We start from the raw sequence: 115,343 nt of genomic DNA on the forward strand, positions 1-115,343 counted from the left end.
TAGTTTCTTGGTCTTTATACTTCAGTTCAAACTCACGCTTCTCTGGATCGATCTGATAGCCCTCAGGAGCCTTTGTTTCTTTCCAGTAATACTTATTTAATGCAAGGTGTTTAACACCGGCAGTTTGATCCTTATCGTCGATACGGATCACAATAGAATCGTCTTCCGTCTCAACTTTTGTACCATTCGTTAGTTCTGGTTTAAATTTATCTGTCCATTTGACTGGTGTATCATCACTATTGAATAGTGTGTATTCAGTTCCTTCAAAACTTGCACGACCTTGTGTTTCATTTTGAGTTTCCTCATCTTCCTTTGTTAAGATAGAATATCCGGTAACCTCCTGATTTGTACCATCAGTGTTAACTACAACGACAGGTGTTTTTTGATCCTGGTATTCGATTTTCACTGTCACTGGTTTAAAGGTATCCGCAAATCCATTAGCCGCGGTCTTTTCTGATACGTAATAGGTGCCTAAAGGCAACTTATTACTAGACGTTGCGGTCCCTTTATCGTTAGAGGTAATCGTCTCAACGACTTTTCCATCTTTGTCTTTCTCACGAATTTCAAACACATTACCAGCACGAGAATAGTTATCGTTCCAAGGGTCTTTTCCGCTTTCAACACCTGACTTTTCAATAATGATTTGTCCTGTTGCTTTAACATTGCGAGCAGTGTATGTGATTGTTTCACCTGCTTTAACTGTTCCTTCTGTACTATCACTCTCACCAACAGCTGAAGCAAGAACGTACGGTTTTGGTACATTTGTTTCAGTAATTTTGTAGTTAACACCGTTTGGAATTGTAGTGATAGTTTCTTCACCGTTAGCACCTGTTTTAACAGTTTTCTTTGCAGGTGCATTCGCTCCACTAAATGTTACGTCAAATGTTGTATTAGGGATAAGTTCATTAGTATCCTTATCCATTTTTCTAATGCGGATTTCTCCTGTAGTATTAATTTTTGTATCAAACCTAAAAAAGTTCGGGTCGCTAATCGCAGGTGTCACAACAGATTGTGAGCCTTCTTTGGCCCACATAATTGGAGTGCCTTCCATATAGCTTCTTTTAGCAACATAAGATCCAGATGTTTTTGTAACATCTTTAGGAGTAATATCTACTGACATACCGTCTGAAGCAATTTTAAAATCAATGCATGCTTCATTTTGAACGACTGTATCAAAAAGACGCAAATCAACAGCTGATTGCACTTTTTTAGTTTCACCAAATGTTAAATCAATAGTCTTTCCATGGAAATTAGGTTTCTTTTCATAATTATCAATTGCTTTATCCAGTTTAGCTCTCAACTGAGGATACTCAGGAATTTGATCAATTGAAGTAATATTCAGATTGTATTCTGTTAAATTATTCCAAACAACAGCCCTTGCAGTAATCTCTTCATGTTGGGTCTTGTTCGGGAAAACAGACTGCCAAATACAAGAAGCAACCTGTGCACGTCTGGCTAGATTTGAATAACTAACTCCTTCGTAACCACCAGTTACAGCCCCACCACTTAACGGTACTCCTGGCTGAATACAAAATACCATCTGTGCCTCACCATTTTGTGGTTTAATAGCCAAACTGGCTGTTACATCTGACCAGGCTACCCCATTTTTGGTGCCCCTCATCGTGTATAAATTTGCAGTATCATAATAAACTTCCCCAAAGCGATATTCTGTAATTCTTGGTTCAAGTTTTCTTCCAGATTCCTCCGCTAATCCAAATTCTGAGGACTTGAAAAATGCAGTTACTAGCCCTATAAAAAATATTAATCCTATCTTTTTAAGTATTAGATTATTCTTTTTCACAATCAATTACCCTTCCTTCTACACAAAAAAACGAGTAGTTTAAAGATCATTTTCTGATCATAACTACTCGCCGATTTATTTAAAAATATTTATTTCATTTACTTGTTGTCTCTTTGAAGCCTCTTTTGTACATAATTATCAGATCCCATAAATCAAAAACTCAAGAGAAGTATTCCCTAGAAAAGCGTATTGAACCAATCTCTCCGTATTTGGAATATCCTTTCCATTTTCATATCTGTCCATTGACCATTTTCTGATTGTAGGATCGAACATTTCTCCAAAATCTTCTCTTTCAAGTCTATAGTCTCTTCGAATTTTCCTCAAACGTCTTCCTAAATAAACAGTGTCTAGTTTTTTAAATTTAAAGTTTTTTCTTCTTTTTTGTTTAAGCATCCTTTTATAAGTTGATCCATACAATATATAAGAGACAGTTGTTTCACCAAGATAGGCTACATTCATTAATTTCTCGATATCAGGAATATTGATCCCTTTTTCCCAACGACTAATGACATTTTTACCTGTGACTTGAGTCATATGTTTTCCAAACACTGCTAGACTCTCTTCCCTCTTTTTTCTTATCTTATTGATTCGAATCCCCATTTCTTCTCTATTAACTTTGGGGAAATCTGGTATTCCATGCTCATTGATGATTTTTTTTGTTATGTTCTCATTAGAATCCGAAAACAGCAATTCTATTTTCTTGATAACACTTGCTGACGGTTTCCTTTTCCCATTCAGAATTTTTGTTAATACTGAAGAATCAATGCCAGTTAGTTCGGCTACTTCTTTTTTTGTGATTCCATTGATCTGCTGGTATCGAATCAGACTACTGATGATTTCATCTAACTTTTCTTCTTTTAGAATCAAACGATCGTCATTGTCCAAAGCTTGCCTTATTAAGGCTAGATTTTCACTAGATATTTTTCTACTTCCTTTTTCATAGCTTGCAATTGTTGCTCTTTTTATCCCTGTCTTGTTTGCTAAGTCTACTTGAGTAAGGTTGTTATTTTTTCGCACTTCTTTTAAAGTAATTCCAAAATCTACAATACTTTCATTTATTTTAACCATGAAAAAAGCACCTCCTATGAGATGCTTTAATCATACTTTGCTCAAATAAAATAATCAAGAAAATGTTGCAGTTTTGTCCATTTTCAAACCTCGTGACAACGGATGTGACAGTTTAAATCCATTTTAAACAGTTCTGAACGTATTTTAGCAACTTTCAAAACATTGATTTAATAGGGTTTTCGATCTAAAAAGAGCTATTTCGCATTATCTTGGTCTTCCATTTTCAGAACTGCCATGAATGCCTCCTGAGGGACTTCAACGGAGCCAATCTGTTTCATCCGTTTCTTCCCTTCTTTTTGTTTCTCTAACAATTTCCGTTTTCGAGAAACATCCCCGCCGTAACATTTAGCCAATACATTTTTACGTAAAGCTTTGATATCTGTACGGGCAACGATTTTGGTACCAATAGTTGCTTGGATCGGTACTTCAAACTGCTGACGTGGGATTAAGGTCTTCAATTTATCCACGATTGCACGGCCACGTTCTTGGGCGAATTCGCGGTGAACGATAAAGCTTAAGGCATCGACTTTTTCAGCATTCAATAGAATGTCCATTTTAACTAAGCGGCTTTCGCGATAATCAGCCATTTCGTAATCCAATGAGGCATACCCTTTTGTACTTGATTTTAATTTATCAAAGAAGTCAAAGACAATTTCCGACAATGGAATATTGTAAACAACATTCACGCGATAATCATCTAGATAATCCATAGTAATAAACTCGCCACGTTTGCGCTGAGAAAGCTCCATAACAGCACCGACATAATCATTTGGTACCATAATATTAGCTTTCACGAAAGGTTCTTCTACGTTTTGAATTTTTGATGGATCAGGAAAATCTGAAGGATTATCCACAATCAACTGCGTGCCGTCAGTCAAGTTTACATGGTAAATAACGGATGGTGCCGTGGTGATCAATTCAAGATTAAATTCACGCTCCAGGCGTTCTTGAACTACATCCATGTGTAGCAGACCTAAGAAGCCGCAACGGAAACCAAAGCCTAAAGCTTGTGAGGTTTCTGGTTCGAATTGTAACGCCGCATCATTTAATTGCAATTTTTCTAACGCTTCTCGCAAATCATTATAACGAGAGGTATCAATCGGATAGAGACCACAGAACACCATCGGATTCATTTTACGATAGCCAGCCAAGGCTTCTGCTGCTGGATTATTCGCAAGTGTCACGGTATCCCCAACGCGCGTATCTTGGACAGACTTAATGCTGGCAGTAATGTAGCCGACGTCTCCTACCATCAAATAATCTCGTTGAACAGCTTTCGGTGAAAAAACTCCAACTTCTGTTACATCGAAGGTTTTGCCGTTACTCATCAATTGAATCTTATCTCCGGGACGGACAATTCCATCCGTAATACGAACGTTTAAGACAACGCCACGATAGCTGTCATAAACGGAATCAAAAATCAACGCTTTTAATGGCGCATCTAAATCACCACTTGGTGCAGGAACATTCGTTACGATTTGCTCTAAAATCTCGCTAATCCCGATGCCTGTTTTGGCACTAGCAAGAACCGCATCTTCCGCATCAATTCCAATCACATCTTCGATTTCCTTACGAACTCGCTCTGGATCAGCGGCTGGTAAATCGATTTTGTTAATGACTGGCAAGATTTCCAAATCGTTGTCTAACGCTAAATAAACATTCGCTAGTGTCTGGGCTTCAATTCCCTGAGCCGCATCAACAACTAAAACTGCACCTTCACAGGCGGCTAAGCTCCTGGATACTTCATAGGTAAAATCGACGTGTCCTGGCGTGTCAATCAAATGGAAAATATAATTTTGACCATCATTAGCAGTATAATGCAACTCGACCGCATTCAATTTGATTGTAATTCCACGTTCACGTTCAAGATCCATTGAGTCTAGCAATTGCTCCTGCATTTCACGGGAACTTACAGTATTCGTTTGTTCTAAGATTCGGTCAGCCAATGTCGACTTCCCATGATCAATATGCGCAATGATCGAAAAATTTCGAATCATCTGCTGGCGTTTCTTCATTTCTTCTATATTCATCAATGTTCCTCATTTCTTTTAATCAGCACTGTCAATTATACCAACGATCGGAATAGAAAAAAAGTCTTTTCCCCTATTTCTAAAAGTCAGTAAGAGAAATATCATGCTTGTTTTGCTATACTTAGAATATAGATTAATTTGAGGCTGAATTCTACTAGCTATTTAATCAGTTTAGTGGAATAACTCATATAATACTATTTTTAGGAGATGAACGTATGGATAGTGACTTTAAGGAACAGCTCGTCTTAAAGCCTGTAGGTGAGGAACACTTAGCGCAATATGATGAGCTGCTTAGTTATGTCTTTCAAGTGACAGAAAGTGATATTGAAAATAGCGGATACGAGAATAAAAGAGAAATGGTGCGGGCGAAAAAGCCGGTCTTAGAACAATCGAAAGTTTTTGGCTGGTTCCATGGTGATAATTTGATTTCCCAGATAGCCATTTATCCTTGTGAAGTAAATATTCACGGGAAGCTTTTCCAAATGGGCGGCGTTACTGGTGTTGGAACCTATCCCGAATATGCCAATCATGGCTTGATGAAGGATTTAATCAAAAAGGCTTTAGTCCAAATGCGTGAGGATCAACAATGGATTTCCTACTTGTATCCTTACAACATCCCATATTATCGCCGTAAGGGTTGGGAAATTATGTCTGACAAGCTTAGCTTTAAAATCAAAGACACCCAGCTGCCAAAACAAGTTGACCTGCCAGGAATCGTCGAGCGTAAGGAAGTCGATGATCCTGATGTTTATCAAGTCTATCATGAATTTGCCTTAAATAATCACGGGGCGATGATTCGAAAGGAATTGAATTGGGAAGAGTATTGGCGATTTGAAAATGAAGAGGAACGTATCGCCGCAATTTACTATAACGCTGATAAAAAACCGACTGGTGTGTTGTTTTATTGGATTTCTGACGAGGTTTTCCATATTAAGGAAATGTTCTACTTAAATCAAGAAGCACGCAATGGCTTATGGAATTTTATTAGCGCGCATTTTTCGATGGTTTATTGGGTCAAGGGCGATATTTTTAAAAATGAACCCCTCTCCTTCTTATTGGATGACAGCGAAATCACCGAGACAATTGCTCCTTTCTTTATGGCGCGGATCGTTGATGTAAAAGAGTTTTTATTGGAATACCCATTTGAAAAATCAGTCGAACCCTTCTATTTTGAGGTGGAGGACCCCGTTGCTGAATGGAACAATGGCATTTTTGCCCTTAGCTGGAATGACGCAGATGAGTTAACTATTTCCGATCAGCCTCAGGGAAGACGAATCGCGCTGAATATTCAAACCTTGACCTGCATGCTGATGAATTATCGGCGTGCTGCGTATCTCGCGCGAATTGAGCGGCTTGAGGCCGACAAAAAAGCAATTGAATTATTAGAAACAACAATCCCAGATATGGAGGCTTATTTTAGTGACTACTTCTAAACACATTTATTTTGCTGCATCGCTATTTGCACAAAGCGACTTACTTTATAACAAGTATTTAGTTGAAAAAATTCGAGAAATTGATTCAACGCTCACCGTTTATTTACCTCAGGAAAATGAAGGAATTAATGATAAATCAGCGTATGCTGACAGTAAGATGATCGCGCTTGCCGATACTGAAGAGGTTTTAAAAAGTGATTTGATGGTGGCGTTGTTAGATGGATTGACCATTGATGCAGGTGTTGCTTCTGAAATCGGCGTTGCTTACGCGAAAGGCATTCCTGTTATTGGATTGTATACAGATTCTCGTCAACAAGGTGCGGATAATCGAAAGAAGTTAGAGGCGTTGCAAACACCTGCAGAAAATCAATTTCATTACTTAAATCTTTATACCGTTGGATTAATCAAATTAAACGGCACAATCGTTAGCACTGAAAAAGTGTTGTTAGAGCAAATCCAATCTTTTATAGAAGGTAGTGAGTTCCATGAATTATAAAAAATACCGTTTGGCTCTTTTGATTTTTGGAGCAATCTGTTTGCTCTACAATATTTACGAATTTGTGATTGGTAAATACTCTACTAAACAAGGAGTGATTTTCGTAATCGAGTGTTTAGCTGGGATTGCTTTGATTTTCTTGCCAGAAATCATTACGAAATTATTCAAAATCGTTTTACCTGAAAAAATTATTTATTTTTATTGGTTCTTCTTAGTGATTTCTGTCTTTTTAGGAACTTCTCTGCACATGATCTCGATCATTTCCTTCTGGGATAAGATCCTGCATACCGTGAGTCCAATGGTCTTGACGGCGCTTGGCTATGGCTTGATCGGATATTTCATGAAGGATGCTGATATCAGCAAAACATCACCTTGGCTATTCTTGTTATTTGGTTTCGCCTTTGCAGGTCTTTGCGGCGTTTTCTGGGAGTTCTGGGAATTTCTTTGCGATACCGTTGCGGATATGAATCTTCAACGATATGCAACTTCTGCCGGGAAACTATTAGTCGGACGTGAGGCACTGATGGACACGATGGGAGATCTCTTGACCAATACGATTGGTGCGGTCTTAATGGGAATTTACGCACATGTTCAAAGTCGCGGAGATGCCGCTCACTTTGAAGAATATCGTTTGAAAAAGATCCGTAAGTAAAAAAAGATTGCAAACCGTTTTTAATGCGGTTTGCAATCTTTTTATTTATCGTCAGGATGGATATTTTCTTTCATCGTATAAGAGTCCAAGGTAATTTTAATGATTCCTGTACGCTTCAGCATACCTTCTGGAATTTCATCAAACTCAGCCCCTTTTGCCGCATGATCCATCAATAAATGCAAGGCTTTCCTTCTTTCCTCTAAATCATCTAAAAGCTCAGCCTTTCCAAAGCCAATCAAGCTTTGATACGCATAGGAATAGGATGCGGCGTTTCTTGTTCCTTCAACTAATTTGTGGTTGCCATCCATTTCTACTGCTACTTTAGGATCGTTTTTGATCATGGAGACTTTCTTACCTTCATTCGCACCGTGAACATAAAGCGTTAATTTCTCCTCGTTCCATTCATACCCAAAGTTCACTGGAACAACATAAGGATAATCCTCACCGTTCAAGGCAATTCTTACAACCTGTGATTTTTCGACTAAGTTTTTGATTGATTCTAAATCTGTAACTTGTCTTTTTTTTCTTCGCATCATTTTTTCTCCACCTATCCAAATTCTTTACTCTAATCATAATAGATTAGAATTCAAAAAGAAATCTTTTTTTAGTTCCAAATACTGAAAATTGATAGACAGCGGTTTGTCTTTTTTAGTAGTAAAAACCTTTTCTAATCAACGATTTTACTCTTTTTTTGTGTGATTTTTTGTACTAAAATAGCAACTGTAATAATTTGAAAATTTGCTGAAAATGAAAGGCGTGTCGATTTTGATTGAAACTGTCGTATTTGATATCGATGATACTATTTACGATCAACAAGAACCATTCCGTAAAGCAGTCCAGAAATTATTTCCACTAGTAAGCGAGGAAGATATGCTCCCTCTTTACACCCGCTTCCGTGTTCATAGTGACGCAAACTTTAATAAGGTCATTACTCAAGAATGGACCTTAGAATATATGCGTTCTCACCGAATCAGTCAATCACTGAAAGATTTGGATTATCCCCATATTACGGATGAGGAAGCGTTGACTTTCCAAGAGGTCTACGAAGCTGAGCTTGATGCTATCACCATGCATCAGGAAGTTGAAAAGACCCTTGATTTTCTGAAATCTAAAAAAGTCCCAGTTAGCATCATCACGAATGGACCAACAGACCATCAATATAAGAAAATTCTGCAGCTAGGGCTATTAAATTGGGTCAGTGAGGACAATATCATCATTTCGCAAGCTACAGGTTATGAAAAACCGGATGTAGAAATTTTTGAGTTAGGAAAAAAACAATTTTCCTTAAACCCTGAAAACTCATTATATGTCGGCGATAATTTTAACAATGATGTAATTGGCTCAAAGCGTGCCGGCTGGCAATCTCTCTGGCTGAATCATCGTAATCGCCAATTACCAAAAGGAACGTCTCAAATTCAAGACATCGAGCTTACCTCATTCGATCAATTATTACCAACGTTCCAGCATATTTTCGCGTAAATGAACTTTTGAAACAGATTTGAAAAAGACATGGGGAAAAATTCCATGTCTTTTTATTTGTCCTCCAAATACAAGGATTCACTGCCCATCAGCTGATAAATCTCTTCAAAATCAGTACGATCTACTACTCGATTTTTATAGCCATAGGGATCATTAACATAAACATTCTCCTCGTCAACACCTGTGATGATGACGGCATGACATAAAGGTGATACCTCTATTTCACCACTGGTCGTTTGCCATGTTCGAAAATCATCCTCCGTTGGTACTTGAAAATCAACCGTCGTAATTACCCAGACAGGTGTGCCAGTCTGAATAACTCTGACAAGGTCATCAAATGATGTGTCATTATTAGCCACAATCTTTTGATTATCTTGCACAACTTCATTAGCCACTTCAGCGATCGGTTCTACAGCGACGCCCATTGCCTCGTAGCCTTCATAGATGTTACCCACAAAACCGTCATGGGGATTCCCGTGAATCCTTTTTTCTGCATCTTCATAAAGTGGAACAAAATCAAGCAGGTCGACTAGTTCATTTTTATCTGTCCCATATCCGTAATAGTTTAGTAGCATGGATAATGCTGTAATCTCGCAGCCATTTTCCATCGCAACCTCCCCACCATATTGATCCTCTAAAGGCACATCAAGCAATTGATTAGTCGATAGATCGGTATCTGCCATCAAAATTTCTGCTGTTGATGAATCGGTGGTTTGACTATTTGCAGGTGAATTCTCCGTATTACTCAAATAAATGAATGCACCGCCCAAAATAAGTGCAAGGATTCCAAGATTATTAATTACTCGTTTGATAATACTTCCCCCTTATTCTTAGGTTCATAAAAGTATCTCAAATAGAGCTTAACTGAACCTAAAACGTAAGAAGAAGCGCACGAAAAAACCACCGAAAATCAATTCCGATTCTCGGTGGTTTTTCTATTGATGACCCTCGTCATATTCCATTTTTCGATATTTTTCCATTTTCTTACTAAACAGAACGCCATTAGATGGCGGTGTATAAGTAATCGCGTTCGCTCCTGCATCAATCGTGGCTTCAATAGTCTCTTCATCCGGACCGCCAGTTGCGATGATTGGAAGCTCAGGATACATTTTACGAAAATGCTTCACCGCATCCACTGTATCTTTTCCAGCACTGATATTGATAATATCAACTCCAGCTGCTAGTTTTTCTTCAATCTTAGAGTATTTTGAAGTGACCGTTGCAATTAATGGAACATCCACCACGTCTTCGATTGCTTGAATGGTCTCTACTGGTGTAGGCCCGTTTACCACAACGCCTATACTACCTTGCGATTCCGCAAACATTCCCATATATGCTGAGCGAGAACCATGAGTCAAGCCTCCTGCTACTCCAGAAAAAACCGGAATATCAGCTGCTTCTATAATACTCTTGGTAATTGCAGGGTGCGGTGTAAAGGGATAAACAGCAATCACTGCATCCGCATCCGTGTTTCTGATAATCGCGATATCTGTTGTAAAAATTATAGATCGAATTTTTTTTCCAAAAATGACGATTCCAGAAGCTTTTTGGATCACTTCCGGTACTCGTACGATATCTTTTCGTAGCTCAGTCATAATTTCAGGTGCATTGTTTTCTGCCATAGCATCCATCTCCCTAACAGGTTTCTAAACCAATTCTACTATGAATGGTCGTATTGATCCAAGTTATATGATTCGATCACGCTAATGATCTTATTTGCATAATCCGGATCAGTCGCGTAACCTGCGGTTTGAAGAGCTTGGGCTGCTTGCTTATAGTCGGTGGCAGTCAAAACGCCTGCATAGAGCTGTGGGTCCCAATTTGTTCCGTTCACAAAGAGCATCGTATGATCATCTAGAGATTCTTCCCAAGAATTATATACTTTGAAATCTCCTTGAATCGTGATCCATTGCTCGTTTACATATTCCTTAGTTTCCAAACTTACTTTGGGCTGATCACCAGAAGCTTTAATGCCGAAAAGATTTTTATACTGACTCGCTAATTGAGATTGCCCCCAATTAGACTCTAAAATCGCTTGTCCTAAAATAATACTAGGCAAAACGCCATATCCTTGTTGCAATTGTTTGGCGTGAGGTGCTAATTGATCAATAAACTGCTGGCGAGTAAGCGTTTCTTCCTGCGGTTCATTTTCAACACCAGAATTGGATAATGTATGTAAAGAAAAAACGAAAGCCAACCCAATAACTAAAATCCCGGCAAAAATTAACGGGATCGACACGTTGGACTTTCGTTTTCTATAAGTTTTTTTAGGCATGGTGCCTCCTTACTTGGCTGACAACTGTTTCAAAAATTCTTCTAGTGTCAGATCGTGTTTAGAAATGTACTCGGCATTTTCCTTACCTACATAGCGAATATGCCACGGTTCATAAGTAATGCCAGTAATATCTTGACGATCCTTCAAATAACGGATGATAAAGCCATATTTTGGTGCATTCTCAGCGATCCACTTAGCGCCAGGCTGATCCCCGTAAGAAGCGTCTAACACTTGTGACGAATAAGAATTGTACCAATCTTGGTCAACGACGTCGATAGCCAGACCAGTATGATGTTCGCTATAGCCTGGTTCGGTAATCGTTTCTTTCGTCTTGGCAATCGCGTCTTCTTCGGACATTCCATTGCCGCTGATTAAGCCATTAACATTTGTATCAAAGACTTCCTTTTGGGAATCAACCGAACGAAAGGCTGAGATGACAACTAAAGGAAAGCCCGCCTCTGTTGCAGCCTCAGAAAATTCCTCATAATCTTTAGCAATTCTGCTATCAACTTGATGACTATTGTCTGATAATGTAGTCAACTGACTTTCAGCTACTTCTTTTTCAATTTTATTTTTAGGACCAACTAATACAAGGTTCCAATCATTTGCATTAGAATCCGGCAATGCTTTTTGCACAGCATTTTTCTTCTTCGTTGTTTTCTTTTTCTCGAATGAGTAGGTCGTAGCTGTTTCTTTTTTAGCATCCGATTCTGCAGGCGTGCTGTAAAAAAGCGAATAAGCGGTCATCCCGAACATGATGATGACTGAAAGTAGTCCTACTGTTTTTTTCAAATTAAAAATCCTCTCGTTAATCGTCTAACGACGTGTATGTCTCCGTTAAATTCTCATTTACCCAATCAAGTAATGCAGTCTTTTTATGTGCACTTGCGATTTGGTTTTGAATATGAGCTGGTAAACGAAAACTCAGTATATCACTATATCCCCAACTATCATAATCAATCGTTACGCGTAAATCGATAAAATCATGGTTTTCTTCTTCATTTTTATTTTTAAAAGGAATCATCTCCACCTGAGCTAATCCACTGGCGATCCATTTTTGAGCAACGATCGTCTTCATTTCACGATATTCAGCTACTGCAGTTGGACGTTTTTCGGGGAACAAAAAAGTTTGGCGAATCACTTTTTGACTTAACATCCATTCATAATCACTGAACAAGTTTTTGATTTTTTGGTTTGCTTCTGGTGTTAAGTTATTTTGGCCAGCTTTCCACTGTTGCCATTGAACCTCATTCACCCCTAAATAGTCTTGGTAAAAGTCTTGCTCGGTATGAAATTGTTCAAAAATTGCACTCATTACTAAATCTAAATAAATTTGATTCACGAAAAATCCCTCCTTCTCTATTTTACTGATTTTTTAGAAAAAAAACAGCTCTTTGGCAAATCGATTGAAATATTTTAACATTTACTGCTATACTTTGGAAAATGACGCAACAAGTTTTATCTATTTATTATTGAAAATTTAAATCTAGCTTTAGGAGGATTACTATGACCAATCTACAATGGGGCATTGTCGGACTCGGCGGCATCGCCCACAGTTTTGCAGAAAGTTTTGACCAAACAACAAGTACACTTACCGCTTGTGCCTCACGTACTTTAGAAAAAGCAGAAAAATTTGCTGAACAATACGATTTGCCAAAAGCGTATGGCAGCTACGAAGAATTATTAGCTGATAAGGATATTTCTATTATATATATTGCCGTGCCAAATCGCCAGCATCATCAACATATCATGCAAGCTTTGGAAGCAGGTAAGCACGTATTGTGTGAAAAAGCCATCACGATGAATCTGTCTGAGCTGCAATCAGCAATTGAATTAGCGGAAAGAAAAGAACTGGTTTTAGCTGAAGCTATGACGATCTTTAATATGCCTCTATATAAGGAACTTCATGCACTTATGGATACTGGTCGGATGGGTAAATTAAAAATGATCCAAGCGCCTTTTGGTAGTTACAAAGAACCTGATCCAACTAATCGTTTCTTTAATCCTGATCTAGCCGGGGGTGCCTTACTAGACATCGGAACCTATGCAGTTTCCTTTGCCCGTTGGTTTATGACTGAACAGCCTGCTGTGATCGCCTCAACCATGGTGCCTTTTTCCACTGGTGTCGATGAGCAATCAGTAACAATTCTACAAAATGACAAGAACGAGCTGGCTACAGTTAGCTTGACTTTCCAGGCGAAAATGCCGAAAAAAGGGATCGTTGCATTTGAGAATGGCTATTTAACGATTGATGAATATCCTAGGGCTGATCAAGCGGAAATTTTCTTTAACGATGGAACTAGAGAACTAATCGAATCCGGATTTTCTAGTAATGCAATGAATTACGAGATTGAACATATGGTGCAAATGATCCAAGGTGAAATACCGAATAAATCACTCTTTTTCACAAAAGACGTCATCGACATTCTAGATCAAATGCAGCAAAAATGGCGACAAAACCAATAGTCTCCTCCACAAAAGGCATTGTTTAGGCAATGCCTTTTGTTTTTTTGTCAAAGTTCCGCTAAACTATTAAGTATAAAGAAAAGAAAGTAGGAGGAAATATTGCAAATTGGTCGTTTTCGTTTAGGTATGCGAACGATAAAAACCGCCTTAGCTGTCATGCTATGTATTTTGTTATTTCATGTGACCGATCGCGGTTCTCCGTTGATCGCTGCATTGGCGGCCGTTTTTTCTCTGCGTCAGGATCTAACCACGAGCATCTCCTTTGGCCGTTCCCGCGTATTAGGAAACTCCCTTGGCGGATTATTAGCTTTGATTTTTTACTATATTCAAGCTTTTTTTAAAAATGATTTTTTGATCGAACTGTTCATTTTACCTCTATTCGTGATCTTGGTGATCGTTCTCTCTGATGGACTGAATAATAATTCGGGAATCATTTCAGCAATTGCTACGATGCTGTTGATTGCCTTGAGTATCCCCCAAGGTGAGTCCTTTGTTTACGCGTTGAATCGTGTTTTAGACACGTTCATCGGAACAATCATTGGGATTTCTTTAAATGGCGTTATTTCGCCTCAGACAGATGAAAAAGAGAAACAGATCAAAGAGGATCTAGTTGAACTGCGCAAAAAAGAGGCGGATCTGAATAAAATGCTGTATGACGTACGCAAACAAATAAAGGATCAGACCCATAAATAGGCCTGATCCTTTATTTGTTCACGGTAAAAACACCACCTAGGAAATCAGTATTTTTGCTACCGATGTTTCCTATGAGATTAAACATAGTAAGAATTTAGTCATTTGCCTTTAACGCTTCAATCATATCGATTTTCTTCAAGCGAAAATACATGATTATTCCGACAACCAGCGTAAAGAACAAGGTAATCAAGCTAGCATAAAGATAACTTAACGGTTGAATATCCGGCGAAAACATAGTCAGATCCAGTTCAACCGTTTGTAAAATATAGCCATGCTCGATTTTCCCTAAAACCAATCCTAACAAAATCCCCATCAGCGTCAACAGAATATTCTCCCGATAGACATAGCGAACTACTTCGCCGTCATAAAAGCCTAAAACCTTAATCGTAGACAATTCCCGAATTCGTTCAGAGATATTGATATTGGTCAGATTGTACAAAACGATAAATGCTAGAAGTCCGGCTGAAACGATTAATACCCACATAATAATATTGAGGCTTCGCACCGTGTCCTTCAGCACATCACGTGACTTCGACATAAAGCTGACATTAGCAATTTCGGAGTTTTCCATTAATTGTTTCGCTATTCGATTTTCTGTTTCTTGATTTGGTTCCTTACTGAAAAGTAAAAGATCCGTATTGTATGTCGGCTCTTTATCAAATATTTGTTGATAATAGTTCGGTGTCATATAAATAAAGTGTCCAACATAATTTTCAGCCACTGAAGCTACTTTTACCTCGTACTCTTTGCCTGAAATAGACTTGATTTTAAAGTGACTCCCATGTTTCAAATCAAATAGCTTTGCCAGTTTTTCATTGATAATGACACCATTATCAGTTAAAGAATAACGGATATCATTTTTTCGATTTTTAAAAGACAAAAAATCAGATAGCTTCGTTGTTTCTTTAGGAACCGAAAGACTAATTTCCTGCTTTGAAACTCCTTCTGTTTGTGCCGTAAAGGTTTCTAAAGAAACAAACAGATGCGCCTGAAAATTCGCTAAAGTATCCAACTCTTTCACATAGCTTTGTTCTTGTTCCGATGATGGCGGCTGATTGAAAACAGTCGTTCCTTGATAATGCCAAAGCTTATCAAATTGCAGGGTAACGATATCGCCAATTGAGTCTCGCAACCCAAATCCTGTGATAATCATTGACATGCAACCGGCAATTCCGATTACTGTCATCAGCATTCGCTGTTTATAGCGGAATAAATTCCGCAAAGTCACCTTTTGACTGAATGACAGTCGTCGCCAGACAAAGCCCAATCGCTCCAAAAAGATCCTTTTGCCATTTTTAGGTGCCTTAGGTTGCATTAAAGTTGCTGGTGTTGCTCTTAGATCGTAGCGCAGAACAAGCCAAGCAGAGCCGACAGAACAGATTAAGGCTACAGCTAAAGCAATTAGTGCATAGGATAGATACCAAGGTGTTAACACATCCTCTAGATTATACAATTGTCCATAGGCATCAAAAATAATCACTGGTAGCAAGTAGAAACCGACTGCTAGACCTAGTAGTGTTCCGCCGCCACCTGCCAATGTAGCATAGAGCAAATATTTCTCCGCGATTTCACCATTGTGATAACCCAAGGCCTTAAACGTTCCTAATTCATTGCGCTTCTCCTCAACCATTCGAGTCATAGTCGTTAGCGTAACTAAAGCCGCGATCAAAAAGAAGATCCATGGAAAGACCGAAGCAAGTGACGAGATTCGGTCAGCGTTGTCTTTAAACTCGCTATAGCCAGGATTCTCTGAGCGATCAAACAGATGGAACTCTGGCGCTGGCAACTGATCAATCGTTTGCTGCTGTTTTTCCAGAGTCGCTAATTGCTCAGGAAGCTCAGGATTCAATGCCGTTATCCCACTCAATTGCTCAGGAGTAAGTCGATCAATATCTAAGGATGTTTCCTGCTGGAATTTCTCTTTCGCCCGATCTAGTTTTTCTTGCTGCTCCTTCTTTAAATCAGCTAAACGAAGAGGTGCAATTTCCTTTAATTGATTTTTCAGTTTCTTCTGATCATTCTTCAAACGTTTTTCATACTGATCAGAATAGGCAGAACTTTTTTCTAAATCCTTGTAGCTGATCAACGCCTCAGAGTAGACCTTTTGCGTGAAACTCTCTGGCAAAATGAAGGCGAAGCAATCAATTGATCCTTTTCCAACTGTCGTATTTCCACGAGAAATCGTTTCAATAAACTCGGGACTTTTTACGAAACCAACGATCTTAAAATTTGCTCTTTTGAAATGCTTTTGTGTCTCATCAGCTGAAATGTCGAAGCGTTGATTCAGCTTATAACCCTTTTCTAAAGCTCGATCATCCAAAACGATTTCTTCTGAGTTTTTCGGCAAACGTCCTTTAGTAACCACCACGCGATTCAATGTCTGCTTTGAATCATAACTAAAAATACGAAAGACTTGGTCTTCTTTACTCAAATTAACGTCTTGAAAGTAACGCCCTTCTGCTTTAATGCCTTCAACTTCTTCAATCTGTTTGATTTCAGTGGCGGTTATTCCGAGGGAAGAGACCACTCGTGTGTCCGCCAGGTTCTGCTTCTGATAATAACTAGAGGCCGTCTTAAGCATATCTGGTCCAGTCGCCCGCAAGCCAACATAAAAAGCGACACCTAGGAAAATGATTCCCAAGATAGAGAAAAATCGAGTTTTTGATTGGCGAATCTCACGCCAATTCGTTCGTCGCATCGCTTTTTTCATCTTATTCACCTCTTACCACTGAATATCTTCAATTGATTGAGGATGGTCATTTAACTCTTCGCTGCGCACTTGGGCATCATTGATCCGAATCACCCGATCAGCCATTGGTGCAATCGCCGAATTGTGGGTGATGATGACAACTGTCGTGCCATTTTCCCGAGCAGTATCCTGTAATATTTTAAGAATTTGTTTTCCAGTTTCAAAATCCAAAGCCCCCGTCGGTTCATCGCAAAGTAACAATTTTGGTCGTTTTGCCAAAGCCCGTGCGATCGTTACCCGCTGTTGTTCTCCACCGGAAAGTTGGGCTGGAAAATTATCCATCCGTTCACCTAATCCAACTGATTGTAAAACTGCTTCAGGCTCCATGGCATCCGAAACAATTTGTGAGGCCAATTCAACATTTTCCTTAGCTGTCAAATTAGGAACCAAATTGTAAAACTGAAAAACGAATCCGACATCATTACGGCGATAAGTGGTTAATTCTTTATCACTGAAAGCAGCAATATTGGTTCCATCCACCACCACTTTCCCTTCATCACAGCTATCCATTCCGCCTAAAATATTCAACACTGTAGATTTTCCTGCTCCACTTGGACCAAGGATTACGGCGACCTCTCCCTTTTCGATCGAGAAATTTATCTTTTCATTGGCTTTGATAATGGTCTCACCCATTTTGTAATATTTACTCTCATCTATAACATCAATATACGACATTGAATAATCCCCCTCATCTATCATAATTATTAACTCCTTTAGTTTAACATAGCGAAAAAAAAAGCCAACGACAGATGTCGCTAGCCTACAAAAATATACTTTAAAAAAATGATTGAAAACTGCAGTTTTTGATTACATAATAAAGAAAAAAGGAGGATTATAATCATGGAAGAATGTGTAGAATGTTATGCAGTAAATTGTCGCGCGACACCTTTACTAGGAAAAAGGGACTGTCTAGAAAATCACGAACAGTATCTCTGCGGAACCTGCGGTAGATGTATTTGTTCTCAAAAAGATGAGAAGCGCCAACTGCGACGAATTGATTTTCCTTTTAAAAGCTTGGAGATCGCAAAACTCTACTTGAGAGTGGCTGATCAGCTTCAAAGGGTGCCCTGTGGTATCTACGAAATCATCAGCGAAACTGGTCGAAAATCCTATAAAATTTTTGTAAATGACGAAGCTTATGCAGACTATTTAGCTAAAAATAAGAAAAAAAGCACGGATCATCATCACGCGCTCTATCGTCGCAAAGACTATCGAACATTTCCAAAAACAGAAATACGAAGACTACAACAGCATGAAGTCGAATCCTATCTATCTTCTAGCTGAGTAATCTCAGGCTGTTTTACTGAGAATTGTCGACTGGATAGCTATCGTTCAGCTTATCCAAATCAATTAAATCGATCTTTCTTAAATCATAATCGCTGTGAAACAATCTTTGTCCCTCAACAGAAACACAAGGAATTCTGCGCTCTTCAAAGATAGCTTCTGAAAACCAATTGGCTTCTAGCTCAAACCAACCACCTTCAGGATTTGCTTGCTTCATTTTCCCTGCCTCACTAAGGTCAAAGGGATGAAGATCGAGGAAGCCATGTTTAGGATGATACAATTCCACCCGCGTAGGGCGCTCATCAGTTATGATTTGATACCCAAGTTCTAATAGCTTTTCCATTAATTCTGTCTCAGCGGAAGCGTCAAAATCAATGTCGATATCTCGGTGCTCTCGAGTTTGTTTTCCTAAAAGGGTGTCTATCCCCCAGCCGCCTTCCACCCAATAATCAATTCGCCATTCATTTAATAAATCAATCATCCAAAGAAAACTATCCTTGTCTGCAGGGATAGTTTTGCTTCCTTCATAAGCCATTATTTTCCTCCCATTAAGTCGTTTTACATTTGATTTAGCGCTCGTTTATTTACATGCTGTAAGAAACGCTGCCATCAATGCTTGATTTTCCACCGTAACAGCATTGAAAAATTCAGGATGCCACTGAACACCTAAAACGAATTTCGCACCTGGCAAAGAAATACCTTCAATCAGTCCATCTGTCGAGATCGCTATCACTTCTAATCCAGCGCCCAAATCCTTAATTCCCTGATGATGATAACTATTTACTCCCAATTTATCTCGCTGCAATAGCTGTTGTAACAAACCATCCTCAGGCAGATCAACCTTATGTTGAACTTGATCATAGGGAGCCTTCATATGGTGATCAATCTTACTCTTATATTCGCTTGGCAGATCTTGATAAAGTGTGCCCCCGCACAAAACGTTTAGTAATTGGACACCTCGACAAATGGCTAGTAAAGGTTTGTCCTCGGCTATCACTTCTTTCATGAAAAAAAGCTCCATTTCATCACGAGTTAGGCTTTGTGGACCGCAGACTGGTTGCTTTTCTTCTCCATACAAAGCAGGGTCAACATCTTGTCCTCCAGTGAAAAGAAAACCGCTGCAAATGGACAAAAATGGACGCAACGTCTCTTTATTAGTCGTCAACGGTAGTATGAGGGGAATCCCGCCATTTTGTTCGATCAAATCTTGATACCCCGGTAACAGCCAAATACTATCACGGTCTTCATCGTACAGCGGCATAACACCAATTAATGGTCCCATAGATTTCTCCTTTTAATTAAATTTTTCCTCACAAAAACTTTTGCCAAAAATTTTACCATAAAAAGTTGAGTAAAATCAAAAAAACTCGATCAAAAGATTGACCGAGTCAGACTGTAGACAAAAGCTGTTCCAAACTCGTAACTCGAGCTTGGAACAGCTTTTTATCTACTTCGTTTCGAATTTTAGGACAAAAAAATAAAGGCTCCTTGCCTTTCCATAGCCAAGTGGCTAATTTCTTTAAATTCATTGCAGCAAACACTAGCATCGTATGCGTCGCGACTTTTTCCAAGCCTCGATACTTGGTCCAACGCATCCCATGCTTTTCTTTTGCATCCGCAAATATTCGTTCAATCGTTTGTTTCCGTTTTTTGTAAATTGATTTATTCAGATCCGTTAGGCGAAGATGTTCCACTTCATCCATCAGATCTCCCCAAACATGTCTCGTGATGACTCGTTGATGATTTTTACTTTTGGTACATTGGTTTAGCAGAGGACAGTTCACACATTCTTTTGGATTGGATTTGTATTCTCGGTACCCTTCTCGAGTAACCGTTGAAAAAGCGAGCATTTGATCTTGCGGACAAATATAACAATCAAAATACTCGTCGTAGAGAAACTCATTTTTTGATAATAGCCCCTTTTTCCCTTTGGGCCTTGAATAAGGCAAACAAGGTCGAAGGTTCAAATGAGTCAAAAAGTGAACAAACTTAGGTGTCTTATACCCAGCATCAGCGACAACACAATTGATTTCAGGAAAAAGTCTCTTCGATTGTTTGACGAGCTGAAAGGCGACTTGACTGTCATGAATATTTCCAGGAGTGATGATTGTGCTAAGAATAAATCCGTTGTCGTCGCATGAAGTATGGGCAGAATAAGCAAATTGTTTTTCTCGTTCGCCTTTGACGTAGTAGCCGCTTTCCGGATCAGCTTTACTTATTTTTCTTTCTTTCAGCTTCACTTCCTTTTCTAAGTCCAAAGTAAAAGGGCGTTTTCCAGCCTCTATTCGTTGACGATTGATCTCATCTTCTAATTCATCCTGATAGGCTTTCGCTTCATCATGGGTCATTTCTTTCGTAAACTTATGTTTATTGGCGTTAGCTTTGATGTGGGTAGAATCAAGATACAAATTATCCTCTGTTACAAAACCTGCTTTAACTGCTTGTTCTAAAATATAGGCAAAAATATCCTCAAACACCGTCGTTTCTCTAAATCGGCGGACATAATTCTTTCCAAAAGTTGAGAAATGGGGGATTTTCTCCTCGAAGGAATAGCCTAAAAACCAGCGGTAAGCGACATTGGTATCGACTTCCTTAATGGTTTGTCGCATGGAACGGATACCGAATAAATACTGAATAAACACCAATTTGATCAGAATCACTGGATCGATACTTGGGCGACCTAAATCGGAGTAAGTGGCTTCGACGATTGGATAAATAAATTCAAAATCAAGCGCGGCATCAATCTTTCGAACGAGATGATCTTGAGGAACTAGATCATCAATCGTAAGCATCGCAAATTGATTTCTACCATTCGTATTGTTTTTAGACATCATAACTATCACTCCTTGCATTCGTTTTCATAAATCTATTATAAAAGAAAAGACTGTAGACATCATCCATAAAATGGACTTTGTCTACAGTCTGACTCGATCAAAAAATTGACCGAGTTAAAAATTTATTTTCATTTACGCGTGGTAGCGTTCAACACCATCAAGGTAAGTTGCTACAAGATCCATGTTAGTTTCTAATACGATGAAGTCCGCAGCGCGCCCTTCAGCGATCATCCCGCATTTGTCATCAATTTTACAGCTGACTGCTGGTACATATGAAGCCATCATCACGGCTTGTTCCGGAGTCGCAATTCCCCAATCAACCACATTTTTGATTGCTTCTTTCAATTTCAAGATACTTCCGGCTAAATTACCAGATTCTAAACGGGCAGTTCCTTCTGCGACCACGACTGGGAATTCGCCCAAATTGTAGTTACCATCAGGCATACCGCCTGCCATCATACAGTCAGTAATCAATGCCACATGATCATGTCCAGCCTTTTCCATCAAGACTTCAGCTGCTTGTGGATGCACATGGTGCCCATCGCAAATCAATTCAGAGAAGACATGTTGTAAGGTCAATAGTGCACCAACCATACCTGGTTCACGGTGATTCAAGCCGCGCATCCCGTTATAAGCATGAACAAAAACGCTTGCTCCAGCTTCAACGGCTTCTTGAGCTTCTTCCAATGTCGCATTTGAGTGTCCCAATGAAACGACTACACCTTCATCAGTGACTGTTTTGACAAACTCTTTAACACCTTTACGTTCAGGCGCTAAAGCGATCTTTTTGATCAAACCGCCGGAAGCTTCTTGCCATTCATGGAATGTATCCAAGTCTGGATCACCAAAGTAGCTAGGATTTTGTGCCCCTTTGTGTTCTTCTGTAAAGAATGGTCCTTCAAAGTAAATTCCTTGAATTTTCGCGCCGTCAACCTCTTTGTACATTTTTCCAATTGTTTCGGCAACATCCTTCAAACGTTCTTTCGAAGAAGTCAGCGTTGTTGGTAAGAAACTTGTTACACCACAAGATAATAAAGCTTCAGACATAACCTTGATGCCATCAGCATCGTTGTCCATCACGTCATGATTTTTATAGCCATGAATATGTGTATCCACTAAACCAGGGGCGATCCATTTTCCACTTTGGTCAATGATTTCTGCTCCTTCTGGTTTTTCCTTCGTATATGCTCCAAAAATGCCATCAGTGACATCTAAATAACCTGCACCTTTTACACCAGAGTTTAAAAAGAATTTGTCAGCATAAATAAATGTTTTCATTGTGAGCTCTCCCTTTTTTTCTTAGTACCTTAAAGTTACTCCTGAATCCATTATAAGTCAAGAATGGTGTAGACCATTTACAAATCTTTTATTTTCTCTAATGCACGCAGCATTTTCCGATAATTAATCACCAAGTGAATCTCATCGCGCGCTTCCAACATAAGAACTTTTAGCTCCAAAAGTTCCTTCAACTTGTAATAGCTACATTGCTGTCGGTTCCATTTTATCCCCATATCTACAACCTTTTCTGCCAAATCCAGACGATCATGTTTTACTAAAAACGTTCCATAATTTACAAAAAGATTGCTCAATTCACTACGCTCTGAATAATCTGCCATCATCGTTTTAAACAATTCAAAACTTTGATTGTAATAAGTATGTGCTTCATTTATCCTTTCTAAAACCGAGCTCATTTTCCCAGCAAAACTTAATAGCAGTATTCGACTGTCAAAATAGCCGTCATATTTTTTTGAAACACAAATCGATAGTCCCTGTGTAACTAGTTCCAGAGCAGCCTCCGCATCCTTATCAATAAAATAAGCACAAACTGCCTTGAAAAAACAAGCTAATTGACGATCTTTATCTAAATGAGTGATCTGACGTTCATCCAAATAATCCAACGTTGCACGTATTTCTAAGTATTTTCCAATTCGCAAATACATGAACATCTTATTGAAATATTTTCGCAGGAATAATTCTTCCGGTAGAAAATCAAGCATCAGTTGGTCGATCGTAATTCCTAGTCGATGACAAAGCTGTTGGATCACAAAAATATTTGGAATCTCTTCATTGTTTTCGATTCGACTTAAGACACTTTGGGAACAAATCCCTTGAGAAAGGTCTTTTTGTGTCATGCCATGCTCTTTTCTAAACTCTTTTAAGACTTGACCAATCGCTTCCATTACCGCTTCCTCCAAAATATGCAAATTCACATTTTTAATAATTTAATTTTATCCGATGACGATTTGACAAGCAACTCCTGTGTTCTAAATTAGCAAAAGAATTGAATGAAGTTGAACAGGATACAAAGAAATAATTATAACATAGCGTTTTAGATGCAAAAAAAAGAATGCACCACTGTCTGGTACATCCTTCATGCGGCGAATGGGACTCGAACCCACACGAGATCGCTCTCACATGATCCTTAGTCATGCTTGTCTGCCAATTCCAACACCGCCGCGCAGAACCTTTTTCATGATACCGAGCTGACATCAAAAAGTCAATAGCTTAAACAATCGTTGTATCATAAACGTAGGTAATATTTCCCTTAAGCCCAGCAATTCCGCGAAAGAATTTTTTATCTTCTTGCTTGATCCAAGCTTCGCGGAATAAAAAGAAATCATCCCGAGACACTTCGATTTGATCGATTTCTCCTGCTCTTAACTGACGAATTTTTTCTTCAAATGGATTCATATGCACTCTCCTCATTGTTGTTACTTCGTACAAATTATTTCTACTATTCAACCAAAAAAGTTCAATGACTAAAAACAACAGAAGAATGCCCTAAGGCACCTCCTGTCTAATCGTGAAAATATTTGCTATTTTCGATCTGTGAATTATCTTCTTGCATAATTCCTCTTAATGAACGATCCAAACGTTGACGCGAATTTTTTCTTTCCATCACCGGCTGCTTTTCTTCGTTTTCAGAAGCAAATAAAATGTAGGATTGAGGTGTTTTTTCCATTCGACTCATCAATTCTCTCGGTGATACCGCATCCGCTGGTGTATCTGGAATCAAAGAAGAAGGAACATATTTCGGTGCAAATGGAGTGGCACTGCGGCCGTTTCGTGCTCTACGAGTATTAAAGTTAGTCTTTGCAGTTTCCTTCGGTTTCCGTTCTTCAAACAAATTCACTTTTTTTGATTCTTTATGATCATGGTATTTAGGTAGATTTGCTTTATGATGATCTAATTCTCTTCGTGGCTCATCGTCTAAACTGACCCGTCTATTCCGTTTTGCTTTCGGCAATTGACGTTCAAAAATATCTTTAGCCTCAAGACGATAGCTCGTAATCAAGTCGTCTTGTCCATCAAATAAAACACGCTGGTTCGTTTGTACTATTTTAACTCCTGCATCATCATCAAAGGCAGGAAAGCGGCACTTTTTTCTGGTGTACGTTTGCATAAAATCATCCTCATTGTTCTGATATAGCAATAGTTTAGCATAAAAGAAGCAAAAATGCTTTTTAATTTCCTAAGAAACAGAAAATACAACGCAAGCAGCCGGTTATTCTGAATCATACATAAACAGACTGCCTTTTGGTGCCAAAATTTCGCCTTCTAAAATTCGGTCTAAAACAGCGTATTCCCCGCGATACGCACGCGGACTAGATAGCTCTCCGACGTTCAAGCTTTGCTCCTGATCGGATAAATTGATGGCATAGATTACATAATCGTTCCCCGAATAGCGAATAATCCCAAAAATTTTCTGCGTCTTTGAATAAAACGGGAAAAACTGTCCATTTTTCAAAACGTCGTATTTCTTACGCCGCTCTATCCATTTCTGACAATTTTTAAATAGTCTCGGATTAATCGATTTCCACGGAAAGAACTTACGATTATCTGGATCTTTTCCACCTGTTAATCCAGCCTCATCCCCATAATATACACAAGGAATTCCCGGCATCATAAACATTAGTCCCCAAGCCTGATCCAGCGCTTCAACAGAACCATCTAGCATCGTTAAAATGCGTTCCGTATCATGCGTTCCAATATTGTTCAATTGGTTATAATAAAAGTCAGCTGGATAATTTTCCTGATAGCGAATCATTTCCTCGCAGATATCCTGCAACGAGCGTGATTGCTTCAGGATATCTAAAATCTGCTGGCGTAACGGGTAATTCATTACTCCCTGCAAATGATCTCCAAAAACATATTTACGGCGAGTATCATAAGCAATCTTGTTCGAAGCGTCTTCCCAGACTTCTCCTATCAGGATTTTTTCTTGATAGGACAGTAGATTTTTACGAATGCCGGCGATAAAATCATCAGTCAGCTCATCCGCAACATCTAACCGCCAACCATCAACCCCCATCGAAGTCCATTTCGATAGCACACTGTCTAGATCGCCATAAATGAATTCTTGAAAGCTTGGATTTTCTTTTCTAACTTCCGGCAGATCTGCCACACCCCACCAAGACTTATAATCATTAGGATAATGATTAAACGTGAACCAATCACGATATGGACTTTGTGGATCACGAGCTGCTCCCGTATTTTCGCCATAAAATCCAGAAATATTGAAATAGCGGCTATTTTTTCCTACATGTGAGAAGACACCATCTAACACAACGGCAATTCCTGCTGTATGCAAAGCCGCGATCAAGCTGCGAAACTCCTCTTCTGTCCCTAAAATGCTATCAACTTTAAAATAATCATTGGTATCATAGCGATGATTGGAACTGGCTTCGAAAATCGGATTCAAATAAAGCGCAGTAATCCCTAGCTCCTGCAAATAAGGAATTTTATCTTGGATTCCCTTAAAGTTTCCGCCAAAAAAGTCCCAGCGAACAATTTCGTTTTCCTTGTTCTTAATATAAAAAGGTTCGTCCTCTTCCGTCGCGTAAATGAAAGAATTCTTTTTCGGCTGATTGATAACGCGATTCGGATTCCCGTTAGCAAAACGATCCGGAAAAATTTGGTAAAACACTGCATTTCTATACCATTTCGGTGCGTTTTCTGACTTTTGATAACAAGTCAGCTGATAAGGGATAACCTCTCGTTCCGAACCATAAATTCGCCCTTCACCACCTTGTCCTTTGAAACCATAATACTGAATGGTTTCATGCCCTTCCGCTTCATTAACGATTTTAAAATAGTAAAAGTACAGTCCCCAGCCCTGATCCATAATCGTCTGAAAATGAAATCGATCTTCTGTAGCGGGCTCCATCGTAAAGATTTTCTGTCCAACAGAACTTCCCTCTTTACGAACGACTAGAAAAACCTTGGTATTCTGCTGTTCTGGGACAGATAGCCAAACATTGACCATCGCCCCTTCTTGAACAGCACCAAATGGTTGTTTATAACGTTCTAACCAGGGATTAAAGTAGATATGAGTCATGTTGTGTTACACCTCGATCGTCTTCATGAGCGAAGACAGGTTCTATTTGCCAAATATCATCTGCGTACCGTTGAACCGTGTTGTCTGAAGAAAAGCGTCCAGCATTCGCGATATTGCGCAGGCTGATTTGGCGCCAACGTCTTTTGTCCTTATAGGCTTGATCAACTGATTGCTGTGCCAGACAATAGTCTGCAAAATCACGCAAGACAAAAAATTCATCGTTATATTTGATTAATGAGTCAAAAATTTCCTGACCTTCTGAAATAATATTAGGAATCGTACCATCAATCAATGCTTTTACTACTTTGTGGACAACCGCATCATCCTTGTAAATATCGGCTGAAGAATAGTTTCTATTTTCATAATATTGATACACTTCAGATTCCGTCAATCCGAAGATTGCAATATTATCATCGCCCACAGCATCACGAATTTCCACGTTTGCGCCATCCAGAGTTGCAATTGTCACTGCACCGTTTAACATCAATTTCATATTGGAAGTACCTGATGCTTCCTTAGAAGCTAGTGAAATTTGCTCACTGACATCAGCAGCAGGAATAATTCGTTCGGCTAAACTCACATTATAATTTTCCAAAAAGACAATCTTCAATTTGTTGTTGATGGATGTGTCATGGTTGATCAAGCTTGCCGTTTCATTGATCACTTTAATGACCGATTTGGCATAGTGATAGCTTGGTGCTGCTTTCGCTCCAAAAATAAACACTCGCGGTTCGATAGGAAGCTCCGGATTCTCTTTTAAATCCAAATAGAGCTTAATAATATGCAGGAGATTTAACAATTGTCGCTTATAGGCATGCAATCGTTTAATCTGTACATCAAAAATCGCCTGCGGGTTCACTTCAACTCCACAATGTTTTTGAATATAGGCAGCCAGACGTTTCTTATTTTCCAACTTTGCTTCTGCTAAAACATTAAGAACCTGGTCATCGTCCTCGTAATTCAATAATAGACGTAGCTCTCTCGGTTGTTTGCGCCAAGAAACTCCTATGTATTGGTCCAACACCTTGCTCATCGTAGGATTGGCTAGTTGCGTCCAACGACGCATCGCAATCCCATTTGTCTTGTTATTAAATCGGGCAGGGTAAAGCAAGAAAAAGTCATGCAAGACGACTGCCTTTAACAAATCGGAATGAAGTTTGGCCACACCATTGATCGAATGCGAACCAATAATCGCCAAATGTGCCATATGCACTTGATCGCCTTGAATAATTCTTGTTCGTTGAATCAAATCAAAATCGTGCACCCCAGTCATTTCTTCAACAAAGCGACGATCAATTTCTTCAATGATTTGATAAATTCTTGGACAAACGCTTTTCATCATATTGATCGACCATTTTTCTAGGGCCTCCGCCATGATAGTGTGATTTGTATAACTCATTACTTCTTGAGTCACATTCCATGCTCGTTCCCAGCCCATTTTTTCTTCATCAATTAACAGTCGCATAAATTCAGCTACGCACATCGCTGGGTGAGTATCGTTTATGTGGATTGCAATATATTGATTGATTTCCTCCATCGGCTTCTTTAATTGTTTATAATACCGCAAAATACTTTGCACTCCTGCTGAAACAAAGAAATACTCCTGAGATAATCTTAGTCTTCTTCCAGCCTCGTTAGAATCATCTGGATATAGCACTGAAGTTAAGTCCTCAACCGCACGTCGATCACCAATACTGCGATAACGCTCCTCTTCCTCAGGTGGAATTTCTACCGACCATAAGCGCATCGTGTTTACTATGCCATTTTGATACCCAACCATTCCAGTATCATAAGGAACCGCACGTACCACCATGCCTCCTGAATAGTTTGGAATCAGATTTCCAGCGTCATCATGACTCATGTAAACATCTCCGCCGATACGAACATCTACCGCTTTGCTCTCTTTACGGACTTCCCAAAGATTTCCCTTTTGTAGCCATTCGTCCGGCAATTCAACCTGATAATTGTCTACAAAACGCTGTTTGAAAAGACCGTACTCGTAACGAATCCCGTTTCCGTTACCAGGTAAGCCCATTGAGGCGATTGAATCCATAAAACAAGAGGCCAGACGTCCTAAACCGCCATTCCCCAACGCCATATCTGGTTCGACTTCTGCTAAATCCTCTAAGTCGATTCCCAATTCTGCTAAAGCTTCTGTAACCATCTCCAACCAGCCCATGTTCAAAAGATTGCTCTTTAACATTTTTCCTGGTAGGAATTCAATGGAAAAATAATATGCCTGTTTTTGTTCTGCTTCTCGATAGTCTTTCCACGTCTGCTGCCAATTTTGTGAGTATGTAGAGGTCAGTAACGAGCCTAATGTTTGATAGAGCTCGTTTGGTGAAGCATCATTGACTTCCATTGCAAATTTCTCCGCCAACCGCTGACTGAATAGCCTTTTAAATTCCGTCTTGTTCATTTTTTTCATCTCCAACCTACACTTTTTAATTACGTGTATTACTTAATACATACATAGTACCTTTTATAAGAAAGTATTGATAGAAAAAAGCCAAAATCCAACGCCTAATGGCTTAGATTCTGGCTCTTCGAATCCTACATTTGTTTGTATAGTTCTAAATATTGCTCACTTGATCCATCCCAGCTGAAATCTCGCGACATTGCTTCAAGCATCAGCCCTCGCCAAATATCTGGATGATTTTGGTAGAGTTCAATCGCCTGCTTCATAGCGTTCATCAGATAGAAGGATTCGTAAATGTTAAAACCAAAGCCGGTTCCCTCATTCGTGATAGGGTTATATGGCTCAACAGTATCTCTTAAACCGCCGATTTCATGTACGATCGGCAACGTACCGTAGCGCATTGAAATCATTTGCGACAAGCCGCAAGGTTCAAATGCTGATGGCATCAAGAACATATCGGCCCCTGCATAAACTTTTTGAGCTAAGGTCACGTCAAAAGCAATCTGTATACTTGTTTTAGTCGGATACTTTTCGCCGAAATGACGGAACTGATTTTCAAAGTTTGGATCACCTGTACCAATCAATACTAATTGCACGTCAAATTGCAGCAGGTTATCCATTTCCTGTAGTAGCAAATGGAACCCTTTTTGATAGGTCAAACGACTGACGATACCAATCACTGGAACCTCTGGACGAACAGGCAGCTCTAGATATTTTTGCAATTGGACCTTGTTTTCGATTTTTTTATCAAGATGTCTTTGATCATAATTAGCGAAAAGTGCTGGGTCCTTTGCTGGATCAAAAGTATCGTAATCAATCCCGTTAACTATTCCACTTAACTTCCCGCTTTCCATCCGTAAAATCACATCTAAACCCGCACCAAATTCTGGAGTTTTGATTTCCTCTGCATAGGACGGACTGACAGTGGTTACCCGATCAGCATAAAGAATCCCCGCCTTCATAAAGTTCACACAGTCATTAAAACGAATGGAGCCATCATCATAACGTTCACTACCCATACCAAATAAATCATACAAAATTCCGCGATCGTACTGACCTTGAAATTCGATATTATGGATCGTTAAAACTGTTCGAATTTTGCTGAATTTCTGAATCCAACGATATTTTTCCTTTAAGAGACAAGGAATGAAGGATGTATGATAATCATTCAAATGCATCACATCTGGAATAAAATCAATTTTCTCCATCAATTCGATAACTGCCTGCTGATAAAAGGCAAAGCGTTCCCCATCATCAAAGTATCCATACAATTCTGGACGATCAAAGTAATACAAATTATCCAGAAAGTAGTAATCAATCCCATTCATTTGTAGATACTTCACGCCACAATACTGTTTGCGCCAACCGACATAAACATCATAAGAGAACAAGTCTTGTAATTGATCCTTATATCGCTGCGGCATCTTAGTGAAAAATGGAAGCACGACTTTAATATCCGTTCCCTTTTCTTTCAATGCTTTTGGCAAAGCACCGGCAACATCACCCAATCCTCCTGTTTTAAAAAAGGGCGCACATTCCGCTGCTACAAATAATGTCTTCACGCCTATTCGCCTCCGTAAACGTCACTTAACACATGGGTATTTTTCTTAATCACTACTGGCTGTTCAGCAGAACCGATAATCTTAATACCTGGTTCAACCACCACGTTCTTATCTAAGATTGCATGCTTAATATAGGCCTTTTCACTAATCGTACAGCTTGCCATAATGATTGATTCTTCGATTTCTGCATCTTTTTCAACAATTACGCTTCGAGCGATCAGCGATCCATGAACCTTTCCATCTACCAAACAGCCGGTTGCAAACTGACTATTTTTCACTTCCGAAGTTGGAGAGTAGTAGGTGGCAACTTCATTCTTCAATTTAGTATAAATCTTTTGTTTTGAATAAAGCAGAGAAGTGAATTTTTTTGGATCTAGCATGGCCATGTTCGCATCGTAATAAGACTTGATATCAAAAATGTTACTTAAAAAGCCGGTATATTCATAAGCATATGTTTTTACTTGATCCATTGCTAAAGTTAAGAAATCCACGAGTGCAACTGGTCCACCTAAGTTTTGCCCTTCTTGCAAAGCATTGATCAACCAGTCCGTGCGGCAAATAAAGATTTTCATACTGAGATTCAACAGCTCATCATCTGTTTTATCTTCCAAGAAATTGTGATGGCCTTGTACAATACCGTGTTCGTCTGCTTCGATGATTTCATCTTGACGATAAATTTGATTCTTCGGCATTTTCTTATAAACAACCGTCATGGTACTATCATTTTGCAGATGAATTTTTAAAACAGATTCCAAATCAATATTGTAAAGCATACGATTGCCCATAAAGACAGTATATTCCGATTTTGATTTATTCAAATAATCAATCACTGATTCAAAATAAGGACGTCCTTCGGCTTTTTTCTTCAAGAAATCTTGATAGAAATGAATAAAGTAGCGACTATCAACACTGTCCAAATGCCATTCGCGGCCGCCTCCAATATGGTCAAAAACAGACTTGGTGGTTCCTTGATTGAACACCATATATACAGACTTTATATTCGCGTTGATAGCGTTCGACAAATTAAAGTCGATCAGACGATATTTACAATCGAAAGGCAACGTTGCCAATGGTCTTTTTTCAGTTAAAGGTAATAATTCTGGACATTCGTACACATTGCCCAAAATGGCACACATTTTATTCGCTCTCACTTGTCAACACTCCAATCACTTCTGAATAACCCACTACAGCAATTTCCTCTGAGCCATCAACGACAGCATCATCGCCAATAATCGCATTTTCACCGATAATCGCTTTCGTAATTTGTACATTTTTACCAATTGTTGCGCCAGGCATAATGACACTGTCAACGACTTTAGCACCTTCTTTAACCTGAACGTCATCCGATAAAATACTATTTTTTACTTCACCGGCTACATAACAACCGTCAACCACCAGAGAGTCTTTCACATCCGCATTTTCTGTCAAGAAATGAGGTGGTGAAATTGTATTTTTTGCTAAAATCCGCCAATTCTTATCACGAATATTCAGGCTGTGGTCTGGGTCGATAAACTCCATGCTGGCTTCCCAAAGTGAATCAATCGTACCCACATCTTTCCAATACCCGTCAAAACGATAAGCAAAGACATTTTCACCGCTTTCAAGATAAGCCGGAATCACGTGTTTTCCGAAGTCCAGCATTTGATCATCTTTTTTGTAACTGTTTAACAGTACGCTGCGTAAACGGCTCCAGTTGAAGATGTAAATTCCCATTGAAGCAAGATTGCTTTTTGGTTCTTCTGGTTTTTCTTCAAATTCTATAATCCGATCATTTTCATCGGTATTCATAATCCCAAATCGTGAAGCTTCTTCAATTGGGACTCCGATTACTGCGACAGTCAATGAAGCGTTGTTCGCTTTATGATCCTCTAGCATTGCTTCATAATCCATTTTATAAATGTGATCACCAGATAGGACTAAAACATATTGCGGGTCCATCTGATCAATATAGTCCATATTTTGATAGATTGCGTGAGCAGTTCCTTCAAACCACTTACTGCCATCATTGCTAGAATATGGTTGTAAAATCGTAACACCAGAATTAAGACCGTCAAAACCCCAGCTCGAGCCATTTCCAATATGATTGTTCAATGCTAATGGTTGATACTGCGTTACAACTCCAACATTGTTGATACCTGAATTGATACAATTACTTAGTGTAAAATCAATAATCCGATAGCGACCGCCAAAAGGGACTGCAGGTTTTGCAATTTTTTGTGTAAGTTTGCCGAGACGAGAACCTTTCCCGCCGGCTAAAATCATTGCTAAAATTTCTGTTTTCATTTTGTTTGATGAAGGACTTTCCTTCATCGACCTCCCCTCTATTACTTGCGTGTGTTGACTGACTCTGGTTTTAAAATAATAGCACCTAGAGCTGGGACAGTCGTCTTAATCAACTGACCGTACTCCTTAAATTTGATTGGTTCACTTTGACAATCCTCATTGTGTTTCGTCCAAGTTCCACCAAATTCTTTCATTTCAGTATTCCAAACTTCTTTATATGTTCCCGGATATGGAACGCCAATATGAAATTCGCGACGTTCGATCGGTGTCATATTTAGAACAATAATTAAGAAATCCTTTTTTCTTTTACCCTTACGCATGAAGGTTAAGACGGATTCACTAGTATTGTCTGCATCGATGATTTCGATCGTATCGTGTGAGTCCTCTAGCTCCCACAAGGCAGACTGTTCTTTATAAAAAGTATTCAGCTCAGCGGTAAAATACTGCATCGATCGATTTAAAGCATCCTTCAAATCAATCCATTCTAGGGCTTCATCAAATTTCCATTCTAAAAATTGTCCCCATTCACTACCCATAAACAATAATTTTTTACCAGGGTGTACCATGAAATAGGTGTACAAGTTTCTCAGCTGCGCAAATTGTTTATAACGGTCACCCCACATTTTGTGCATCAAGCTCTTTTTACCATGTACTACCTCATCATGAGATAGCGGCAAAATGAAATTTTCCTGCATCATGTACATAAACGAAAAAGTGATCAAATTGAAATTGTCTTTACGAAAAATTGGGTCCATCTCATAGAAACGAAGAACATCATTCATCCAGCCCATATTCCATTTAAAATCAAAGCCTAATGAACCCGTTTCGATCATCCCTGTTATTGGTGTTTCAGATGAGCTTTCCTCAGCAATCATCAAAACATTAGGATGTGCCAGTTTGATGACAGCATTCAACTTTTGTAAAAAATAATAGCCTTCAAAATTCCGATTTCCGCCTTCATGATTTGGCGTCCAAGGACCATCATCATAATCTCGATAAATCATACTAGACACTGCATCTACGCGAATACCGTCGATATGAAACATTTCGATCCAAAACATCGCACTTGAAATCAAAAAGCTTTGTACCTGTGGCTTGCCTAAATCAAAATTGATTGAGCCCCAGCGATTGTTTTTCGCCCGATCAGGGTCTGTATATTCAAACTGCGGGGTGCCATCATAATATGGCAACGTATCATCATTAATACAATAGTGACCTGGTACCCAATCGACAAATACACCGATATTATTCAAATGACAAGCTTCAACAAAATTTTGAAACTCTTCCGGTGTGCCATAATACGAACTTAAAGCAAAATAGCCGATCAGTTGATACCCCCATGAGCGCCCTAATGGATGCTCCATTAACGGCATAAACTCAACGTGGGTGTAATTCATTTTAACGAGATAAGGAACAAGCTCTTCTTTCAAATCCGCAAAGCTGTAGGGTGTTCCATCTTCATGGTGTTTCCATGAACTTGCGTGCATTTCATAAATGTTCAACGGGCGCTTAAACGCATTTGAACGTTTATTACGTCCGCGCCATAAGCCATCTTTCCATTTTTTTTCAGGGAAATTGTACAATTCCGCAGCATCTCCAGGTCTTTTTTCAAAACGAACCGCAAAAGGATCAATTTTTAGAATTTCACGACCATCCGCTTGACGAACTTTGAATTTATAAAGCTCCCCTTCATGTGCATCTTCCGTATAAATCTGCCAAATTCCGCTTGTCTCATCTTTTTCCATCACCTGTTCCTGCCAGCCATTAAAATCACCAACTAGAAAAACGGCGAGTGCGTTCGGTGCCCATACTCGGAAAACATAGCCATCTTTCTCTCGGTGAGCGCCAAGTAAGTGTTGCGCATAAAAATTTTCTCCAGACAAAAATGTTCTTTTAGCATCATCCATTTGCTGCATTCCATCTTCTTTTTTATTTTTCATGAGAACCACCTTTTTGAACGAACGGCGAAGCGTCCTTATATTACATTTCAATGTGTAAAGTTTAATAATAAAAACGTCGGGTGTTTTATTATAATAACACGGAGCCCTAATAAATAACGAATAATACGCCTTACAGGTCGTTCGTTACATTATTAAATCCCTCTAACTAACATTATATTATAATAAGATTTAAAATAGAAGATAAAATTTTCAATTCTTTTAAATAATTCCATTTTTCCCCAATAAATAACAATTATTATTTCTAATATCTGTTTTTTTGACAAATAATAAAGAATTTTTTTGTCACGACTTCCTTCTATTTGCCTTTTGACAAAATAATCGTTAGGCTAGGTCATATGAAACAAACTAAGTATAATGATGCCATTAAATAAGAACTTTACACATAATGGAGGTTTTATAATGATCGATGTAAAAATGCTAATAATGATATTTTTTATCAATTTTGCTTATGTCACTTTGAATACACTGCGCTTTATGCTAACAATGAAAGGCTACCGTATTTTGGCGCCCTTAATGAGCATGGTTGAGATTACTATTTATATTTTGGGGCTTTCAATGGTTTTAGATCGTTTAGACAATCCTATTAATTTACTAACGTATGCGTTAGGATATGCGATTGGGATTAGTGTGGGAATAAAAATTGAAGATAAGTTAGCGCTAGGTTATATCATGGTCACGGTTATTCTACCGACAAATACGGAGCAAGAAACCAGCTTGCCTCGTATTTTGAGAGAAAATGGGTACGGCGTGACACAATCTTATGGTGAAGGTTTGGAAGGCGGACGCATGATTTTGGAGATTCTCTCCCCACGTAAAACTGAGCGAACACTCTACGCGCTAATTAAAGAGATTGAAGCCCGAGCATTCATTATCTCCTATGAGCCGAAATACATTTCTGGTGGGTTCTGGACCAAGAAAGTTCGAAAACGACAAAAAAGCAGCTTGAAGCCTTAGAGATTCTTTCTAAAGTTTGGGTTTATGCCTAAACTTTAGAAAGAATCAACCTTAGCCTCAAATTGCTTTCTTCCAAATAAATTCGATTAGTTTCTTTTCTAACTCGGCACTTTTCGTAATCGCTGAGTGTCCACCACTTTTTCCTTTAACAATGAACTCCTGATAACTCTTAGCATGCTCCAGAAATAGCAGCCGAAGTGCGAAAGCACTATGAGTCGAAACAGAGCCATCGCTTTCGGTACCATCTTTTAAATCTCCAGCAACATCAAGGACACGTATCTCTTTGGGCAGTCTTCCCATCGCTTGATCGAAATACTGATAAATTGGTGTTTTACCAATGGGACCCTTTTCTGTTAATTTATAAGCAAAAATTTCTTCTGTATCTTCTGCGATTTCCAAGTCATTAAAGGGGGCTGAAATTGCAACAAAACGCTCTGTTGTTGGTGTTCGATCACCGGCATATTCCAATAAATAGCGCAACGAAGAAACACCGCCCATTGAATGACTCACCAAATTAACACGGAAGACCTTTTGTTGATACAGATAACGCATCACCTTATCAATCCATTCACTTTGTGTAATCTCATCTGTCACATCCTTCGCAAACAAAACCATAATTGTTGGGTTATCATTGGTATTTTTTAGTTTACCTTCAATCGTTAGTTTACCATCACCTTGAACGACAATGGTCATTTCTCGTTTAGCCACGTTTTCTCTTTCTAATCGTCGCAGCAAAGGACCAAAAGAAAAGGAATTTCCTTCATATCCATGGATAAAAACTGTGGGAACGTCAGAATAATGGACTGATTTTTGTTTTACTAGTGTTCCAGGCCCAAAATAGCGAACTTTTGCATAATAAATCCCTGTAAATACGAGTAAAAAGCTGATGATCAGAATAATCCCCTTGATAATTCTTTGCATATTTTATGCCTTCTTCTTCATTAAATACGTAAAACTTTCTCGTTTATCTAATAATTGCTCTGCCAATTGCCGACTGAAAAAAAATGCTGCGTCATTATCTAGCTCTCGAATCGGATCAACCAAAAAATTCTTATCATAAACTGGAATAGACACATGCCATTCTGGTCGTTCTGCAATGACGCCACTATCTATCAAGCTTTTTAGGAAAATTGACGTTCGTCGAGGGGCTTTTCCTGCTAATACTCGTTCAAGAATAAGATTGAGCTGATTCGTAAAAAACTCAGGGTTAACATCGCCAATCAATCCTGCTAAGTTAGGAAACAATGATGGTTCATCGCTGTTTCCAAAATAATTGGGCAGTGTTTCTGATAATTCTTGGCGCGAATTGATCGTGACTAGACGAAACTCTGCATTTTCTAAGCAATATCTGGAGGGCATTGGAAAGTCAACAGCTAACATTTTCTCTAATCCATTATTCCAATGTTCCTCACTCAACCAAACCAGTAAATCTTCAGCTGAATACTCTTTATTCGCCTTTTGGATAAAATGCTCGACAAGTCCGCTTGTTGGGTAGTCCGTTATAATCGGTAATCCAAGCTCGTAACGACGATCCTGGCGAGAAACAATCCCATGAGCAATTAGAAATTCTAAATCTTTATCTAAATGCTTGTGATCCGGGAATTTTTTCCGAATTTCTCGTAAAATGACTGATTCTCTCAATCCTTTAAAATAGCTCAACAATTCTTGAAATTCAGAACGATTCAGCTTGTTTTGAATATTTTTGTCGTTAGTAAATATTTCCATAATAGCCTTCTTTCTCAACGGAAGAAACAAGTTAAAATCCAATTGGATTTTAACAAATGGATGACTCATTCACATTATAATCCTAATCAAAAATTTCCACAAAAAAGTGGACTATTGAAAGTCCACTTTTTATAAAACTAAATTATTTTTCGAAAGCCTCTGTTAATTGAGGAACAATTTGTTTCTTACGAGAAACAACTCCCGGCAAGAAGGCACGGTCATTTTCCAGTTTTACCTTGAAGGCTTCCGTAACCATTTCTCTTGGTTCTCCAGCCACTAATAGTTCTGAATCAGAATTTAGAACGTTCGTAACCAGCAATAAGAATAAATCATAGCCGTTTTTAACATTTTCATCTAACATGGCATCGCGCAATGCATCTTGACGAGCGAACACTTCGTCTAGATCAACCGTATTGACTTGAGCAATCCGGACTGTTTTATCAGCCATTGGGAATGACTTCGCATCTAAATCCAATAATTCTGCTTCAGATTTAGTGCTTAAGTTTGTTCCTGCTTTTAATAAATCTAGTCCATAGCTGTTTAAGTCTACACGAGCAATTTCAGCTAACTCATTTGCTGCATCAATATCTTCTTGAGTACATGTAGGAGATTTGAATAATAATGTATCAGAAATGATCGCTGAAAGCATTATACCTGCGATCTTCGCCGGAACTGCGATATTGTTTTCTTTATACAGCTTCAACACAATAGTTGAAGTGCAGCCAACTGGTTCTGCACGATAGTATAGTGGATTAGCCGTTTGGAAGTTTGCGATCCGATGATGATCTACCACAGCTAAAATTGTTAAATCTTCAATATCACTAACGCTTTGTTGGAATTCATTATGATCGACTAGCATAACCTCATTTGTTTCAGCGGCGATTTTTTCCACTACCCGTGGAGCTGTCAAACCAAAGTGTCCCAAAGCAAATTGCGTTTCTTCGTTTGGTGTTCCTAATGCAACTGCTTCCGCATCAATACCTAGTTCTTTTTGCAAGTTTGCATAAGCAATCGCTGCTCCGATCGCATCTGTATCTGGATTTTGATGTCCAAAAATTAAAACTTTTCCCATAGTTGAATCGCTCCTTTAAATAAGTTCTTCTTTATCATATCAAAAAAAAGCAAAAGAGCAACAACCTGCTGCTTATTTTCATTGGATAATAAAAAAGATCAGAGCCTTTTTTTTGGTCTGATCTTTTGATTTCTAGTTTTTACGTTTTAAATAGCCTTTATAATCCTCTGTGTGCAACAGTTTTTTCGCGTTTTCCACGCGGTCATCCGTTGGTGGTTCAATACCTTCTAAAGGATACTTCAGTCCCATTTCTTCCCATTTATATTTACCCATCGTATGATAAGGTAAAATTTCAACTTTATCGACGTTATTTAAACTTTTGATAAAAGTATCTAATCGAATGAGAAACTCGTCGTAATCACTTCTAAACGGGACAAGTACGTGACGAATCCAAACGGGCTTATTAATATCTGAAAGGTATTTCGCCATCTCTAGGATATTGTCATTGTTATGACCAGTCAATTCCTTATGTTTTTGATTATCAATTTGTTTGATATCAAACAAAATCAAATCTGTATATTGCATTAATTCTTCAAACTTAGAGAAAAACGGTTCCTCAAAAGTAAAGGGTTTCCCACAGCTATCTAAAGTCGTATTAATCCCCAGTGCTTTCGCTTTTTTAAACAGATCAATCAAAAAATCAATTTGCAGCAATGGTTCTCCGCCGCTCACAGTGATTCCGCCTTTTTTTCCCCAGTAACTGCGATAGTTCAAGGCTTCTTTTAATAAATCATCCGCTGTTCGTTTCTTGGCTTTCGGATCATTGATTTTCCATGTATCTGGATTATGACAAAATTGACAACGCATCCGACAGCCTTGCATAAAGACGATAAAACGCACACCAGGTCCGTCAACTGATCCAAAACTTTCGATTGAATGGATATTTCCGACAATAGGTTGTTCAGCCACAGTAGACATAAACAGTCCCCCTCTAATCTATGTAATTTTTTTTAGTGTTGATTTTCACTATTCAAAGTCTTCTATATATTGAAGATGTCTGTGGAATACACAGTTAACTTCTAGTTAAGTTATTTGATATGGTTGCCGCAACATTTAATCTTTAGTCACGCACATAGGATGCCTCTGACGCATTAGAAACGCGAAGAGTAACCCTTAGTTCCTTCATATTAAAAAGTAAGGCGAATAGACTTTCCGTCCATCCGCCCTTACTATACATTCAATTGTTGAAATCAGCAATTACATTTTTGCGTGGAATGTACGGCTGATGACATCTTCTTGTTGTTCGCGAGTCAAATCAATGAATTTAACAGCATAACCAGAAACGCGAATCGTGAAGTTCGCATATTCTTCTTTTTCTGGATGTTCCATTGCATCAATTAATTTTTCTTTGCCGAACACATTTACGTTTAAGTGATGTGCCCCTTGATCGAAGTACCCATCTAAAACGTTTGTTAAGTTTTCAACACGTTCATCTTCATCATGACCTAATGCATCTGGGTTGATACTTTGTGTATTTGAAATACCATCCAATGCATATTCGTAAGGTAATTTTGTCAATGAGTTCAATGATGCTAGTAGCCCGTTTTGTTCCGCACCGTAAGATGGATTTGCTCCTGGAGCCAACGGTTCGCCGGCTTTACGTCCATCAGGCATTGTACCAGTTGCTTTACCATAAACAACGTTTGAAGTAATTGTTAAAATTGACGTTGTTGGTTCTGAATTACGATAAGTATGGTAATGTTCTAATTTTTCCATAAATGTTTTCAATACCCAAACAGCTAAATCATCCGCACGAGCGTCGTCATTACCATATTTAGGGAATTCGCCATCGATCTTGAAGTCAGTAACAATACCGTCTTCGTCACGAATTGGGAATACTTTTGCGTATTTGATAGCAGCTAATGAATCCACAACATGTGAGAATCCAGCGATACCAGTCGCGAATGTACGCTTCAAGTTTGTATCCATCAAAGCTAATTCAGCAGCTTCATAGTAATATTTGTCGTGCATGTAGTGAATCGCATTCAATGTATTAACATACATTCCAGCTAACCATTCTAGTACTTCATCGTATTTAGCCATTACTTCATCAAAGTCTAATGCATCGTCTGATTCGATTGGACGGAAGTCAGGTCCGACTTGTGCTTTAGATTTTTCATCAACGCCACCGTTGATCGCGTACAATAAAGCTTTCGCCAAGTTCGCACGAGCACCGAAGAATTGCATTTCTTTTCCTGTCTGTGTAGCTGATACACAGCAGCAGATTGCATAATCATCTAACCATACAGGACGCATTACATCGTCATTTTCGTATTGGATTGATGAAGTATCGATTGAAATTTTGGCTGCATAGTCTTTAAATCCTTCTGGTAAACGAGAAGAGTACAAGACAGTCAAGTTTGGCTCTGGTGATGGTCCCATGTTTTCCAATGTATGCAAGAAACGGAAGTCATTCTTAGTCACTAACGTACGTCCGTCCATACCCATACCAGCGATTGATAAGGTTGCCCAAACAGGGTCCCCAGAGAACAATTCGTTGTATGAAGGAATACGCGCGAATTTCACCATACGTAATTTCATTACCAAGTGGTCAATCAATTCTTGTGCTTTTTCTTCTGTAAGAATCCCTTTATTGATGTCACGTTGGATGTAGATGTCTAAGAACGTAGAGACACGTCCGATAGACATAGCCGCACCGTTTTGTTCTTTAATTGCTGCTAAGTAGCCGAAGTATGTCCATTGAACAGCTTCTTTCGCATTTTCTGCTGGACGAGAAATATCGAATCCATATGCAGCAGCCATTTCTTTAATACGTTTCAGTGCCTTGTATTGATCGCTAATTTCTTCACGAAGACGAATATCTTCTTCAGTAAATTGTCCATGACCACAATTCGCATGGTCTTTCAATTTTTCTTGCATTAAGTAATCGATACCGTATAAAGCCACACGACGGTAGTCACCAACAATACGTCCACGACCATAAGTATCAGGAAGTCCAGTAATAATCTTAGCGCGACGTGCCGCACGAATTTCTGGTGTGTAAACATCGAATACCGCTTGATTGTGTGTTTTGTGGTAATCGTTAAAAATTTCAGTGTATTTAGGATTTGGAGTATAGCCATATCTTTCAAGTGATTCTTCAGCCATGCGAATACCACCATAAGGCATGAATGCACGTTTCAGAGGTTTGTCTGTTTGAATACCAACAATTGCTTCTTCGTCCTTCAAACTTTCATCGATATAACCAGCACCATAAGCATTGGCTGCAGATACGACATCTGCTTCCATGTCTAATACGCCGCCATTCTCACGTTCTTGTTTTTGAAGTTCTTGTAATTTGCCCCATAGTTGGTTGGTAGCTTCCGTTGGCTCAGCCAAGAAATCGGCAGCGCCTTCATAAGGTGTATAGTTCGTTTGGATAAAATCGCGAACGTTGATTTCGCTTTTCCATAAACGACCGTTAAACCCTTCCCAAGCAGTTTTTTCAGTGTTTTTCATTTGATCTAGTTCATTTGTTGCAGTTCCCATTTCAAAAGGACCTCCTTAGAATATAAAAACTTTATTGCTACAGCTTTACGAACAAAGTATAACACATAAATTCTTTTATGCAAGCCTTTCCTTGTGAAAGATTAATTAGAAGTTAAAAATATTTTGTAATCGTTAGCAACCCTTTGAAATTAAAGCATTTATCGAGATTAATTTAATTAAAACAATTTCTCATCATCGTCTTATTTACATGAAATTGTGAACAAAAAAACGGGCATCTGTATTAAAACAGATGCCCAACTGTAATATAATTATATAATACAGAAACTATTCTTCGTCGAGTTCCTGCAACTGCATAACAGAGAAAAGTTCTCCTTCTTGTTTCTCATCAATCGCAAAAGTTCCATTAGAAATTCGATCACTAATCACAACTTTAGATATCTCGATTTCCTTTTCAATACCTTTTGTCGTTGTTAAAGTAAGCTTTCCTTCTGTTTCAGCTGTCATATAAGCCAAGCGATGTGGATTTTTCTTCAACTCACGGAAAATCATCAATCCGCGTTTCGCCCGACCAAGTTGCGGTAATTCTTGAGCGAGCATACGTTTAGCTGCCCCGCGTTGGCTCAACAATAAGATGGGTGAATCTCCCTCTGACGGAACTAACGCACCTGCTACTACGTAATCCCCGTCTTTTAGATTAATCGCCTTAACACCTGCGGCTTTTGAACCAACTACTGGCACTTCTTCTAGTGGATAGCGTAATCCAAAAGCACGATGTGAAGCAATGAAGACATCGACATTGCGAGTCTCATTCGTTAAGAAGACTGAGACAATTTCGTCTGTATCATTTTTTAGCTTCATCGCCGTTGTAGGTCGGCTTCGATACGTACGCCATGGCGAAAACTCAGTCATTCGTGTTTGCTTGATCATCCCTTCTTTACTCATGAAGATGAAGAGTTTGTTCGCGTCAATTTCCTTGTATGGGAAAGCCGCGATGATTTCTTCACTCATAGAGAGATTGGTTATCGTCTGTGATATATGCTCTCCGACATCTTTCCATTTCAGCTCTGTAATTTCGTGAACTGGTCGATAAATCATGTTTCCATGATTTGTTAAAATCAACAGGTGATCCAAAGTGTTCAGCTTATTAATGAAAATAATCGAATCGCCATCTTTCATCCCATGTTCATCTGGGCGCGATGCATTATACGAACGTAAACTACTGCGTTTCAAATAACCCTCTTTGGTTAATGTTACGATTACATCTTCTTGTGCGATTAATACTTCTGTTTCGATTTTGATTTCACTGATTTCATCTTCAATTGTTGTTAAGCGTTCATTGCCATAATTTTTTTTGATTTGACGCAACTCTTGCTTTAAAACCTTGTGTAGTTCTTTTTCGCTATTAAGGATTAGATGCAGCTCTTTGATTTCAGCTGCTAATTCATCCGCTTCACTTTCTAATTGAGTAATATCAGTATTGGTTAGACGATACAATTGCAACGTTACAATTGCCTCGGCTTGTTCTTCACTAAAATCAAACCGTTCAACTAAATTATGTTTCGCATCCTTTTTATCTTTACTTCCGCGAATCGTCGTAATCACTTCATCAAGGATTGATAATGCCTTAATCAAGCCTTCAACAATATGTTGACGTTTTTGTGCCTTCGCCAGCTCATATTGGCTCCGTTTAGTGATCACGTCTTTGCGGTGAAGGATGTAGCTTTCCAAAATGTGTTTCAATCCAACCTGTTGCGGAGTCATGTTATCAATGGCTACCATGTTGAAGTTGTAATTGATCTGTAAATCTGTATTTTTGAATAAGTAATTTAGGATTCCTTCTGCATTGGCATCTTTTTTCAATTCTACGACTACTTGTAATCCCGTACGGTCAGACTCGTCACGAACTTCAGCGATGCCATCAATTTTTTTACTCAAACGGATCTCGTCCATTTTCTTCACCAAAACGGCTTTATTGACTTCATACGGAATCTCATGAATAACGATCTGCTGTTTACCACCTTTTAGTGGTTCGATCGAGGTTTTGGAACGAAGAATCACTTTACCCTTGCCAGTCTCATACGCCTTTTTGATTTCTGCTTTACCTTGTAAAATACCGCCGGTTGGAAAATCGGGACCCGGAATGTACTCCATGATTTTTTCTAACGAAGCATTCGGGTGATCAATCAGATAAATCGTGCCATCGATTACTTCCGTTAAATTATGAGTTGGAATTTCAGTAGCATACCCCGCCGAAATCCCTGTTGAACCGTTAACTAGCAGATTAGGATAAGCAGCTGGCAGAACAGTCGGTTCCTTTTCGGTATCATCAAAATTCCAAACTAAATCAACAGTGTCCTTTTCAATATCCTTCAACATCTCACCGCTTAGTTGAGACAAACGTGCTTCGGTATAACGCATCGCAGCTGGCGGATCACCATCCATTGAGCCGTTGTTTCCGTGCATCTCGATCAGCACTTGACGAAGCTTCCAATCTTGACTCATCCGTACCATTGCTTCATAGATCGAGCTGTCACCGTGAGGGTGATAATTCCCCATAATGTTTCCGACGGATTTCGCTGATTTTCTAAAACCCTTGTCATACGTGTTTCCGTCTTTGTTCATAGCGTATAAAATGCGACGTTGAACCGGCTTCAGACCATCGCGAATATCTGGCAACGCTCTTTCTTGAATAATATATTTTGAATAGCGGCCAAAACGGTCACCCATTACTTCTTCTAGTGTTAATTCTTGAATTGAATGCTTAGATTCCATCTATTGACCACCTCCTACTCATCAAACAAACTGATCATTTTAACACCATCAGTTGTTTCTTCCATTTCATTTTGTTCAGCTACAGGCACAGTAGTTGCTTCTTCCTTGTTATCCAGCAAACTCCCGTCTTCTTCCAAGGTAAATTGAACGTGACTCTCAATCCATTTACGTCTCGGTTCCACTTTATCCCCCATCAAAGTCGTTACACGACGCTCTGCTTGAGCAGCGTCATCAATGCGCACTCGAACAAGCGTCCTGTACTCAGGATCCATGGTTGTTTCCCATAACTGTTCCGCATTCATTTCCCCGAGACCTTTGTAACGCTGTAACATATAACCTTTACCAACTTTTTTGATCACTTCTTGTAATTCATCATCTGTCCAAGCGTATTCAATCACTTGTTTCCGTCCAGCGCCTTTTGAAACTTTATACAAAGGTGGCAAAGCAATATAGACTTTTCCCGCTTCAATCAATGGCTTCATATATCGATAGAAGAATGTTAATAACAAGACTTGAATGTGTGCACCGTCCGTATCAGCATCGGTCATAATGATGACTTTGTCGTAGTTACAATCCTCAATTGAAAACTCTGGTCCAACACCTGATCCAATAGTGTAAATCATGGTATTGATTTCTTCGTTTTTCAAAATATCTTGCATCTTAGCTTTTTCCGTATTGATTACTTTCCCGCGCAAAGGTAAGATTGCTTGAAATTTTCGGTCACGGCCTTGTTTGGCTGAGCCACCGGCAGAATCTCCTTCGACTAAGAACAACTCATTTTTCGCAGCATTTTTAGATTGTGCAGGTGTTAGTTTCCCAGAAAGTAGAGATTCCCCTTTTTTACGTTTCTTACCGTTCCGGCTTTCTTCACGGGCCTTCCGCGCTGCTTCTCTTGCTTCACGAGCCTTTATCGCTTTTCGAACCAGCATCTGACTGTTTTCGCTGTTTTCTTGTAAATAAAAGCCCATTTGTTCGCCGATGACATTATCTACAGCTCCACGAGCAGCTGGTGTTCCTAATTTTTCTTTAGTTTGACCTTCAAATTGCAGCAAGTTTTCTGGAATCCGAACGGATAACACCGCAGATAGACCTTCACGGAAATCAGAACCTTCTAAGTTCTTGTCCTTTTCCTTCAGCAAGCCGGCTTTTCGCGCGTATTCATTGAAAGCTTTTGTCATTGAAGTTTTCATACCTGATTCATGTGTACCGCCGTCTTTTGTCCGGACGTTGTTAACAAACGAGAGTAAGTTTTCAGAATAGCCATCATTGTACTGATATGAGAATTCGACTTCGATCCCTTCGCGATCCCCTGAAAAATACACGACAGGAGTCAATGTATCCTTGTCTTCATTCAAATACTCAACAAATTCTTTGATTCCTTCTTCAAAATGAAAAACTTCTGAAACTTTCTCTTCACCACGTAGATCCGTTAAAGTGATTTTAACCCCTCGCAGTAAGAAAGCTGATTCTCTTAATCGCTCTGACAAAGTTTCATAAGAAAAATTCAACGTTGAAAAAATTTGTGCATCTGGAAGAAAATGGACGGTTGTACCGTTAGGTTTACGTGTTTTCCCAATTTTTTCTAATGTTCCTTGAGGTTTACCCCCATCTTTGAACTCTTCGCGGTATTCTACACCATCGCGAACGATTGTAACGTTTAACCATTCTGAAAGAGCGTTTACGACGCTGGCCCCTACACCATGTAGTCCTCCAGAAGTTTTATAACCGCCTTGACCGAATTTTCCTCCGGCGTGAAGAATCGTAAAGATTACTTCAACAGTAGGAATTCCTGAAGCGTGCATTCCAACAGGCATACCGCGACCTTTGTCGCTTACCTCAACACTATTATCTGGATGAAGGGTTACTTCTATTTCATTTCCGTAGCCAGATAAGGCTTCATCGACCGCATTATCGACGATCTCATAGACCAAGTGATGCAATCCACGACTGTCTGTTGAGCCGATGTACATCCCTGGTCGTTTTCTAACCGCTTCTAATCCCTCAAGTACCTGGATCGAAGCGTCATTGTATTCGTTGTTCATCTTAGCCAATCCTACAGCTCCTTATTTGTTTTGATGTATTAATTTTTCAAGAAAAATTAGTCTGATTCAAATGCCGCATATCATTCAACTAAAATACTTGTACATCAATCTAACCGATCTTGTTAAGTACTTTTCTGATGAAACATCCTGCGAAAAGTTGAACTGACATCCTTATTTGTTTTAATGTATTAATTTTCCAAGAAAAATTAATCTGATTCGAATGGCGTCTATCATTCAACTAAAGTACGCACTTTCTATTATTGCTATAGCAAGAAGAATTGGCAAAGTTGAAATGATATCCTTACTCCAATTGCGTAATCATTTTCCGATGAAGTTTTTTGTTCGTACCATATACTCTATCTCCTCCAGCGCGTAGGTCATTGAACCGTAGCTGAATTGATATCTCTATATCTTAAGTACATCATTTGTATGATACGCTAAAAAAGCTCAAAAAAAAAGCCTCTCCTGTTTCTGAAAAGGCATTTTATGCTTTTTTTTTAAGAAAATCAACTCAATCATTAGATTTTTTGTTCAATTCAATCTTCACACAACGATCCATCACAATGTCATTGCGTCCTTGTGCCTGCAGCATTTCTGCTGCTTCTTCACTGCATAAGCCAAGCTGTGCCCAAAAAACTTTTGCATCGGTTTTTAAAAAATCTTCTGCAACTGCTGGCAAAAATTCGCTACGTCTAAAGATATCCACGATATCAATCGTTTCTGGAACAGCCGATAAATTTTCAACGACTGGAATATCGTTCACCTTTTGTCCAGCTAACTTTGGATTAACACCATACAGCTTGTAGCCGTAATTTTTTAGTACGTCAGCAATTTGATAGCTTGTCTTATCAGGATTATCACTTAAACCCACTACAGCAATAACCTTTGCTTCGTCCAAATACTGAAAAATTTTTTCTTGATTAGGATTTTTAAAACTCATTTGATTTTCCTCGCTCAATTTGATTTTTAACTATTCACGCTATTTAGTATAGCACGGGATTAAGATTTGTTCACTCTTTTGAAATCTGCTAAAATAGCCTTACTAATAGAGAAATGAGGATTCATATGAAAACCGCCATAATTTTTGTCCTAGCTTATCTTTTAGGCTCAATTCCTTCCGGCATCTGGATTGGAAAATTTTTCTTCAAAAAAGACATACGTGAGTTTGGTAGTCATAGTTCTGGGACTACTAATACCTTTCGAGTGTTAGGAAAGCCAGCTGGGTTTGTCGTCTTTGCGATGGATTTATTAAAAGGCTCACTCGCAACACTTCTCCCCACTCTTTTTCATGTGGATATCAACCCCTTATGGTTTGGTTTGGTAGCTGTAGTTGGACATACTTTACCGATTTTTGCTGGTTTTAAAGGCGGAAAAGCCGTAGCAACTAGTGCTGGGATGCTACTAGCTTTCGCGCCCTTATTCTTTTTCTATTCATTGGCTTTCTTTTTAATCGTCCTTTATATTACAAGTATGGTTAGCGCCGCCAGCATTGCCTCCGCAATTTTTGTCACACTCTCATCAATCATATTGCCGTTTATTTGGCCGACAATTTTACCGACATTTAATCTTTTACTAACAGTCATTTGTTTTGCCTTGACCTGCTATATTGTTTATCGCCACAGAGAAAATATTCAACGAATCAAGGCTGGAAATGAAAATCGTGTATCCTTCGGCTTGAACAAGAAGGAGAAATAAATGGAGGAACAACTTTTAGATTGGGCAATCGAATTGCAGGCCCTTGCTCAAGCTGGCCTAACCTATACACATGATCCCTTTGATCAAGAGCGATTTGAACGGATTCGAACCATCGCCACGGAGATGCTGTCTGTACAATCTCCGATCCCTGTTCCAAAATTAAGGCAACTATTCGCTGAAGAAGTAGGCTATCCAACTCCTAAGTTGGATACAAGAGCAGCAATTTTCAAAAATAATTGCATTTTATTAGTGCAGGAAAATGATGGGCTTTGGTCCTTACCAGGCGGATGGGTTGATATTAACCAATCGATCAAAGAAAATACCGTTAAGGAAACTATAGAAGAAACAGGCCTGACAGTGGAACCATTAAAAATCATTGCTGTTCAAGATCGAAACAAGCACAATCTTCCTCGTTATGCCTATGGTGTCTGTAAGATTTTCGTTGAATGCCAATTGATCAGTGGAGACTTCGTTGAGAATATCGAAACGCTTCAAATTGATTGGTTTTCTGCGGATAACTTACCGCCTTTAGCAAAAGCAAAGAATAGTCAAGAACAAATCAAACTATGCTTTGATGCTCACAAAGCAATTGATTGGCATGTGCCATTTGATTAACCATAATTTCAGCCTAAAAAAGTCGAGAAATACTAATCTATCATTTTAGATAGCTCTAGTATTCCTCGACTTTTTCTTTTCTAACTAACAGTAATTGAAAACTCGGTTTTGAAGGTTTCTTTCGCAGCCAAGCGATTCATCCCTTCTTTGTCTTCCAACTGTCCATTGCTGTCGACTGTATCAGCAAAACCCCACCATGGTTCAATACAAACAAATGGTGCTTCAGCAGGATACGGAGACCATAATCCGACATAAGGAATATTATTGTAGGCTAACGTGACACTGTGAGGTGATTCTTCACTCCCTAAAGTATATGCGTTCAGTCCCTTTGTTTCATAGATTAAGGCATCTTCTCTGAACAAATCGTGACTCAATTGAATATTCGTATTGGTTTGTCCAATGGTTTTTTGATCCAAATTGGCAAATGGACCCTCTAAAGGAATTTTAACTCGTGATTTTTGTGGAGAAAATGCAATAAAATAATCTTCAAAGCTTAAATCCTCTGTCAGAGGAATATTGAAGGCGGGATGTCCTCCTAGTGCAAAAATCATCTCTTCGGTACCCGTATTCTCAACATTGAAACGAATACGAATTCCTTCTCCCCAAATTTCATAGCTGATCATTAAAGCAAAATCAAATGGATAAATTTTTTTCGTTTCTTCATCACTTTCAAGTAAGAAGGAGACTTTATCCTCTGCTTGCTCAAGTACTTTAAACTCCTTATCTCGAGCAAATCCATGTTGCCCCATCGGATAAGTTTTACCTTTATAGGTATATTGATTATCCTTTAAACGGCCGACGAACGGAAATAAGAACGGTGCATGACGATTCCAATACTTTGGATCTGCCTGCCAAATGTACTCAATCTGATTGGCGCGCAAACTAGCAAGCTCCGCCCCTTTTTCATTGATCGTTGCTTCCAAAAAGCCATTGCTGATTGTTACTGACATAATTCCCCACTCCTTGTCCCTGCTAACGCATAGTTTTCTTGTAGAAAAGATTTGCTTTCCACGTCATGTATCTCCAATAGTGTAACGCAGACTCCTTTTATAAAAAAGGAATCTGCGTATTATGAGATTAAACCTATTTATGACGAACCAGTTCATCCTTGAATAATGGATTTAAAACCTTCAGATACGTCCCTTTCATACCTAGCGAACGAGATTCAATAATTCCAGCAGACTCTAATTTTCGCAACGCATTAACGATCACTGAACGCGTAATACCGATTTTATCGGCTATATTTGAAGCGGTTAAGCGGCCTTCATCGCCCTCCAATGCATCAAAAATCGCTTTAACTGCTTTTAATTCACTATACGAAAGTGTACTGATCGCCATTTGAACCGCCGTTTGACTGCGGATCTTCTCCTCGACATTCAAGAATTGCTGATAAAGGACTTCCATTCCAATAACTGTGGCACCATATTCAGCTAATACCAGATCATCGTCATCAAAAGCTCCTTCTGTCCGTGCTAAGATGATCGTTCCTAAACGTTCGCCTGAACCAAAAATTGGAATGACCGTCGTCAATCCATTTGGGTAAAGTTCCGCCCGCTCAGTTGGAAAGGCCGTCAATTCGTTTGCAACTGGTATGTTAGCCTCCGTTTTAAAAACTTCCTTCATTCCTGAAACATAGCTATCTGGAAATTGACGGTCAACCAAAAATGAACGGACGCGATCAGTATTGATATCGATCTTTTCATTTAATCCTAACAATTCACCTTCGGCTCCAATGATGTACGTCAAAGAGCCTAAGACGTCCCCTAAAATCCGCGCCATATTGTTGTAAGGTAACTCTGCAGCTGGTTCGAAGGCATTTTTTTGCTGCATCAACTTATTAATCTGACGTGTTTTCTCTAATAATGTTTCCACTTTTTCCCCTCCATTTTTACAGAATAAAACGACTTAAATCTTTATTTTGAGCAATTGAAGCTAATTTTTCATCCACATATGCTTCTGTAATCTTGATCTCACCCATTTGCATGTCTGGCGCTTCAAATAAAAGATCTTCTAATAATTTTTCCAAGATCGTGTGCAAACGACGTGCCCCAATATTGTCTGTCTCCCGATTCACATCAAAGGCAATTTGAGCAATTCGTTCAATGGCTTCTTGCGTGAAAATAATTTTGACATTTTCGGTGCCGACTAAAGCGATATATTGCTTAATCAACGCATTATTTGGTTCAGTCAAGATTCGAACGAAATCTTCCGCTGTAAGATCGCTTAACTCTACACGGATTGGGAAGCGTCCCTGCAGTTCGGGAATCAGGTCACTCGGTTTAGACAAACTAAACGCACCACTGGCGATAAACAAAATATGATCCGTTTGAATCGCGCCGTATTTCGTATTGACCTGTGAACCTTCTACGATTGGCAGAATATCACGTTGGACGCCTTCACGAGAGACTTCCCCGGAATTTTGCTGTGATTTAGATGTAATCTTATCGATTTCATCAATGAAGATAATCCCCGAGCTTTCTGCTAACTTGATCGCTGCTGTATAAATATCACCTTCATTAACCAGTTTGGCCTGTTCCTCTTTAACTAATAGCTCTTGGGCTTCTTTGACAGTCACTGTGCGTTGAACCTTTTTCTCAGGAGTTAACGCGCCTAATGTGTCTGAAAGGTCGATACCCATTTGTTCTAGCCCATTGTTCATCGGCATCGTTTTTTTCGGTTCAGTGATCTCAATGCTTACTTCTCGCTGATCCAATAGACCTTTTTCCAACTGATCAAGAACTGTTTGACGATTTACTTTGATATCCTCAGTTACTTCTTCTTTTGGTTCGGTTTGTGCTTGGTTGAAGATATTCATCATTTGTTCATAAGGGTTATTACTTTGTTTTTGCTCTTTCTTAATGCCAGGAACTAAAATCTTCACTAAGCGTTTATTAGCACGTTTTAAGGCTTGTGAATACACTTTTGAGTATTGTTCCTTTTCAACGATCGTAATCGCATTTTCGACAAGGTCACGAACCATTGACTCGACGTCACGACCAACATAGCCTACTTCTGTGAACTTAGTTGCTTCGACTTTAACGAAAGGCGCCTTGACGATTCGCGCCAAACGTCGAGCAATCTCCGTTTTTCCTACACCTGTGGGTCCGATCATTAAAATATTTTTGGGTGTTACTTCCTGCTGCATCGTTTCTTCTAACTGCATTCGGCGATAACGATTCCTTAAAGCAATCGCTACAGAGCGTTTTGCTTCATCTTGTCCAATGATGTATTGATCTAACTCGCTGACGATTTCTTTTGGTGTTTTATTAATTTCAGTCATCTGGATTCTCCTTGCTCCTAAATTGATTGTTTTGAAATTAAAACAGTCTACATTTCCTCAACAATAATATTATGGTTCGTAAAGACACAAATATCTGCTGCAATATTCAATGCGCTTTCTGCGATTTCTTTAGCAGACATTTCTGTATTGTGTTTTTTCATAGCACGCGCTGCGGCCAATGCATAATTTCCGCCTGAACCGATAGCCAAAATTCCATCATCAGGAGCGATTACTTCGCCATTTCCGGAAACCAACAGCATTTCTTCATCATTCATGACAATCAATAATGCCTCTAGGTTTTTCATTGCTTGCTGTGTCCGCCATTCCTGTGCAAGTTCGACGGCTGCCCGTTGCAAATTACCATTATATTCATTTAGCTTACCTTCAAATTTTTCTTCTAAGGTAAATGCGTCAGCCACACTACCGGCAAATCCGACAACGACTTTGCCGTTATAGATACGACGAACTTTACGCGCAGTTCCCTTCATAATAACTTGCTCTCCCATGGTCACTTGACCGTCACCAGCCATTGCTAATTTTCCGTCTTTTTCAATCGCACAGATCGTAGTTGAATGAAATTGTGATTCTGACATCTTGTTCTCTCCTTTATTTTAAACTGTCCTCTAAGCTCTTGGATGAAATGAGCGATAACTTTTTTGTAGACTTTCTTTGGTCACATGCGTATAGATTTGTGTTGTAGACAAATTCGCGTGTCCCAGTAGTTCCTGAACTGTACGCAAATCTGCGCCATTATTCAGTAAATGTGTTGCAAAGGTGTGTCGAAGCATGTGTGGATGAATATCACTATTTAAACTGCTCTTTTTAATGATTTGCTTCAGTACATACTCAATCCCAGTTGAAGTAATCTGTTCTCCACGGTGGTTTACGAATAAATAGTCATGCTCCTTGCCAAAACGTGTCATTAGCCTTTTACGTCCATCACCCACAAATTCCTGGATCGCATCCGCTGCGTAAGAACCCAATGGCACATAACGATCTTTATTCCCTTTTCCATGAATCAACAGAACACTATTATCAAAGTCGATAACTGATAATTTGAGATTTGCACATTCACTAACCCGAAGCCCAGATCCGTAAAGTACTTCTAACAAGGCACGGTTCCGTTGGTCCAACGGTTTCGTACCGTCCACACTAGCAAATAATACTTCAATTTCCTTTTCGTAAAAAAAGCGTGGCAAACGAGCTTGCTTTTTCTTGAGATGCACGTAAGAAAAAGGATTTTCTTTAATTTTTTCATGCTTTAAAAAGTATTGATAAAAAGATCGTAAACTGGCAATCTTACGACTAATGGTATTGCGGCTGTATTTTAAATCATTTAAGTAAGACAAATAAACCCTTACGTCTAAATGATCGACTGTTAATAATGAAGACTCTCCTGAATTTTCTAAGAACTGACAAAAGTCATTTAAGTCGCGTTGATAAGCCTCTTTGGTCTTTTCAGAGTACCCGCGTTCAGTCATTAAATAACCCATAAACTCTTGCACGGCTGCTTCATTTTCCAAACTTTTTCTCACCTCACAAACATATCACAAATGTAGCATAAGAACTTTTTAATTACAATTGAATTGTCAGAATTTATTGACTTTTCACGAATATACTAACAATTCTTTACAGATATTTCATAATTGCCTTCAATTCAAACATGAATCCGATTTATTTTGTCAAAATAAAAAATTCCCATTGCCGAAGCAACGGAAATTTTTCTAAATATTCATTTCAGCGAGAGCGCTCAAAGCACGCTCTGCCAGTGTTTCATAGCGCAATTTTTTATCGCGAACTCGTTCTGGAAGACTAGGAAATAACCCAAAGTTTGCATTCATTGGTTGGAAATGCTTGCCTTCTGCATGAGTAATGTAATAGGCCATCGAGCCAATCGCCGTTTCACGAGGAAATTCGATCAATTCTTCACCCTTCGCCAATCGAGCCGCATTTATACCAGCGACTAACCCGCTACCCGCACTTTCGACATATCCTTCCACGCCTGTCATTTGACCCGCAAAGAATAAATCATCACACTTTTTACTTTGATAAGTAGGTCTTAAAAGCTCTGGTGAATTCATGAAGCTGTTGCGATGCATCACTCCATAACGCAGAAATTCAGCATTCTCTAGGCCGGGAATCATCTGGAAGACCCGTTTTTGTTCGCCCCATTTTAAATGCGTTTGAAAGCCAACCATATTGTACATTGATGCAGCTGCGTTATCCTGACGTAGTTGAATTACAGCATACGGACGTTTTCCCGTTTTTGGATCTTCTAATCCCACTGGCTTCATTGGACCAAACAACATCGTCTTGATTCCCCGCTTAGCCATAACCTCGATCGGCATACAGCCTTCAAAAAATTTTTCTTTCTCAAATTCTTTTTGTGGAGCAATCTCCGCAGTGATTAATGCTTCATAAAAACGCATGAACTCTTCTTCAGTCATCGGACAATTCAGATATGCGGCTTCCCCCTTGTCGTAACGAGACTTCAAATAGACCTTATCACGATCAATAGTGGAGCTATCGATGATGGGGGCTGCTGCATCATAAAAATAAAAACCATGGGAACCATTATATTCCGCTATTTCTTCTGCTAAAGCTTCTGAGGTCAAAGGGCCAGTCGCGATGATGGTAATCCCTTTAGGAATTTTTATAATTTCTTCTGAAATAACCGTCACCAATGGATGAGCTTTCAACTTTTGTGTAATCAAACCAGAAAAATCATTTCGGTCCACTGCAAGCGCACCACCCGCTGGTACCGCCGTTTCGTCCGCAGAGCTGATGACTAAAGAATTCAAGCGACGCATTTCTTCCTTCAGAACACCCACCGCATTCGTCAATCCATTTCCTCGTAAGGAGTTGCTGCACACAAGCTCCGCAAAATCAGCCGTGTGGTGTGCTGCTGTTGATTTCACCGGGCGCATCTCATATAAATTCACTGGAACCCCTGCTTCTGCTAACTGCCAAGCGGCTTCGCTTCCAGCAAGACCCGCTCCGACAACATTCACTGTTTTTACCATTTAATCCTCACTTAGTATCACTTATTTTTGTACTTTTTCTTCGTAATCACCATTCACACAGACAACCTGTTTCCCGCCTTTGACTTTCTTCTCAACTAGATAACCGCCGTCTTTCGGACATGTCCGGCCAATTGGTTTATCCCAAGAAGTAAAGTCACAGTCTGGGTACCGTGAACATCCGTAGAACAAGCGATTCTTCTTGGATTTCCGTTCAACCACTTGTCCCTTGTGACAAACAGGGCATTCAACACCGATTTCTTTAATGATTGGTTTAGTGTTGCGACAATCCGGAAAGTTGCTACAGGCATAAAATTTCCCATAACGTCCCAATTTGATCACCATTGGATGTCCACAGACATCGCAATCGAACCCCGCTGGCTCGTCTTTGATCTGAATTTTTTCAATACCTTCTTCAGCTTTTTCCAGTTCAACAGCAAAAGGTTTATAGAAACGATCCACAACGGTTGTCCATTCTTCCTTGCCTTCTTCCACCTTATCCAAATCGTTTTCCATTTCTGCTGTAAAGTTGACGTCCACGATTTGCGGGAAGAAATCAACGATCAGATTATTGACAATCTCGCCAAGCTCTGTTGGTTCAAAACGCCGTTGCGTTAATTTCACATAATAACGACGTTGGATTGTATCTAAGGTTGGCGCATAAGTTGACGGACGACCAACTCCGTTTTCTTCCAATGTTTTGATCAGTGTTGCTTCACTAAATCGTGCAGGCGGCTGAGTGAAATGCTGTTTATTTTCAATATTAACAGATTGAACAACTTCGCCCTTTTCAAGTTCAGGTAAAATATTTTCTTTGTCTTCTTTTCCGTCATCACGGCCTTCAATATATACCTGCATGAATCCTTTGAACTTGATTTTCGACCCGTTGGCGATAAAGATGACGCCGTTTTGTTCCAATGTCACTTTCATCGTATCAAGAATCGCTGCAGCCATTTGGCTAGCAACAAAGCGTGACCAAATTAAGGTGTATAACTTTAATTGATCCTTGTCTAAATATTGCTTCATTTCTTCAGGTGTCCGTCGTACACTTGTCGGACGGATTGCCTCATGAGCGTCTTGAGCCCCTTGAGGATTTTTCGCTTTACGGGCATGATGCTGCGAATACTCTTTACCATATTTTTCTTCAATGAACTCAGCTGCTTCAGCTTTTGCTGTATCCGAGATCCGAGTCGAATCTGTACGCATATAGGTAATCAGACCAACTGTGCCTTGTTTCCCAAGAGCGATCCCTTCATACAATTGCTGTGCTACCATCATGGTTTTTCTAGTACGGAAGTTCAACTTACGAGCAGATTCCTGTTGCATATTACTCGTGGTAAATGGCAATGCCGGATTTCTTTTGCGTTCCTTTTTCTCAACTTTAGTCACTTCAAAGTCCTTGCCGTCAATTCTAGCTGTAACTTCCTTCACTGCTTCGGCATTTGGCAATTTTTTCTTCTTGCCATCGACACCCCAGAAATTCGCTTTGAACTTCTTGGTTTTCTTCTTGAAGTTTCCATCAATGCTCCAGTATTCTTCTGGCACAAAATCACGAATTTCTTGTTCACGATCAATAATCATTTTTAAGGCGATCGACTGAACACGACCAGCGCTCAAACCTTTTTTGATTTTTTTCCATAAAATCGGTGAAATGGAGTAACCAACAAGGCGATCCAATGCCCGACGTGCTTGCTGTGCATCTACTAGCGAAACATCTATGGAACGAGGTTCTTTAAAGGCTGCCTTTACTGCATCCTTGGTAATTTCATTGAATACAACACGATTCTTATCCTTTAAGTCCAATCCTAATAAATAAGAGAGATGCCACGCGATAGCTTCTCCTTCTCTATCCGGGTCACTTGCAAGATAAACTTTTTGCGCTTTTTTAGCCGCTTGTTTCAAACTTTTGATAACATCGCCCTTGCCTCGAATAGAAATATAGTGGGGTTCATAATTATTTTCAACATCAATCCCCATCTTACTTTTGGGTAAGTCCCGTACATGTCCAACGCTTGCTACGACCTTATAGTTTCTTCCCAAATATTTTTCGATCGTCTTTGCTTTTGCTGGTGATTCCACGATAACTAGGTATTTATAGGCCAAATGTTTTTGCCTCCTCAATTTTTTCTACTATTATATATCGGTAACTACTGACAAATCGTAGCCTATAATACGCTATTCAAATTTTGTTTGTCAAGTCACGGCTAATGAATTTTATTCCATAAATCGTAGGAATCAAAAATATCTTGTGTTTTTTCAACACAGATTGCACCGTCTTGAATCAACTGATGACAGCCACTGGAACGCTCATCCAAAATTGATCCAGGAACCGCAAAAACATCTTTGCCATAATCCAACGCCTGTTGAGCAGTAATTAACGAACCACTGCGTCTCTTTGCTTCTACCACAAGCACACCACTACTTAATCCGGCGATGATGCGATTGCGCATTGGAAAATGAAACTTCGCAGGCTTTGTACCATTAGGATATTCACTTAAAACTAAATGATGCTGACTCATTTCAATTTGTAAATTGCCACTAGATTTAGGATAACAAATATCTAGACCTGTACCTACTACACCAATGGTTTTCCCCTGATTACTGATAGAAAATTGATGAGCAAAGCTGTCGATTCCTTTAGCCAAACCGCTGACAATCACAAAACCGCGTTTCGTAAGCTCAGGCATTATTTTCTGCAGGACATGATACCCGTATTCCGTCGCTTCTCTAGCACCAACAATCGCCAGCTTTTCTCTTTCTAGTAATGCTAAATTCCCTTTGTAAAACAAGACCAATGGTGGCGTAGAAACCTGTCGCAATGTTTCTGGATAAGCCTGATCTTCAATCGTGATATATTGGTGCGTGCTTTCAATTTCTTGAAGCCGTTCCTTCGGCCATTCATCCCAATCATTTTTCTTCGTTGTCTGAGCCGTAAGCCTAATGTCTAATCCATTCAACTCCCACCATTGATGCTTTTTCGCAAACTGATAAATCCGCTGTTTTCCAAAAGCCCCTACTCCCTTGACTAAACTCAATCGTAGCAAAAATTCGTTCTTCAAAAAAATCCCTCTTTTCAGTTTCTTTATCAAAAAGATACAAAAAAAAGAAGGATTTTCTTTAGTATAAATTTTTAATTGGTGCAAATGTTTTGCGATGTATCGGTAAAATACCTTGTTCTTCAATTGCTTGTAGATGTTCTCTAGTTCCATATCCAGCATTTTTAGCAAAACCATAAGCCGGATACCTTTCGCCGTATTCAGCCATCCACTCATCACGATAGACCTTCGCGATGATACTGGCAGCCGCAATCGAAACCGATCTGGCATCACCTTTGATGATTTTCTCCTGGGGTAACCCATTATCTAAAACCATTGCATCAATCAATAAACAGTCTGGTGTAATTTGTAGTTGATCAATTGCTCTTTGCATTGCAACTTTCGTCGCCTGATAAATATTCAACTGATCAATTTCTTCGGCCGTTGCTTCTCCGATGCCGATAGCCCGAGCGTTCTTCTTAATTTCCTTTACTAGCTCTTCCCGTTTATGCGCCGAAAGTTGTTTTGAATCATTCAAACCTAAAATTTCATGCTCATCATTCAGTATCACGGCTGCCGCTACAACTGGACCAGCCAGAGGTCCGCGACCAACTTCATCAATGCCGCAAATTGCCTGAAAACCTTGTGATTTCTTTTCATTTTCAAAAATCGACATTTCTCGATATTTTTCCGCTAATGCAACTTGCTTGTCCTGCTGCCTTTGCCATTGGCTTATTGCCAATTGGACACCTTTACGTGTATCCTGACGAAATTCTGCCAAACGATGATCATCTGCTGAAATGATTGTTTTTAACTCTGCTTTAATTGCACTAATTGATAATTTTTCCATTAAACACTCAACTCCTCGTAGCGATCCAAGGTGAAGCGGCCCAATTTTCCTTGTCGCAATTCAAGAATCAGCATTTCACTGGTACGTTCATAATCATCTTTGAAACCTCGTTTTTCTGATATCAGCAATAATAACTCAGGCAACTCCATAAATAAGTCGTCTTCTGTTAATTTATAACGTTCTTTTAATTGCATTGGATAGAAGCGGCGAAAAACTTCTAACAGATAAAGTGCCAAATCATCTAAATGCAAAAGATCATCCTTAATCGCTCCAGTTAGTGCTAACTTTTTACCAACTGCTGGATCTTCAAATTTAGGCCACAAAATTCCTGGAGTATCTAATAATTCTAATTGCGAACCAAAACGCAGCCATTGCTGCCCTTTAGTGACCCCTGGACGGTTACCAGTACTAGCAATTTTTTTTCCTGCTAAATGATTTAGCAATGTTGATTTTCCAACATTCGGAATGCCAAGCACCATCGCCCGAATCGCACGTGATTTTAACCCTCTTTCCTTATCGCGAGCCATTTTTTCCGCCAATACTTTTTTACTAGCAGGAACAATTTGCTTCACACTTTTATCATTCTTAGCTGTTAACGCCAGTACGTGATGACCTTGCTCACGAAAATAATTTACCCATAAAGTAGTTTGAGCCGGATCAGCTAAATCTGCTTTGTTCAATAAAATCAACCGCGGTTTTTGCTGCACAATTTGATCCAGCATCGGATTGCGTGAGGATAAAGGCAAACGCGCATCAATCAGTTCAAAAACAATATCTACAAACTTTAATTTTTCAGAAACTTCTCGACGTGCCTTCGCCATATGCCCTGGGAACCATTGAATCGTCATGTTGATATTTCCTCCTCAGCCTATCAACTTTCCCTTTCGGAGTCGTTAGGCGTTCTTTAGATATAGGCTCAACAGAGTAATTTTTTATAAATTTTCTCTGAACGAATGCCTCTTACTTAATATCTATCCGTTGATATTATAAGGGTTTCATTTCTTACAGTCCACTAAAGATTGAAATTATAACTCAGCTTAAATATCAATTACACACGCCTAACTAAATGAATAGCTTTATTTTCACTTCATTGTCACCTCTTTAAATTTACTCATATTTCTAGCTAAAGCATCCAGATTATTATAGTCAGTTTTCTATTTTCTTTTAATCAGTTTAATTATTTTAATGATGATTTAAATAAATAATTAAAGACATTTTCAAAAAACAACATAAAATATATAACCGGTATATAGTTCAAAAGAAACTACTCAAGAAATTTGGTAAGTTAGAATAAGTTATTTTTTGATTATAATGTGTTAAAATGATTTATGGAGGGTGTATGCATCCATTTGATCTCTACTCTCAGCTTTTCTTAACAATGAAACTGAAGACCTTCATTTGATACACCCTCCCCACTGACTTTGTTCAGTGGTTTTTTATTTGCGACTCGTCGTGTAAAAAAGCAGTAGTTATTTTTTTATCAGCGCTAGCCATATGTTTTTAATCACATGAAAATTTGACACTTCTTCTCGAAAGTATTCATGTCTAGTCGAAAGTTTCATGCAATAAATCTTTTGTTAGCCGATCTGTTGATCATTTGAATCCTATTGCATGCACCTATTCTGCCAATTTTATTGGCCTCCTATAATAACTTACTTACAAAGAGCAACACTTACTTGAACAATCATAATCAAGAGCATACAGTGCAAGAGGAAATCAGCGCTTTATAAAATAACAAGATTCTATTTTGTATACACATTTAAACATCCACTTTTTGGATAGAATCAATGAAATAATTCAAAAAGAAAAGAAAAAAACTCTCAGACTTGAGTGCTTTTTTCTTTTATCTTTTTTTAAGTTATATAAAGCCAGTAGCTGGCTTCTAATAATTTTAATTGATGAATGTACTTGCTCCTGTTTATAATTGATTCAAAACTATTTTAGTGACACCAATCAGATAAGTGATTGTATACCATTACAAAAAGAAAAAATAGTCCTCAATCAAAAATCAAACCTCATATCTTCTTGAAATTTTTTCCGATTAGGATTGCCTTCGCAACGATAAACCCGTTTATTGCTTAAATCATAAATTGCTGACCAAACAGTATCTTTGCCCGTTTTCCGATCGTATTGACATAAAAAGCCAAACTCACCTGCTAATAATTTCTTTGCCTCAGACAAGTCCATATGTTGGAAATTAGAAGATAAATAGTCCATCAACGTTTGATATCGTTCTTCCGCAAACCAATCATCGACAAGGGTTATTTTTCTTGAGAGCAGCTCTGGCAAATGAAAACTATTCGTTGCACAAAGGAATCCTTCATTTTCCAAAGTAGAATGAACTAATTTATCATTTGTAAATTCAACCAAACAGGCGTCTCCAGAAAGATCGGCAATTACTAACGTTCCAGCTGAACAACGAGGAATCCTTTTCAAAAGCTCAAGCGCTTCTTTGACTGTTTTACATTTTTCCAACAACATGCGCAAAATCATTCCAACATTGATTCCTGGCTTTAACTGATCTGGAAACACGGAAGTCAAGGCGATGGTAAGACCTGCTTGATTCACACCGTCTTCCATCTCCACAAAGGCCGTCGTGTTACCCGAAAATGCATAGGAATCAGACATTTTAAAAGAATACAAACAATTCATATATAATTTTTCAATTTCTGTCAAAAAGTCACTATTGCGTCCGAGTAAAAAGGACTGCTCATTCTTAATGACGAAGCTTGAGCAATTCGTGACTTTGACAAGTGCATACATCGAAAAGAGAACAGCATAGAGAGAATCTGGTTTAATCTTTTGACCATCCGCAACACCTTTGATTTCCTCAATGATCTCTGGATAATATTCCTCATACACAGGATAGCATTGCTGTGCAAATTCCTTCATTTCTTTTGTAATATCAAAAGGTATGTTATCTAACAATTGCTTACCATTTTTACTGAGCAGCATTCCCCATTTTTTTCCTATTGCATAATGTGTTCCATTGAAACTTGCATGATACATACATTTTTCTCCTTCATCTTCAATTAGGAGTCGACTTCCTATCTCAAGAGTAACTCAATAAAAATTTTACTTCAATTGAATAAAATGAGAACTTTTCTCAATTTTTTTTGAATCAGGATTTGCAAAGAATGCTTAGAAAAATGATAAAAGGATTTATTCTCGTCAGTCACGCATATTATCTTTTTAATCACGCTGAGGCTTGAAAAAAAGATGGATTTCTCCATCTTTTACGAAATAATCTTAATATGGGTTAGTGGATAATAGACTGCTTGGGCTTTGCCTAAAATATCTTTACTTTGAACTGTGCCAAATGAACGACTATCCTTTGAAATCCTTCGATTGTCTCCTAAAACAAAATACTCATCTTTAGGTAACTTCTTTTCCCCAATCAATTCATCCAATTTGAAATCTGTTGTATAAGGAGAAACCTGGTGATCATGACTACGGTTGTTCGTCAAAAACGACTCAGCGATCTTTTCACCATTGATATAAAGCTGATCTTTTTCATAGCGGATATCATCTCCAGGCAGTCCAATCACTCGCTTGATGTAGATCGTTCCATCTGCCTGTTGAAACACAATCACATCAAATCGTTTGACCTTACTGAATTTCTCCATCAGAATCATATCGCCCTGTGATAATGTTTGATCCATCGAATTACCAGTTACAGGAACAGGAATCAAGAGGAATCCACGAATAACTACACCAAAAAAGAGGGAAATCAAGAGATATTTAACACCTAACCATAGATGTGATTTTGTAACTAAATTTTTCAATTGCTTTTCCCCTCGCAATCAAAACCAACAGAATGAATCTGTTAGTTATTTTTTAACGTTTCTATAGCTTTAGCATAAGCAACATCATTGGATTTGACAAGCGCAAACACCTTTTCTTGAATAGCATCAACTGTTTTATCATCCAATGCCCCAGTTGCAGACAAATTGTTTTCCGTCTGAATTTCTGTTACTGCATCCTTCGTTGCTTCATTAAACAAATCTCCCTCTGTAGGATAGCCTAAAGCCTTTAGCATGGTATTGAGATTTTTGATCGTATCGTCTGTATCGCCAATACGCCAATTTGATTGCTTGGAGATAGGAGGCAACTTGGCGTATTCAGGATAATCGGCTTCAATCGTCGGTGACACACCCTTTCCTTCAACAGAAGAACCGTCTGGAGCAAACCATTTCATAATCGTCAGCTGAACGAAATTATCTTTACCGATTGGACTGAGTGTTTGAACACTGCCTTTTCCAAAAGTATTCACACCGATAATCGGATAATTTTTATTCTTAACTGCCGCTGCTACTAATTCTGCACCATATGAACTCTCTTGATCAACTAGAAAAACAGTGGGTTCTTTCACTTTGAAGCCCTGATCAATTTTTTTACCCGCTTTGTCAATTGATATCACCTTTTTATTGTTCGAAAACTGAGCAATTGTATCACCATTATCTAAAAAATAACTGGCAACCCGTTCTGCCTCAGCGATTAGCCCCCCAGAATTTTGACGAAGATCGATCACAAATGATTTCGCGCCGTCTTTACGGAGCTGTTCAATAATCGTGCGAAATTCTAATGCCGTTGTTTCACGAAAATTATCGATTTGAATTGAGCCAACCGTCGGGTTATCTTTATCAACATTGCCCTTCACTGTATCTTCAGGAACAACATCTCGTTCCAGCGATACTTCAAATTGTTCGCTGCCTCGTTGAATCAGTAATTTTACCTGTGTGCCTTTTTTACCTCGAATCATACTTACAATTTGATCTAGTGATTTATCCTTAGTTGTTTTGCCGTTTACTTCCAAAATAATATCTTTGGCTTTCAATTTAGCATTTTCAGCGGGAGAATTTTTCACTGGCACTCGATCAATCACGGGCAGCCGGTTTTCTAACTGTAGATTTGCTCCGATGCCTTCAAAACTTCCGGCCACTTTCGCGTTCAATTCTTTGGTTTCCTTTGCGGTTAGAAACTCTGATTCAGGGTCTTGCAAGGACTCCGTCATACCTCTCAAAGCACCTTGAATCAACTGTTCTTTGTCTACTTTTTCAACATAATTTGTACTGATTAAATCATACAAGTCTTGAACGTCATCCAAATCATTACGAGTTATTTTAACGACTGAATCATTATCCATTGCTTGTTTTTGTTCAATAAAATGAGTCACTACCGCAGTAATCACGATAGTACATATGATCGATACGACAAAAATCGATACTGGTAACGTTTTTTTCTGCAAGGCGCATTTTCCTTTCACCCTTTTTTTCATGATAGCATGCTAGAAAAAAAAGGAAAAGCCTTCAATAACTTTTCCTTTTGAATTATTTATTATTTTCTAAGTATTTATCCCAAACTTGATCAAACAGATCCATCGAGTCTAAATAATCGACACTCAATTCCAGATAATCAGCAACCTCGTGATAATCCTCCGATTGCTTAGGAAACATAATGTCCTTAGCGACTGCTCCAGCAAATGCCTCGACTGGATCATGGGGATTATGTCCACGTTGGGTCAAGATATAATGATAAAAGCTTCTTCTCAATTGATTCACCTCGATGATTGTTGTGCGTTTTATTGTTTAATCATTGGCTTTCTTTTCTTTTGGTAAATACAGACTAAATTGAATGTCATCGCCAACAAGATCAATGTGGTTCGCTTTAATAAACATGCCATTTTCTAGTTTGAACTCGTTTAACTTCAACACAATCGTTTGATCTTTAGGATCAATTGCTACCCATTTAGGGAATTTATAGCCGCGTTTTACTGTTGCCATTACTTGACTAACTGGCAAGTTTAAAGAACCAATGGATAAATCTCGCGCTTTTAATTGAATATTGCCATTATCCATAACAAACGGATCAAAGTAAAGATAAAAATCAACATTTGCACCTAATATTTTGAATTCGCCCTTTAGCATTGCTTGATTTTCCAAGTAGAACTCATATTTCACATCCGAACCTTTTTGCAAATCATTCAAAAAGTATTCCATTACGGTGTTTAATTTCTTTTTATTTGTGTTCATCGTCAAAACTGGTGAACCCTTTGGTACCGTTGTTTCACTGCTAGGTGGCAAGTTTGTTTCTCTGGCTGTAAATATACGGACGGTAGAGAAAATAATTCCGCCTAATAAGATGCCTACCAATACGAGAAACGCGATTTTCCAACCGTTGATTTTGTTATGAACGGTTTTCGTTGTTCTTGTTTCTGCCTTTTTCTTAGTATCTTTATGTTCTTCGATTTCTTTGTTTTCTTCCTTTTCTGTCATTAATTACGCTCCTTTGTTAACCATAAATCCTTCGTATCGACGATTTTCTCTTGAATCGCTGTCGCCATCAACTGGTAGCCTAAATTATTCGGATGGAAGTTATCTTCGTCGTATAGTGCATCATTCTTCACTTCTGAGGTAAAACTTGTCGATGTCTCAGCACTATCTTTCGTGGCGATTCCTTTATAAAGCAGATCATTGACGGGAACAAAGAAGCAATTCGACATTTCCTTGGTCAATCGCTCGGTCTCTTTATTCCAATTGTCTACAACCGTCTGCATCGCCTTGATATCTGGGAAATTCAAGTAATAAGGATTGTAGATTCCTACGACATAAATTGGAGCCTTCGGATTAAGCTCTCGCATTTCAGCTAAAATATCGGTCACATACTCGCCGTATTTTTTGATTGGACGATTGAACTGCTTAGCTGTTTTTGCGGTGAGATTTTTTTGAAAGGCTTGGAAAAGATCGTTCCCGCCAACGGTCATGGTGATTAGATCCGCACTGGCAAGACTGCTTCGTAAATCTGAATCCTTTTTTACACGTTTTAAAATCTGATCACTGCGTTCGCCCGAAACACCATAGTTGTCTTTTTCAACCGAAGTCAATTCATATTTTTGTTGCAGCGCATCGGTCACTAAAGGTACATATCCACCGCGTTTTGTCTCATCGCCTACTCCTTCAGTCAGTGAATCACCTACTGCAACGAAGTGAACAGATTTCTTATAGTTCTGACTTTCATCTCGAACTACGCGGATTCGCGACTCGGCTTTAGGAATAGTTAAAAAAAGAATAGTCAAAGTAGCAACTGCTGCTACCAATGGAATCAGTAGTATTGAAAATCGTTTCATTCATCTGCTCCTTCTTCTGATTCATAGCTCGCTATAGATTACCTTTGATTAGAAAGGTTCTCTTTGGTAAAAAAAGCGCCTCTATCTCTAGAGGCAGGGACATCTAATCTGTATAATACATGATAGCAAAAGCACCAGGTCCCGTATGGGTAGCCACGATTGGGTTTGTGTGCAGAACTGGAATATGCATATCCGGGAACATCTCTTGTAAAGCTTGCTTAGCCTCGTCAATAAAATCGAGCTTTCCAGCGTAAGATATCCCGATTTGTTTCACATTAACTTTTGCTAACTCATCTTTAAAAGCCGCAAACCATTTGCTAAATGTCTTTTTGCCGCGCCCCTTCGTAATCGGCAACAATTCGCCATCTTCCAGCTCCATCACTACTCGCATATTTAATACACTGGAAATAACTCCAGCTACACGACTAATTCGTCCGCCCTTAACTAAATTATCGAGTGAAGAAATACCGATAAATAGCTTACTGTGATCTTTCACTTTTTCAACACCAGCTAAAACTTCTTCTAACGATGCACCCGCTTTTGCTAGCTTAGCTGCTTCAATTACTTGAAAGGCTTGTGATTGGTCGATAAATCCGCAATCAATAACTGTTACATTACTGCCGCTAAGAAACGTTGCTTGACGCGCTGCTTCGGCAGTCCCGCTTAAGGTATGTGACATATGGATCGAAACGATAGGACTTCCATCTTTTCCTAATTCATCATATAATTCTGCAAAATAGCCAATCGGTGGTTGACTTGTTTTGGGTAGATTTTTAGCCTGCGCCATCATCTCCATAAAGCGCTCGCCTGTTAATTCGTCATCGTCAGGATAGACCACATCGTCAATCATCACTGACAATGGGATAACAGTAATATTTAATTCATCTCGAACCGATTGTTCAATCGTACAAGATGAGTCGGTTACAATTTTAACATTTGGCATTCTGATCCTTCTTTCCATACCTAGTTTCAAATTAATTTCAGTATATCAAAACTAACGAAATAAATCATTGTTGAAACTACTTCTTTAAAATTCTTGAAAGAACCGTGTCTTTACGAATCAGTTCTTTGATAAGTTTCAAAATAATAATCATACGGGTTCTTTTCATCCCTTTGACCTTGATTTCGCTCCGTCAGCTGCCACTTACTCCATTCGATTTCTGGAAAATAAGCATCGCCCTCAAAGCTTTCTTCGATAAAAGTCCGATAAATTTTCTCACAGTATGGCAGAAATTCTGTATAAATCGCAGAACCACCAGCAATAAAGGTCTCTCCGTCATTCTCGCGAGAAAATGCCAAGACCTCCTCCAAAGAATGCATCACCACCACATTTTTAGACTGATAGTTCTTATCTCGTGTTAAGACAATCGTTTGACGATTTGGTAGTGGTCGTCCTCCCATTCCTTCGAAGGTTTTCCGTCCCATGACTAAAGTGTGATTGATCGTTGTTTCTTTAAAAAATCGCAGGTCATTTGGCAAGTGCCATGGTAAATGATTCTTTCTACCAATCAAACCATTTTTATCCTGCGCCCAAATTGCAATTAACATACCGTTCCTCCTACCACATAAAAAAATTTTAATTTTCCTCAATAATTTCGCTCAGATACTCCCAGCGGTTCATTTTCTCATCCAGATCCTGCTCCGTCTGATCAATTTCTTTTTGTAAATCCTGTAATTTTGTAAAATCATCGCCTTGATGATTCATCGCTTCCGTTAATTCCTCGATCTTATTTTCTAACAACGCGATATCATCTTCAATTGTTTCCCATTCCTTCTGTTCATTATAGGAAAGCTTCTTCTTGCGCTCTTTTGGTTGAGGCTTTACCTTAACAGCCTTCTCCTCTTTTACTGGTTTTTGCTGATCTAGATACTCCATAATCGAGCCAAAATAAGAAACAATTTTCCCATCTCCTTCAAAGATCAATAATTTCTCAGCTACCTTATCTAAAAAATAACGATCATGAGAAACAGTAATCACAGCGCCTGAGAATTCCTGTAAATAATCCTCTAATACTGTCAACGTGGCGATATCCAAATCATTCGTAGGTTCATCCAGTAATAAAACATTCGGTTGTTGAATCAGCAATTTTAATAGATAAAGTCGTCTTTTTTCGCCACCTGATAATTTTCCAATTAGTGTTCCATGCATAAATCGAGGAAATAAAAAACGCTCTAATATTTCCGCTACACTAATTTGTGAACCGTCTCGCTGCTTGACTTCCTCCGCCGCTTCTTGCAAATAGGCGATCATTCGTTTATTGGGATCAAGCGTTTCATTTTGTTGGGTGTAATAAGCCAAACGAACGGTTTCACCAATTTCAATAACACCGCTGTCTACTTGTAATCTTCCAGCTAAAAGGTTGAGCAAGGTTGATTTTCCTGCCCCGTTCTTTCCAGTAATACCTAAACGTTCCCTCGTTTGAATTAGTAAATCAAACTGATCCAGAATTGTTTTCCCTTCGATCGCATACGAAGCTTGCTTTACTTCCAAAACCTTCTTACCAAGTCGAGTCGTCGCAATGTTCATCTCAAGCTGTCCATCGGTCTTGACTTGATTTAGATTCTCTTTCAAGTCTTCAAACCGGTTGATCCGCGCCTGCTGCTTGGTTGTTCGAGCCTTGGCACCCGCACGCATCCAGGCTAGTTCCTGTTTGTACAGCTGTTTTCTTTTACCTTCCTGTTCAATGGCGATCCGATCACGTTCAGCCTTTTCAACTAGATACGCTTCATAATTTCCATGATATTCATAAAGATTACCAAAAGAAAGCTCAAAAATGCGATTTGTCACTCGATCTAAGAAATAGCGATCATGAGTGACCATCAACAGTGAGCCTGTATAGCTTTTCAAATAACTTTCCAACCATTGAATCGCATCGTAGTCTAAATGGTTCGTTGGTTCATCCAACAATAGGAGATCTGGTGCGTCAATCAGAACTTGAGCCAATGCGACACGCTTGATTTGTCCCCCTGAAAGCTCTCCGATTCGCTTATTCAATGTATCTATCCCTAACTTGTTCAAGATCGCTTTCGCTTCACTATCAGCTGTCCAAGCGTCTTGCTTGTTCATCGATTCTTCGGCTAGACTAAATTGTCGCTGAAGGTCTGCAGTATTCTCATGAGATAAGTTTAGTAAAGCCTTTTCATAGTCACGGACTGTCTGCATCAGTGGATTATTCCCTTGAAAAACAACATCCAAAACCAATAATTCTTCAGTAAAAGTCTGTTCCTGCGCTAAGTAGCCAATCCGATAATCGCTCGCTTTTTCGATTGCCGAAACATCACCATCTCCACTATCTTTACCGGCTAGAATTGTTAGCAGACTGGATTTACCAGTTCCGTTGACTCCGATCAATCCAATTCGATCTTTTTCGTGAATTAAAAAGGAAATACGATCAAATAACGTCTTATCTCCAAATGTTTTGTATAGCTCTGTTACTTTTAATTCTTTCATCTCAAACCATCCTCAAATTTCTCTACGTTATTGTAACAAAAAAAGACCGTAAAGGAAATTTTTCCTTTACGGCTTTCTCAACTATAAAAAAAGTATAAAATTTTTAGAAGAGTATATCGCTTTACAGGAGACATATCCATATCCGGCTTCACAAAATAGTTTTTTCGGCAATAAGCAAAAATATTTAGAAATATTTTGGTCTTATTGCTGAGACACACAGCGACTGCTTGCAAAGCTGATATGGAACAGTACCTACTTGGTGCTCAAAAGCTGAGCAAGTTCGCGAAGCCTTTCTTAATTCTTACCAATTAAAATCAGCAAAATCCAAGAAGTGACGTGAATGAGCCGGACCTCTTCCGTGTGGACCATGTCCATGCGGTGGTCGTGGACCATCGAAGCCTCTACCTCCACCAAAGAATTCCTCTGAATTTTCTTCGCCTAACTCATTTTTTAACCTTTCATTTAATTTCTCAACTAATCGTGTCCATTCTGCCTTCTCCTCATCGCTAAAATCAGCAAATAACTCTTCTCCAAAATCTGGCGCATCAGAAATCTTTTCAGCTTCTTCGCGACCTTGTTCAGTTAAACGAATGATCATCACACGACGATCTTGTTCTGAGGCTTCGCGGGTAATCAATTCTTTATCCTCTAGCTTTTGCAATAATTCTCCAACTGATTGAGCTCGCATGCCAAGGACGAACGTCAAATCCTTTTGACTAATCTCTGGATTCATCTTTAATAATGCTAATACTCTTCCTTGACCTCGATGTGGCCCGTAACTCTGATTTTTTGCCATTTGACGATGGTAATAACGTCGTAAGTCATGTTGTAGTTTCATAAATTTTTCATTCATTTGATTTTCCATAATAATCTCTCCTTATTTGTTCAGGTACCTTACATTTATATAATACAGGTACCTGAACAATATATCAAGGAAGTACCCTAAATTATTCCGGTACCTTAGTAATTTCTTTAGAAATCTGCTTCAAATGATAAACTAATTGTAAAGTTAGTTCGAAATTCAGGGAATTCTTTTTCTGGTCACACCAACACAAAAAAGTGACAAAAAAAAACAAGCATCCTTAATTGAATGCTTGTTTTAAATATCTTTTAAAATTGATCGCCATATACATCATCCACATTTTTCGTTGGATCAATTACGATATATAAGCTTTTTGTTTTTTCAGAAACTTTTGTTGATTGGTATACATTGTCAAGACCTTCAGTGTCTTTGTCCTTATAAGGGAAATACACAGAATCAGGATGCCCTGCACGATAAATAATATCCATCCGTTCGATGTCTTCGAATTTACGTGCACGTTCAAACATTCCTAGCTCTAGTCCGCCTAGGTTGATATCTGTTGTTTGAACATGGTCGCCTTCTTGATAAATTTCGATCTTGAATCCCGCACATGGATGAATTTCTACAAATTCACTCCCATGAATTCTTCCGAAGCTAGTGGTAATTTGTTTAATCCACAAATCGCCAATGTAACGACGATCAATCGTCCATGTTTCGCCATTACGAAAATAGAATTTTAACGCTGTCATTTCTCTTGCCATTCTACATTCTCCTCACTACTAATCTAAAACAAGTTTAGCATACCTTGAGTAAACGGTCACATGTTGTGCTCTCACTTCACTTTTTTTAGGAAAGCTGCTGTTTCTACAATCACTCGCTGATGATCAGCTTCCCCGATCAATTGCTTTCCGTCAAAGGCTTTAATGGAAAATGACACTTTGTTTCTTTCATTTTCAAGCATTTCTGCCTCAACTTTTACCTCTGCTCCCACAGCAGACGGTGCTAAATGCTTTAACGTCATTTTAAAGCCAACACTGGTCTGCTCAGAAGAGAGTTCGGGTGCTAAGAGTTGCTTAGCACAATTCTCCATCATCGCTACTAAAGCTGGGGTCGCCAACACTTCTAAATCACCTGAACCCATGTTTAACGCTGTTTGTTCTTCTTTAACTTGATAAAGCTGGGTTAATTTTTTCATGACATCTCCTTTTCTAAGAAATCTTCTGCAAAAGCAAGTAATGCTTCTTTTTCGTTTTTCAAATTCCCTTCAACAACTTCTTGCTCCAATTTGTTTAAAGTCATACTGATCCAAGGTCCACGAGGATAATCAAAATGATCCTTCACTTCATTCCCCTTTAAAGCTAAATCCTTCAATGAATAGATCGGCAAAAATTGATAAAGCAAACGAATTTTTGCTAGGTTTGGTTCGCGATCAAAATAATAAAGTAAGTATTCTACAGACAATGCCAATTCTCTGCCAAGTTGATACAATGTCCAATTATCCCACTCAAATTTCAAACGGAATTGTAAAGCCGGTACCATCTCAGTTACTTCTCTAATCAATTGATTAGAACATTTCCATTCCTTCATGAAGTAGCGGATATCTGTGATATTCATATCCAACATGATCATTAAAAGCGTCCATGCTTGCCGCTCAGTTGGAACGGCAGGCCCATGAAGCTCGGAAAAATTTAATAACGCAGTGCCGTAATCACGCAGCCCTGGACAATAAATATAGCATTCTGATTCGACAAAAGAACGCAATCCTGCTTCTCTGAAGGAACCCATCATTAGTTTGACAAATTCTACGTTGATCCGTTCCACAGATATCTTAGCTAATAGTGAATGATATTCTTGAATCGCCTCGAAGGTATTAGCCTCTAATGTAAAGCCCAAATGGCTGACAAAGCGTAGAGCTCGCATCATCCGCAGAGCATCCTCGTGAAATCGTTCATAGGGATTTCCTACTGCACGTAATACTTTATTTCTTAAATCCTCTAGTCCATCAAACAGATCAATTACTGTCCCGTCGATTCCTACGGCTAACGCATTAATTGTAAAATCACGACGCTTTAAATCTTCCTTTAGCGAGCGAACAAATTCCACATGATCCGGACGACGATAATCCTGATAGGTCGACTCCGTTCGAAATGTCGTCACTTCGTAGGTGGCTTCCTTTGTAATCACCATCACTGTGCCATGATCAATTCCAACATCGATGGTCCTATGAAACAGTTCTTTTACTTCTGCCGGAAAAGCACTGGTAGCTATGTCAACATCATGGATTGGTTTATTCAGTAGTATATCCCGCACGCTGCCCCCAACATAGTAAGCTTCATACCCTGCTTCTTGCAATTTACGCAGAATCGGCATCGCACCTTGAAATTCTAATGGAAAAGCTTCTAATCTCATTGTGTCTCCCCTTCCATCAAACCATCTTTGCGCTCGAAACGAAAACGATCGCGTTGGTTAAACTTCGCCATATTGCGATTGAAGGTCTCTGTTAAATCAATCCCTAAGGAGTTCGCCATGATAATCGTCACAACTAGGACATCTCCCAGTTCTTCTTCGACTGTTTTTGGCTTCTCTGTTTCTTTCTTTGGCTTTTCTCCATAATAATGATTAACCTCTCGGGCTAGCTCTCCAACTTCCTCTGTTAAACGAGCCATTTGGCCAAGTGGGGAAAAATAACCAGTTTTAAATTGTTGGATATAATCATCAACTTCTTGTTGCATGATTTTCATTGTCTTTTCATTCATCAAACCACCTCAAACCTATCTTATCAAAAAACAGATTTGTTTCCTATCATGTTGTTGTAACTATCTGAATTTCATGCTATGTTGGTTGAGGACTGAAATTGTACAGAATCAGGTTTTACTCACTATCCAATCAGCAAATAAAAACAGGAGGTGTCGTATGGAAACGACTATGACTACACGGATCAAAGAAATTCTATTTATTGTGGTGGGAACAGCGATTTATGCATTTGGTCTCGTCTATTTAAATATTGCGAATCATTTAGCAGAAGGCGGCGTCACTGGTATTACATTGATTATTCGCGCTCTTTTTGGCATCGATCCTGCCTACACAACATTACTCATCAATATTCCATTGATTTTGATTGGCGGAAAAATTTTGGGAAAACGTTCTTTTTATTACACCATTTTAGGAACCGTTTGCTTGTCGGTATTCTTGTGGATCTGGCAAAGAATTCCTCTGCAGATTAACTTGGACCACGATTTATTTATCGTATCAATTTTGGCGGGGTTATTTGCCGGCTTTGGCAGCGGTTTGGTTTATCGTAATGGTGGAACAACCGGCGGTGCTGATGTCATCGCTCGAATATTAGAACAAAAGATCGGCTTCACCATGGGAAAATCATTGCTAATTTTCGATATCGTTGTGTTGATCTGTTCATTAACCTACCTAGACCTGAAACGAATGATGTACACACTAATCGTCTCATTTGTCTTTAGTAAAGTCGTGGATGTACTATCTTCAGGTGGTTATGCAGCCAAGGGTGTGATGATCATCTCAAACGAAAGCAATGTAATTGCTGAATTATTGATGGCGCATTTGGAACGAGGAGTAACTTATCTTCATGGTGAAGGTGGCTTCTCATCAGAATTAAAACGCATCGTTTATATTGTGGTTTCTCAACAGGAAATTAATGAAGTGAAAAAAATCATCCACTCTGTTGATGAAAAGGCCTTTATCCTAATTAGTAACGTCCATGATGTTGAGGGTGAAGGATTTACTTACTTAAGGCCTCAGCGACGAAGATTTACTTTAAAACGCTCCAATTAAAAAGCATCGCACGACTGACATCCATGCTAGTCGTGCGATGCTTTTAACTATTTAGCTTAAGTTTCAAGCGATTCAACTCATCTGATAACGTTAGAAAAGCTTCCTTATCACCATCTTCTAGAGCCATATCAATTTGTTTCTTGAGTAGATTCATTTGAGCTTCTTTTTCCTGGTACTTCAAGAAATTCTCAACTTCTGAAATAATTTCCTCACTAACATTGTCATTCCATGAAAGAGCAGGATTGTCCTCAAGCACGGATAAGTATTGGGCATTTTGCCAAGAATGCGGAAACACACATTCCAAGTATAAAGGCTGTTGCCAATGCAGACGAATCTCATGAAAAATTTGATCACTATTAGAAAACTGATGACCTTCAATCGAAAATACCATCGGTTCTTCTCGTTGAGTGATATCGCGAAAAACCAATCCACGTTCTGTTTCTAAAGCTTGCTCCACAATATGGACATTTCGCAAAATCGCCTCATGATTAATTAGATAGTTCAAAATCCAGATCACTTCTCGCCGTTGAAAACTCACATTGTTGATCAACCAAACAAGAAATTCGCGTTTTTCACCTACATCGATCATTTTTCCTCACCTCTCTACTCTTCTAGTAATGATTGTACTTCCAAATCACCTGGTTCCATTTCTAAATAGTTGGTTAATACAGCGCGGGCTGGTTCCAATTGCCCATCTTCTCGTAAAAAGATGCCGTAAGCTTTTAAGAAATCTGGTTCATGAGCTAAATCCTCATAAGCCTGTTTATAATACGTACCGGCAGCCGCGAAATCCTCTAGTTCGTTATAAGCCTGAGCTAAATTCCATGCGGCATAAGGATTTCCCTCTTCCTCCATTTGGCTAATCATTTCAATCGCCTTATCCGGCTGATCCTCATTTAAATACAGATTACTTATGGTTAACAGGGACTCATCCGTTTTATCCCCTGTTTCAAGAGCTTGCAGCAATAATTCCTCTGCCTTTTTGCTATCACGTAAACGATAAGCAATTTCTGAAGCCAAATGCAAGAGCTCGACCTGATAAGGATTTTCCTTGATCCCTTCTTCAGCGGCAAGCAACGCTTCTTCTAGCAGCTCCTCTTCTTTCAAGCTGTCAGCAAGATAGTAATAGCCGCTTTGATATTGTGGATCAAGCGTAATCAGCTCTTGCAAATAGTTGATCGCTTTTTGATGATCGTGGATTTGATAGTAAGTAAAACCTAATTGGAATAAACGATCAGAGGTATGTTCCTGCTCTAAAGCACGTTCCAAAAACGGAATGGCTTCTTCAAAGCCCCCCATCATACTATAGGCTGTACCGATTCGCTCATCAATCGAGATGTTGGCAATTTCGTCGACTCCTTGTTTTTGAAGCTGTCCATATTCATTGATGGCTTCTCCTAATTGATTGGTTGTAAAGTGAAGTTCAGCTAAAGCAAAGGTAATCAACGGTTCCTCTGGTGCAATCGTTTTTGCCTGTAATAATTTTGCTTCACTCACTTCTGGAATGCCTAAGACCTGATACAAATCAGCTGTTACTAGTAGGCTTTCTAAATAATTATCGCTTTCTGGTTCAATTTTTTCTAAATATTCAAAGGCACCATCAATGTCATCATTCTCGATGGCAATCTCTGCTAATGAAAGATAAAAGACATCCTCTTCTGGAAAATCCTTTAACAATTTCTCCAAAATACGTTTAGCTTCCTCTAGAAATCCCAATGCTTGAAGTTCTTCTGCTAAACTTGCCAGTATTTCTGGTTCGTCATTTTTTAGGGCCTCTTCGAACAGTAGATTGGCCTCGCCTAAATCTTCATCTTTTAGTGCTGCGAGCATTTTTTCACTATAACTTGACATCTATTCTCCCCTGATCTCTGTAACGATTTTTTGATATATTTCAAATGTTTGAAGTAATTCTTTTTGCGTCGGAACCTTTTTCATTCCGACTTCACCGACTTGAATTAATCCCGCCAGTGGTTTTTCTTTTGCTAGTGCAATCACCTGCTGACCGTAATCAGCCAACGAGATTCCCTCTGGTACAATGATTGGAAAACCTAATCGCACCAACCATATCATAAAATTTTTGAAATTGAAATGAAGATTACTTGCTGAAACATTCCATGCCAATTCAAACAACAGACCGAACATTGTTTTCATACTATTTGACAGCAGCGAGCCGTTTTCCGTTTGAAAAAAAGCTTTCTCAAAGGTTTTCCCGAAATCATTGAGCTGTTGACTGTTGGTTTGATAATAATTGATCAGCCTTTCGCTAAACGCCGAGAATGACTGCTGCAAAAGCGCCTCGCTGGTAGGAAAATTTACATACAGACTTTGTAAAAAAGGGTAATCACAAACGATTCCACAGCGAATCAACGTCAATAGATCCACCATTTTGCCGGTTTTTTGTTGATCTGCTAAGGTATGATCAAATAGGATGCTTTGAGGCACCTCTTCAATCTCCATGACTGTCGTTAAATTTTTTTCTGAGAGGATTTGATCAACAAACGAGAGACTTTGAGCAAAGGATCTCAGCGAAACTGGTAAAAAGCACAGCTCGGTATCAAAGTTTGTCACATGGTGAGTAAATCCTAACAGTTCTATTACCCCTTCATTACCAATTCCAAGAAAAATCGTTTCCTTTTGCCGACTAAACCGTTCCAGAAAGTGAATCAGCTCTTGAAAATTATCCATAGTATTGCAATAGCGATTATTCGGCGTGATGAACCAATCATGTGTACTTGATTTTGGAATAAATTGTCTTAACTTTTCCGCGTATAAATCATAATAACGCTGGTTGCCGCAAAATAGAATCTGTTTATTTTCCAAATCTTTTTTGCGCATCATTGAAGCGACGGTTTCACCATACGTGATTCGCGTTTCATGAAGCTTATTTCGATATGTTACTTCCATCACGTTCACCCCGTTTACTTCATTTTATACTACAAAAAAACCTCCCGCAACAAATCTGCGAAAGGCTGATGGTTATTTCTAGGATATTCCTCAAAATCTTTCAAGTTTCTATATTTTTGAATAGATTGAAAACTCACTACACATAAATTATATGACTTATTGATTTTGTGGTGTTTGCTGTTGGTCCTGGACTGGCGTTTCTTGATTCGAAGGGTTTTGTTCCCCATTTGACTGATTTGATTGAACGCCTTGATTTCCTTGCGGCGTTTGCTGTTGATTTTGTTCTTGCTGCGGGATCTGCTGTTGCTGATTGTTTTGACCCTGCTGCGGTGTTTGTTGCTGATAATAATTCTGTCCTTGTTGTGGTGTCTGTTGATACGGTTGTTGATTTGCCCGCTCTTCCACCTGAGACAATTCCTCAAAGGTGAGCACACCATCGTTATTTAAATCTGATGGCGAATAACCCTCCTTAATTACCCGTTCACCATTTGACAAGATACGCAGGACCGTAACTTGTTCTCCCCAAGGTGTAGTCAATACCTGTCCAATACTCGACGTATCAACTGTTGATGATTCAGCAGTTGTTTCTGTTGACACACCTGTAGAATCATTTAAACTTATTTCCCGCTTTGGAATAACTTCATCATCGGAGGACCCATAGAAATATAATCCAACCATCACACCGATGAGTATTAGTGGAACTGATATTAGTAATATGATAAAGTTGCGCCGCTTCCTCTTTTTATCTTCTCTTTCTATTTGTGCTTCTGCCTCCAAAAAAGCTTGTCGCCACTTAGGATCATTTTGTCTTTGTGCAAGAAATTCATATGAATGCCAAGAATCATTTTTTGGTACATAGTACAATTTCTCCTTCGACATCGCTTCACCAACCTTCTTCTTTTTCATTAAATCCTCTTTATTATTCTATCGTAAGCAAAGCCTTTCGTAAAATGAAAAATAAGTTAAAAATTGAGTGAAATAACGATTCTTCGCGGAAATAAGATTCAAATAATCTTAGTTCTATTTTTAGAGAAAAAAAACCGTTGCGACTTTAGAGTCACAACGGTTTCAGCAGCAAAAATTATTTAACTGCATCTTTTAGCGCTTTACCTGGTTTGAATGCAGGTACTTTGCTTGCTGGAATTTCGATTTCTTCACCAGTTTGTGGGTTACGTCCTTTGCGGGCCGCACGTTCACGTACTTCAAAGTTACCGAAGCCGATCAACTGAACTTTTTCACCTTCAGCTAATGCGTCTTGGATAGTTGAAAATACAGCATCGACAGCAGCTGTAGCGTCTTTCTTAGTTAAGTCAGTAGCTGCTGCAACTTTTTCGATCAATTCTGCTTTGTTTGCCATGAATGAATTCACCTCCTGAGAAATGAGTATTGATGTTAAAAACATCAACTGATAAACTGAGTGGTCCAGTCATCAGTAAAGAAATATTGATTTGGTCAATATTCTGTTATAACGATAGCATAAGAACCTTATGTTAGCAAGGTTTTTAGCGATTAATGGCATAAAATTCATGGTTGTTTTATCATTCAGTGAAATCTGTTGTCAGCAAAATAAAAGTATGATAAAATACCTTATTTTCTTCTGCGGGCGATTATTTTTATCGGTGTTCCTTCAAATTCAAAAGCTTTTCGAATTTGATTCTCTAAAAAGCGCGCATATGAAAAATGCATCAGTTCTTCTTCATTCACAAATACAACAAAAGTTGGTGGCTTTACCGCAACCTGAGTAGCATAAAAAATCTTCAAACGTTTGCCTTTATCTGTTGGTGTCGGATTGATCGCTACCGCATCCATGATGATATCATTCAGGACAGATGAAGGAATTCGTAAGTTTTGATTCATGCTGACTTCTTCAATCATCATCGGAATCTTGTTCAATCGTTGCTTCGTTATAGCAGACACAAAGACGATTGGTGCATAATCTAAGTAGGCAAACTCATCACGAATCTCTTCCTCAAATTCTTTCATGGTATTGGTATCTTTTTTTACCAAATCCCATTTATTAACGACAATAATCACTCCACGGCCCGCTTCATGGGCATATCCAGCAATTCGCTTATCTTGCTCCCGAATGCCTTCTTCTCCATTTAAAACGACGAGAACGACATCTGAGCGATCGATGGCACGCATTGCACGCATCACAGAATATTTCTCAGTGTTTTCGTAAACTTTCCCACGTTTTCTCATTCCGGCAGTATCAATCATCGTAAACTCTTGGCCATTTTCACCAACAAATTTTGTATCAATCGCGTCACGAGTCGTTCCTTCAATATCAGAAACAATGACACGATCTTCACCTAAAATAGCGTTAATCAAAGAAGATTTACCAACATTTGGACGGCCGATCAAACTAAATTTGATTGACTGGTCTTCATCCTCTTCATTATCTGCTGGGAAATGTTTGACTGCTTCATCCAGTACATCTCCCAAGCCGAGCCCATGGCTTCCTGATACAGGGTACGGTTCGCCTAAACCCAGTGAATAAAATTCGTAGATATCGTTTCGCATTTCAGGATTATCGACCTTATTAACCATCAAGATAATCGGTTTTTTACTACGATACAAGATTTTAGCAACAGCTTCGTCGGCATCAGTGACGCCTTCTTTTCCGCTCGCAACAAGTAAAATGACATCCGCTTCATCGATAGCAATCTGTGCCTGTTGTTTAATCTGCTCCATAAATGGTTCATCACCAATATCAATTCCGCCGGTGTCAATAATTGAAAATTCGTGGTCTAGCCACTCGCCTTTTGCATAGATCCGGTCGCGTGTAACACCTGGAGTATCTTCAACGATCGAAATGCGCTCTCCAGCGATCCGATTAAACAATGTTGATTTACCGACATTTGGACGACCAACAATTGCAATTGTAGGATTTGACATAATTTAACTCCTCGTTTCTATTAATTACTTTTCTACTAGAAAAAAATCATCTGAGAGATACAGCAGATACCCGACATTCTAAAAATGCCGGTGCTTTTTCCAAATTCTCTTTAGTTTAACTAAGAAAACTCCTTCTTGCAAGAGAAGGAGCCATTTTCATTAAAATATAAGGTATTCATTTATGCTGAAAAACGGACCAGACAAAAAAGACGTGCTAAAGCACGTCTTCAATGATTTCTATTCTTGTTCTTCTGAGTCTTCATTTAAAGCATCGCCTAAAATATCACCCATTGTGAAACCAGTATTTTCTTCTGGCAACTCATATGAGTCTTCTTCCACCGGCTCTGGTTTTGCTTCTTCTGGTTTCTCTTCTAATGCTTTAATTGAAAGAGCCACACGATGGTCCTCAGGATGTACTTCTAGAACTTTCACCTGTACTTGGTCGCCTTCATGCAACACTTCGTGAGGAGTTGCAATATGTTTGTGAGAGATCTGAGAGATATGCACTAAGCCCTCAACACCTGGGAAAATTTCAACAAATGCACCAAAACTGGTCAAACGTTTCACAGTTCCTTCAAGCACAGAACCTGGAGCGGCTTTTTCTTCAATATCTGTCCAAGGTCCAGGCAGATTCGCCTTGATGGATAATGAAATCCGTTCTTTTTCTGGATCAACAGAAAGGACTTGAACTTCTACTTCATCACCAACGCTTAATACATCAGCAGGTTTTGCCACATGACTGTGAGAAATCTCTGACACATGAACCAATCCGTCGATGCCGCCAAGATCAATGAACGCGCCAAAGTCTGTCAAACGAGCAACTTGCCCTTTGATAACTTGACCTTCGTACAAGTCTGCTAAGATTTCCTTTTTCTTCTCAGCTTTCTCCGCTTCAACAACTGCTTTATGAGATAGAATCAAACGATTCTCAGAAGGTTCGATTTCAATAATTTTAAATTTCAATGTTTTTCCAGTATATACCGAAAAATCATCTACAAAATGGTCATCAATCATTGAAGCAGGTACAAATCCGCGCACTCCTACATCAACTACCAAACCACCTTTAACGCTGCTGGTTACTGGTGCTTCGATGATTTTTCCATCTTGGAATTCTTTCTCAATATCTTCCCAAACTTTCTTCGCGTCTAGGCGGCGTTTAGAAAGGAGATAACTTCCATTTTCTTTGTCTTTTCCAATAGAAGAGATAACGACTAAATCAAGAATATCGCCAACCTTGACTTCTTCATTGATATCTTCAACAGGTAAAGTTGAAAGCTCTTTAGCAGGAACAACACCTTCTACTCCCGCACCTTCAATACCAACGATAACTTGTTTATCTTCTAAGGCAAGCACCTCGCCTTTAACAATATCGCCAACTTGAACTTCATTCACACTTTCCATTGCTGCTTCCATGGAAACATTCTCGTTATCCATCGAATTTTGTTCTAAATCTGTCATGTCGTTTGTCCTCCTTACCAACAATTCTGCGTAAACTGCACTACATATCCTATTTTAGATGAATCCACATGAAAAATAAAGCGATTTCTTCTTTTTTTCTAAAAAATTGAAAGAAATTCGCTTTATTTATCGTTTTTATCCAAAATTTAGAAACCTTTTGACTGGATTACCTCTTTAATCTTCGTTACTACCTGTTCAATCGACATTCCAGTCGTATCGACCAATTCAGCATCTTCTGCCTGAATAAGAGGCGAAACTTCCCGATGCGAATCCAAATAATCTCGCTTAGCAATGGCCTCTTTAATCGCTTCAAAATCCATCTCTATTCCTTTTTCTTGATTTTCCTTATATCGACGTTGTGCTCGTTCGTCAACACTTGCGACTAGAAAAATTTTCACTTCTGCTTGCGGCAGTACGGTTGTACCAATATCACGACCATCCATGACAACACCGCCAGCTTGAGCTAGCTTTCTTTGCGCTTCGACTAATTCTTCACGAACTTTTCTATGAGCGGATACCTCAGAAACAGCCTCCGTCACGTCCGGCTGTCTAATTGCCTGTGTGATCTCTTCATCATCAGCGAAGACAAGTTGTCCATGAGCAGATTGCTTGAAGGTGATTGGATACTTTTTTGTTAATTCGGCTAAACCATCTTCATCTGAAAATGCAATATTGTGCTTGATTGCTAAAAAAGTTATAGCTCGGTACATCGCACCCGTATCCACATAAATAAAATGAAAGTCACTCGCTAAAATTTTTGCTACGGTGCTTTTACCAGACGATGCGGGACCGTCGATTGCAATTGAAATTTTTTCCATGTTTCTGCCTCTTTTCAATAAATAAGCCGTAATCGCTAGCGATTACGGCAAAGTATTCAAATTATTTAATACGCACTTGCTGCCCTGGATCAAAATAGAAATTGCTTCTATCCATCCCATTCAGTCTTAAAAATTCATCGACACTCAAGCCATAGCGTCCAGCAATTTGTTGTGGACCTTCACCTGCTTGAACTGTACCGTATTGTGCGTTTGCATCATTCGTTGTACTTGAAGATGGTGTTGTTTGTTGCGCTGCGGCTGCAGAACGTGATGCTTCTGCTTGCGCTTGTGCCTCTGCGGCTGCCTGAGATTCAGCTGCAGCTTGTTGCTGTGCTTGCTGATCAGCGGCTTGTTGCTGCTCTTGTTGATTTGCTTCTGAATCAGTTGAAGATGTGCTTTCTTCTGTACTACTTTCTTCGGTGCTTGACTTTTCTGTTGAAGAAACCTTTGATACCTGAGTCGTACTTTCAGGAGAGGCTGCTGGCTTGTCGTTATCACGAGTAATCCAGAAAAAGGCACCAGCTGGAATCAAAATAAGGGCTAATAATAATGCGACTAGAATCGTCAAGAATTTCGTATTTCCGCCACCTTTGTTTCCACCACCACTACGACGAGACTGGCTGCGTGAATAGGTTTCTTCTTCACTATCAGATTCGTAAATATGTTGATCCCACGGTTCGTTGTTCGTATCGTTATAGCGATCTTTTCTACTCAATTTCTCTAACCTCCTAAATGCTATCGCCATGTATTATACCATAGCTCTTGAAAATGTGGCGTCAATTTTCAATCTTTCTCATCATTTTTAAAAATTTTTTGAATAATTTTTTCCCAAGAAAGGTGGGCCTCACTGTTTAACTGTTTCACTGGTTTCGCCTTCAATAAAGCACCATCATTATCGCAGCAATTATGATTTTCCCCAGCGGATGTTTCACCAAAATAAGCGATCAAAAAAGCTCGACGACATTCCTTTGTCGAAATATAATCCAACATTTTTTGTAGTTGAATTTTTTTAGTCTTACCTTGTTGGCTTAATAAATCCATTAAGCGAGAGCTTTCGTTGGGGAAAAATTGCTCCCATTTTTTTATTAACGGATCTTCAAAGACCAAATCAGTCATTCGTTGCTTGATCTCAAATAATTTTTTGGATTGATCGGTTTGCTCCTGGAGAAAATGATGAATATACTCATCACCTGCTTCATATAACAAAATTGCTTGACTTGGCTGACCATCTCTACCGGCACGACCAACCTCTTGTAAATAATTCTCTGGCGAATCTGGCAAATCATAATGAATTACAAAGCGAATATTTTCTTTGTTAATCCCCATACCAAATGCATTCGTTGCAATCAAAATCCGTAAATCGTCTGCTAAAAATTGCTGCTGAAGCATTCGTCGTTCTTGACCGCTTAAACCACCATGATAATAGGCAATCGCGTGCTGGTGTTTAAACGTTTGATACAGTTCTTCAACTTTTTTTCGAGTAGCACAATAAATAATACCGGAACCCTCTAAGGTCGTTATCAGTTCTTGTAGCTTTTCCAATTTAGTCTCTTGGTAGACAAAGTAACTGATATTAGGACGGTCAACAGAAAAAATAAATTCCTTTGCTTGATTTTCTCTAAACAATAGCCTTTGAATATCCATTCGAACTGCCGGTGTAGCCGTTGCTGTCAATGCCAAAACTAAAGGGCCGCCAATGAATTTAATACCATCGGCTATTTTCAGATATTCTGGTCGAAAATCGATTCCCCACTGAGAGATACAATGAGCTTCATCCACCACGATCAACGCTAATCTGGCAGCCTGTAAAGCCTTTTGGACCTCGCTACTCAAAAACATTTCTGGACTCATGAAAATAAATTTATAATGGTGAATTTCACTTAAAATCCATTGCTTCTCCCAAGAAGAAAGCAAGCTATTGAGCGCTACAGCTCTTTTTTCGCCAAGTCGCTGCAACTGAGCTACTTGGTCCTCCATTAAAGAAATAAGCGGTGAAATAATGATTACTGTCCCATCTATTAAATAACCAGGCAGTTGATAACACAATGATTTGCCAGTTCCTGTCGGCAACATTCCTAACACTGATTCTCCATTTAGGATCGTCTCAATAATTTCCTGCTGGCCAGGTCTGAACTGATCATGATGAAATTTTTCTCTTAATAATTGTGTTAAGTCCATTGTTTTTCCCTCAAATAATAAATTTGTGACAAACGAAAATTTAAATACGGTATGTCATACTCTTGGTATCGTTGATCTAGTACCTCTTCACTGCTTAACTGGTTAAATTCAAGCAGCTCGAAACGTTCAAAGGGAAATGCTTTCTCTAACAAAGCCCATTCAATAAAATGATCATTAATCGTACCTTGCTTTAAATGTCGAAGTCGTAAAATTTCAGCTTCTGTTTTACCAGCTAGAAAGTATTCTCTGGTTTTCAACATACTTTTATTAAGATTCTGCTGATCCAACGCTGATAATAATCTAGCCAGCTCTCCTTTTTTAACCTGAGCCAAAAAAAGATCAATTGCATGCTGTCGAAAAAGTTGATTCCATGGAGCATTTTGGTATTTTTCAGGTAATAATTGAAAGGCTGTCTTCCCTTGAAAATCATAGCCAGAAAATTGATTAGCTAAAAAATCAGCTTCTTTAGAAGGCAATTGTTGAAAAATCGTCAGTAATTCTTGCTGGAAGTGTTTGACTAAATTCGGCCCAGAACCCACCAACCATTTTTTGATCTGCTGTAAATAGAAAGGTCGATTTTCAATTGGGATATATTCTTTTTTACCATAAGATAAATGACTAATGACCTGCACCGCAAATAGAAGCAGTTGCCAAGAATTCTCCCGTGTTCGACCATAACGTAAATTATCCAATCCACTAAGATCATACTTTCTTTCAGCTAATTGCTTCTTGCCTCGAGAGGTCAGCATCCCAAAGCCTTCATCGATGATAATCCAATCAGCAGCAACTAATTTCTTAAGTTCTCTCTGAAAGTCAGCATCCTGTAAATTTGGCAGCGCTCCTAAATAAATTAAATTATGATAAAAAAAACCGTGCAGCAAGACAGAACTTGTTCGCTTTCCGACCAATAAATGATACAAAGTCGAGGTTCTTATCTTGTAGCCAGATTGAAATAACGTTAGAATAAAAAAAGTCATAGTAAAATCTCCTGTGGAAGGTGAAAAAATGAAATGCGAAATCATTCCTGAGCGCTGTATAGCTTGCGGGTTATGCCAAACGATCGCTCCAGAAATATTTGATTATACTGACGACGGTCTCGTCCTATTTGTTGGAGAGCCTGAAGCCAATCACGAGTTTATCCCTGAAGATCAACAAGCGGCGGTTATTCAGTCAGCCAAACGATGCCCGTCTCATGCTATCTTATATCAAAATTAATGATAACATACTTTAAAAAAAGTACACGAAAACAAGCAAATTTCAAAAAAATCTCAGACAAAATTGTCTGAGATTTTTTAACTAAACTGAATGATGTTGCGAGGTCATCGTCTTTTTCGATAACCACGGTAATAACTTGGCGTGTAAGACTAAGAAAACAACGCTAACAGATATACCTTTAAGAATATTGAATGGAACAATCCCTACTAAAATATAGCGTCCTAATCCCATTCCTAGCATTTGTCCGGCTGAAAGTCCAAATGCCTTCAAATAAAGCGGCGTAATCACAAAGTAATTTGCAATACTCATAAAGATCGTCATCGCCAGAATACCTAAGCCTAAACCTATAACACGTTTTGATGTCGTTCTTTTTCTAAACATTAGAAAAATCGGTAAAGTATACAAAGTTGATGCGAAGAAGCTGGCAAAGTCTCCAATTAAATTATCGATCGAAAAACCGGTCATTGTCAAATGCAGCAATGAACGAATAAAAGCTGTTGCAATCCCCGTTAATGGTCCAAAGATAAACATATTAATCAACACTGGAATATCGCTAAAGTCTAACTTTAGAAAAGGAAACATAGGGAGAATGGGAAATGCGATAAGTTGTAAAATTAATCCCATTGCTGCTGCCACTGCCACTGCCGTCATTTTTTGTAACCGTAAGTTCTTCATATGAAATCCTCCGTTTCGGAATCATCTTCAACGAACCATTTGAGCCAGACCTTGACACAAAAAAACTCTATGCTTCAGAAAAAAGCATAGAGTTACTTGAATACAATCTCACTCAAATAAGCTCTATCTTCTTTATCCAGACTGTACTGTCGGTATCGGAATCTCACCGATTCGGCTGCTTGCGCAGTTCGCGGACTATCACCGCCGGTCGGGATTTTCACCCTGCCCCTGAAGACGAACCATAAATTATTTTTTTATTGTGAATTAACTATAACAAGTTTACTTTCAAAAAACAAGTAAATGATTTTCTATTTTGACTGATTCAACAACGTATTGATTTCTTTTGTATTTAAACGACGATACTCTCCAGGACGCAATCCCTGTAAAGTTAAATCACCATAACGTTCTCGCTTTAATTTCTGAACCGGCAAACCAACTGCTGCTAACATGTTTTTGACTTGGTGGTTTCGGCCTTCGTGGATCGTTAATTCAACGATACTTGTTTCGGCTTTTTTATCTGCTGAAAGGATTTCAAAACGAGCCGGTGCTGTTTTCTTTCCCTCAATGCGGATACCTTTGGTCAATGGTAAAAGAGCTCTTTTCTCCGCGAATCCTTTTACTTTAGCTACATACACCTTGTCGATTTGGTGCTTTGGATGAGCTAATCGTTGTGAAAAGTCACCATCATTCGTCAAAAGTAAAATACCCGACGTATCATAATCCAAACGTCCCACAGGATAAATTCTTTCTGGAACAGCTGCAAAATAGTCTGTCACAACTTTTCGGTTTTTATCATCACTAACGGCTGAGATTACACCGCGAGGCTTATAAAATAAATAATACACGGGCTCCTCTTGATAAATTGGTACACCATCAACTTCGACAATATCCTTCTTACCTACTTTTGTTCCAAGCTCCTTTATAACCTCGCCATTTACTTTAACCCGTCCGCCAGTAATATACTCTTCAGCTTTGCGACGCGATGCAATTCCTGCGTGGGCGATAACCTTTTGTAATCTTTCCATTTATTGTCCATCCTCTTCTTTAAAGCGATCATAAAATAAATCTAATGGTTCATCCTCATCAGCTAGATCTGCTTCCATCTTTTGTACATCCGGTAGTTCTTCCATGTCTTTTAATCCAAAATAGTCCATGAAATAAGCGCTGGTTCCATATAAAATTGCACGGCCCGGACCATCAACACGCCCTTTTTCTTCGATCAGCTGTCGTGCTACTAATGTTTGAACTGCTCCACTTGATTGTACCCCGCGCAGTTCATCAATTTCTGATCGTGTCACTGGCTGTTTGTAAGCAATGATCGAAAGTGTTTCAAGAGCTGCTTGACTTAAACGGTTAGCCATTGGAGAACGTGCAAATTCTTTTAACAAAGGAGCAAATTCCTTCTTTGTACTTAAAACAAAATGATTACCGACCTCTAGCAGGGTTAATGCGGAAGCAGCATTCGTTTCGTACGATTCTCTCAAATCTATAATATTTTGATAGATTTCCGGAGTAGGGCGTTTTAAAGTAAAGGCCAGTTCTTCTAAACTAATCCCTTCTTCACCTACCACAAAAAGCATCGCTTCAATCTGGCTTAATTGATTCATACAATGACTCCTTTAAAAATCAAAATTGGTGCGTATGTTTCTTCCTGAGTTGCAGTAGCTTGACCTTTTTTCATCAATTCCAACAACGCCATAAAAGTTGTGATCATTTCATCCTTGGTATACTGCACAAAAAAAGACTCTAGTGGTAAGCCTTCATTCTCAGATAATTTTTCTAATCGACGACCAATCTCATTCACTTTTTGGTCAACCGTAATCGTCTCGGCGGTTACAGTTGTTTCGATTGTCTGATTTCTTTTCTTTCGTTGTAAAACATCATGCAAGGCTAAAAAGAGATCGATGGTATTCAATTGATTTTTCGGTAAAGGTAAGATTTCTTCCTCGTATTCGGAAAGATCCATGGGAGCTTTTGTATAAAACAAGCTACGCTCTTCTTCCTTTTCCGACAATACCGAAGCAGCATACTTATATTTTCGGTATTCTAATAATTGCTGGACTAGAGCGTCTCGTGGATCTTCTCCTTCTTCGTCATCATACTCAAATGCCACCTCAGGCTTAGGCAAAAGCATCTGACTTTTGATTGACATTAAGGTTGCGGCCATAACCAAATATTCACCGGCCACTTCTAATTCCAATGTCTTCATGGCGTGGATAAAATTCATATATTGTTCTGTAACTGCTGCTATCGGAATATCATAAATATCAATTTCCAATTGCTGAATCAAGTGCAGTAGTAAATCCAATGGCCCTTCAAAAACATCTAATTTTAAACTGATTGTCTCCATTTTATCCTCGCTTATGTTTCTGCCACTTCGCTAAGAAAGCAGATGTTGCTGGTGTCCCAATTATTGTTTGATCTGGATACAGCGCTTGTAGTTCTTCCATCATTTTTAGGCTCACACCTTCTCCACGGTAAGAAGGATTTAAGCTGATATCATGCAAAACAATTTCTTGGTCTTCAAGCTGGCTGACTCCCACGACGCCTTGAACATTATCTGAATGTTCATCGTAATAGCAATAAAGCTGATAACGATCATCATCTTCATAGGTATCAATTTCTTTTAGCAAGTGCTGATGGTCCTTCAAACTTTCATGGAAACTTAAAAGGCCCATTGCGATTTTTCGTTGATTTTTTCGATAGTGACTAAGCATTTTCTTTCCTCCTATTAGGCCCGTGGAAAAAATTCTTTGTAGACTTCGGTCATTCTTCGTTTAGTAATATGGGTATAAATTTGAGTCGTAGAAATATCAGCATGGCCCAAAAGTTCCTGAACAGTTCGCAAATCCGCCCCGTTTTCTAACAAATGCGTCGCAAAGCTATGGCGCAGTGTATGAGGAGTAACATCCTTCATGATCTCGGCCTTGATTACATATTGTTTCAGAATTTTCCATATTCCTTGACGGCTCATCCCGTGTCCGTGGTTATTAACGAATAGAAACATTACGTTTGGTGTTTTCTTGGTTAACAAAGGACGCACTTCGGTTAAATAGCGTTCCAGCCAATGAATTGCATAATCACCAAGAGGAACAATCCGTTCTTTATCGCCCTTCCCAACAGTTTGCAATAAACCCATCTCTAAATGGATATCTCCAAGTTTCAAACCAATCAGTTCGCTAACTCGTAGCCCCGTCGCATACATTACTTCTAAGATTGCACGATCACGGATTCCTAAGTCTGTCGTCGTATCCGGAGCAGCTATCAAACGTTCCACTTCTGCTAATGAAAGCGTCTGAGGTAATTTTTGAGCTTTTTTCGGACTATCTATATGTTGCATCGGATCATGATCCGTGTAACGCTCTTGACGTAAAAACTGATGAAATCGACGCAAGCTGGAAATCATTCGCGTGATGGTAGTTGATGCTTTTCCTGCTTCAGTTAAATTTGCCAAAAAAGCCACAACTATATAACGATCGACAGCCTGCCATTCGGTGACCCCTTGTTCACTCAAAAAGGACAAATACTGGTGAATATCTCTTTGATAACTGACACGAGTATTTTCTGAAAGACCACGTTCAATCGTTAAAAAATGCAAATATTCCGTTATTTGTTCATCCATGTTCTCACCACTTTCGCTTTATCATAACAAAAAGTCCCTTGAAATGATAGCACGTATCTTTGCAAGGGACTATATAAATTAATTATAACTTAATCCATTTTTCTCAAGAAGTCTTATGCTTCTTTTTTTTCTTGACAGCTTTGGCAAATACCGTGAAAAGTTAAACGATGATCCTTCACTAAAAAGTGATATCGTGATTCTACTACACGTTCTACTTCGCCTAAAAGGTCTTCTTCAATCTCTTCAATATTTCCGCATTCAAGACACAATAAATGATGATGAAAATGCTCTGCTCCTTCTTTACGAAGATCATAACGAGCTAAACCATCATCAAAGCTGATTTTGTTGACGATTTGCAATTCAGTCAAAATTTCTAATGTACGATAAACCGTTGCTAAGCCGATTTCAGGACTTTTTTTCTTTACTAAAAAATATATCTCCTCGGCTGATAAATGATCTTTTTCATTTTCCAATAATACGAGAACAGTTGCTTCGCGCTGAGGTGTCAACTTGAATCCCGAATCGTGGAGCTGCTTTTTGGTCTTTTGTAAGGCTAGGATTGCGTTCAAGAGAACCCTCCTTCATCTATTTTAGAATAATTCTAAACTAACAGCTAAGTAATTGCTGCTTTTCTTAGAATTATTATAGTTTATCACCTTTATTTATGCAAGGACATTCTCAATTAGCTTTTCAAACGAATTTGACCTTCGCTTTGTTCGATCAATTTTTCTTTCAGTAAGTGACCAATTGCCCGTTTAAACTGGCCTTTACTGATTCCAAACGCTTCTTTGATTTCTTCTGGCGCAGACTTATCCCAATAAGGTAATGAGTGGTCTGGATTTCTTTGCAGCATAGTCAAAATCATCGCAGCATCATCATTGATCATTTCATAGCTGCGTGGTTTCAAAGACATATTCAAAACACCATCTGAACGAACACCGATGACACGAGCTTCAACGACTTCTCCTAGGCGTGGTTCCTGATAACGTTCTGAGGGATGAACAAAACCAATATAAAAATCATCCGTAATTAAATATGAACCAGCAACTTTCAAGCGATAAATCGTTCCCTTTTTATTCTCGTTCTGCATTTCAGCAGTACCTGAACGGCTTAATGAATGAAAAATCGCCTCATCTGCTAAAACACCCCACATCCGGTCCTTTTCATCAACACGTAAACTTATCATCAAACGATCACCTTTTTTAGGCCATAATTCTTTCATACTCGGCATTTCATCTAAAGAAACAACCATATCTTTGTCAGGTAATCCAATATTAACAAACGCACCTAAATCTCTGCGAACGTCTGTCACTTCTCCAAAAGCATAATGTCCAATCCGAACTTGGGGGATTATTGTGGTAAAAATCGCCTCTTTCTTTTGATTCACATAACCAAAGCCTTCAACTGATTCTCCGATTCTATAAGAGGCATCCTCAGTCTTCAAAAAACGGAACGTTACCCCATTTTTTTGTACTAAATACATCATGTCATTTTCATCAATGATCAATCCTGTAAAAACTTGACCTAATAATTCATTCATACCTGCTGCTCCTTTTGATTTTGCTACATCTAATTTTCTACACACCATTTAAAACTAACTATCTCTCCTATTTTACCACAGCTCATAACTAAGGCTGGAAAGAAAACTTTCTTCCCAGCCTCTATTTTTTATTTTAGTTTGGCCCGTTTCCTTTGAACCATCCAGTTTTACAGTTGATCGTTACTAGGTACATTGGCAAGTCGCTATCCGAGTAGCCTTTTGTCAATGAAGCACGATTAGAAGTGGCGTATAAATTATAATACCCTTCTCCATTTTCAACTTTCACTGGTTCTAAGCTATATCCGCCTTCCACGATATATCCACGGGAAATACATGTTTGTATAACCTTCTCCCTGACGCCTGGCGCCCAAGCGTACGCATCACTACTTGTATCTCCTGCCTGACTAGTATCAGAAGAAGTTCTATCTCGGGCTTCTTGAGCTGCCTTTTCTTGTTCTGCTTTTTCTTGAGCGGCTTTTTCTGCTGCTGCTTTCTCTTCAGCAGCTTTTTTCTCTTTGTCCTTCAACGTTTGATCAACCTTCGTTAATTCATCCTTTTGAGTCTGCACTAGCTCTTGATTAGCTACCGCTTTCACTGCATCATTAGCCTTATTGTACTGATCACGATTGACAGAATCAATCACGTTGCCGTCCTTTAACAAACTATCAGCCGCTTTTTTCGCTGCTTCAACCTTGGTATATTGATCCTTTGCATTCGTGATAGCTTGACTCATTAAAGTATCAAACTCTTTATCTCCTGTATTAACAGTAAGATTCACAGGTTCGGCTGTTTTCAATAATGGTTTGTCTGCTAGTTTGTTCCCATTGATCGCAGGGCTTGTGAATAGCTGATTTACAGATTGCTCAGCCTTTTGCTTATTCGATAACTCATCGTACTCTTTTTTCAATTCATCGTATCGTTTGTGATCTTTATACTTGGATAATTCTTCATCAATTTTACCCGTGTTAAGATTCACTTTGTCGGCAACGAGAAATGTGTGTTGATCGTCCGTGTAATAACTATCAATACTTTCCTCAATCGTGTCAAGGGCTTTATTTTCTTTTTTAACGGTTGCAATCCGCTGCGCTTCAACTTCCTTCTCGTGTTGATAGTAATAAGCGCCACCAATACCTAACACGGCAATTGCCGCAAGTGTGATATAAACCTTTTTGCGGCCTTTCTTGGGTTTTTCTTCTGAAGACTGTTGATCTCCTGGCGGAATAGCTCCATTATTTGATTCTGAATCAAGTGGTGTTTCTTCTATCTCTTCAGAAGCGGATTCTGTGTTTTCTTCGTCATAAGGAACTGCAGGATCTAACAAAATTGCTTCCTTCGATTCATTCTCTGCTTCAATTGCATTTTCAGCCGTTTCTTCTATTGGTTCGTCCATTTCACTCTTTTGTTCTTCTGCAATTTCTTCATAGTCAGTCTCTGGAGCTTTGTCATTTGTTACTTCTTTCGTCTCTGCAATCTTATTTTCATCGATATTAACAGAATCTGTCTCATCGACTTCCTCTGATTTATTTTCAGTTTCACTATTTTCGGATTTGTCCTGGCCTTCTTTATGCTCACGAATATATTGCGCTAAAATCGGATTCATTTCAGGAGTTTCCTCCGTTGACTCTTTAGAGTTTTCTTCTTTCATTTTATCCTCGTTATCCTTAAACATTTTTTGCACAGATTCAATTGGCATATCTGCTAGATCAGACCATTCGATCGTATCATTTTTATCAGTGATTTCTTTGGTATCTTCTTGATCATTTAACTGTAGTGAAAAGCCACACTTCGGACAAGTTGTGCATCCTTCGACTGGTTCATAACCACAGTTAGGGCATTTTTGCAATGAAATCGGCTCCTTTTTTTCAATCATATGCTTTAATCTATCATATGTTTAGGGATGTTCCAAGCAATTTTCGAACGAATTAATCAAAAATAATAAATTCCGTATGCTTTTTGGGAATTGCACAATCATGCAGTTTAGCTGTATTTTTGCCATAAAAAAAACTCCTCAAGGAAATCCTCGAGGAGCTTAAATGTTTTTTTATTCTAAAAAGTCTTTCAATTGCTTAGAACGTGATGGATGGCGTAATTTACGCAAAGCCTTCGCTTCAATCTGACGAATCCGTTCACGGGTGACACCAAATACACGGCCAACTTCTTCTAATGTGCGTGTTCTGCCATCATCTAAACCAAAACGTAGACGTAGGACATTTTCTTCACGGTCAGTCAATGTATCCAAGACATCTTCTAGTTGTTCCTTCAACATCTCTGAAGCCGCATGTTCAGCTGGACTTGTCGCTTCTTGGTCTTCAATGAAATCACCTAAATGTGAATCATCTTCCTCACCAATCGGCGTCTCCAATGAAACTGGCTCTTGAGCGATCTTCAAAATCTCACGAACTTTTTCAGTAGGCAGATCCATTTCAGCCCCAATTTCTTCTGGTGTTGGTTCCCGGCCTAGATCTTGCAGTAATTGACGTTGCACACGAATTAACTTATTAATCGTTTCTACCATATGAACCGGAATACGAATCGTACGCGCTTGGTCAGCAATCGCACGAGTAATTGCTTGTCGAATCCACCATGTTGCATAGGTCGAGAACTTGAAACCTTTACGGTAATCAAATTTTTCAACGGCCTTCATCAAGCCCATATTTCCTTCTTGGATCAAATCTAAGAATTGCATTCCACGTCCAACATACCGCTTCGCAATACTTACAACTAAACGCAAGTTCGCTTCAGCTAAGCGTTGTTTTGCTTCTTGATCCCCTTGTTCGATCAATAATGCAAGCTCAACTTCTTCTTCGGCAGTCAACAATGAAACGCGTCCGATTTCTTTTAAATACATACGAACTGGGTCATTAATCTTAACGCCAGTTGGGGCCGATAAATCTTCTTTTTGTGCGGCTTTTGCAGTTTCTTCATTTTGTTTCAAGCTAGCCTTAGAAGGTTCACCATTTTCATCAACGACACTAACACCAGCATCTTCGACTTTTTGGATTAATTCATCCATTGCTTCTGCACCTAATTCATAAGGTGTCGCCAAACGATTGGTTAATTCATCGTAGACCACCTGTCCTAAAGGTTTTTTCTCCTTAATGAAGGCTGCTAAAGCTTTTTCGTACTCTTTTTTGTTTTTTACATCTGCCATAAAATAAATGCCCCTTTCACTTCTAGGCTTGTTTCAAGCGTTTTGTCAATTCGATAATTTGCACGGTTAATTCTAATTCCCGCTGCTGGTTTCCACTTTTTCTGGCCTCAAGCTGCTCTTCTTGTCGTTGTTTGATTTCCTCAGCAATGCCAGATTGGGAAATTACCCGCATCAGATCATAGATTTCTCGTTCGTTACTATCTTCTGACATGGATATCATAGAGATGTCGATGACTAGCTGCTTCATCTCATCCTCTTTTAAATAGTTCAGGAAGTCTGCTAAAATAAAATTTCCATGAACCATCATATAACTATCTAAGTAAAGAAGCAATTCTTGATACTGATCGTGGATAAATTGAAATTCCGTCTGGACTAATTGTTCACGGATCGAACTTTCATTCATGCACCGATACAGTAACATTCGTTCGGCTTTTTCTTCTTTGGTCAATACTCTTTTGACCGATTGAGTCGGTGCCGTAGAAACCGGAGCTTGCTGCTGACGTCGCTCAGTACGGATTGTTTGGCGAACCATTTGCAATTGTTGCTTCAAACTTTCTCGCGTCAAATGAAACTCATTGGCTAATTGACCCAAATACAAATCTTGTTCTACTGGAGATTGGACTTTTGCCAAATCTTGCATTAAGACTTCCAAGTAGTTCAAACGATCCGCTTCATTATCCAGATTCAACCCTTTCTTCCGATAATGCATCTTAAAAGCAAAAGGAGTCTGGCGACCATGCTGCAACAAATTCTGCAACTCAGTCTCACCGTATTTTCGCAAGTATTCATCTGGATCAAGTTTTTCCGGCACAGTAACAGTGGACAGATTCAATCGACTATGTGCATCTAAAATTGTTAATGCACGTTCCGTCGCCGCTTGTCCAGGATCATCACCATCATAGGCGATTACCACTTGACCAGTCACACGCTCAATTGTCGCAATTTGTTGCTCCGTTAAACTTGTCCCCATGGAAGCTAGTCCAATTTTGATACCAGCCTGCCAAGCAGCTAATACGTCCATGAAACCTTCAAATAGTATTGCTTCCCCCTGTTTACGAATTTCGTTTCGGGCTTTGTCAAAATTGAACAATACCTGCCGTTTATTGAATAGCTCCGTCTCAGGAGAATTCAGATACTTCGGCTGATCTTCTCCAGGAAAATCCTTTGTTTTCAACAAACGTCCAGAAAATCCGATCGGTTTCCCACGAAAATCATTCAGAGGAAACATCACTCGCTGATAAAAACGATCGCTAAAGCTACCGTCATCTCTACGAATAAATAATCCGCTGCGTTCCATCAAATCAGCATTCACCTTGTCTTGTTGTGTCACTTGAACTAAGAAATCCCGTTGACTAGGCGCAAAACCAATCTTAAATTCATTGATCAAATCATCACTTAAACCGCGTTCATGAAGATACTCTAATGCTTCTTCACCAACCTTCGTATTCATTAGCAGATGATGATACAAGTCTCGCGTTCGTTCATGCAACGCAATTAATTGTTGCTGTCCTGTTGACGTTTGGTTCACAGGCTCACTAGAAATCTCAATACCTAAAGGAATTTGTTCCATGTCGGCAACTTTTTTTACAGCTTCAGGAAAACTGATTCCTTCTAGCTCTTGTAAAAAAGTATAAACATTGCCGCCCTTACCGCATCCAAAACAATGAAAAATCTGCTTGTCTTCAGCAACCGAAAATGATGGAGTCTTTTCTTCGTGAAATGGACAAAGTCCCAAATAATTTTTGCCGGATTTTTTTAATTGAACATATTGCCCAATCACTTCAACAATATTTGTTTTCTCACGAACCTCATCAATCACTTGTTGGGGAATTCTTTGCGCCAAAAAAACCTCACCCCAGTTCCCAAAAATATGATAACAGCCATAAAAAATCGCCCCAATTCATCTCTCGATCAGCGCGATTTTTTTAGACAAACTTATACGTCTATCATTTTAGCATATTTCTTTATTATTACAAGCTTTCCGCTCATTATTTTAACTATCTTGAAACCTTTGAAACATCGTAATGAAACGCTTATTCATTTGCACGATTTCAGCATAAAACATGTTTCCACCGTTTTGATACAGATACCCGCCATTGTATAACACAGATTGCAATTGCATATAACGATAAGTGTGCTGCTGATCATTGCCATAGCCTGGGGATAAAACGTCTCGCGAGTATTCTTCAGCAAGCTCCACACTATTTTTACCACCGTGCTCTTGCACATATTGAATATATTTTGTTCCAAAGTTATACGCTTGAATTGCAGTGTCGAGGTCGCATCCAGCAGCCTTCGCCTGCTTATAGCTTTCCGCAAAATGCTTAACGCCACTTTCGATACTCTCTTGTTGACTAATAATCTTTCCACGACTTCCATAAGCACTTTCAGAGCTTTGCATTAGGTCCGTCCCCTGACCCTTTGATTCAGTATACATGATTCCTAAAATAACGTCCGTATAATCTCCTACCCCTGCTTGATCCGCCAAAACTTGCACATTGTTGCGATAGCCGTTGACGGTATTTGTATTTTTATATATTCGAATTGCAAAATATCCACCGACCACAAGGACCGTGAGAATTGCAACTATAATAATTATTTTCAAAAATTTTCCAATTATCTTTAACATGAAATCTACCCATCTGTCTTCTTTTTTCTCTTTCCATACTACAAGAGTCAATCAATCTTTTAAAAGTAAAATATGATAGCTTTATATTTAATTAATCATTCTAAAGTTTTCATTTTATTCCATGATTAAATTAATGTGCAATACTTAAAAAAATCGGTATACTTAACACTGGTAGGTGATGTTGTGAAAAATGAAAAAAAAATCGCTCAAATGAGCGATGGTTCAGAAATTTATTACGAAAAATACGGAAAAGGGCCAGCGCTCTTTTTGCTTCACGGTAACGGCGGAAGCGGTCGATACTTTTCAAAACAATTAAACAGTTTCAGCAAACATTTCAACGTTTATGTTGTTGACAGCCGCGGACATGGTCGTTCAACTAATACGCAAAAGGAAACAAGTTTTCACTTAATGGCAGAAGATCTCGCAACCATTATGGAACAAGAAGGACTTAATCATGCCGATCTCTTGGGCTTTAGTGATGGTGCAAATTTGGCAATGGTTTTTGCGCGACTTTTTCCTGAAAAAGTGGATCATCTGGTTTTGAATGCTGGAAATACGGTTCCTAGTGGTGTTCGAACGCTTTATCATCTCTTGAGTTATGTACAATACGCGATCGTTTGGATCGGGGCGTTTGTAGATACAGGTATGCGAAATTTCTTACCCATTCTGCGTCTGCTTTTCCGCGATATCGGGTTGACAACTGAGGACTTGAACCAGATACAGGCTCCTACTTTGGTTATCGTGGGTAAACATGATTCAATTAAAACGCAACATTCAATGTATATTGCTCGTTCGATTCCAAACGCGAGTTTTGCAATCGTTTCAGGACAAGGACATATGTTCGCGCGTAGAAATCCAAAGCGTTTCAATCAAGAAGTCCTTCAATTTTTAATTGGTGAGGAGTGATTCGATGGAAAATCTTATCGGATGGATAAAAACACATTTAAGTAAATTTAAAACAATCTTTTTGATTTCAGTTATTATTATTGTCTTGTTCGAGTTATCCAATATTGCAAAAACAATTTCCTTTGATCAGCTTTCAACTATTTTTAGCGAAATCAGCATCTGGAATATTTTGCTAATGGCACTAATCGGATTAGTTTCTGTGGCCCCAATGATCGGCTACGATTTTACCTTAAATAACATCTTAGAACAGAAACCAAAGAAGTTATACATCTTTGAAACAAGCTGGTTGGTTAATACCCTAAACAATATTGCTGGCTTTGGCGGCTTCGTTAGTGCGGGATTACGCTCTGAATTTTATGGCAAACAAACATCTGGGAAAAAAGTTATTCAAGCATTATCAAAAATTTTAGTCTTTACAATGTCAGGACTTTCAATTTATGCACTGCTTTCTTTTTTCTTAGTTATGTTCGACGACCACAATCAATATCTACGACAATACTGGATTTGGTTAATTGGTGGTGGCCTCTATTTTCCAATTATCTTTTGTTTAAGTCTTTTCGGTAAAGGAGAATATCTGGGCGACCTGAAAAGTTCACATCGTTTGGAATTGATCGCGACCTCCTTTCTCGAGTGGACAGGGACGTTAGTCAGTTTCATTTCAATTGGTTTGTTGATGGATATCCATGTGAGTATTCGCGATGTTGTTCCGTTATTTATTGCTGCGACAGTAATCGGAATTGCTTCGATGATACCAGGTGAACTCGGCAGTTTTGATCTGATGATGATTATCGGTCTATCAGCTCTGGGAACTCCTCGCGAAATAGTTGTCGCGTGGCTTTTATTATTTCGACTTTTCTATTACCTGATTCCCTTTGCTATCGGCCTGATTTTCTTCTTCAAGAATCTTGGTACAACGATTAATACACGTTATAAAGGAATTCCAATTAGTCTATTAAAAGAATTGGCACACAAGTTCGAGGTTATTCTACTTTATTTTACGGGAATTATGCTGGTTTTATCAGCAACAATTCCTGAAGCATTTATCCGGCTGCCTTTCTTGCAACGGCTGAATCCTATTCATTCCCGTGTAATTGTGGTCTTTCCAGCTATTCTTTTAGGCTTTTTATTGATTGTTTCCGGTCGTGGAACCTCTGCACGAGTGAAGAGAGCTTATATTCCTACGATTATCATTGTAACCTTAACTTTTCTATATTCATTGTTAGCAGGATTTCGTTTTTCAACCGGAATATTCCTTGCGCTATTGTTACTCTTTGTTATTTTTTCAAAGAATGAGTTATTTAGAGAACAACTAGTTTATTCTGCTGAATGGATGACGATTGATGGGATAATTATGGGCAGTTTAGCAATTCTATACATTATTATCGGTGTTTACAATAGTCCAAACATTCATCATCGTCATCGTTTGCCAGAATTTTTCTTGTTTCCAAGCGAAAGAATTTGGTTCGTTGGTTTTATCGCTATCCTGATAGTTGCTTTCATTATCCTATTATTGATCCGCTTTTTGAAAAATAAACGAATTCAAATTGGAGAAGCTTTAGATGAGTCTCGTATCCAACACATTTTATCAACATATGGCGGTAATCCTGATAGTCAATTAGTCTTTTTAGAAGACAAGAAGGTTTTTTATTACAATAACGGTGATGAAGACACAGTTTTCTTCCAATTATCGACCTTCAATAATAAAATTTTAGTAATGGGCGATCCTTCGGGGAAAGCAAGTGACTTCGAGGCTGCTACAGAAGCACTGATTAATGAAGTTGATCGCTACAATTACTTACCGGTTTTTTATGAAAATAGCGAAGAGATGGTCATGATTCTTCACGAGTTCGGCTATGATTTCATCAAATTCGGTGAAAGAGCCCATGTTCACCTGCCTGACTTTACGTTAAGCGGAAAGAAAATGAAAGGTCAGCGCTCTAGCTTCAACAAGGTGCTTAAGGAAGGGTATCGATTTGACGTAATCACACCACCCTTCTCGTTTGAAACCATTTCTGCTTTAAAAACTGTCTCAGATGAATGGTTGGGAGGTCGCAAAGAAAAAGGCTTTTCCTTAGGTTTTTTCTCAGAAGATTATTTGCAACGAGCGCCAATTGCCGTGATTAGAAATAGCGATGAAAAAATTGTCGCCTTCGCGAATTTTATGCCTACTTATACCAACAGCATAGGAACGATCGACTTGATGCGCCACAGTCCTGAAGAAGCTCCAAGCGGCACGATGGATTTTCTGTTCATTAACCTGTTTCAGTACATGAGAGACGAGATGGGTATCGAATATTTTGACCTAGGTATGGCTCCCTTAGCAAATGTTGGAACCTCCCGCAAAAGCTTCACCCAGGAACGAATTGCCTATTTAGTTTATAATTTCGGCTCCCGTTTCTATTCTTTCGGTGGTCTAAAAGAATACAAAGATAAATATGCTAATGAGTGGTTACCTAAATACGTACTCTATTCCCGTGATAGTTGGATTGGTTATGTCATGATCGCCCTTTTGATTACAGATAACTCTCCAGTGCAAGCTGAAAAGAAATATCATGGATTTCGTCGATTTATCTTCAGAGATTAGCTATCTCCTTATCAATAATTATTTAGTAGTAAATTAATTTCGCTTAAAAAACAGCAAAAGAGTCTGGAAAACTCATTCCAGACTCTTTTTAATTTAGATTTCACTCAATCCTTGATTCTTTTATGCTCTAGCCTAGTATTTATTTCTGCTAGATCAAAGGGCTTCCAAATTTCTTCTCCGCGCGTATCTTCACATGGAGTATCACCCTTTGCCTTTACGCAAACAGCATACTGAAATTGCACTGCTTCATTTAAAAGTACTTTTTCTACAATAATTTGATGCTCCCAATCACAGCCAAAATCATAGATATATTCAATTTTTGCTCCTTCTTGGAAATCCTCGTCAATCAATCGTCGCTCTTCAGAAAACTGTGACATTTCCAGTTCGCTCGGTCCAATCATTTTAGTCCGATCTACAAAGAAACTATGTAAATGACTGTCTTCCCATCCAAAACTAACTTGAAGAATTTGATGAAGTTGCTGATAAGTAGTGCCAGCCGGAATCTTTAAGCGACGCCAAATAGGTGGTTTAAACCCCTTCAAGTCCACTCTAACTAAATAACTTGTTATTTGGTTTTTAACTTTCTTCTGTTTAGGAAACGCTAAAATATTGTCAGGTGCTTTTTTTCTTGGTACTTCTTCAAGGTCATAGTATTCAATATTATAGGGGTCTTCAACTTCAAAATTTCCTTCACGCCACTCATCCATAATAGCTAATTTTGCTTTAGACCAATAATTCGGATTACTCATACGAGTCAAAAAGGCCGTTTTATTAAGATAAATGAAATAGTGCATATCCTTGCACTCATCCTCTGTGATAATTTTTTCATGATACAACGCACTATAAAGGTCTAATAGGATTTGATAGGCATAAAAGCTTTCATCAATAAATAGAGGCATATGTTTAGGCATATGATGAATCAATGCATCCTCTACAATTTGTTTATCCAACAGCTTACTACTCAGTTTTCCTTTGTCAACAAAGCTTAAAAAGAATTCAATTGTGCGAATTAGGCCATCCGGTTCTGCGAGTCCCCCCGCAATAAAGTAATGCATCATGTCTCTGGTCATTCGATCAAATAGCTTGTCCAATTTATCCATATGAACCTCCTTCAACACATATTCTCTTCTTACTAATAGTAAAAGAAAAAAGAGACTCAATCAACAGTGAATTGATTAAGTCTCTATAATTATTTCTTTCCGCCAAAGGCATCCTTCACCTTACCAAAGAAACCTTCCTCTTTTTGTTCACTAACCGTTTGGCCGCCAGCTTCTGCAAATGCTCGCAACGCTTCTCGTTGTTTCTCATTCAAGTTCTTAGGCGTGACGATTTTTACTGTTACTTGCTGATCGCCATTTGTGTTGCCACGAAGTCTAGGCGCTCCTTTGCCGCGAAGCCTAAACTTAGCACCTGTTTGTGTTCCAGCTGGTATCTTCAATTTTACATCACCATGAACAGTTGGAATGTTAATCTCATCACCTAGCGCCGCCTGAACAAAACTTAGAGGCAACGTGTAATAGATTTCTGCACCATCACGATCAAAAATATCACTTTGTTTCACTTTAAAGACCACATATAAATCTCCATATGGTCCGCCATTGATCCCGGCTTCGCCTTGATCAGCTAATCGCATTTGTTGTCCATCTTCAACACCAGCAGGTACTTTTACCTTAACTGTATGAGGACGTTTTTCATGACCTGAGCCATGACAAGTCGGACAAGGATCCTTAATTTCTTTCCCAGTTCCATGACAAACATCACACGTTTGACGACTCATTACACGGCCAAGTGGTGTTTGGTGTTCCACATTGATTGAACCAGAGCCATGACATTTATGACAGACTTCGGGTTGTGTCCCAGGTTTTGCACCATTACCGTTACATGTATGACAGGTTTCTTCGCGATTGTATTTAATGTCCTTTTCCACACCAAAAATAGCTTCTTCAAATTCCAAGTTAATCGAATATTGCAAGTCAGAGCCTTGTCTTGGTGCTTTAGGATCGGCTTGACGAGAACCTCCGCCTCCGAAGAATGATTCAAAAATATCTTCAAAACCAAATCCGCCTGCTCCACCAAATCCACCAGCGCCTCCGAAACCGCCTGCTCCGCCGGCACCAAAGTTTGGATCAGTCCCTGCATGACCATATTGATCATAAGCAGCTCGTTTTTGTGGATCACTTAGGATTTCATAGGCTTCAGAAATTTCCTTAAACTTTTCTTCAGCATCAGCTTCTTTATTAATATCCGGATGGTATTGCTTGGAAAGCTTACGATATGCCTTTTTTATTTCATCATCCGAAGCACCTTTTTGTACCCCAAGGACTTCGTAATAATCCCGTTTTGTAGCCATTGGCTTCCCTCCATAATTTCATAGAATCGTTAGTATTGTATCACACTCAAAATCGATACGATACTTTTCTTAGATTTTTTCTAAAGGAATCACCAATCTTGAAAGAAAAAAGGCCAAAGCGATGACTTTGGCCTTTAGTAACGAATCAATTATTTGTCGTCATCGTTAACTTCTTCAAAATCAGCATCCACGACATCATCCGCGCCGCCTTGAGCTGCGTTTGGATCAGCCTCTGCTTGTTGTTGTGCTGCTTGTTCGTAAAGTTTAACCGTTAAGTTTTGCACGATTTCATTCAACGCATCGCGTTTCACTTTCATTTCTTCGATATCATTTGCTTCAACTGCCGCTTTCAACTCATCACGTGCATCTTCCGCTTTCTTGACTTCATCAGCGTCTACTTTACCTTCTAATTCTTTCAAGGTTTTATCTACTGAGAATAATAAAGCATCGACATCGTTACGTAGATCTACTTCTTCTTTACGAGCTTTGTCGGCATCTGCATTCGCTTCAGCATCTTTCACCATACGTTCGATTTCTTCGTCTGACAAACCAGATGAAGATTTGATTGTGATTTTTTGTTCTTTTTGAGTTCCTAAATCTTTCGCAGAAACATTTACGATACCATTTTTATCAATATCGAACGTAACTTCGATTTGAGGAATTCCACGTGGTGCTGCTGGAATATCAGTTAATTGGAAACGACCTAAAGTTTTGTTATCCGCAGCCATTGGACGTTCACCTTGCAACACATGAATATCTACTGCAGGTTGGTTGTCCGCAGCCGTTGAGAATACTTGTGACTTGCTTGTTGGGATCGTTGTATTGCGGTCGATTAATTTCGTGAACACACCGCCCATTGTTTCGATACCTAATGATAATGGTGTTACGTCTAGTAATACGACATCCTTCACATCACCAGTGATAACCCCACCTTGGATCGCAGCACCCATCGCTACTACTTCATCCGGGTTCACTGATTTGTTTGGTTCTTTGCCAGTTTCTTTGCGTACCGCTTCAACAACCGCAGGGATACGAGTAGAACCACCGACTAAAATAACTTCATCAACGTCAGATTGTGACAATCCAGCATCCTTCAATGCTTGACGAACTGGAGCTTTTGTACGTTCCACTAAATCAGCAGTGATTTCGTCAAATTTCGCACGAGAAAGAGTTGTTTCTAAGTGCAATGGACCAGCGTCACCAGCTGTGATAAATGGTAAGCTGATTTGAGTTGAGCTAACACCTGATAAGTCTTTTTTAGCTTTTTCAGCAGCATCTTTCAAACGTTGCATTGCCATTTTATCTTTAGAAAGATCAATTCCGTTTGCTTGTTTAAAGTCAGCAACTAAGTAGTCGATGATCTTGTTATCAAAGTCATCCCCACCAAGACTGTTATCACCAGCAGTAGATAATACATCGAATACGCCATCTCCTAGTTCAAGGATTGAAACGTCGAAAGTACCACCACCAAGGTCAAATACTAAGATTTTTTCATCTTTATCAGTTTTATCTAAACCATATGCTAATGCTGCTGCAGTTGGTTCGTTAACGATACGTTCAACTTCTAAACCAGCAATTTTACCAGCGTCTTTTGTTGCTTGACGTTGTGAGTCATTGAAGTAAGCAGGAACTGTGATGACTGCTTTTTCAACTTTTTCGCCTAAGTAATCTTCTGCAAAACCTTTAATGTATTGTAATACCATTGCAGAGATTTCTTGTGGTGTATATGATTTGCCGTCTGCTTCTACTTTATAACCAGCTTCACCCATATGACGTTTAATAGATGAAATTGTGTGTGGATTTGTCACTGCTTGACGTTTTGCTACTTCACCAACTTGAATCTCACCGTTTTTAAATGAGACAACGGATGGTGTTGTACGATTTCCTTCTGGATTAGTAATGATTTTAGCTTCTCCGCCTTCTAAGACAGCGACAGCAGAGTTTGTTGTGCCTAAGTCAATACCGATAATTTTACTCATAGTTGAAAATCTCCTTTTCCATTATATGTTTAATATAGTAATTTACATTTTATTGAGCTACAATCACCATTGCTGGTCGCAATACGCGATCATGTAGCTGATACCCTTTTTGCAGCACATTTACAATAGTGTCAGGTTTTACGTCATCTTCTGCTGGAACAGTTTGTACTGCTTGATGCAGATTTGGGTCGAACGTTTCACCTTCTGCTTTGATCTCTGTGATACCTTCTTCTTTTAATGCGACAGTCAAGCTTTCAAGGACCATTTCTACCCCTTTTTTCAGACTAGCGCCTTGATCGTCAGTAACTTCAGTTGCTAGGGCTCTTTCTAAATTGTCGATCGCTGGCAGTAATTTTTTGCCAAGATCTTGTGAACGGTAACGAACCAGTTGTTCACGTTCATTTTTGTTGCGGTTAGACATATTTGCGATCTCAGCGCGAGCTCGTAAAAATTTGTCTTCCATTTCGTTAAACTTATTCGTTAATTCTTCAACTTCTGAAACTTCTGGAATATCAATATCTTCCGTTTCTTTTTCGGTCGACTCATTTTCAACTGATTCGACTTCTTCTAATTCTTCTTCAACTTCTTGTTTCTTTTCTTCTGCCACTGCGCGTACTCCCTTTCTTTGTAGGAATCGTTTCTAGTGATATAAACCCAAAGAACGATAATAATCGTCCAATGCGTTCGTCAACTCGTATCGGAAAACCTCCAATAGACCAAAAATCTTTGAATATGGCATCGATGTTGGTCCTAATAACGCAATTGTTCCGCGGCCATGTCCACGAATTTCATAGTTTGCTTGAATCATACTAAGATGATCAAACAGATCATTTCCCATCTCCGCGCCAATCCGAACATGAATATCGCTATCATAAGGCAACAGTAGCTGTGTCAGCTCATCTGAATTCTGCATCAATGAATACATTGATTTCACATGATTAAAATCTTGATCAGGATTAAAATTCAAAATATTCATTCGTCCACTGACAAACACCTTATCCTCAAAAGCATCATTCAAAATCACGTCAAATAAGTGACTGATTCCTTCAGTTGTCTGGAAGTAACGATGCAAAATCATTGGAATCTCAGTTCTCAATTTTTGATAAACACTTACCAAAGGTTGGCCTACTAAACGATCGTTGATAATTCGAACCATTTTCTCCAAGTCCTGACTGTCTACATTCTCAGGAATACGAAAAACTTGACTCTCAACATTTCCTTTATCTGTGACGATGATCGCCAAAATCTGACGATCATTTAATGGAACAATTCGAAAACCAGTCAATGTCCGATCCTTCATTTCAGGGCCAAGTGAGAACGCGGTATAGCTAGTAACTTGTGAAAGTATCTTGGCAGACTGCTGAATGATATCATCAATCTCATGAATATCTTTCTTAAGCGATCTGCGAATCTGGTCTACTTCTTGATTACTCACCTTCGCTGGCGTTAATAGATAATCCACATAATATCGATAGCCTAAAGCTGAAGGAATTCTTCCAGATGAAGAATGAGTCTTCTCTAACATGCCTAATTCCTCTAGCGCCTTCATATCATTGCGGATGGTTGCGGAGCTTGCTTTTACGCCTTCTTCCATCAAACTTTTTGATCCGACCGGTTGACCCGTATTGGTAAAGTTTTTGATGATTAAGCTGAGAATCAGTTTTTGTCTTTCCGTTAACATTCTTCTCATCCTTTAGTTAGCACTCTTTCTTTTTAAGTGCTAACTCGATTATTAATATACCAACAACTTCTATATAAGTCAAGGAAAAAATATAAAAAATTAGCACTCTACACATGAGAGTGCTAATTGGCGTTACTCAGTAAAAATTCTTCAAAAACATCATTCCCGCGAAATAGTCCCTCCTCAGTCAAACAAACCCTCGAATCCGTCTCTGTTATCAGCTTTTGCTGTTTTAATTTTTCAATCACATCCCCATACACATCCATCATACTGAAGCCAAAACGATTTTCAAAAACGGTTTTATCAACACCTAAAATTTTTCTTAAGCCTAGGAACATCTCCTCTTCAATCTGAGCTTTTTGAGTAAGGATTTCTTCCTCTAACACGGGGAGCTGATCATTTTTCAATGACTTTAAGTAATGCTGGATAGGTCCTCGATTTTTATAGCGTCGATTTCCAAGGTACCCGCTAGCACCTGCTCCGAGACCAAAATAATTTTGATTGTTCCAATAAACTAGGTTATGTTGACTTTCGAACCCAGGTTTTGCAAAATTACTGATCTCATATTGTTTACGCCCAGCTTTTTCCATCGCATCGATCGTTTCGGCATACATCTGTGCTTCTAATTCTTGCTCAGGAAGATGCATCTTCCCACGTCTAACCCAATTCATAAACATCGTTTGATTTTCTAAAATCAATGAATATAGTGCGTAATGAGGTAAATCTAAAGCCAAGGCTCGTGTTACCGTATCACGAAAACTTTCTAGGGACTGACCCGGCAATGCATAAATTAAATCGATCGTTACATTGCTAAAATCTTTTTCTTCTAGCAATTGGATCGTATCATACACATCCTGTGCGGTATGCTTACGACCAATTTTTTTCAGCAAACGATCATCAAATGTTTGAACACCCATTGATAAGCGATTGACTCCATAGTTTTTCATTACATCCAATTTATCAGCAGTTAAATCGCCAGGATTCGCTTCGACTGTAAATTCTCCATTATTATAAGGAAGAATTTCTCGCAATCCACTCAATAAACGTTCTAACTGACTTGCAGTCAATGACGTTGGGGTGCCCCCTCCAACATAAAGTGTTTCCATTTTTTCGACTGATTTTTGTCTTGAAGCTAAGCGTGCCTCTTTCAACAACGCTTCGATATATTCATCTACAGGCTGACCTTCAAGAAAAACTTTGTTGAAGTCGCAGTAGTAACAAATATGTTCACAAAACGGGATGTGAATGTAGGCTGAAGTAGATTTTGTCATCTCGTTCCTCTTTCTAAGTAGTAGTAACAGACGTATTCTAACATACATCTCTCTGCTAAAAACAAACACTTGCTTTTACCGAGCATTCCTAATGTAATTTTTACATTCAAAAAAAGACTCGATGATCCTGAATAATCTATTTCAGGTCGTCGAGCCTCTTTTATTTGTAATATTTGCGTGTGTAGTAAAAAAAGATACTCCCAATAATCCCAAAGCCGATTAGCGAAAGTGAAGGATTCGCTTGATCATTTGTTTTAGGGTATTCCTTTACTTGTATATTTTGTTGCTGATCATCAGTCTTTTTTGACGTTGCAGACAGGGTCGTGGGCGTTTTTTCTCCCTCTTTTCCATCTACCGAAAGGTCATCCCCCGCTGAATCGAGGACAGCCTTGATTCGATTGATACTGCCTTCGATATCGCCTGTGCGATTTTGAACATCTGAAACAGCTGCCTCTGCATTTTCTGCTCCTTCAGTAAACTGACCCTTCACTGTCTGCGCGCTGCTTTTGGCCTTTGAAATGCTTTGATCGAGCGTTGAGCGATCTGACTTTAATTGTTCTTGCAATTTTTCAGCTTCAGCAATCTTTTGTTTTAAATCCGCTCGCACTTGGTCTAATTGCTTTTGCGTCTGTGCCCATTGATCTTCAATTGTGGAGTGATCTGTTTGAATGTGATTATTCACCTCATTAAAATGATTCTGAAAATCATTGTGCGTCTGATCTAATTGATCTTGAATCACAGCAAAATCATTATGCAGATCCTCATGCCGTTTCTGTGAATACTTCTGAGCCTCAGCAATATCTTGTGCAATCTGTTGTTTTTGACGCGTTTCAAATTGTTGCTGAGCCAATTTTAAAGCAGCCTCTATTTCTGTCTGTCTATTTGTTAGTTCATTAGAAGCGGTTGCACTATCGGAAGTTTCTGATGTTTTCGTTACCTTAACTTCTGAATTAGCAACACTTGCGAAGGCGTCTGTGTTGAACCAAAAAAAATTCGCAGCGAAACCACTACATAATACGAATAAAGCTAATTTTTTCATTAGTTATTTCATCCCCTCGACAGGGATTATAGCTAAAATCATACAAATTTGTTAATAAACAAATTGATCGATTTGTCTAAAAAAATTAATGATTATTCGATTTTGGCAGGACACAAGAAAAAGCCAACGAGTATCCCATTGGCTTAAAAATAGTACGTTTTATTCGACTATTCTGTTAAAAACGTTTGAATTGCTTTTGCATTTGCTTCAGTATCTAGTTCTAAAATACTTCCACTTGGCGTATCATTATTAAATTCCCAAGTTTTATCGATTGGTACAGCAAGGGTTTCAATTTTTTTAGTATCACCTAAAGCGAAATCTTTTCCTACGCTTAAAATCGTACTTTCAGATAAATTTGTATCGACATATCCTAATAGCTTTCCAGTTGTTTTTGGCAATTTACTTAATGAAGTAACATTTGTAACTTGCTGTGAGATGGCTGAGAGCACCTGCTGTTGTCTGCGAATTCGACCAAAATCGCCCTCCTCATCTTCACGGAATCGAGAATACTGCAACAACGTATTGCCGTCCATTTTTTGTTTGTCCGCTTTAATAAATACTTGATCTAAATCTAGATCCTTTTCCGCATCAATGGTCACACCTTTTGGAAACAGATTATCAATAGCTTCTTTAAAATGGTCGAAATCGATTGTTACATAATATTCAATCGGGAGATCAAAGTTTTCTTTTAATGTCTTTCGGACCAACTCAATGCCACCATATGAATACGCCGCATTGATTTTATCCTTCCCATAACCAGGAATATCAACATAGCTATCGCGCATAATTGAAATTAACTTGGGTTGTTTTCTTTTCTGATCATAATGAGCAACCATTAGGGAATCTGATCGACCTCGATCTTCTCCCCGAGAATCAGTACCAATAATCAAAATGTTCAAATCATTCTGATCTGGAGCTTCTTCTCCATTAAAAGGGATCGTTTGCTTCGATTGAGCATTTTTTGTCGATTCATAACCCTGTAAAAATGAAAAAATTAAGTAACATTCAAAAACTAACAGTATTCCTAAAATAATTAAGATCAAGCGCTTAAAAACTTTCATTCGAAATCCTCACTTTAAAAATAAAAAAATTATAATTATCAAGCCTGCTGATTGATTCATAAAATATAAAAATAAATTCTCTAAACTACCTGTTCAGTTTATACTAAAACTATTCGTCTTCATCACTAGCATCAACTTTTTATGATTTTTTTATAAACTCTTTTTATTACAATTTATTAATGATCTTCAAATGAAAGAGCAACGACAAAAAAACCGTAATATGATACACGGTCAATCGTCACGTAGTTATTTTAGTCAAATTAATAGCTAAGAAAGCAGCTCATTCTATTTATAAGAATAACAGTTACTTATTCCACTCAATCACCTTCGTTGTTGACTCTCCAACTTCAATCAGCGTATAGTTTCCTTGATCCAATGCGATTTCCCAAAATTCATATTCCGGAAACCAGTCTTTCAAAATGACTCGTAGTACGCCGAGATGTCCAACAATTACAAAATCTTGCTTTTTTTGAAGCATCACTTCCAAACAAGCTAAAACACGTTGCTGAAAATCCGAAAATTCTTCCGCATTTGCTGGTGTTACCTCAAAGGGAGAAATCAACCATTTTTCCCATTCTTCTGGAAATCTTTCGTTGATTTGATCCGCACTTAACCCTTCCCACAAACCAAAATCTTTTTCATCTAGTTCGTTTAAGGAAATTTTTTTTTGGTCTGGAAAGATCAATTCTGCTGTTTCGATCGTTCGTTTCAAACTACTCGTATAAATGGGTACCTCAAGCCTCATTCCCGCTAATTTTTCATTCAAGAAATAAGCCTGTTGAACCCCGGTGTCGTTCAAGGAGATATCCGTCTTTCCATAAAAAAAGTGTCTTCTATTATATTCTGTTTCTCCATGACGAATCAAAATGATTTTCATAAAAAACCTCGCATTAGAATTAAAGTCAATAAAAATACTACTTGTGAGATAGGCGAACAGGCGCCTAAAGTATCGCCATTAAGACCATTAACCTTGTTCATAACTAATCTGCGATAAAGCCAAACAATTAAAAGATTAACAATAAAGCATACAATCCCTACTCTACCTAAAAAAATGAACAACACAAAAAAAGAAAACAATTGACAAATTATGATATTTTGTTTTTTTACATTCAAAAAGGTAGTACCTAATCCTTGAGAATTATTACCAGCATACTGCATCTGATAAAACAAAAGACTGATGCCATTTTTCCCTACAAGATTCAATAATAAAATAATGGTCGCCTGCAATTGAATATTGAGATTGGGGAGCAACACTAAAAAACTAAAAACTAAAAGTAGATAATAAAAGACGATAGCCAAAACGCCATTACTACCAACGCGGCTGTCTTTCATGATTTCCAGCATACGATCTTTGTCACGAGAAGAAAACAGGCCGTCAGCCATATCCGATAATGCATCTAAATGAAAGCCGCCAGTCAACATCACATCAAGAAACAATATCATAACCCAAGCGATGCTGGGACTGAATAAATATTGTAAAGGCCAATAAACAACAGCCTCTAAAAAGCCAATCATTAATCCAAACAGCGAAAAAAAACGAACGCCTGAACGCATTTTTTCTTCAGGTTCATCAACCGCAATCGGAATCGGTATTCGCGTAAAGAATTGAAAATACAAAATTAGACTATCAATCATTTTATCTTCATAGGGATACCGGCGATCACGAAAAATACCGCATCCGCTTCCTTTCCTAAAGATTGGTTTACATGACCTAAGACATCTCTAAACCAACGGGAAAAAGCATTTTCGGGAACGATTCCTAGCCCCACCTCGTTTGTCACGACAACCAAATCCGTCTTACTGTTCCGCGCTGCTGTAAGAATTTTTTGCCATTCATTGAGAATATCGGCTTCAATTGCAGCCTTCTCTTTTTGAGTTAGCTTAAGGATTTCTTCGTCAATTATTGTGAAGTCCTCACCAAATCGTTCTTTCATTAAGTCAAAAAAATAATTAGTCGATAGCATAGTCGCGCAATCCAATAAATGTGCTGACACTTGTGCTTGTTCAATTACGTCGGAGACAACTAAGTACGTTTCGGTGGTTTGCCAATTTTTAGGACGTCGCTGTTGATGGAGAGTTATTCGGTTAGCCATTTCAGGTTCTTGAGCCGAGCAATTCGTTGCAATATAATTAATTTTTGCCTCTGTATCCAATAAGCTCTCTGCAAAAGCTGATTTGCCGCTGCGTGCTCCGCCAGTAACTAATGTAATTTCTCCCAAACTTTGTCACCTCTTTTTATATTCACCGATTTTTTTCAACTCGGAATAACGAGATGTAATATCGGCTTCTTGTTCTGATTTAACTGCTATTAGAATAACTGTTGCCGGTCCCGCTGAACAATCTAGATTTTCTACCTCTGAAAAATGAATCTGGAATTCAGAGTCCTGCGCCATTAATTCTGCTTCATAACGAATACCTTTCGAACCAACGGGCAACATATCTATAACTCCAGGCTCTGATCTTAGGGCCTTTACCAAAGGATAGGAAAAAATTGTTTCCCGATTTTTCACAACCTGTTCCCCAACATAAGGCTGTCCTAATTGCAGGAGACTACAGGCTTGCTGCATCTGAAAATTTTCTTTTCCCGCCTTAGTTTCCGCCACAACTGTGATTCCAACACTAGTAGTTTTAGTAAACATGTTTTCCTCTGTACTGCCATTGAGGGTGATATTAGAAAGTTCAGCTCTAGCCAATTCTTCCCTTATCCCTTTTAACATTCGTTCTCCAGTAGGAGCATATTCATTACCGATCAAATCAATCACAGCAATCGGTTCTGCTCCATAACATAATAATTCCATTAGGGGAACACGCAAACAAAAAGCGGCTGTTATTGCGGGATCAATTTCAACGGCATCGTGTTCCTTTTTCCCAATACCCGCACTAGAATCACAAGCGATCACCAGCGATTTTCCCTTCGAAATAGGTAAAATGGAAAGATCTCGGTATTCTTTTATCAAACTCACAGGCCGATCACTCCTTATTCTTTGAAGAAAAAATTAGCTTAATCAAAAGTGTCTGTTAATCAGCTAATTCCTCTCATAAAAATTCAACTCAAAAGTGGTGTAATTATTACAGAGAACTGACATTCTCTTGGTCAATTCTTCTCAATAAGCATTCATACAAATGCGGCATATCATAAATATCTGGTTGGATAGCCACATGCTGTTCTTTTTCTATCACTCTAGCTGTAACGGGGCCGATAGCGGCAATCGTTAACTGCGACCAAAAATTTTCGGGCAACTGCTTAAACGTTCTAATTGTTTTACTAAAAGAAGTCCAGGCTGAAGGACTAGCAAACAATACATAATCAATAGTTTCATTCATTATCAGCTTTTGCAACCGTGCTTGATCTTCTGGGAAAAATTCATTCTTGTAAATGACCTGTTCCAAAACAACATGCTCTTGTCGAACCAAGGCATTGTAGATCACGCGCCGAGCATGAAATGAATGGGGCCAAAAAACACGCTGTTTCGCTCCGACTAGGCGAAGCCATTCCTCTACTAATCCCTCAGAAAAGCCTTCTTTCGGTTGAAAATCAACAGAGTACCCCAGCTCTTGCAACGTTTTGGTCGTTTGATTGCCAATTGCAAGTATTTTTGCCTGCTGATTCAATTGTGTAAAATCAAAATATTTTACGGCATTGACACTAGTGAAAAAAATCCAATCATACTCATGCTCCAGGCTTTTATGTGGCTGGAAAACCGTGCGATTCATCGGAATAGTAATAACCTCCACGCCTTTTTCTGCAAACACGTGTTGAATATCAATCGGCATACTTGCTTCTCTAGTGTATAAAAGTTTCTTTTTGATCGTTCTTACACTCCTCAATCAATGTAATTGCGCCTTGCTTGATCAGATTATCGGCAACAGCTCTTCCTAAAATCACCGGATCATCTCCCTGCAGCGTTTCTTTCAGAATGATTTTCCCATTTTCGCTCCCAATCATCCCTGTTAATTCATAAGAACCATTTTTTTGCCGACAGTACGCTCCAACAGGAAAAGTACAGCTGCCATCCATACTGTTTAAAAAAGCACGTTCTGCAGTTACTGCTATTGCTGTTTCTAAATGTTCCATTTTTTTGAGCATTTGAAGAATTTCAGTATTATCTTTACGACATTCCAAAGCAATCGCACCTTGTCCGATTGCCGGAAGCATGATCTCTGGAGATAGTTCTTGATGATAAACTGTTTGATCCAGCCCTAGACGTTCTAAGCCGGCTAGTGCTAAAACAATCGCATCGTACTGTCCTTCATTCATTTTACGTATCCGTGTATCGATATTTCCTCGAATTGGCTGGATATCAAAATCCGGACGCACATGCAGCAGATGAGCCTTTCTGCGAAGACTGCTAGTTCCAACAACAGCATTTTTGGGTAAAGTTTCTAAGGTTTTCCCTGCTTCTCGAATAATCAGAGCATCTGTTGGTGAATGGCGTTTCATTACACTGGCCAAAGCTAATTCTTCGTGAATCGTGGTTGGAATATCCTTTAAGCTATGAATCGCAAAATCAATCTTACCTTCACGAAGCTGGTATTCTAATTCTCTTACAAAACAGCCCTGCCCACCGATTGCCTGCAAGTTATGTGTAGCTAAGTGGTCTCCTTTGGTTTTGATTTTTACTAACTCTACTTCAACTTCTGGAAAATGCTCTTGAAAAACAGCTAATGTTTGTTTTGTTTGTGTCGTGGCTAATTTACTACCTCGTGTGCCAACTCTCAGCTTTTTCATTTTCTTCCTTCTTTCACTCAATAAACCCTTTTTCAGACTCACTTCTTCCTATTAAAAACAGGAGCGCTATTCTCATATAAGATTTCGGTTTGCTTAGCTTGACCATTAACCCAACGAGCCAAAGCAAAAAAGTAGTCAG

At 38.8% G+C, this 115,343-nt stretch carries 108 protein-coding genes, 1 tRNA gene and 1 riboswitch (2 of these 110 running past the window's edge); of the genes, 14 read left to right on the top strand and 95 right to left on the bottom strand.

Annotated elements, in window-relative coordinates:
* The 3 genes from IGI52_RS05835 to lepA all read right to left on the bottom strand — a co-directional run.
* Positions 1–1,801 carry the 5' portion of a SpaA isopeptide-forming pilin-related protein gene (locus IGI52_RS05835; RefSeq protein ID WP_438782233.1) on the bottom strand. It extends 1,463 nt beyond the left edge of the window, so 1,801 of the gene's 3,264 nt are visible here — the first part of the coding sequence; it begins with the start codon at positions 1,799–1,801; its stop codon lies off the left edge, out of view.
* 138 nt (positions 1,802–1,939) lie between these two features.
* Positions 1,940–2,869 carry a helix-turn-helix domain-containing protein gene (locus IGI52_RS05840; protein WP_438780721.1) on the bottom strand — a complete coding sequence of 310 codons (930 nt, stop codon included), beginning with the start codon at positions 2,867–2,869 and terminating at the stop codon, positions 1,940–1,942.
* Between the two features lie 194 nt (positions 2,870–3,063).
* Positions 3,064–4,899: a translation elongation factor 4 gene (gene lepA / locus IGI52_RS05845; RefSeq protein ID WP_438780722.1), complete on the bottom strand. Its 1,836-nt coding sequence runs from the start codon at positions 4,897–4,899 to the stop codon at positions 3,064–3,066.
* 215 nt (positions 4,900–5,114) lie between these two features.
* Between lepA and IGI52_RS05850 the strand changes: the two genes are divergently transcribed.
* The 3 genes from IGI52_RS05850 to IGI52_RS05860 are packed head-to-tail and all read left to right on the top strand — an operon-like array spanning position 5,115 to position 7,480.
* A complete protein-coding gene (locus IGI52_RS05850; protein ID WP_016180022.1) occupies positions 5,115–6,332 on the top strand; it encodes a GNAT family N-acetyltransferase in 1,218 nt (405 codons plus the stop codon).
* Positions 6,319–6,828 (top strand): nucleoside 2-deoxyribosyltransferase, encoded by a 510-nt coding sequence (locus tag IGI52_RS05855; protein WP_016180021.1) that lies wholly within the window; start codon positions 6,319–6,321, stop codon positions 6,826–6,828. The genes IGI52_RS05850 and IGI52_RS05855 overlap by 14 nt, the downstream gene beginning before the upstream one ends.
* A complete protein-coding gene (locus tag IGI52_RS05860) occupies positions 6,818–7,480 on the top strand; it encodes a hypothetical protein (RefSeq protein ID WP_016180020.1) in 663 nt (220 codons plus the stop codon). The genes IGI52_RS05855 and IGI52_RS05860 overlap by 11 nt, the downstream gene beginning before the upstream one ends.
* Positions 7,481–7,521: 41 nt before the next feature.
* Here the strand turns inward: IGI52_RS05860 and IGI52_RS05865 are convergent, their stop codons facing one another.
* A complete protein-coding gene (locus IGI52_RS05865; protein WP_034877160.1) occupies positions 7,522–8,013 on the bottom strand; it encodes a pyridoxamine 5'-phosphate oxidase family protein in 492 nt (163 codons plus the stop codon).
* Between the two features lie 214 nt (positions 8,014–8,227).
* Here IGI52_RS05865 and IGI52_RS05870 point away from each other — a divergent pair, with 214 nt between their 5' ends.
* Positions 8,228–8,959 carry an HAD family hydrolase gene (locus IGI52_RS05870; protein WP_016180018.1) on the top strand — a complete coding sequence of 244 codons (732 nt, stop codon included), beginning with the start codon at positions 8,228–8,230 and terminating at the stop codon, positions 8,957–8,959.
* A 53-nt stretch (positions 8,960–9,012) separates the two neighbouring features.
* Here the strand turns inward: IGI52_RS05870 and IGI52_RS05875 are convergent, their stop codons facing one another.
* The 5 genes from IGI52_RS05875 to IGI52_RS05895 form a co-directional block, all read right to left on the bottom strand.
* Entirely contained in the window at positions 9,013–9,708 is a 696-nt protein-coding gene (locus IGI52_RS05875) for a C39 family peptidase (RefSeq protein ID WP_438780723.1), read from the bottom strand.
* A gap of 186 nt (positions 9,709–9,894) precedes the next feature.
* Complete coding sequence (locus tag IGI52_RS05880) at positions 9,895–10,581, bottom strand: hydrolase (RefSeq protein ID WP_048718888.1); 687 nt, start codon at positions 10,579–10,581, stop codon at positions 9,895–9,897.
* Positions 10,582–10,619: 38 nt separating this feature from the next.
* Positions 10,620–11,234: a glycoside hydrolase family 73 protein gene (locus tag IGI52_RS05885; RefSeq protein ID WP_016180015.1), complete on the bottom strand. Its 615-nt coding sequence runs from the start codon at positions 11,232–11,234 to the stop codon at positions 10,620–10,622.
* A 9-nt stretch (positions 11,235–11,243) separates the two neighbouring features.
* Positions 11,244–12,026, bottom strand: coding sequence for a M15 family metallopeptidase (locus tag IGI52_RS05890; RefSeq protein WP_016180014.1), 783 nt, complete (start codon positions 12,024–12,026; stop codon positions 11,244–11,246).
* Between the two features lie 16 nt (positions 12,027–12,042).
* The gene (locus tag IGI52_RS05895; RefSeq protein ID WP_016180013.1) at positions 12,043–12,576 is read right to left on the bottom strand and encodes a hypothetical protein; all 534 of its coding nucleotides are present in this window, start codon (positions 12,574–12,576) and stop codon (positions 12,043–12,045) included.
* Positions 12,577–12,740: 164 nt separating this feature from the next.
* Between IGI52_RS05895 and IGI52_RS05900 the strand changes: the two genes are divergently transcribed.
* Positions 12,741–13,700 carry a Gfo/Idh/MocA family protein gene (locus tag IGI52_RS05900; protein WP_070504203.1) on the top strand — a complete coding sequence of 320 codons (960 nt, stop codon included), beginning with the start codon at positions 12,741–12,743 and terminating at the stop codon, positions 13,698–13,700.
* 99 nt (positions 13,701–13,799) lie between these two features.
* Complete coding sequence (locus tag IGI52_RS05905; protein ID WP_016180011.1) at positions 13,800–14,393, top strand: FUSC family protein; 594 nt, start codon at positions 13,800–13,802, stop codon at positions 14,391–14,393.
* 94 nt (positions 14,394–14,487) lie between these two features.
* Here IGI52_RS05905 and IGI52_RS05910 read toward each other — a convergent pair whose 3' ends face one another.
* Entirely contained in the window at positions 14,488–17,103 is a 2,616-nt protein-coding gene (locus IGI52_RS05910) for an FtsX-like permease family protein (RefSeq protein ID WP_438780724.1), read from the bottom strand.
* Positions 17,104–17,115: 12 nt separating this feature from the next.
* Positions 17,116–17,817, bottom strand: a complete 702-nt coding sequence (locus tag IGI52_RS05915; protein ID WP_034877173.1) for an ABC transporter ATP-binding protein — start codon at positions 17,815–17,817, stop codon at positions 17,116–17,118.
* A gap of 165 nt (positions 17,818–17,982) precedes the next feature.
* Here IGI52_RS05915 and IGI52_RS05920 point away from each other — a divergent pair, with 165 nt between their 5' ends.
* The gene (locus IGI52_RS05920; RefSeq protein WP_438780725.1) at positions 17,983–18,426 is read left to right on the top strand and encodes a hypothetical protein; all 444 of its coding nucleotides are present in this window, start codon (positions 17,983–17,985) and stop codon (positions 18,424–18,426) included.
* A 16-nt stretch (positions 18,427–18,442) separates the two neighbouring features.
* Here the strand turns inward: IGI52_RS05920 and IGI52_RS05925 are convergent, their stop codons facing one another.
* The 14 genes from IGI52_RS05925 to glgB form a co-directional block, all read right to left on the bottom strand.
* Positions 18,443–18,961, bottom strand: a complete 519-nt coding sequence (locus IGI52_RS05925) for a nucleotidyltransferase domain-containing protein (protein ID WP_438780726.1) — start codon at positions 18,959–18,961, stop codon at positions 18,443–18,445.
* 45 nt (positions 18,962–19,006) lie between these two features.
* Positions 19,007–19,708 carry a gamma-glutamyl-gamma-aminobutyrate hydrolase family protein gene (locus tag IGI52_RS05930; protein WP_438780727.1) on the bottom strand — a complete coding sequence of 234 codons (702 nt, stop codon included), beginning with the start codon at positions 19,706–19,708 and terminating at the stop codon, positions 19,007–19,009.
* Between the two features lie 106 nt (positions 19,709–19,814).
* Positions 19,815–21,260 (bottom strand): IS1182-like element ISEfa7 family transposase, encoded by a 1,446-nt coding sequence (locus IGI52_RS05935; RefSeq protein ID WP_438780728.1) that lies wholly within the window; start codon positions 21,258–21,260, stop codon positions 19,815–19,817.
* A 132-nt stretch (positions 21,261–21,392) separates the two neighbouring features.
* Positions 21,393–22,538, bottom strand: coding sequence for an N-acetylglucosamine-6-phosphate deacetylase (gene nagA / locus IGI52_RS05940; RefSeq protein ID WP_016180004.1), 1,146 nt, complete (start codon positions 22,536–22,538; stop codon positions 21,393–21,395).
* A 77-nt stretch (positions 22,539–22,615) separates the two neighbouring features.
* Positions 22,616–23,440, bottom strand: coding sequence for a helix-turn-helix domain-containing protein (locus IGI52_RS05945; RefSeq protein WP_016180003.1), 825 nt, complete (start codon positions 23,438–23,440; stop codon positions 22,616–22,618).
* A gap of 194 nt (positions 23,441–23,634) precedes the next feature.
* Positions 23,635–23,718: transfer RNA gene (locus IGI52_RS05950), tRNA-Leu, on the bottom strand.
* Positions 23,719–23,765: 47 nt separating this feature from the next.
* Entirely contained in the window at positions 23,766–23,951 is a 186-nt protein-coding gene (locus tag IGI52_RS05955) for a hypothetical protein (RefSeq protein WP_016180002.1), read from the bottom strand.
* Between the two features lie 106 nt (positions 23,952–24,057).
* Positions 24,058–24,663, bottom strand: coding sequence for a hypothetical protein (locus IGI52_RS05960; RefSeq protein WP_438780729.1), 606 nt, complete (start codon positions 24,661–24,663; stop codon positions 24,058–24,060).
* Between the two features lie 102 nt (positions 24,664–24,765).
* Entirely contained in the window at positions 24,766–26,598 is a 1,833-nt protein-coding gene (locus tag IGI52_RS05965) for a glycoside hydrolase family 13 protein (protein ID WP_438780730.1), read from the bottom strand.
* Positions 26,579–29,017, bottom strand: a complete 2,439-nt coding sequence (locus tag IGI52_RS05970) for a glycogen/starch/alpha-glucan phosphorylase (protein WP_438780731.1) — start codon at positions 29,015–29,017, stop codon at positions 26,579–26,581. Before IGI52_RS05970 ends, IGI52_RS05965 begins: the two co-directional genes overlap by 20 nt.
* Before the next feature lie 134 nt (positions 29,018–29,151).
* Positions 29,152–30,579 (bottom strand): glycogen synthase GlgA, encoded by a 1,428-nt coding sequence (glgA, locus tag IGI52_RS05975; RefSeq protein ID WP_438780732.1) that lies wholly within the window; start codon positions 30,577–30,579, stop codon positions 29,152–29,154.
* A gap of 2 nt (positions 30,580–30,581) precedes the next feature.
* On the bottom strand, positions 30,582–31,730 hold the full coding sequence (gene glgD / locus IGI52_RS05980; protein ID WP_048720184.1) for a glucose-1-phosphate adenylyltransferase subunit GlgD: 1,149 nt from the start codon (positions 31,728–31,730) through the stop codon (positions 30,582–30,584).
* Positions 31,717–32,889, bottom strand: coding sequence for a glucose-1-phosphate adenylyltransferase (locus IGI52_RS05985; protein ID WP_171030580.1), 1,173 nt, complete (start codon positions 32,887–32,889; stop codon positions 31,717–31,719). The genes glgD and IGI52_RS05985 overlap by 14 nt, the downstream gene beginning before the upstream one ends.
* A 14-nt stretch (positions 32,890–32,903) precedes the next feature.
* Complete coding sequence (glgB, locus tag IGI52_RS05990) at positions 32,904–34,802, bottom strand: 1,4-alpha-glucan branching protein GlgB (RefSeq protein ID WP_438780733.1); 1,899 nt, start codon at positions 34,800–34,802, stop codon at positions 32,904–32,906.
* Positions 34,803–35,222: 420 nt separating this feature from the next.
* Here glgB and IGI52_RS05995 point away from each other — a divergent pair, with 420 nt between their 5' ends.
* A complete protein-coding gene (locus tag IGI52_RS05995) occupies positions 35,223–35,777 on the top strand; it encodes a DUF2179 domain-containing protein (RefSeq protein WP_016179993.1) in 555 nt (184 codons plus the stop codon).
* A gap of 57 nt (positions 35,778–35,834) precedes the next feature.
* Here IGI52_RS05995 and IGI52_RS06000 read toward each other — a convergent pair whose 3' ends face one another.
* The 8 genes from IGI52_RS06000 to IGI52_RS06035 form a co-directional block, all read right to left on the bottom strand.
* Positions 35,835–36,698, bottom strand: coding sequence for an alpha/beta hydrolase (locus IGI52_RS06000; RefSeq protein WP_127979235.1), 864 nt, complete (start codon positions 36,696–36,698; stop codon positions 35,835–35,837).
* Positions 36,699–36,701: 3 nt separating this feature from the next.
* Complete coding sequence (locus tag IGI52_RS06005; RefSeq protein ID WP_438780734.1) at positions 36,702–37,502, bottom strand: DUF1803 domain-containing protein; 801 nt, start codon at positions 37,500–37,502, stop codon at positions 36,702–36,704.
* A 142-nt stretch (positions 37,503–37,644) separates the two neighbouring features.
* Positions 37,645–38,574: a manganese-dependent inorganic pyrophosphatase gene (locus tag IGI52_RS06010; protein WP_048718579.1), complete on the bottom strand. Its 930-nt coding sequence runs from the start codon at positions 38,572–38,574 to the stop codon at positions 37,645–37,647.
* 132 nt (positions 38,575–38,706) lie between these two features.
* Positions 38,707–39,492, bottom strand: a complete 786-nt coding sequence (gene pflA, locus IGI52_RS06015) for a pyruvate formate-lyase-activating protein (protein ID WP_048718578.1) — start codon at positions 39,490–39,492, stop codon at positions 38,707–38,709.
* A 279-nt stretch (positions 39,493–39,771) separates the two neighbouring features.
* Entirely contained in the window at positions 39,772–42,063 is a 2,292-nt protein-coding gene (gene pflB / locus IGI52_RS06020; protein WP_048718576.1) for a formate C-acetyltransferase, read from the bottom strand.
* Positions 42,064–42,348: 285 nt separating this feature from the next.
* The gene (parC, locus tag IGI52_RS06025; RefSeq protein WP_438780735.1) at positions 42,349–44,796 is read right to left on the bottom strand and encodes a DNA topoisomerase IV subunit A; all 2,448 of its coding nucleotides are present in this window, start codon (positions 44,794–44,796) and stop codon (positions 42,349–42,351) included.
* A 14-nt stretch (positions 44,797–44,810) separates the two neighbouring features.
* Positions 44,811–46,838: a DNA topoisomerase IV subunit B gene (gene parE, locus IGI52_RS06030; protein WP_048718582.1), complete on the bottom strand. Its 2,028-nt coding sequence runs from the start codon at positions 46,836–46,838 to the stop codon at positions 44,811–44,813.
* Between the two features lie 511 nt (positions 46,839–47,349).
* Positions 47,350–47,778, bottom strand: a complete 429-nt coding sequence (locus IGI52_RS06035) for a CoA-binding protein (RefSeq protein ID WP_016179985.1) — start codon at positions 47,776–47,778, stop codon at positions 47,350–47,352.
* A gap of 125 nt (positions 47,779–47,903) precedes the next feature.
* On the opposite strand from IGI52_RS06035, the gene plsY reads away from it, so the two are divergent.
* Both plsY and IGI52_RS06045 read left to right on the top strand, forming a co-directional pair.
* On the top strand, positions 47,904–48,533 hold the full coding sequence (plsY, locus tag IGI52_RS06040; protein ID WP_048719300.1) for a glycerol-3-phosphate 1-O-acyltransferase PlsY: 630 nt from the start codon (positions 47,904–47,906) through the stop codon (positions 48,531–48,533).
* Entirely contained in the window at positions 48,534–49,148 is a 615-nt protein-coding gene (locus IGI52_RS06045; protein WP_048719295.1) for an NUDIX hydrolase N-terminal domain-containing protein, read from the top strand. It begins immediately after the preceding gene.
* 80 nt (positions 49,149–49,228) lie between these two features.
* On the opposite strand, the gene IGI52_RS06050 is transcribed toward IGI52_RS06045, so the two are convergent.
* The 24 genes from IGI52_RS06050 to IGI52_RS06165 all read right to left on the bottom strand — a co-directional run bounded on the left by IGI52_RS06050 (position 49,229) and on the right by IGI52_RS06165 (position 73,468).
* A complete protein-coding gene (locus tag IGI52_RS06050; protein WP_102871324.1) occupies positions 49,229–50,098 on the bottom strand; it encodes an aldose 1-epimerase family protein in 870 nt (289 codons plus the stop codon).
* 133 nt (positions 50,099–50,231) lie between these two features.
* Positions 50,232–51,020: a GTP-sensing pleiotropic transcriptional regulator CodY gene (gene codY, locus IGI52_RS06055; protein ID WP_016179979.1), complete on the bottom strand. Its 789-nt coding sequence runs from the start codon at positions 51,018–51,020 to the stop codon at positions 50,232–50,234.
* A gap of 16 nt (positions 51,021–51,036) precedes the next feature.
* Positions 51,037–52,428: an ATP-dependent protease ATPase subunit HslU gene (hslU, locus tag IGI52_RS06060; RefSeq protein ID WP_049221188.1), complete on the bottom strand. Its 1,392-nt coding sequence runs from the start codon at positions 52,426–52,428 to the stop codon at positions 51,037–51,039.
* A gap of 47 nt (positions 52,429–52,475) precedes the next feature.
* Complete coding sequence (hslV, locus tag IGI52_RS06065; protein ID WP_016179977.1) at positions 52,476–53,021, bottom strand: ATP-dependent protease subunit HslV; 546 nt, start codon at positions 53,019–53,021, stop codon at positions 52,476–52,478.
* A 30-nt stretch (positions 53,022–53,051) separates the two neighbouring features.
* Positions 53,052–53,951: a tyrosine recombinase XerC gene (gene xerC / locus IGI52_RS06070; protein WP_438780736.1), complete on the bottom strand. Its 900-nt coding sequence runs from the start codon at positions 53,949–53,951 to the stop codon at positions 53,052–53,054.
* Positions 53,952–54,152: 201 nt separating this feature from the next.
* Positions 54,153–55,451, bottom strand: a complete 1,299-nt coding sequence (gene trmFO, locus IGI52_RS06075) for an FADH(2)-oxidizing methylenetetrahydrofolate--tRNA-(uracil(54)-C(5))-methyltransferase TrmFO (protein WP_438780737.1) — start codon at positions 55,449–55,451, stop codon at positions 54,153–54,155.
* Positions 55,452–55,472: 21 nt separating this feature from the next.
* On the bottom strand, positions 55,473–57,551 hold the full coding sequence (gene topA / locus IGI52_RS06080) for a type I DNA topoisomerase (RefSeq protein ID WP_438780738.1): 2,079 nt from the start codon (positions 57,549–57,551) through the stop codon (positions 55,473–55,475).
* 101 nt (positions 57,552–57,652) lie between these two features.
* Positions 57,653–58,507, bottom strand: a complete 855-nt coding sequence (gene dprA / locus IGI52_RS06085) for a DNA-processing protein DprA (RefSeq protein ID WP_438780739.1) — start codon at positions 58,505–58,507, stop codon at positions 57,653–57,655.
* Positions 58,508–58,565: 58 nt separating this feature from the next.
* Positions 58,566–59,333: a ribonuclease HII gene (locus tag IGI52_RS06090; RefSeq protein ID WP_016179970.1), complete on the bottom strand. Its 768-nt coding sequence runs from the start codon at positions 59,331–59,333 to the stop codon at positions 58,566–58,568.
* Positions 59,333–60,181 (bottom strand): ribosome biogenesis GTPase YlqF, encoded by an 849-nt coding sequence (ylqF, locus tag IGI52_RS06095; protein ID WP_438780740.1) that lies wholly within the window; start codon positions 60,179–60,181, stop codon positions 59,333–59,335. Before ylqF ends, IGI52_RS06090 begins: the two co-directional genes overlap by 1 nt.
* A 1,153-nt stretch (positions 60,182–61,334) precedes the next feature.
* A complete protein-coding gene (locus tag IGI52_RS06100; RefSeq protein ID WP_438780741.1) occupies positions 61,335–62,342 on the bottom strand; it encodes a C45 family autoproteolytic acyltransferase/hydolase in 1,008 nt (335 codons plus the stop codon).
* A 227-nt stretch (positions 62,343–62,569) separates the two neighbouring features.
* Complete coding sequence (gene lepB, locus IGI52_RS06105) at positions 62,570–63,118, bottom strand: signal peptidase I (protein WP_016179967.1); 549 nt, start codon at positions 63,116–63,118, stop codon at positions 62,570–62,572.
* Between the two features lie 41 nt (positions 63,119–63,159).
* Positions 63,160–64,581: a S41 family peptidase gene (locus IGI52_RS06110; RefSeq protein ID WP_118368149.1), complete on the bottom strand. Its 1,422-nt coding sequence runs from the start codon at positions 64,579–64,581 to the stop codon at positions 63,160–63,162.
* An 82-nt stretch (positions 64,582–64,663) separates the two neighbouring features.
* Positions 64,664–64,885, bottom strand: coding sequence for a YozE family protein (locus tag IGI52_RS06115; protein ID WP_048720470.1), 222 nt, complete (start codon positions 64,883–64,885; stop codon positions 64,664–64,666).
* 36 nt (positions 64,886–64,921) lie between these two features.
* Positions 64,922–65,608 carry a YpmS family protein gene (locus tag IGI52_RS06120; protein ID WP_016179964.1) on the bottom strand — a complete coding sequence of 229 codons (687 nt, stop codon included), beginning with the start codon at positions 65,606–65,608 and terminating at the stop codon, positions 64,922–64,924.
* Positions 65,608–66,459: an SGNH/GDSL hydrolase family protein gene (locus IGI52_RS06125; protein ID WP_438780742.1), complete on the bottom strand. Its 852-nt coding sequence runs from the start codon at positions 66,457–66,459 to the stop codon at positions 65,608–65,610. Before IGI52_RS06125 ends, IGI52_RS06120 begins: the two co-directional genes overlap by 1 nt.
* 103 nt (positions 66,460–66,562) lie before the next feature.
* Positions 66,563–67,402, bottom strand: coding sequence for a DegV family protein (locus IGI52_RS06130; RefSeq protein WP_102871332.1), 840 nt, complete (start codon positions 67,400–67,402; stop codon positions 66,563–66,565).
* 110 nt (positions 67,403–67,512) lie between these two features.
* Entirely contained in the window at positions 67,513–68,007 is a 495-nt protein-coding gene (locus tag IGI52_RS06135; protein WP_102871333.1) for a dihydrofolate reductase, read from the bottom strand.
* A 28-nt stretch (positions 68,008–68,035) separates the two neighbouring features.
* Positions 68,036–69,910: an ABC-F family ATP-binding cassette domain-containing protein gene (locus IGI52_RS06140; RefSeq protein WP_438780743.1), complete on the bottom strand. Its 1,875-nt coding sequence runs from the start codon at positions 69,908–69,910 to the stop codon at positions 68,036–68,038.
* Positions 69,911–70,211: 301 nt separating this feature from the next.
* Positions 70,212–70,775: a MarR family winged helix-turn-helix transcriptional regulator gene (locus IGI52_RS06145; RefSeq protein ID WP_438780744.1), complete on the bottom strand. Its 564-nt coding sequence runs from the start codon at positions 70,773–70,775 to the stop codon at positions 70,212–70,214.
* A 245-nt stretch (positions 70,776–71,020) separates the two neighbouring features.
* The gene (locus IGI52_RS06150) at positions 71,021–71,473 is read right to left on the bottom strand and encodes a hypothetical protein (protein WP_048718266.1); all 453 of its coding nucleotides are present in this window, start codon (positions 71,471–71,473) and stop codon (positions 71,021–71,023) included.
* Positions 71,474–71,544: 71 nt separating this feature from the next.
* On the bottom strand, positions 71,545–71,907 hold the full coding sequence (locus IGI52_RS06155; RefSeq protein ID WP_048718268.1) for a thioesterase family protein: 363 nt from the start codon (positions 71,905–71,907) through the stop codon (positions 71,545–71,547).
* Positions 71,904–73,121, bottom strand: coding sequence for a CCA tRNA nucleotidyltransferase (locus tag IGI52_RS06160; protein ID WP_048718270.1), 1,218 nt, complete (start codon positions 73,119–73,121; stop codon positions 71,904–71,906). The genes IGI52_RS06155 and IGI52_RS06160 overlap by 4 nt, the downstream gene beginning before the upstream one ends.
* Complete coding sequence (locus tag IGI52_RS06165; RefSeq protein ID WP_438780745.1) at positions 73,118–73,468, bottom strand: nucleotide pyrophosphohydrolase; 351 nt, start codon at positions 73,466–73,468, stop codon at positions 73,118–73,120. Before IGI52_RS06165 ends, IGI52_RS06160 begins: the two co-directional genes overlap by 4 nt.
* Positions 73,469–73,625: 157 nt before the next feature.
* Between IGI52_RS06165 and IGI52_RS06170 the strand changes: the two genes are divergently transcribed.
* A complete protein-coding gene (locus tag IGI52_RS06170; protein ID WP_016179954.1) occupies positions 73,626–74,516 on the top strand; it encodes a YitT family protein in 891 nt (296 codons plus the stop codon).
* 43 nt (positions 74,517–74,559) lie between these two features.
* On the opposite strand, the gene IGI52_RS06175 is transcribed toward IGI52_RS06170, so the two are convergent.
* From IGI52_RS06175 to IGI52_RS06225, 11 genes are all read right to left on the bottom strand, one after another.
* Positions 74,560–75,105, bottom strand: a complete 546-nt coding sequence (locus IGI52_RS06175) for a YpiB family protein (RefSeq protein WP_016179953.1) — start codon at positions 75,103–75,105, stop codon at positions 74,560–74,562.
* Between the two features lie 14 nt (positions 75,106–75,119).
* The gene (locus IGI52_RS06180) at positions 75,120–76,367 is read right to left on the bottom strand and encodes a tetratricopeptide repeat protein (protein ID WP_438780746.1); all 1,248 of its coding nucleotides are present in this window, start codon (positions 76,365–76,367) and stop codon (positions 75,120–75,122) included.
* Positions 76,368–77,420 (bottom strand): hypothetical protein, encoded by a 1,053-nt coding sequence (locus tag IGI52_RS06185; RefSeq protein ID WP_438780747.1) that lies wholly within the window; start codon positions 77,418–77,420, stop codon positions 76,368–76,370. It lies immediately after the preceding gene.
* Positions 77,421–77,576: 156 nt separating this feature from the next.
* A complete protein-coding gene (locus IGI52_RS06190; protein ID WP_016179950.1) occupies positions 77,577–78,326 on the bottom strand; it encodes a hypothetical protein in 750 nt (249 codons plus the stop codon).
* 175 nt (positions 78,327–78,501) lie between these two features.
* On the bottom strand, positions 78,502–78,777 hold the full coding sequence (locus IGI52_RS06195; RefSeq protein WP_010744623.1) for an HU family DNA-binding protein: 276 nt from the start codon (positions 78,775–78,777) through the stop codon (positions 78,502–78,504).
* A 230-nt stretch (positions 78,778–79,007) separates the two neighbouring features.
* Positions 79,008–80,318: a ribosome biogenesis GTPase Der gene (gene der, locus IGI52_RS06200; RefSeq protein ID WP_016179949.1), complete on the bottom strand. Its 1,311-nt coding sequence runs from the start codon at positions 80,316–80,318 to the stop codon at positions 79,008–79,010.
* 237 nt (positions 80,319–80,555) lie between these two features.
* Positions 80,556–81,776, bottom strand: coding sequence for a 30S ribosomal protein S1 (rpsA, locus tag IGI52_RS06205; RefSeq protein WP_016179948.1), 1,221 nt, complete (start codon positions 81,774–81,776; stop codon positions 80,556–80,558).
* Between the two features lie 146 nt (positions 81,777–81,922).
* A complete protein-coding gene (gene cmk, locus IGI52_RS06210) occupies positions 81,923–82,594 on the bottom strand; it encodes a (d)CMP kinase (protein ID WP_438780748.1) in 672 nt (223 codons plus the stop codon).
* Positions 82,595–82,655: 61 nt separating this feature from the next.
* The gene (locus IGI52_RS06215; RefSeq protein ID WP_016179946.1) at positions 82,656–83,309 is read right to left on the bottom strand and encodes a LysM peptidoglycan-binding domain-containing protein; all 654 of its coding nucleotides are present in this window, start codon (positions 83,307–83,309) and stop codon (positions 82,656–82,658) included.
* 68 nt (positions 83,310–83,377) lie between these two features.
* Positions 83,378–84,772, bottom strand: a complete 1,395-nt coding sequence (locus IGI52_RS06220; RefSeq protein ID WP_438780749.1) for a RecQ family ATP-dependent DNA helicase — start codon at positions 84,770–84,772, stop codon at positions 83,378–83,380.
* A complete protein-coding gene (locus tag IGI52_RS06225; RefSeq protein ID WP_438780750.1) occupies positions 84,763–85,749 on the bottom strand; it encodes a helix-turn-helix domain-containing protein in 987 nt (328 codons plus the stop codon). Before IGI52_RS06225 ends, IGI52_RS06220 begins: the two co-directional genes overlap by 10 nt.
* Before the next feature lie 28 nt (positions 85,750–85,777).
* On the opposite strand from IGI52_RS06225, the gene IGI52_RS06230 reads away from it, so the two are divergent.
* A complete protein-coding gene (locus tag IGI52_RS06230; protein ID WP_048720863.1) occupies positions 85,778–85,987 on the top strand; it encodes a ferredoxin in 210 nt (69 codons plus the stop codon).
* 81 nt (positions 85,988–86,068) lie between these two features.
* Here IGI52_RS06230 and IGI52_RS06235 read toward each other — a convergent pair whose 3' ends face one another.
* The 12 genes from IGI52_RS06235 to IGI52_RS06290 all read right to left on the bottom strand — a co-directional run bounded on the left by IGI52_RS06235 (position 86,069) and on the right by IGI52_RS06290 (position 97,604).
* Positions 86,069–86,662 (bottom strand): ECF transporter S component, encoded by a 594-nt coding sequence (locus IGI52_RS06235; RefSeq protein ID WP_438780751.1) that lies wholly within the window; start codon positions 86,660–86,662, stop codon positions 86,069–86,071.
* A 121-nt stretch (positions 86,663–86,783) separates the two neighbouring features.
* Positions 86,784–86,902, bottom strand: a riboswitch (FMN riboswitch).
* A gap of 68 nt (positions 86,903–86,970) precedes the next feature.
* Positions 86,971–87,687, bottom strand: a complete 717-nt coding sequence (locus IGI52_RS06240; RefSeq protein ID WP_438780752.1) for a pseudouridine synthase — start codon at positions 87,685–87,687, stop codon at positions 86,971–86,973.
* Positions 87,688–88,269, bottom strand: a complete 582-nt coding sequence (gene scpB / locus IGI52_RS06245; RefSeq protein ID WP_048720869.1) for an SMC-Scp complex subunit ScpB — start codon at positions 88,267–88,269, stop codon at positions 87,688–87,690. It abuts the gene before it with no gap.
* Entirely contained in the window at positions 88,266–89,012 is a 747-nt protein-coding gene (locus IGI52_RS06250) for a segregation/condensation protein A (protein WP_016179939.1), read from the bottom strand. Before IGI52_RS06250 ends, scpB begins: the two co-directional genes overlap by 4 nt.
* A 1-nt stretch (position 89,013) precedes the next feature.
* Positions 89,014–89,379 (bottom strand): GNAT family N-acetyltransferase, encoded by a 366-nt coding sequence (locus IGI52_RS06255; RefSeq protein ID WP_048720871.1) that lies wholly within the window; start codon positions 89,377–89,379, stop codon positions 89,014–89,016.
* A 14-nt stretch (positions 89,380–89,393) separates the two neighbouring features.
* Complete coding sequence (xerD, locus tag IGI52_RS06260) at positions 89,394–90,284, bottom strand: site-specific tyrosine recombinase XerD (protein WP_438780753.1); 891 nt, start codon at positions 90,282–90,284, stop codon at positions 89,394–89,396.
* Positions 90,285–90,397: 113 nt separating this feature from the next.
* The gene (gene fur / locus IGI52_RS06265; RefSeq protein WP_016179936.1) at positions 90,398–90,853 is read right to left on the bottom strand and encodes a ferric iron uptake transcriptional regulator; all 456 of its coding nucleotides are present in this window, start codon (positions 90,851–90,853) and stop codon (positions 90,398–90,400) included.
* 113 nt (positions 90,854–90,966) lie between these two features.
* Positions 90,967–91,824 carry a CvfB family protein gene (locus IGI52_RS06270; protein WP_438780754.1) on the bottom strand — a complete coding sequence of 286 codons (858 nt, stop codon included), beginning with the start codon at positions 91,822–91,824 and terminating at the stop codon, positions 90,967–90,969.
* A gap of 133 nt (positions 91,825–91,957) precedes the next feature.
* Entirely contained in the window at positions 91,958–93,667 is a 1,710-nt protein-coding gene (locus IGI52_RS06275) for a cell division site-positioning protein MapZ family protein (protein ID WP_438780755.1), read from the bottom strand.
* 198 nt (positions 93,668–93,865) lie between these two features.
* The gene (gene rpoD, locus IGI52_RS06280) at positions 93,866–94,975 is read right to left on the bottom strand and encodes an RNA polymerase sigma factor RpoD (RefSeq protein ID WP_016179933.1); all 1,110 of its coding nucleotides are present in this window, start codon (positions 94,973–94,975) and stop codon (positions 93,866–93,868) included.
* A 22-nt stretch (positions 94,976–94,997) separates the two neighbouring features.
* Positions 94,998–96,818: a DNA primase gene (dnaG, locus tag IGI52_RS06285; RefSeq protein ID WP_438780756.1), complete on the bottom strand. Its 1,821-nt coding sequence runs from the start codon at positions 96,816–96,818 to the stop codon at positions 94,998–95,000.
* A 150-nt stretch (positions 96,819–96,968) separates the two neighbouring features.
* Positions 96,969–97,604 (bottom strand): lysozyme family protein, encoded by a 636-nt coding sequence (locus tag IGI52_RS06290; RefSeq protein WP_438780757.1) that lies wholly within the window; start codon positions 97,602–97,604, stop codon positions 96,969–96,971.
* A 183-nt stretch (positions 97,605–97,787) separates the two neighbouring features.
* On the opposite strand from IGI52_RS06290, the gene IGI52_RS06295 reads away from it, so the two are divergent.
* A complete protein-coding gene (locus tag IGI52_RS06295) occupies positions 97,788–98,510 on the top strand; it encodes an alpha/beta fold hydrolase (protein ID WP_049220436.1) in 723 nt (240 codons plus the stop codon).
* A gap of 4 nt (positions 98,511–98,514) precedes the next feature.
* Positions 98,515–101,094 (top strand): bifunctional lysylphosphatidylglycerol flippase/synthetase MprF, encoded by a 2,580-nt coding sequence (gene mprF / locus IGI52_RS06300; protein ID WP_438780758.1) that lies wholly within the window; start codon positions 98,515–98,517, stop codon positions 101,092–101,094.
* Positions 101,095–101,198: 104 nt separating this feature from the next.
* Here the strand turns inward: mprF and IGI52_RS06305 are convergent, their stop codons facing one another.
* The 15 genes from IGI52_RS06305 to IGI52_RS06375 form a co-directional block, all read right to left on the bottom strand.
* Positions 101,199–102,194, bottom strand: coding sequence for a plasmid pRiA4b ORF-3 family protein (locus IGI52_RS06305; RefSeq protein WP_176674845.1), 996 nt, complete (start codon positions 102,192–102,194; stop codon positions 101,199–101,201).
* A gap of 89 nt (positions 102,195–102,283) precedes the next feature.
* Complete coding sequence (gene dnaJ / locus IGI52_RS06310; protein WP_016179926.1) at positions 102,284–103,444, bottom strand: molecular chaperone DnaJ; 1,161 nt, start codon at positions 103,442–103,444, stop codon at positions 102,284–102,286.
* Positions 103,445–103,593: 149 nt separating this feature from the next.
* Positions 103,594–105,423 (bottom strand): molecular chaperone DnaK, encoded by a 1,830-nt coding sequence (gene dnaK / locus IGI52_RS06315; RefSeq protein WP_048718188.1) that lies wholly within the window; start codon positions 105,421–105,423, stop codon positions 103,594–103,596.
* Positions 105,424–105,472: 49 nt separating this feature from the next.
* Positions 105,473–106,030 carry a nucleotide exchange factor GrpE gene (grpE, locus tag IGI52_RS06320; protein WP_438780759.1) on the bottom strand — a complete coding sequence of 186 codons (558 nt, stop codon included), beginning with the start codon at positions 106,028–106,030 and terminating at the stop codon, positions 105,473–105,475.
* 33 nt (positions 106,031–106,063) lie between these two features.
* Positions 106,064–107,104 carry a heat-inducible transcriptional repressor HrcA gene (gene hrcA, locus IGI52_RS06325; protein ID WP_016179923.1) on the bottom strand — a complete coding sequence of 347 codons (1,041 nt, stop codon included), beginning with the start codon at positions 107,102–107,104 and terminating at the stop codon, positions 106,064–106,066.
* A 122-nt stretch (positions 107,105–107,226) separates the two neighbouring features.
* On the bottom strand, positions 107,227–108,375 hold the full coding sequence (hemW, locus tag IGI52_RS06330; RefSeq protein WP_438780760.1) for a radical SAM family heme chaperone HemW: 1,149 nt from the start codon (positions 108,373–108,375) through the stop codon (positions 107,227–107,229).
* Between the two features lie 160 nt (positions 108,376–108,535).
* Positions 108,536–109,414 carry an LPXTG cell wall anchor domain-containing protein gene (locus tag IGI52_RS06335; protein WP_438780761.1) on the bottom strand — a complete coding sequence of 293 codons (879 nt, stop codon included), beginning with the start codon at positions 109,412–109,414 and terminating at the stop codon, positions 108,536–108,538.
* 167 nt (positions 109,415–109,581) lie between these two features.
* Entirely contained in the window at positions 109,582–110,475 is an 894-nt protein-coding gene (locus IGI52_RS06340) for an LCP family protein (RefSeq protein ID WP_438780762.1), read from the bottom strand.
* 304 nt (positions 110,476–110,779) lie between these two features.
* The gene (locus IGI52_RS06345) at positions 110,780–111,352 is read right to left on the bottom strand and encodes a histidine phosphatase family protein (protein WP_438780763.1); all 573 of its coding nucleotides are present in this window, start codon (positions 111,350–111,352) and stop codon (positions 110,780–110,782) included.
* Positions 111,349–112,110: an adenosylcobinamide-GDP ribazoletransferase gene (gene cobS, locus IGI52_RS06350; protein ID WP_438780764.1), complete on the bottom strand. Its 762-nt coding sequence runs from the start codon at positions 112,108–112,110 to the stop codon at positions 111,349–111,351. Before cobS ends, IGI52_RS06345 begins: the two co-directional genes overlap by 4 nt.
* The gene (cobU, locus tag IGI52_RS06355) at positions 112,107–112,694 is read right to left on the bottom strand and encodes a bifunctional adenosylcobinamide kinase/adenosylcobinamide-phosphate guanylyltransferase (RefSeq protein WP_438780765.1); all 588 of its coding nucleotides are present in this window, start codon (positions 112,692–112,694) and stop codon (positions 112,107–112,109) included. The genes cobS and cobU overlap by 4 nt, the downstream gene beginning before the upstream one ends.
* A gap of 6 nt (positions 112,695–112,700) precedes the next feature.
* Complete coding sequence (locus IGI52_RS06360; RefSeq protein WP_438780766.1) at positions 112,701–113,438, bottom strand: AIR synthase related protein; 738 nt, start codon at positions 113,436–113,438, stop codon at positions 112,701–112,703.
* A gap of 106 nt (positions 113,439–113,544) precedes the next feature.
* Entirely contained in the window at positions 113,545–114,249 is a 705-nt protein-coding gene (locus tag IGI52_RS06365) for a uroporphyrinogen-III synthase (RefSeq protein ID WP_438780767.1), read from the bottom strand.
* A 10-nt stretch (positions 114,250–114,259) separates the two neighbouring features.
* Positions 114,260–115,204, bottom strand: coding sequence for a hydroxymethylbilane synthase (gene hemC / locus IGI52_RS06370; protein ID WP_438780768.1), 945 nt, complete (start codon positions 115,202–115,204; stop codon positions 114,260–114,262).
* A gap of 38 nt (positions 115,205–115,242) precedes the next feature.
* Positions 115,243–115,343 carry the final stretch of a cob(I)yrinic acid a,c-diamide adenosyltransferase gene (locus IGI52_RS06375; RefSeq protein WP_127979260.1) on the bottom strand. Its footprint extends 466 nt past the window's final position, so the window shows 101 of its 567 coding nt (coding positions 467–567); its start codon lies off the right edge, out of view — the gene reads right to left on this strand; the stop codon is at positions 115,243–115,245.

This window comes from Enterococcus sp. DIV0187 (assembly GCF_051713785.1).
In the GTDB taxonomy this organism is placed as follows: Bacteria; Bacillota; Bacilli; order Lactobacillales; family Enterococcaceae; genus Enterococcus_A; species Enterococcus_A avium.

Coding starts and splice junctions, on each gene's coding strand:
- IGI52_RS05840 (WP_438780721.1), bottom strand. CDS start 2,869: ATGGTTAAAATAAATGAAAGTATTGTAGATTTTGGAATTACTTTAAAA.
- lepA (WP_438780722.1), bottom strand. CDS start 4,899: ATGAATATAGAAGAAATGAAGAAACGCCAGCAGATGATTCGAAATTTT.
- IGI52_RS05850 (WP_016180022.1), top strand. CDS start 5,115: ATGGATAGTGACTTTAAGGAACAGCTCGTCTTAAAGCCTGTAGGTGAG.
- IGI52_RS05860 (WP_016180020.1), top strand. CDS start 6,818: ATGAATTATAAAAAATACCGTTTGGCTCTTTTGATTTTTGGAGCAATC.
- IGI52_RS05865 (WP_034877160.1), bottom strand. CDS start 8,013: ATGCGAAGAAAAAAAAGACAAGTTACAGATTTAGAATCAATCAAAAAC.
- IGI52_RS05870 (WP_016180018.1), top strand. CDS start 8,228: ATGAAAGGCGTGTCGATTTTGATTGAAACTGTCGTATTTGATATCGAT.
- IGI52_RS05880 (WP_048718888.1), bottom strand. CDS start 10,581: ATGGCAGAAAACAATGCACCTGAAATTATGACTGAGCTACGAAAAGAT.
- IGI52_RS05885 (WP_016180015.1), bottom strand. CDS start 11,234: ATGCCTAAAAAAACTTATAGAAAACGAAAGTCCAACGTGTCGATCCCG.
- IGI52_RS05900 (WP_070504203.1), top strand. CDS start 12,741: ATGACCAATCTACAATGGGGCATTGTCGGACTCGGCGGCATCGCCCAC.
- IGI52_RS05910 (WP_438780724.1), bottom strand. CDS start 17,103: ATGAAAAAAGCGATGCGACGAACGAATTGGCGTGAGATTCGCCAATCA.
- IGI52_RS05915 (WP_034877173.1), bottom strand. CDS start 17,817: ATGTCGTATATTGATGTTATAGATGAGAGTAAATATTACAAAATGGGT.
- IGI52_RS05920 (WP_438780725.1), top strand. CDS start 17,983: ATGGAAGAATGTGTAGAATGTTATGCAGTAAATTGTCGCGCGACACCT.
- IGI52_RS05925 (WP_438780726.1), bottom strand. CDS start 18,961: ATGGCTTATGAAGGAAGCAAAACTATCCCTGCAGACAAGGATAGTTTT.
- IGI52_RS05930 (WP_438780727.1), bottom strand. CDS start 19,708: ATGGGACCATTAATTGGTGTTATGCCGCTGTACGATGAAGACCGTGAT.
- IGI52_RS05935 (WP_438780728.1), bottom strand. CDS start 21,260: ATGATGTCTAAAAACAATACGAATGGTAGAAATCAATTTGCGATGCTT.
- nagA (WP_016180004.1), bottom strand. CDS start 22,538: ATGAAAACATTTATTTATGCTGACAAATTCTTTTTAAACTCTGGTGTA.
- IGI52_RS05945 (WP_016180003.1), bottom strand. CDS start 23,440: ATGGAAGCGATTGGTCAAGTCTTAAAAGAGTTTAGAAAAGAGCATGGC.
- IGI52_RS05955 (WP_016180002.1), bottom strand. CDS start 23,951: ATGAATCCATTTGAAGAAAAAATTCGTCAGTTAAGAGCAGGAGAAATC.
- IGI52_RS05960 (WP_438780729.1), bottom strand. CDS start 24,663: ATGCAAACGTACACCAGAAAAAAGTGCCGCTTTCCTGCCTTTGATGAT.
- IGI52_RS05965 (WP_438780730.1), bottom strand. CDS start 26,598: ATGACTCATATCTACTTTAATCCCTGGTTAGAACGTTATAAACAACCA.
- IGI52_RS05970 (WP_438780731.1), bottom strand. CDS start 29,017: ATGAACAAGACGGAATTTAAAAGGCTATTCAGTCAGCGGTTGGCGGAG.
- IGI52_RS05985 (WP_171030580.1), bottom strand. CDS start 32,889: ATGAAGGAAAGTCCTTCATCAAACAAAATGAAAACAGAAATTTTAGCA.
- glgB (WP_438780733.1), bottom strand. CDS start 34,802: ATGAAAAATAAAAAAGAAGATGGAATGCAGCAAATGGATGATGCTAAA.
- IGI52_RS05995 (WP_016179993.1), top strand. CDS start 35,223: ATGATCGATGTAAAAATGCTAATAATGATATTTTTTATCAATTTTGCT.
- IGI52_RS06000 (WP_127979235.1), bottom strand. CDS start 36,698: ATGCAAAGAATTATCAAGGGGATTATTCTGATCATCAGCTTTTTACTC.
- IGI52_RS06005 (WP_438780734.1), bottom strand. CDS start 37,502: ATGGAAATATTTACTAACGACAAAAATATTCAAAACAAGCTGAATCGT.
- IGI52_RS06010 (WP_048718579.1), bottom strand. CDS start 38,574: ATGGGAAAAGTTTTAATTTTTGGACATCAAAATCCAGATACAGATGCG.
- pflA (WP_048718578.1), bottom strand. CDS start 39,492: ATGTCTACTGTGGCTGAACAACCTATTGTCGGAAATATCCATTCAATC.
- pflB (WP_048718576.1), bottom strand. CDS start 42,063: ATGGGAACTGCAACAAATGAACTAGATCAAATGAAAAACACTGAAAAA.
- parC (WP_438780735.1), bottom strand. CDS start 44,796: ATGGAATCTAAGCATTCAATTCAAGAATTAACACTAGAAGAAGTAATG.
- parE (WP_048718582.1), bottom strand. CDS start 46,838: ATGAACAACGAATACAATGACGCTTCGATCCAGGTACTTGAGGGATTA.
- IGI52_RS06035 (WP_016179985.1), bottom strand. CDS start 47,778: ATGAGTTTTAAAAATCCTAATCAAGAAAAAATTTTTCAGTATTTGGAC.
- plsY (WP_048719300.1), top strand. CDS start 47,904: ATGAAAACCGCCATAATTTTTGTCCTAGCTTATCTTTTAGGCTCAATT.
- IGI52_RS06045 (WP_048719295.1), top strand. CDS start 48,534: ATGGAGGAACAACTTTTAGATTGGGCAATCGAATTGCAGGCCCTTGCT.
- IGI52_RS06050 (WP_102871324.1), bottom strand. CDS start 50,098: ATGTCAGTAACAATCAGCAATGGCTTTTTGGAAGCAACGATCAATGAA.
- hslU (WP_049221188.1), bottom strand. CDS start 52,428: ATGACTGAAATTAATAAAACACCAAAAGAAATCGTCAGCGAGTTAGAT.
- hslV (WP_016179977.1), bottom strand. CDS start 53,021: ATGTCAGAATCACAATTTCATTCAACTACGATCTGTGCGATTGAAAAA.
- trmFO (WP_438780737.1), bottom strand. CDS start 55,451: ATGGTAAAAACAGTGAATGTTGTCGGAGCGGGTCTTGCTGGAAGCGAA.
- IGI52_RS06090 (WP_016179970.1), bottom strand. CDS start 59,333: ATGGAAAAATTATCAATTAGTGCAATTAAAGCAGAGTTAAAAACAATC.
- ylqF (WP_438780740.1), bottom strand. CDS start 60,181: ATGACGATTCAATGGTTCCCAGGGCATATGGCGAAGGCACGTCGAGAA.
- IGI52_RS06100 (WP_438780741.1), bottom strand. CDS start 62,342: ATGTATCATGCAAGTTTCAATGGAACACATTATGCAATAGGAAAAAAA.
- IGI52_RS06120 (WP_016179964.1), bottom strand. CDS start 65,608: ATGACAGAAAAGGAAGAAAACAAAGAAATCGAAGAACATAAAGATACT.
- IGI52_RS06125 (WP_438780742.1), bottom strand. CDS start 66,459: ATGAAACGATTTTCAATACTACTGATTCCATTGGTAGCAGCAGTTGCT.
- IGI52_RS06130 (WP_102871332.1), bottom strand. CDS start 67,402: ATGCCAAATGTTAAAATTGTAACCGACTCATCTTGTACGATTGAACAA.
- IGI52_RS06135 (WP_102871333.1), bottom strand. CDS start 68,007: ATGTTAATTGCAATTTGGGCGCAGGATAAAAATGGTTTGATTGGTAGA.
- IGI52_RS06140 (WP_438780743.1), bottom strand. CDS start 69,910: ATGAAAGAATTAAAAGTAACAGAGCTATACAAAACATTTGGAGATAAG.
- IGI52_RS06145 (WP_438780744.1), bottom strand. CDS start 70,775: ATGGAAAATCAAATGAATGAAAAATTTATGAAACTACAACATGACTTA.
- IGI52_RS06150 (WP_048718266.1), bottom strand. CDS start 71,473: ATGGCAAGAGAAATGACAGCGTTAAAATTCTATTTTCGTAATGGCGAA.
- IGI52_RS06155 (WP_048718268.1), bottom strand. CDS start 71,907: ATGAAAAAATTAACCCAGCTTTATCAAGTTAAAGAAGAACAAACAGCG.
- IGI52_RS06160 (WP_048718270.1), bottom strand. CDS start 73,121: ATGAGATTAGAAGCTTTTCCATTAGAATTTCAAGGTGCGATGCCGATT.
- IGI52_RS06165 (WP_438780745.1), bottom strand. CDS start 73,468: ATGAATGAAAAGACAATGAAAATCATGCAACAAGAAGTTGATGATTAT.
- IGI52_RS06170 (WP_016179954.1), top strand. CDS start 73,626: ATGGAAACGACTATGACTACACGGATCAAAGAAATTCTATTTATTGTG.
- IGI52_RS06175 (WP_016179953.1), bottom strand. CDS start 75,105: ATGATCGATGTAGGTGAAAAACGCGAATTTCTTGTTTGGTTGATCAAC.
- IGI52_RS06180 (WP_438780746.1), bottom strand. CDS start 76,367: ATGTCAAGTTATAGTGAAAAAATGCTCGCAGCACTAAAAGATGAAGAT.
- IGI52_RS06185 (WP_438780747.1), bottom strand. CDS start 77,420: ATGGAAGTAACATATCGAAATAAGCTTCATGAAACGCGAATCACGTAT.
- IGI52_RS06190 (WP_016179950.1), bottom strand. CDS start 78,326: ATGAAAAAGAAGAAGGTTGGTGAAGCGATGTCGAAGGAGAAATTGTAC.
- IGI52_RS06195 (WP_010744623.1), bottom strand. CDS start 78,777: ATGGCAAACAAAGCAGAATTGATCGAAAAAGTTGCAGCAGCTACTGAC.
- der (WP_016179949.1), bottom strand. CDS start 80,318: ATGTCAAATCCTACAATTGCAATTGTTGGTCGTCCAAATGTCGGTAAA.
- rpsA (WP_016179948.1), bottom strand. CDS start 81,776: ATGACAGATTTAGAACAAAATTCGATGGATAACGAGAATGTTTCCATG.
- cmk (WP_438780748.1), bottom strand. CDS start 82,594: ATGGAAAAAATTTCAATTGCAATCGACGGTCCCGCATCGTCTGGTAAA.
- IGI52_RS06220 (WP_438780749.1), bottom strand. CDS start 84,772: ATGGACTTAACACAATTATTAAGAGAAAAATTTCATCATGATCAGTTC.
- IGI52_RS06225 (WP_438780750.1), bottom strand. CDS start 85,749: ATGACTTTTTTTATTCTAACGTTATTTCAATCTGGCTACAAGATAAGA.
- IGI52_RS06230 (WP_048720863.1), top strand. CDS start 85,778: ATGAAATGCGAAATCATTCCTGAGCGCTGTATAGCTTGCGGGTTATGC.
- IGI52_RS06235 (WP_438780751.1), bottom strand. CDS start 86,662: ATGAAGAACTTACGGTTACAAAAAATGACGGCAGTGGCAGTGGCAGCA.
- IGI52_RS06240 (WP_438780752.1), bottom strand. CDS start 87,687: ATGGAAAGATTACAAAAGGTTATCGCCCACGCAGGAATTGCATCGCGT.
- scpB (WP_048720869.1), bottom strand. CDS start 88,269: ATGAATCAATTAAGCCAGATTGAAGCGATGCTTTTTGTGGTAGGTGAA.
- IGI52_RS06250 (WP_016179939.1), bottom strand. CDS start 89,012: ATGGAGACAATCAGTTTAAAATTAGATGTTTTTGAAGGGCCATTGGAT.
- IGI52_RS06255 (WP_048720871.1), bottom strand. CDS start 89,379: ATGCTTAGTCACTATCGAAAAAATCAACGAAAAATCGCAATGGGCCTT.
- xerD (WP_438780753.1), bottom strand. CDS start 90,284: ATGGATGAACAAATAACGGAATATTTGCATTTTTTAACGATTGAACGT.
- IGI52_RS06270 (WP_438780754.1), bottom strand. CDS start 91,824: ATGAATGAATTATTAGGTCAAGTTTTTACAGGATTGATCATTGATGAA.
- rpoD (WP_016179933.1), bottom strand. CDS start 94,975: ATGGCAGATGTAAAAAACAAAAAAGAGTACGAAAAAGCTTTAGCAGCC.
- IGI52_RS06290 (WP_438780757.1), bottom strand. CDS start 97,604: ATGTTAAAGATAATTGGAAAATTTTTGAAAATAATTATTATAGTTGCA.
- mprF (WP_438780758.1), top strand. CDS start 98,515: ATGGAAAATCTTATCGGATGGATAAAAACACATTTAAGTAAATTTAAA.
- IGI52_RS06305 (WP_176674845.1), bottom strand. CDS start 102,194: ATGGATAAATTGGACAAGCTATTTGATCGAATGACCAGAGACATGATG.
- dnaJ (WP_016179926.1), bottom strand. CDS start 103,444: ATGGCTACAAAACGGGATTATTACGAAGTCCTTGGGGTACAAAAAGGT.
- dnaK (WP_048718188.1), bottom strand. CDS start 105,423: ATGAGTAAAATTATCGGTATTGACTTAGGCACAACAAACTCTGCTGTC.
- hrcA (WP_016179923.1), bottom strand. CDS start 107,104: ATGTTAACGGAAAGACAAAAACTGATTCTCAGCTTAATCATCAAAAAC.
- hemW (WP_438780760.1), bottom strand. CDS start 108,375: ATGACAAAATCTACTTCAGCCTACATTCACATCCCGTTTTGTGAACAT.
- IGI52_RS06335 (WP_438780761.1), bottom strand. CDS start 109,414: ATGAAAAAATTAGCTTTATTCGTATTATGTAGTGGTTTCGCTGCGAAT.
- IGI52_RS06340 (WP_438780762.1), bottom strand. CDS start 110,475: ATGAAAGTTTTTAAGCGCTTGATCTTAATTATTTTAGGAATACTGTTA.
- IGI52_RS06345 (WP_438780763.1), bottom strand. CDS start 111,352: ATGAAAATCATTTTGATTCGTCATGGAGAAACAGAATATAATAGAAGA.
- cobS (WP_438780764.1), bottom strand. CDS start 112,110: ATGATTGATAGTCTAATTTTGTATTTTCAATTCTTTACGCGAATACCG.
- IGI52_RS06365 (WP_438780767.1), bottom strand. CDS start 114,249: ATGCCGATTGATATTCAACACGTGTTTGCAGAAAAAGGCGTGGAGGTT.
- hemC (WP_438780768.1), bottom strand. CDS start 115,204: ATGAAAAAGCTGAGAGTTGGCACACGAGGTAGTAAATTAGCCACGACA.